Below are 115,343 nucleotides of genomic sequence, written 5' to 3' on the forward strand. Positions count from 1 at the left end.
CGGTCGTTGTCGGCGGTGCCGAGGACACCCTGGATGCGCTGTCCGCGGCCGAGAGCGGTCTGGAACATCCCATGGTCAGACGTGGCGAGGTAGCACGCGACCGAGATCGTTCGTTGTTGGAGGTTCAGTCGCGGGCGCTCCTGGACGAGCTTCGGGGCCCTGACGTCTCGGCGGAGCGGTACCGGGAGGTGTGCTGCAGCCTGGCCGATCTCTACTGCCAGGGTGCCGTGCCGGACTGGCCGGCACTGTTCGAAGGTGACCGGCCGCGGTTCGTCTCGTTGCCCGGCTACCCGTTCGCGCGCTCACAGCACTGGGCCACGGACGGGCGTCCTGCGCCTACCCGGACGAGCACGCAGGAGGTCCTACCGGGACCGAAAGCGACCACCCAGCAGGACGCGCTCCCGGTGTCCACCGAGCCGACCGCACCGTGTGACGTTCCCCCGAAAAAGCACCAGATCCTGCTCCAAGACCCGGACGCGGCGAGAATCGCGCCGACCGTTCCTGTCGGCAAGCCGCAGAATGTCGTACTGACAGACCTGCACGGTACTGCCGAGCGGGAGGTCGTCGCGGGGTCCGCTGCGTCGGCTCCTGTTGGGCGGGGGGTTGTGGGGTCGGGGTGGTCTTTGAGTGGGTTGCGTGAGGAGTTGCGGTCTGGTCTTGCGGCGGCGTTGTTTTTGTCGGAGAGCGAGGTCGATCCGTACCGGAATTTTGTGGAGTTGGGGTTGGATTCCATTGTGGGGGTCGAGTGGGTGAAGTCGATCAATAAGCAGTATGGGACGTCGTTGACGGCGACGCGGTTGTATGATTATCCGTCGGTTGCTGAGTTGGCTGCGTTTTTGGAGTCGTTGGTTTCGGGTGGGGAGGTTGGTTCGTCCGGGCGGGATGTGGGTGGTGTTGGGTCCGGTGTTGTTTCTGAGGGTGGTTCTTCCGGGGTGCGCGACGGTGTTGAGCGGGAGATCGTGGAGCCGGGGCGCTCCGGGGAGGTCGCTTCGCGGGAACCGGAACCGAGTGCGATTCGGCCCGATATTCCGTACGAAGCGATCGAAGGTCCGGCAACGGCCACGGTCAGGGCCAGCCTTCCACGCGAGGACGCTCCGCCTACCGCGCCTCCCGGTGAACGTGCTGCTGTCATCGGAATGTCCGGGCGCTATCCGGGCGCGGAGAACCTCCGCCAGTACTGGACCAACCTTCGTGACGGTCGTGACTGCGTGCGGGAGGTACCTGCCGACCGGTGGGATATCACGCGCTACTACGACGCCCGCCCCGGGCAGAAAGGCAAGACGTATTGCAGATCCATGGGCTACTTGGAGGACGCGGACTGCTTCGATCCCTTGTTCTTCAATATCTCGCCGGCCGAGGCGGAAGGTATGGATCCACAGCACCGCCTGTTCCTTCAGGAGGCGTATCGGGCCTTCGAGGACGCTGGTTACGATCCGCGGTCGCTGAGCCGGATGAAATGCGGTGTCTATCTGGGCGTCAGCGGTAATGAGTACAGCTTTCTGATATTCGAGTCCGGTGACGATGGGGACGTCGTCGGGACGAGCAACAGTAACGCCATCGCCGCCGCACGCATCGCCTATTTCCTCAACCTCAAAGGCCCGGCGATAGCCGTCGACACCGCCTGTTCGTCCTCCCTGGTCGCGCTGAACCTCGCTCAGCAAGCGCTGGCCAGTGGCGAGATCGATGTCGCCTTGGTCGGAGGTGTCTCGCTCTACCTGCTGGCGAGCTCCTACGTCAGGATGGCGGGAGCGAACATGCTTTCCGCGCAGGGACAGTGCCGATCATTCGACAAGGGAGCCGACGGTTTCGTACCCAGTGAAGGTGTCGGTGCCCTGGTGCTGAAACGACTGTCCGACGCCGAGGTCGATCACGATCACATCCACGGAGTGCTGCTGGCGTCGGGGACCAACCAAGACGGGAAGACCAACGGCATCACCGCTCCCAGCGCCAACAGTCAGATCGACCTGGTTCGCACGGTCTACGACCGGCACGACATCGACGCGGCGTCCATCGGCTATGTCGAGATGCACGGCACGGGAACGACACTGGGTGACGCGATCGAACTCGATGCGCTGGGCACCGTCTACCGTGAGCGCGGAGTCACCGCCGGGTCCTGCGCCATAGGCTCGGTGAAGAGCAACATCGGACACGCTTCCGCGGCTGCCGGCATCGCCGGGGTCCACAAGGCGCTTCTCGGCATGCGCCAAGGACTGCTCGTGCCGTCTCTGCACTACGAGACCCCCAATGAGCTGTTGGAAACCGATCATTGTCCGTTCTACGTCAACACGGACCTCGACTTCTGGAAGGCGAGGGGAGACCACGACCTCAGGCGGGCCGCAGTGAGTTCATTCGGCTTCAGCGGGACGAACGCCCACGTGGTTTTGGAGGAGTATCGCCATGCGTGACAATGCCTTCGCCGGTCCGCTGGCCGTAGTGATCACCCTGTCAGCAGCGACCCGAGCGCAGCTGGACGCCCGGGTACGGGATCTGCTCGCCTTCGTCGAGGAGCAATCGCGGCTCGACCTGATCGACCTGGCTTTTTCGCTGCAGGTGGGACGGGCTGAGCTTGAGTATCGTCTAGGGTTCGCCGCCGACTCCCTCGACGCGGTGGGTCGGGGACTCAGGACCCATCTGGAACAGGACGGTGCCGTCGAGCTCTTCCACGGCCAGGTACCGGAGCCGTTCGGCTGGGACGAGCAGGATGAGGACCACCGCGCCCTGGTCTCCGCGCTGATCGCCGCCCGCGACCACCGTCGTATCGCGGAGGTCTGGGCCAGCGGACATGCCGTCGACTGGCCTCAGTTGTACGCTCCGCACAAGCCCTTTCGCGTTCCGCTGCCCACGTACCCCTTCGCCAAGGAGCGGTATTGGACGGCGGCGAGCTCACAGACCTCCGCTGGTTCGGCAGCGCCTGCGACCGCCGTGCTCCATCCGCTGCTGCACCGCAATACCTCCGAGTTCGGACACCAGCGCTACAGTTCGACGTTCACCGGCGAAGAGTCGTTTCTGAACGATCACTTGGTGCACGGGGTGCGGACGCTGCCCGGCGTCGCGTGCCTGGAGATGGCACGTGCGGCAGCGGCCGACTCCGCGGGAAAGGCGGTGAACGGCAGTGCGGGCACCGCCATCAGGGATGTGGTCTGGTTCCGACCGCTGCGCATCGACGACCACCCGCGCGAGGTGCATGTGGTGCTGCAGCTCGACGCCGCGGGCGCGATCCACTTCGAGGTATCCGATGCCGGCGACGATGCCGGCGCGCTGTGCACGGGCACAGTGGTGGCGTGCGATGCGCAACCGGAGGCCGTGGACCTGGTACGGCTACAGGCCGAGTGTCGGGAACGGCGGGTGGATGCGGCGGAGATCTACCCCGCGTTGCGGTCCGCCGGGATCGAATACGGCGACGCGTTCCGCGGTATCGACCATTTGCTGCTCGGCGAGGACCAGGCGCTCGCGCGTCTGGTGCTGCCCGAGGCGGGGCGCATCGACGCGGACGACTGCGGTCTGCCCCCGAGCTTGATGGATGCGGCGTTGCAGGCATGCATGGGAATGCTCGCCGAGGACCCGGACCTGCGGGGGCAGGCATTGGTGCCGTTCGGACTGGAGCAGGTCGAGGTGATCGGTGCCCCGGCCGAAACCCGGTGGGTCTGGGGACGACGTGGTGCCCGGGACGCGGCCGGTGGCGCCACCCGTTGTTTCGATCTCGATCTCTGTGATGACGCCGGACGAGTTCAGGTCCGTATCCGGGGTTTCTCGGTGCGGGCTCCGCGTCCGGTGGCCGGTGGTACGGCTGCGACGGGTGCGGTGCTCGCCGTCCCGTGCTGGCGGCAGAGCGCATTGCCCGAAACGGCAGTCCCGGCTGCCAGCCGGCGGACCTTGGTGTTCGCCGAGGACGGCGCACTGTCGGACGGCGCACTGTCGGACGGCGCACTGTCGGACGGCGCACTCTCGGACGGCGCACTCTCGGACGGCGCCGCGGCGGATCCGGATTGCGAGGTGCTGCCGCTCTGTTCCCGGGAGACCGCCATAGACGCCCACTACGCCGATTACGCACTGCAGGTGTTCGAGAAGATACAGACGCTGTTGCGGGACGGGACGCAGACGAAGTACCTCCTGCAGATCCTGCTGATTGATCGGCCGGAGTCCTGGGTGCTGGCCGGTCTCGGTGCGATGCTGCGGACCGCGGGTCTGGAGAATCCTCGGATTACCGGACAGGTCGTTGTGGTACCCGCCAAGACCTCGGTCGCGGTTCAGCTCGATCTGCTCGCGAAGGAGCGGCGCAACCCAGTCGAGGCAACCGTCAGGTACCGCGGAAACCAGCGCGAGGTGCTCGCCTGGGCCGAGGAGCACCCGGTGGAATCCCTCGGCTCGCCGTGGCGAGCCGGTGGAGTTTATCTCATCACCGGTGGTCTGGGCGCTCTCGGGCGCATTTTCGCCGAAGAGATCATCGGTCAGGTAAAGGACGCCGAGCTCGTCCTCGTCGGTCGCTCCCCGGAAACCGAGCACTCCCGGGGGATCCTCGAGCAGCTCCGATTATCGGGCGCGACTGTTTCCTACGAAACACTCGACGTCGCCGACCCGGTAGCGGTAAAGGCTCTCATAGAACGGATCCGGCGTACCTCCGGGACGGTTCACGGTGTCATCCACAGCGCCGGCCTGGTCACCGACGACTTCATCCTGAGAAAGTCCGTACGCGCCTTCTACGAGGTATTGGCCCCCAAGGTCAGCGGTGTGGTGAACCTCGACGAGGCGACCAAGGACCTCGATCTGGATTTCTTCGTGACGTTCTCCTCCGGTGCCGCCGTCACCGGAAATGCCGGCCAGGCCGACTACGCGGCGGCGAACGCCTTCATGGACGCATTCGCGCGGTATCGCCAGGATCTCGCGGCCGCCGGACGCCGGAGCGGGCGCACCCTGTCGATCAATTGGCCGCTGTGGGCCGACGGCGGGATGGGCACCGATGCCGACACCAGGTCGCTGCTACGTGACCGTTACGGGATTTCCCCGCTGGAGCGTGGTACCGGGCTCGAAGCTTTCGCCCGGAGCCTGCACACACACCATCATCAGGTGCTTGTCGCTGCTGGGGACAGGGGCCGGATCAGGAAGGCGCTGACGATGCAGCCGGCCGATGAGCACGCAGAATCGGTAAGTATCAGCATTCCCAGCGGCCCGGCGCAGAATCCGGACGACGACTTGATGGAAAGAACCATCGCCTACATCGCCTCGCTGTTGTCGGGTGTGCTGAAGGTGCCCGCACATCGCATCGAGGCGGGCCGCCCGCTGGAGCGCTACGGAATCGACTCGATCCAGGCCGTCAACCTCACCGCCCGGCTCGAGGCCGTCTTCGGGAACCTGCCGAAGACGTTGTTCTTCGAGTACCGCGACGTCAAGGAGCTGAGCCGCTACTTCATCGACGTCCATGAGGACCGGCTGCGGGAGCTGCTCGGGACCGACTCGGCCGCGTCGTCCCTCCAGCCCCAGTCTGAGGCAGAACCGTCCCCGGTATCCGCTGCCGACGAACAGGCGCAGGCAGTGCGGACGGGCGCGGAACGACGGAGTGAAGCGGAGCCGTCCGGATCCCAGCGATCCACACCTCGCAGCGCGGACATCGCCGTCATCGGAATCGGCGGGCGCTACCCGCAGGCTCCTGACCTGAACACGTTCTGGCGCAACCTCACCGAGGGGCGGGACAGCGTCACGGAGATTCCGCAGGATCGCTGGGACTACCGGGCCTACGGTGACGCGGACCAGTCCGAGCCGGGCACGACGGTTCCCAGGCGGGGCGGCTTCCTGGACGACGTCGACCAGTTCGACCCGCTGTTCTTCAACATGTCGCCACGTGAGGCCGAGATCGCCGACCCGCAAGAGCGCCTGTTCCTGGAGTGCGTCTACGAAACACTTCAGGATGCCGGGTACACCCGTCAGGAACTGGCGGGCCACACCCCGAGCGGAGCCGGTGGTGACGTCGGTGTGTTCGTGGGCTCGATGTACGACGAGTACCAGCTCTACGGCGCGACCGAGCGAGCGATGGCCGAGGGCCGGGTGATCCCCGGAAACGCCGCCAACATCGCCAACCGCGTGTCCTATTTCTGCGACTGGCGGGGACCGAGCCTCACCGTCAAGACGATGTGCTCCTCGTCGTTGACCTCGGTTCACCTGGCTTGCCAGGGCCTGCAGCACGGCGACTGTGAGGTCGCCGTCGCCGGTGGTGTCAACCTGTCCCTGCACCCGGCCAAATACCTGCTGCTGGGCGGGGGAGGCTTCGCGTCGAGCAAGGGCCGCTGTGAGAGCTTCGGCGAGGGTGGTGACGGATATGTGCCCGCCGAAGGCGTGGGAGCGGTGCTGCTCAAACCGCTGGACAGGGCTGTCGCCGACAACGACCACATCTACGGGGTCATCAAGGCGACGGCCGTGAATCACGGTGGCCGGACCAACGGCTACACCGTCCCCAACCCGAATGCTCAGTCCGACGTGATCGCCCGTGCCCTGGACAGGGCAGGGGTCGATGCGCGCACCATCAGTTATGTCGAGGCGCACGGTACAGGAACCTCGCTCGGGGATCCGATCGAGATCGCCGGTCTGACCAAGGCATTCTCCCGGCACACGGGGGAACGGCAGTTCTGCGCGATCGGATCGGTCAAGAGCAACATCGGACACGCCGAGAGCGCCGCGGGCATCTCGGCCCTCACCAAGGTGTTGTTGCAGCTCAAGCACGGCCGACTCGTGCCATCGCTGCACGCGGAGACGCTGAACCCGCACATCGATTTCGGCGAGACCCCTTTCCGGGTGCAGCGAGAACCGGCGCAGTGGCAGCGGCCGGTGATCGACACCCCGGACGGGCCTCGGGAGTACCCGCGCATCGCGGGCCTTTCGTCCTTCGGTGCGGGGGGATCGAACGCTCACCTCATCGTCGAGGAGTACACACCTGCCGGCTCGGCGCAGGTCGGCGATCCGGACCCGTCGCCTCTGGGGTCGGTCATCGTGCTTTCGGCGAGAACCGAAGCACAGCTGCACGAGCAGGCCCGCCGTCTGCTGGACTGGGCAAGCGAGGAACAGATCGAGGACGCCGACGTGGCTGCCATAGCGGCCACGCTCCAGGTGGCCCGCGAACACATGGACGAACGGCTGGCGTTCCTGGCCGGCTCGGCGGCCGAGCTGATAGCCCGGCTGGACGACTACGTAGCGGGCAACGACGCCGCCGAGCTGTTCCGGGGACGGGGCAAGCGTTCCAAGGATGTCGTTTCCTCTCTCGTCGAGGACGCGGATATGGCCCGCACCATCGCAGCATGGGTGGAAAAGCGGAAATTCGCCAAGCTGCTCGAACTGTGGGTCAACGGAATGGATCTGCCGTGGCGTAGTTACCATCCGAACTCGTCGCCGCGCCGGATCTCGTTGCCGGGTTACCCATTCGCCCGCAAGCGATTCTGGGTGGACACCGGGGATCGATCCGGCACCGGGGCCGCCGGTCGCGGGGCGGTGCCGGTAACCGAGCCCGCGGAGGCGCCGCCTGCCGAGCCGGCCCACGCAGCCCCGGCCCCGACATTCAGCACGCGAAAGACCGCGAAGCCCCGTGATATCGGCCTCGCGCCCTTGAACAACGGGTCCGGCCCGAGCGCGGAACCGGCGAGCACACCGCACACTGCGCTGGTCGAGCCAGCAGCGCCCGAGAGCCCGGCCGAAGACGGCAGGGCCACGTGGAACGACGGGGAAACCATCGTTCGCCGAGATGTTCCACCCGCCCCGACGCCCGGCTCCGCCGCTGCTCCGGGGCCTGTTGCCACGGACCGGGAGACGGTCGTCCTCGAGCTGGCGGCGAGCCTGGCCGACGCCCTGTACATGTCCGGCGAAGAGATCGATCCGGACACGAAGTTCACCGATCTCGGCTTGGACTCCGTCGTCGGCGTCGAGTGGATAAAGGTGATCAACAAGAAATACGGATTACAGCTGACGGCGCCGCGGCTCTACGACCATCCCACCCTGCTGGAGCTGTCGGACTGCATCGTCCGGGAGCTGGAGAAAGGAGGCGCCCCGCAAGGGCGACCCTTTCGTGAGATGACGGCGCCCGCCACTGAGCCTGAGCTGATCGCGTCGAGCGAGCCGGTCGCTGCGAGCGAGCCGACTACGGCGGTGCGGTCGGTCGACGAGGGGGCCGGGACGAATACTGCTTCGGCTGGCGCGATCGCCATCGTGGGCATGTCCGGCAGGTACCCGGCGTCCGAAACTCTGGAAGAGTACTGGGATAACCTGGCGCAGGGCCGGGACTGCGTAGGCGAGGTTCCCGCTTCCCGGTGGCCCGTCGACGAATTCTACGATCCGCGCCCCGATCAGGCGGGCAAGGTCTACTGCAAGTGGATGGGACACCTCGACGACATCGACGTCTTTGACCCGTTGTTCTTCAACATCCCACCGGCGGAAGCCGAGTCGATGGATCCGCAGCAGAGACTCTTCCTGCAGGAGGCGTACCACGCCTTCGAGGACGCGGGCTACGATCCCAGCTCGCTGACCGGGCACAAGTGTGGCGTCTATCTGGGGATCATGAGCAATGAGTACAGCATGCTCATGCAACAGCACAGCGGTGAGTCGAGTACGGCGGCCACCAGCAACAGCAGTGCCATCACAGCCGCCCGCATCGCCTACTTCCTGAACCTCAAGGGCCCCGCGATTGCTCTGGACACGGCCTGTTCCTCCTCGCTGGTAGCCACGCACCTGGCAACGCAGGCGCTGCGCAGTGGCGAGATCGACATGGCCCTGGTGGGTGGCGTCACCCTCTACTTGAGTCTGGAGTCGTACATCGGCATGTGCAGCGCGCACATGTTGTCGCCGGAGGGGCGCTGCAAGGCGTTCGACAACGCTGCCGACGGGTTCGTGCCGGGCGAGGGAGTGGGGGCGCTCGTCCTCAAACGTCTCGACGACGCCGTTCGCGACGGCGACCACGTTCACGGCGTGATACCCGGCTCAAGCATCAACCAGGACGGCAGGACCAATGGCATCACCGCCCCGAGCGTCGGGAGCCAAACGGAGCTGGAACGCGATGTGTACCAGCGGTACGGCATCGACCCGGCCGGGATCGGCTACGTCGAGATGCACGGTACGGGCACCAAATTGGGTGATCCGATCGAATTGGAAGCCCTCTCGACGGTGTATCGCGAACGCACGGACAAGGTCGGGTACTGCGCCATCGGTTCGGTGAAGAGCAATCTCGGCCACACGTCCGCTGCGGCCGGTATCGCCTCGATACAGAAGGCATTGTTGTGTATACGCCATGCACAACTAGTGCCGACACTGCACTTCGAGCAGCCCAATGAGCACTTCGATTTCGAGAGTTCCCCGTTCTACGTCAATACCGAGCTGAAGTCGTGGTACACCGAGCCGGGAGTGCGGCGGCGGGCAGCCGTCAGTGGCTTCGGCTTCAGCGGCACCAACGCTCACCTCGTGGTCGAGGAATATGTTCCCGAGGACGAGGACGAAGGCGCGGCGTCGCACTCGGCCGAGAGCCCTCGGATCATCGTGCTCTCGGCCAGGAGTGAGGAGCAGTTGAGAACTTCGGCTGCCCAGCTCGGTACACACCTGCGCGCGCATCCGTCGCTCGCGTTGTCGGATGTGGCCTACACGCTGCAGCAGGGACGCGAGGCCATGTCGTATCGACTGGCCATCGTGGGCATCGCAACGGGAGAACTGGTCGAGAAGCTGACCACCTATGCCCGCGACGGTCGGGCGGAGGGTGTACTCACCGGACTGGTCGGCAAACCGCGGGTCGGTGACGTCGAGCAGGCTCGGCAGGTCACCGAGGGCGCTGCCTTGTCCGTCGCGGAGGCCGAACGTCTTGCCGCACTGTGGGTCGGGGGAGCACCTGTCGACTGGACGTCGCTGTACGCCGGCGTTCGGCCTCGGCGGCTTGCGCTGCCCACCTACTCCTTTGCCCGCGAGCGTTACTGGTTCGCGGCCCCGGACGCGCGACAGTCCGGAACTATCGAACCCGTCACCGCGCCGTCGAGTGCCGGTACTGCGAAGGATTCCGTTCAGGTAGCCCGTTCCGAGAGTGGTACGAAAGTTCTGCTGAAGCCCGTGTGGGACGCGATCCCGAATCCGGAACCAGAGGACGCCACCCCCCGAGCCGGCCGGGTCGTGGTGATCGGCGGCACGACGGACCACTGGGAGCGGATCCGTGCCATCTACCCGGACGCCGTGCGGTTGCTGCTGAGCGCCGCGGACACGGTCGAGACCATCGCCGCGCGCATCAATGCCGACGGCGACTTCGAGCATCTCATCTGGCTGGCCCCGTGGGAGCCGGTCGACATCGTCGACGAGGCGCTGGTCGCTGCGCAGGAGACCGGTCTGTATGCCGGTTTCCGTACGCTGAAGGCGTTGTTGAGAGCGGGGTACGACCGCCGCGAATTGAACATCACAGTCGTGACCGAACGGAGCCACCGGGTGCGCCGCACGGATGTGGTGGATCCGACCCATGCCGGACTGCACGGTTTGTTCGGTGCGGTGGCGAAGGAGTACCCGGGGTGGACAGTGCGCCTGGCCGACCTGGACCCGGATCACGACTGGCCGTTGTCCCAGTTGTTCGCCTCGTCCAGTGACGATGACGGCAACGTCCGTGCCTATCGCCGCGGCCGGTGGTACCGGCAGTCCCTGGTGCCGGTGCAGTCCCCCGCCCTCCCCGCCGAACGGTCGGCATATCGGCAGGGTGGCACCTATGTCGTCATCGGTGGTGCCGGTGGAATCGGCGAGGCCTGGACCGAGCACATGATCCGTACCTACGGGGCACGGGTCGTGTGGATCGGTCGGCGCGAGGAGGACGCGGAGATTCGGCGGAGCCTGCAGCGCCTGGGCGAACTCGGTCCCGAACCGAGCTATGTGCGGGCCGACGCCACCGACCGGGCCGAGTTGGAGCGGGCCTATGCGGACATCAAGCGGATCCATCCGGTCGTGCACGGTGTGATCCATTCGGCGATCGTGCTGCTCGATCGGAGTCTGGAAAGGATGACCGAGGAACGCTTCCGCGCCGCGGTCACCGCCAAGCTCGATGTGAGCGTGCGACTCGCCCAGGTCTTCGGGGCCGAGCCGCTTGATTTCATCGCTTTCTTCTCCTCGATGAACTCGTTCCTCAAGGCGGCAGGGCAGTGCAATTACGTGGCGGGATCGGTATTCGAGGATGCGTACGCCCAGCGGCTCGAACAGGAGCTGTCCACCACCGTCAAGGTCATGAACTGGGGCTACTGGGGCAGTGTGGGCATTGTTGCCTCCGCCGATTATCAGCAGCGCATGAGTGAGGCCGGTGCCGTCTCGATCGAGCCCGCCGACGGGATGGCGGCGCTCGACGTCCTTCTTTCCGGCGCGTTCGACCAACTCGGGTTGATCAAGGCCAACGGGGAGTAATTCGCAGATGCAGAGCATGATTCGGCATGAAGCCATCACGACCGCTACCAGGGGCACACGAGTCCCCCTGGAGAGCCTGTGCCGGGAAGCAGCCAGCCGTGCGAGCGCCCCGGTGCCGAGTTCGGAAGCCGCTGCCGAGACCGGTGTGGACGAGGACCTGCTGAGCCGCCTGCTTCTTGCCCAGCTCGAAAGCTGGGGAGGATTCTCCGACGCGGCGCCCGCACTGGGCTTGAGCGACGAACTGCGGCGCTGGTTCGGGGAATCCGTGCGTCGGTTGCGTCAGCGCGGGTTGTTGCACGGATCCGATTCGCGCCCCGTACCGGTCCGATCGGCAGACAGCCGCGACGTGTGGGCGGAATGGGAGGAGCGCAGCGCAGGCTGGAGTGGGGATCCCGGTCTGCGCGCGCAGGTTCTGCTTCTCGATGCCGCACTGCGTGCACTGCCGGACATCCTGCGCGGCGACGTGCGAGCGACCGACGTGTTGTTTCCCGACTCGTCCATGGAGCTCGTCGAAGGCATCTACCGGAACAATCCGGTGTCCGACTGCTTCAACGCGGTCCTGGCCGATGTCGCGGCAGCTGTGGTGGGGGAGATCGTGCGCGCCGACCCCGCCGCCCGAGTCCGAATCCTGGAGATCGGAGCAGGCACCGGAGGTGGAAGCGTCAAGGTTTTCGAGCGGCTCGAGCCTTTCAGCGCGCACATCGAGACATATCGCTACACGGATTTGTCGAAGTCGTTCCTGCTGCACGCGGAGCGGGAGTACGGGCCGCGCTATCCGTATCTCGAATACCGGATCTTCGACGTCGAACAGCCACTGGCGGCGCAGGGTGTGCAGCCCGGCTCCTACGATCTCGTCCTGGCTACCAACGTGCTGCATGCCACGAAGGACATCCGCACAACACTGCGCAATGCCAAGGGCGCGCTCAAACAGCACGGTGTGCTGCTCGCCGACGAGTTGTCCTCCCATTCGCTGTTCACTCATCTGACGTTCGGGTTGCTCGACGGCTGGTGGTTGTACGAGGATGATGAGCTGCGCATGCCCGGTGGTCCCGGACTCGCCCCGGAATCCTGGGAGGACGCCCTCGGCGACGAGGGGTTCGAATCGGTGTCGTTCCCAGCACGTCCGCTGCACGACCTGGGATATCAGGTCATTGTGGCGGAAAGCGACGGGCTCGTCAGGCAGGAAGTCGCGCCTTCACCGGCGGAGGCGGCTTCGGAGGCGGTTTCCGAAGAAGTCCTCGAACGCTACGCCGACGAGCCCCTGGAGCAGCGGGTCAAGAACACGATTTTCGAGCAGCTGAAACTGTCGCTGAAGCTCGATCAGACGCAGATCGGCGCTGATGACGCCTTCCGGGACTACGGCGTCGACTCGATCACCGGTGTGCGACTGGTGCAGGAGGTCAACCGCAAGCTCGGTATCGAGCTGGCTACCACCGACCTGTTCGACCACGGCTCGGTCACCCGGCTGACGGGGCACATCATGGACGTCCATCGATCCCGGCTCACGGCTTCGCCGCCAGGTGACGAGCAGTTGGCGAAAGGGGAAGCGGCGGAGTCTCCGGTGGTATCCGGTGCCACTTCCCCGCAGTCGTCCCCTGACCAACCGGGACGGGCCGTCGAGGACGGGTCGTCGAGGGAGCCCATCGCCATTGTCGGTATGAGCGGCAGGTTCGGTGGCTCGCCTGATGCCGAGCAGCTCTGGGAACACCTGAGCGAGGGCCACGACCTCATCGAAAGGGTCTCGCGCTGGGACCTTTCGCGCTTGTCCCCGGCAGGCGCGCAGCTGTGCGAGTACGGCAGCTTCATCGATGGCATCGATCGCTTCGACCCGGATTTCTTCAACATTTCCGGGTTGGAGGCCACTCATATGGACCCGCAGCAGCGACTGTTCCTGGAGGAGTCGTGGAAGGCCCTGGAAGACGCGGGCTACGCCGGTGCCGGAATCGCGGGCCGGCGTGTCGGCGTGTATGTCGGGTGCCAGCAGAGTGGATATGAGCAGCTGTTCGCCGGTGCGACACCCCCGCAGGCCATGTGGGGCAATGCGCTTTCGGCGATGCCGACCCGCATCTCCTATCACCTCGACCTGCAGGGTCCGGCGATCGCCGTGGACACCGCCTGCTCCAGTTCGCTGGTCGCTGTTCATCTCGCCTGTCAGGGCCTGTGGGGTGGTGAGACCGAGATGGCGCTGGCGGGCGGCGTCGCTGTGCAGTGCACTCCGCATTTCTACCTGCTGGCCGGTCGAGCCGGGATGCTGTCCGCGAGTGGCCGCTGCCGCACCTTCGACGATCGGGCCGACGGCTTCGTGCCCGGTGAGGGTGCCGGAGTCATCGCTATGAAGCGCCTCAGCGACGCCCTCGCCGACGGTGACCACATTCACGGCGTCATCAGTGGTTCCGGGATCAACCAGGACGGGGCGTCGAACGGCATTACCGCGCCCAGCGCAGCCTCCCAGGAGCGGCTCGAGACCTCCGTGTACGACACCTTCGGGATCAACCCCGAAAACATTCAGATGGTGGAGGCTCACGGTACGGGCACCAAGCTCGGTGACCCGATCGAGTTCCAGGCGCTGAAACGGGCCTTCCGCCGGTACACCGCCCAGCAGCGATACTGTGCACTCGGCTCGATCAAATCCAATCTGGGCCACACGATCACCGCGGCTGGCGTCGCCGGGGTCATGAAGGTCCTGCTCGCGCTCGGGCACCGCCGCATCCCGCCGTCGATCAACTTCGAGCAGGCGAACACCCATATCGAGCTGTCCGGCAGTCCCTTCTACGTGAACACCGCGGATCACCCTTGGGAACCCGGCGCCGACGGCGTACGACGCGCTGCCGTCAGCTCCTTCGGCGTCAGCGGGACCAATGCCCACGTCGTAATCGAGGAGGCTCCGCGGCCCACCAGCCGCGCTGCCGCACCCTCGGCGCATCTCGTCACGCTGTCCGCTGCCACTCCCGGACAACTTCGTGAGCAGGCCGAACGGCTTTCTGCGCATTGCGAGCAGCGCCCGGACCTGGCTCCGGGCGATATCGCCTTCACTCTGCTCCTGGGCCGCAAGCACCTCGCGCACCGGCTGGCTTGCGTTGCTGGCACGCGATCTGAGCTGGCCCAGAATCTGCGGACCTGGCTCGAACACGGCGAAAGCCCCCGCGTGCACACCGGCGAGGCCCCCGAGCAGCGGCTCGACGAGGGTGCCGCACTGCGAGCGGTCGGCAATGACTCCGTCCGGCGGGCGGCCGGGGTGAGCGATCCCGAGTCCCGAACCGAACTCTTGTCGACGGTCGCGAACCTCTACGTTCAGGGCCACACCCTGGACTACGCCGCGCTCTTCGCGGGCGGAACCTATCGTCGCGTCCCACTGCCCACCTACCCGTTCACCCGTGACCGCTACTGGGTGTCGGAATCGCGACCGTTTCCCCCGGACGAGCCGGACACCACAGAACCGCACCCACTGCTGCACACAGATGTCTCGGACTTCGGCGCCCGGCGCTACCGGACCCGGTTCACCGGTGAGGAGTTCTTCCTCACCGACCATGTGGTCAAGGGCAGGAAAGTGCTTCCGGGAGTGGCCTGCCTGGAGATGGCGCGAGCCGCGGCCACTTCGGCTCTGGGCGCGCAGCAACCCGGCGGACGCACCGTCGCGCTGCGAAACGTCGTGTGGGCGCGATCGGTAGTGGTGGGCACGGAACCGGTGATCCTCGAGACGTCTCTGATTCCCGAGGGGCATGAGGAGGCAGAATTCGAGATCGCCAGCACGACCGGCGTCGAACCCGATGCTGTTCGTGTCGTGCACAGTCAGGGGCGCGTCGTGCGGCAGACCGCAGCCCTGGGCCTGCTCGATCTGCCGGCCATCGTCGCCGCGTGCGACCGGGCCGAGCTGACCGCGGCGCAGCTGTATCCGGCCTACGAGGCCATCGGATTCAGCTACGGCCCCGCACACCACGGCCTGGAGAGCTTGCGCGTGGGCCACGGACAGGTCGTGGCACGGCTGACCCTCCCGCCCGCCGTGCGGTCCACCGGAAGGGCGTTCGTTTTGCACCCGAGTCTGCTCGACGCCACCCTCCAGGCAGCGCTCGGCATGGGGCTGGCGGGCAGTGACGCGGACACGCTCGACGTGACCGGAATGCAGCCCTCGTTACCGTTCGCCCTGGACTCACTCGATGTACTCGACTCCTGCACGGAGTCGATGTGGGCATGGATCCGTGACAGCGCGGAGTCCCGGTCGGACGATGCGGTCTTCAAACTCGATATCGACCTTTGCGACGATCAGGGGCGGGTGTGCATCCGGCTGCACGGGATGTCCTACCGCGTTCTCGACGACGCGACGAGCGGGAGTGCACCGGATGAGGTGCGCTGCCTCAGCTTCCTGCCCGCCTGGCGGGAAGCCGAGCCCGCCCGTTCGGAGCCCCCGCAGGAGCACATCGTGTTGCTGCCCGATCTGCCTGCCCTCGGCGAGGCGCTGGCCCACCGGCACCCGGAAGCGCGGCTCGTCCCTCTGACCACGGCGACCTCCGGGATCGCGGAACGTTTCATCGAGCACACCGTGCAGGCTCTCGACCAGGTCCGCCACCTGATGAACGACAAGGCGCGGCACCCAGTGTTGGTGCAGCTCATCGTTCCCGGCGATACCGGAATGGCCACGGTCGAAGGCATTCTCGGACTGCTCAAGTCAGCACGGGCGGAGGAGCCGGGGCTGCTTGTTCAGGCCTTACTCACCGGCCAGGACGAGACCGTCGAGCAGACGGTGTCCGGGGTCCTCATGGGGCGCGAGTACGCCACAGAACCCTGCCTGCGCGTCCGGGACGGTCACGTCGAAGCCCTGACTTGGCATGAGAGCGCGGCACTGCGTGAGGCCCCGGAGCCGTGGCGCACCGGCGGGGTCTATCTCGTCACCGGTGGGCTGGGTGGAGTCGGCACGCTGATAGCCCAGGACATGGCCACGGTGCGGGACATAACGCTGGTTGTGGTGGGGCGGTCGCCGCTCGAACCGGAACAGCAGTCCGTCCTGGACACCCTACGGGCCCGGGGGGCCGACGTCCGCCACGCACAGCTCGACGTCGCCGACGCGGCCGCGGTGCGATCCCTCATCGATAGCATCGTGCGTGAACACGGCGCCCTGCACGGCATCGTCCACGCGGCCGGCGTGTTGCGGGACGGTCTCGTCGGAAGCAAGACCGCCGAGGAGTGTCGAGCCGTTCTCGCGCCGAAGGTGTCGGGCCTGGTGAACTTGGACGAGGCCAGCAAGCACCTGCCGCTGGACTTCTTGGTGTCCTTCTCCGGCGCGGCCGGAGTTTTCGGAAACGCCGGGCAAGCCGACTACGCGGCGGCCAACGCATTCCTGGACGCCTACACCCACCACCGGCAACACCTGGCTGCTCGAGGTGAGTGCTCCGGTGCTTCGGTGTCGGTGGACTGGCCGCTGTGGGCCGAGGGCGGGATGCGAGTGGATCCCGGCACTGAGGCAATGATGCGCGAACGGCTGGGTATGGCACCGATGCCGGCCGAACTGGGCCTCGGCGCGCTGTACGCCGCGCTCGACACGCCGCACACCCAGGTCCTGGTTGTGGCCGGCGAAGCCGGGCGAATCCGGCGGGCCGTGCTGGGAGACCCGCCAGTGCCGCAGACGTCCGAACCCGCCGCACCGGCCATCGATTCGGGAGCAGTCCCGTCCGGTCACACGACCGACCCCGGAAACGAGGCAGTGCGTACCGCCGCAATCGCCTATCTTCGGAACACCTTGGCCGAGGTGATCCAGGTTGCCGAGCACCGGATCGACCCGGCGGCGCCCTTCGAGCGGTTCGGGATCGACTCGGTGCTGGCGCTCACCATCACCAACCGGCTCGAAGCCGACTTCGGTTCCCTCTCGAAGACACTGTTCTTCGAACATCGGAGCATCGACGAGCTGAGCGATTACTTCCTCCGCAGCCACACCGACACGCTGGAGACGGTTCTCGGCCTCCGCACCGACCCCGGCCCACCGGTCGCGTCCGGAGTCCGCGGTGCCGAACAGCCTCCGGCCGCGGCGCAGCCGCAGCGCTCGGAGCCGGTCGGCGTGCCGGAACCTGTCGACTCGGCGCGGTCGACGAGCAGTGACGAGGCGATCGCGGTGATCGGACTCGCCGGCCGTTATCCGGGCGTGCAGGACCTGGACGAGTTCTGGGAGAACCTGGTGTCCGGGCGTGATGGCGTGACGGAAGTGCCGCAGGACCGCTGGGAGCACAGCCACTACTACGACGCCGAGCCGAACCAGCCTGGGAAAACTCCTACCAAGTGGGGCGGATTCCTCGATGGTGTGGCGGATTTCGACGCACTGTTCTTCAACGTCTCGCCGCGCGAGGCCGAGATCATGGATCCGCAGACGCGCCTGTTCCTGGAGTGCGTGTGGGGGCTGCTGGAGAGCTCCGGCTACACCCGTGACCGGATTCGCGAGGTGCACGACAACCGGGTCGGCGTCTATGTCGGCGCTATGTACCAGCACTACCAGCTGCTGGCGTCAGACCTCGAGCACGAGGCCATCACCTCGGTGATGAGTTACAGCGCGATAGCTAACAGAACATCGCACTTCTTCGATTTGCAAGGACCCAGCCTCGCGGTCGACACGACCTGCTCTTCATCTCTGGTCGCCATCCACATGGCGTGTGAGGAGCTGCGCCGAGGCGCCTGCGACATGATGATCGCCGGTGGTGTCAATCTTTCCCTGCACCCCAAGAAATATTTGGGGCTGAGCCTGACCGGCTTGACGGGCAGTGATCCGGACAGTCGAGCCCTGCTGGACGGGGACGGCTTCATACCGGCGGAGGGCGTGGGAGCGGTCCTGCTGAAACCCTTGTCGCTGGCCGTCCGCGACGGGGACGACATCCGCGCCGTCATCCGGTCGAGTGCCGCCAACCACAAGGGCCGTACCAACGGCCCCATGGTGCCCAGCCCCGATCGGCAGGCACAGCTGATCGAGCGAAATCTGGAGTGGGCGGGCATCCACCCACGCACCGTCAGTTACGTCGAGGCGTCGGCGAACGGTTCCCAGATGGGCGACGCCATCGAGTTCGCGTCATTGCGGAAAGTGTTCGACAAACACACTCAGGACAAGCAGTTCTGTGCTCTCGGTGCCGTCAAGTCCACGCTGGGCAATCTCGAGGCGGCCTCGGGCATCGCCCAGCTGAGCAAGGTCGTGCTGCAGATCGGACACCGCCAGCTCGTCCCCTTCCTCGAACGTGGCTCGCTCAATCCGGGGGTGGAGGTCGAGGACACTGCGTTCTTTCTGCCGCAGCGGGCGCAGCAGTGGCAGCGGCCTGTGGCGAACCTCGACGGGCAGGAGAAGGAGTACCCGAGGCGGGCGACCATAAGCGCCTTCGGCGCCGGTGGCTCCAACGCCCATCTGGTCGTGGAGGAATACATCACCGCCGAGCCCGATCCGCCGGTTCCCCGGGACACCGGCCCGATACCGCCGCAGATCGTCGTTCTGTCCGCCCGGACCGAAGACCGGCTGAGAGCTGTCGCGAGCCAGCTGCTCGAGTTCACCCGTACCAGCGAAGAACTGTCCCTCGCAGATCTTGCTCATACTCTGCGGTGCGGCCGTGAAGCCATGGACTCGCGGCTGGCGCTGGTGGCCGGGAACATCGATGAACTCGTCGCGGGGCTTTCCCACTACCTCGAAGACTCGCGGGGAACCCCTCCGGTGCCGCTGTTCACTGGTCACGTCGGGCGCGACGATCCGGATCTGGACCTGTTGCTGAGCGGTTCGGCCGGGGACACGCTGGCCCGCGAGTTGCTAGCCGAGAACCGACCCGAGAAGCTGGCCCTGCTGTGGGTCCGGGGCGGACACGTGCACTGGGAATCGCTGCCGCGCAGCGGACCACCCCCGCGAATCCAGCGATCGCTACCGACCTATCCCTTCGAGCGGAAGCCATATTGGTTAACCCCGGCGCAGGGGGATCCGGCCGCGGTCGCCACTCGATCCGACGCTCCTGAGCCGGTCGCCGTTTCCGATGCGGGTGCTGCCGTCGCCGACCGGATCGCGGGGCTGGTCGCCGAGTTGCTGGGCATACCCGCGGATCAACTCGACCTCGAGATGCCCTTGGAAGACCTCGGCTTCAACTCGCTGCTCGCCACGCGATTGCTCCAAACGCTGCAGACCGAGGTGGACTCGGACGCAGACCTGAGCGCACTAGCCGAGTGCCGGTCGACCCGGGACCTGGTGCGCCGTTTCGGGACCGGGGCGGTCACGTCCTCCGAAGCTGATCAGGCCCTGGCGCGCATCCCGGAAGTTGTCCAACTCAACTCTGGTCGTGCCGGCAGGCCGGTCTTCTGGATCCACGGCGGGCTCGGCGGGGTGGAGGTCTATGCCTCGATCTCCGACAGCATCGCGCGGCCGTTCTACGGTATCCAGGCCCGTGGCTGGATGACGGACAGCGAGCCGCTGCACGGAGTTACGGCCATGGCGGCGCATTACGCGCGGATCATTCGCACGGTACAGCCCGAGGGGCCGTACGACCTCGGTGGCTATTCGTTCGGCGGCCTCGTCGCCTACGAGGTTACGCGGCAATTGCAGGAGCAGGGCGAGACGGTCGAGTCGATCGTCATGGTGGACGCGATGCACGGCGACAGTGTCAAGAAGGTGACGATGTCGCGTACGGACATGCTGTTACAACAGGTCAATGCCCTGTTGTTCGCCGCGTCGAAGCCGGCTCCGGAGGATTTCGCCGCCACACTGATACCTGCTCGTGAGGTCGACTGGGATCAGGACGAGGACAGCCTGCTCGATCAGATGCTCGCCCTCGCCAGGAAACGCGGTCTGAAGGGAGAGGAGGGCGCGCTGCGCACCCTTGTGCAGCGCAACCAGCGAGTCCAAGAGGCCTACGGGATGCTGGACTACGACATCGTTCCGCTTCCGCGGCCGGACTCGGTGACTTGCTTCTACTTCCGCAATCAGAGCGGCTTGTTCTACGGGGATCTCGAACCCCTGTTCTCGACTCAGGAGGACGGCACCGTCCTGGACGGCGCGGAGTACTGGGTGGAGTGGCAGCGGCAGCTGCCGAATTTCCACCAGGTAGACGTGGATTCGGCGAACCATTTCGTGATGCTCGGCGACCCGGTGTCGCTGACAGCGGTCCGGTCCTTCTGCGAGCTGTTCTATGCCGCTGGGCGGGGAAAGCGGCTTCCGGCGGCCAAGGCATGGGTCACTCGTCGAAGGAAGGCGAGGAGCCAGTGATCGAGTACGATACGGCAACGCGACTGGGATGCGCGTCCTTCCGCAGCGATTTCGGTGTCGACCACGCCTACCTGTCGGGGTCGATGTACCGGGGTATCTCCTCCAGGGAACTCGTGGTCGCGATGGGACGGGCCGGATTCATGGGGTTCCTGGGCGCCGCGGGGATGAGCCCGGAGCGGGTGCGGGCCGACATAGCCCACATCCGGCGGCAGCTGGCACCTCACCAGGCATTCGGGGTCAATCTGCTGTGCGATCTGCAAGATCCCGCGCGGGAGTTCGCCAACGCCGAGCTGTTGCTCGCCCAAGGTGTGCGGGTGATCGAGGCATCGGCCTACATCAAGATCACCCCTGCCTTGGTGCTGTTCCACTTGCGGGGATTACGGTCTCTGCCCGGCGGCGGGGTCGCCCGGGACACCCGCATTCTGGCTAAGATATCGCGGCCCGAGGTGGCTCGTGAGTTCATGCGGCCCGCACCCCCGGAGATCGTCGCGCAGCTGGTGGCAGACGGTCACGCCACCGTGGAGCAGGGCGAGCTGGCCCGGAAGGTTCCAGTGGCGCAGGACATCACCGTCGAGGCCGACTCCGGGGGGCACACTGACCGAGGCGTGTCTACCGTGCTGCTGCCGTCGATCCAGAGCCTCCGCCAACACGCCATGTTGGAGTTCGGTTACGACGAGAGGATTCGCTTAGGACTGTCCGGGGGGATCGGCACACCGCATGCGGTCGCTGCTGCCTTTGCCATGGAGGCCGACTATGTCATGACTGGCTCCATCAACCAATGCACTGTCGAGTCCGGCATTAGCGATGCGGTGAAGGACCGGTTGCAAACCATCGATGTCCAGGATACCGACTATTGCCCGGCCGGCGACATGTTCGAGATCGGCGCTCTCGTCCAGGTATTGAAGAAGGGGGTCTTGTTCCCCGCCCGAGCGAACCGGCTGGCCACGCTCTACAAGAGCTACGAGTCGTGGCACGAAATTCCGGAAGGCGTCCGTCGGCAAATTCAGGAAACCTTCTTCAAGAAAGACGTCGGCGAAGTGTGGCGAGAGACCAAGGAACATCTCCGAAACAGGAATAGAAGTGAAGAGATCGAGCGCGCCGAACGCGTTCCGAAGCGAAAGATGGCGCTCATTTTTCGCTGGTACTACGGCTACAGTAGCCGGCTCTCCTTTGCGGATACGGAATGTGACCCCGCCAATGTGCAGGTTCACACCGGGCCAGCGTTGGGGGCTTTCAATCAATGGGTGAAGGGGACGCACATGGAGAGTTGGAGGAATCGGCATCCGGAACGGATAGCCGTGGATCTGTTGCGGAATGCCCGTTCGATTCTATCGACGCGACGAGTGGCCGGTAGCGCTTGATCTCCAACTCTGATCGGAAATGAATAGAAAGGTTTCTCGCATGCGAGCTTACGTCTTCCCCGGCCAAGGGTCACAGCAAAAGGGCATGGGCGCGTCCCTATTCGACGAGTTCGAGGAGCTCACGCGAGTGGCGGATGCGGTCCTGGGGTACTCCGTCAAAACTCTCTGCCTGGAGGACCCCGACAACCTGCTCGACCAGACACAGTACACACAACCCGCGCTCTATGTCGTCAATGCTCTTTCCTACTATCACAAACTCCGTGAGACCGGTTCGGCGCCGGACTTCGTAGCCGGTCACAGCCTCGGCGAGTTCAATGCGTTGCTCGCGGCCGAGGCATTCGACTTCGAGACGGGACTGCGGCTGGTGCAGAAGCGCGGCCAGCTGATGGCCGAAGCTTCTGGCGGAGCCATGGCGGCTGTTTTGAACGCTTCGGAGAAGGAGATACGGGATATTCTCGAAGAAAACCATCTCCAATCCGTGGACTTGGCGAATTTCAACACGTCGTCAGAAATTGTGCTCTCGGGGCGTAGGGCTGATATAGAAGCCGCGGAGCCGCTTTTTCAGGCAGGAAACCATCTCTTCGTGCGGTTGAAGACCAGCGGTGCCTTTCATTCGCGGTACATGGAGCCGGCACGTGCGGAATTCGACGATTTTCTGTCTTCGGTTGGTTTCTCCGATTTACGTCTCCCCGTTGTTTCGAATGTGACCGCGAGGGATTATGAAGAAGGTGCGATTCGAGAGAATCTCGCGAATCAGATGGTCAGTATCGTGCGGTGGTCTGAATCCATGGAGTACCTCCTCGGGTACGAGGATATGGAGATCGAAGAGTTAGGCCACGGTAATGTTCTGACCAAATTGGTGAGGAAAATTCGTCGCGAGCTGGGCGATGCCGCCGATCGTCCGGTGCGCGTCGCGAAGCAGAGGGCCGCGAATGCGGAGGAAATGGTGCGGAGGTGGAACGAGGAACATCCGGTGGGAACCCCGGTCAGGTCCACTGTCGGCGACTATGGAAACCTTGAGACCTCCACGGAAGCGGTCCTGCTTTTCGGGCATCGCGCGGCGGTCTATATGCGCGGCTATCGGGGATACTTCGACCTCAACGAACTTGAGCCGGTCGCGTAGCGAAAAAGTGCCGGAGCCGAGATGATCGCAAGACAGAGGAGAAAATGTGACTACAACCGTCGGGATCGAATCACTTAATGTCTTCGCCGGTACCTGCCAACTCGATGTGGAAAAGCTCGCGGTGCATCGCGGGCTGGAAACCGCGAGGTTCGAAAACCTCCTCATGAAGGAGAAAACCGTCGCGCTTCCCTACGAGGACCCGGTGACATTTGGTGTCAATGCGGCCAAGCCCCTCATGGACGCCCTGTCGCCAGAGGAACGGGACCGCATCGAACTCGTCATCACGGCGACCGAATCGGCCTTCGATTTCGGCAAGTCCATGAGTACATATTTCCACGACCTGCTCGGCCTGAACCGAAACTGCCGCCTCTTCGAAGTGAAGAACGCCTGTTACTCGGGTGTCGCGGCGCTGCAGACGGCGGCGAACTTCATCCTCGCCGGGACCTCACCGGGTGCGAAGGCCCTGGTCATCGCCACCGACCTTACGCGCTTCATGGTGGCTGAAAGCGGTGATGCGCTCTCTGAGGACTGGTCCTTCGCCGAGCCGAGTAGCGGTGCGGGTGCGGTGGCGATGCTCGTCAGCGACACCCCGCACGTTTTCCGGATCGACATCGGTGCCAGTGGCTACTACGGCCACGAGGTGATGGACACCTGCCGCCCCCTTCCCGACAGCGAAGCGGGTGATGCGGACCTCTCGCTGCTGTCCTACCTCGACTGCTGCGAGAACGCCTTCCGCGAGTATGAGCGACGCGTCGGCGACGTGGACTTCGTCCGCACCTTCGGTTACCTCGCCTTCCACACACCTTTCGGCGGCATGGTCAAGGGTGCGCATCGCAATCTGATGCGCAAGGTAGTCAAGGCACGTCCCGCCGCGATCGAGGAGGACTTCCAGCGGCGGATGCAACCGGGCCTGAACTACTGTCAACGTGTCGGAAACATCATGGGGGCGACCACGATGCTCTCCCTCGCCAGCACCATCGACAACGCCGACCTCACCTCCCCGCAGCGCATCGGCGTCTTCTCCTACGGCTCGGGCTGTTGTTCGGAGTTCTTCAGCGGTGTGGTCCGGCAGGAGAGCCAAGACCGCCTGCGCGGTTTCGGGATCGACAAGCACCTCGACGCTCGGTACGAGCTGACCATGTCGGAGTACGACAGCCTGCTCGAAGCCAACCACACGGTGAAGTTCGGTACTCGCAACACCGTTCTCGATACCGGCATCGTTGCGTCGGCCCGTTCCGTGCTCGACCGTGAGCTGCTGTTTTTGAAGCAGATCAACGAGTTTCACCGGGAGTACGAGTGGGTGTCCTGAGCTCCGAGGGCTACGAGACCGTCCGGGTCCGCGTGGACAACGAGATATGTTTCCTGCAGTTGTATCGGCCGGATGCGGGCAACACGATCAACACCCGCCTGGTCGAGGAGTGCGCCGATGTTGTGCGCTTCTGCGAGGACCACGCGAAGGTCCTGGTGCTGGAGGGCCTCCCCGAGGTGTTCTGCTGGGGGGCGGATTTCGAGGAGATCGCCACCGGGGACAGCGGCGCACACGACCGGTCGCCCGCCGAGGCGCTGTACGACCTGTGGCTCTCGTTGGCTTTCGGGTCATTCGTCTCGGTGGCACACGTGCGGGGCAAGGTCAACGCCGGGGGAATGGGATTCGTGGCCGCATGCGACATCGTGGTGTGCGAGGACTCGGTGATGTTCAGCCTGTCCGAACTCCTCTTCGGACTGATGCCTGCTTGTGTCCTGCCCTTCCTCATCAGGAGGATCGGTCCGGCCAAGGCCAACTTCATCACCCTAACGACTCAACCGTTTACCGCCGAACAGGCAGTGAGCTGGCAACTCGTCGACTCCAGCGCGGAAAACAGCGAGAACCTGCTGCGCCGGCACCTGCTGCGGCTGCGTTACCTGCCCAAGAACGGGATCGTCCGGTACAAGAAGTACGTGCGGAACCTGGACGATATTCTTCTCCCGTCCAGAGTTGAAGCCTTTTCCGCCAATCGCGAGGTCTTCTCGGACGAGCGGAACCTTCAGAGAATCGCACGCTACGTGCGTACTGGCGAATTCCCCTGGGAAGGAGAGTAGGGATGCAGAACACCACCGTGGACTGTCGAGAGGTGGCGCCATCCGTCGTTCAGATCACCATGCAGGACGAGGCGCACAAGAACACCTTCTCCGATCAGCTCATCGGCGGCCTGACCGATGCCTTCGCCAAAGTGGCGGCGAACGAGCAGTGCAAGGCCGTCGTTCTTACCGGCTACGGAAACTACTTCGCCAGTGGCGGCACCAAGGAAAGTCTTCTGAAGATCCAGGAGAAGCGTATCAGCTTCACTGACGCCGATATCTATAGTTTGGCCTTGGAATGCCCGGTCCCCGTCGTCGCTGCGATGCAGGGACACGGTATCGGCGGCGGATTCGCGATGGGACTGTTCGCCGATTTCGTGATCCTCAGTCGGGAGAGCATCTATACCACAAACTTCATGAGGTACGGCTTCACCCCCGGCATGGGTGCGACGCTGGTCCTGCCCAAGAAACTCGGTTTCAGCCTGGGCGAAGAGATGCTGCTCACGGCGAAAACCTACTACGGCAGTGAACTGAAGGAACGAGGTGTGCCCTTCCCGGTGCTACCACGTGCCGAAGTGCTTCCCCAAGCCTTCGAACTGGCGTCGACGCTTGCCGAGAAACCCAGATTTTCCCTGATCACGTTGAAGGAGCACCTGGTAGCCGAACTTCGCGCCGAACTTCCACGATACATCGAGCGTGAGGTCGCCATGCACGAGAAGACATTCCATCAACCCGAGGTTCGAGATCTCATCAATTCCCACTACTCAGGAGGGTGACCGCATGTCGAAACAGCATGTCTTCGACCTGATCGTCGAGCACACTCGCGAGGTGCTCCCCGAACTCGACAACCACCATTTCGAGATCACCGATTCTTTGCGTGATCTGGGGGCGAATTCCATGGACCGGGCCGAGATTATCATGATGACCCTGGAGAAGATCTCGATCACTGTCCCGCTGGTCGAATTCGCTGATGCTAATAACATGGGAGAGCTGGCAGATCGTATACATGACAAATTCTGATCCGGAAACTCGTGATGTTGTCGTGACCGGTCTGGGTGTCACCAGTGCTGTGGGGCAGGGCAAGGACGATTTCACCGAAGCGCTTTTCGAGGGCCGCCACGCGTTCGGTGTCATGCAGCGCCCAGGACGACGGATGCCGTCCGGTTCCACCGGCACCGATAGCGTAACCGGCGACTTCCTGGGCGCCGAGATCGGTGACCTGGCCATGCCGAAAAACATCGCTGCCCGCAGCGTGCGGACGGCATCGCTGTCCTCCAAGGCAGCGCTGGCGACTCTCGACGAGGCATGGTGTGAGGCGGGCCTGAACGATGTCGATCCGGCCCGCATCGGCTTGGTGCTCGGCGGCTCCAATGTCCAGCAGCGGGAGCTGGCGCTGCTGTACGCCCGTCATGCGGATCGCCCCGAGTTCCTTCGCCCGTCCTACGCTCTGGGATTCATGGACTCGGATCTGTGCGGATTCTGCACCGAGCAGTTCTCGATCCGTGGATTCGCCCACACGCTGGGCGGGGCCTCGGCCAGCGGCCTGCTCGCGGTACTCCAGGGCGTCCGAGCAGTGCAGTCCGGGCAAGTCGATGTGTGCATCGCGTTGGGTGCGCTCATGGATCTCTCATACTGGGAGTGCCTGGCGTTCCAGGCGATGGGTGCCATGGGCTCCCACCGCTGGGCCGATGCCCCGGACTCGGCCTGCCGCCCCTTCGACCGCAGCCACGACGGTTTCATTTTCGGCGAGGCGTGCGCCGCGGTTGTGATCGAGCACGATGGTCGGTCTAGGCAGACGGAACCCTACGCGTATTTCCGCGGCGGCGGTACGGTGATGGACGGCACGCGTAATCCTCATCCATCGGTGGAGGGGGAGGTCGCCGTCGTCGAGGCAGCACTGCGGGAAGCCGGACTGACGGCCTCGGCTGTCGATTACGTCAATCCGCACGGCACTGGATCGCCCACCGGCGATGCGACCGAACTGCAGGCACTCCGGCGGTGCGGTCTGACCGGTGCGCGGATCAACGCGACCAAGTCGATCACCGGGCACGGCCTGACCGCTGCGGGCACGGTGGAGATAGTGACCACACTGCTACAGATGAAGGAGCAGAAACTGCATCCCACCCGGAACCTGGACGATCCGCTGGAAGATGCTTTCCCCTGGGTTCGCGAGAAGCCGGAAAGCCACTCGTTTCGGACGGCCGTGAGTCTCAACATGGGGTTCGGCGGGATGAACTCGGCGATCTGCTTCGAAAAGTATTGACAGCGAGGACACCACAGACCAATGACGGACATTTCTGGGAAGGTGTCGCCGGTGACGAAGCCTACCGTGTTCATGTATTCGGGGCAGGGTTCCCAATACTTTCACATGACCCGAGAATTGTACGAGCAGCACCCGCGATATCGGCTGTGGCTGGATTACTGCGATGACATCGCCGCGCCCATTCTCGGCGATACCGTGCTGGATACGATGTTCGACCCAGCTCGCACGAAGGGCGATCCGTTCGATTCGCTGGCCGAATCCAGCGCGGCCCTGCTGTGCGTGGAGTACAGCCTCACCCGGGTCGTCCAGGAAATGGGATACAGACCCGACATCCTGCTCGGTTACAGTCTGGGGGAGATCACCGCGGCCGTGGTCGCGGGCGTGTTCTCCTTGGAACGGGGGATCTCGTTCGCCGTGGAGTTCGCGCGGATACTGGCGGAGCGGACTCCGCTGTCCGGCATGCTGGCGATCGTCGCCTCTCCGGAAATCGTGCGCAGTCGTCCCGGACTGTTCGCCGACTGCAGGGTGACTGGCCGCAATTTCGACAACAATTTCGTGGTTAGCGGTCGGATCGAGGCGATACAGCGCCTCAGGGACACTCTGGACGTTGAGGGAATAACATGCCAGCGGTTACCGGTCAACTACGGAGTGCACACCGATCTCATCGATCCTGTCGAGCATCGAGTCCGTGACGTCCTCTCCGGCGTGAGCTTCGACCCGCCGCAGCTCCCGATCGTGTCATCCGCATCCGCCGAACGGGTCGCGGCCGTGACACCCGACAGCGTCTGGGCTGCCATGCGCAGTCCGGTGGAGTTCGCGCAGAGCATCACAAACATGACGGCCGCCGGTGACGCCACATTTATCGATCTGGGTCCCAGCGGCACACTGGCGACCTTCGTGAAGTACATCCTTCCTTCGGGCTGCGGTTCTGCACAAATAAGTACCATTAATCGTTTCGGGCAGGATCTAAAATCGTTGCGCGATTTTCAGGTACAGGCGGCCCCGCTGCTGGCCGACAACACTTCGGAACCTAGGGAGAACTCCCGGTTATGACGACACCGACCGCTATCAGAACGTACCGGGACGCCACCGCTATCGTCACGGGCGCCGCGTCGGGAATCGGCCGTGCGCTCGCCGAGAACCTCACGGCTCAAGGGTGCGAAGTCGTTCTGGCCGACCTGCAACTGGAGGAGGCCGAAACAACGGCAGCCGCCCTTCGGGCGGTTGGTGGGAAAGCGACCGCCGTTCGGCTGGACGTCACTGATCACACGGCGTTCGAGCAGCTCGTCAACGACACGGTCGCGCGGACCGGACGTCTGGACTATCTGTTCAACAACGCCGGAATCAGCCACGGCATGGGTGCGGGCGCCAGGCATTACCGCCTCGAGGACTGGCGGCGAATCATCGACGTCAACCTCGGTGGCGTCGTCAACGGCGTTCAGTCCACCTACAATCTGATGATCGATCAGGGCTTCGGCCATATAGTGAACACCGCCTCCATGGCGGGCCTCGTCCCGAGCGTGGGAACAACGTCGTATGTCACCACCAAACACGCCGTAGTCGGGCTCTCGCACAACCTCCGCGCTGAGGCGGCTCAACTCGGAGTGCGTGTGAGCGTGCTGTGCCCGGGGGTTGTCCGGACCCCGCTCATCGACGGCGGCAGATACGGTCGCCGTATCGAGGGGGTGACCAGCGAGATGACCCGGGAGATGTGGGAGAGACAGAAACCGATCTCGGCGGAGGAATTCGCAAAGAAAGCACTCGGGGCGGTCGCCAAGAACAAGGGGATCGTCGTGGTTCCCGCCTTCTGGAAATTGTTCTGGTGGCTCTTCAGGGTTTCGCCCTCTTTTTCGGTTTATCTCGCTACCAGAAGTTTCCGGGATCTCGGCCTGCGCGAAGCTTCCGGTGATCGGTCTCAAAAATAGAACGCAAGGTTTCGACGCGCTATGGGTGGCATTGGGCGAGTCGCGAAATCGATTCCAATACGGGAGTGCTGATATGATCGAGCAGGCACCTGATACTGACTGCTTCTATTCGACGGGGTGGGTTGAGGCCGAGGGGCCCTCGGGGGTTTCGCTGTCCGGTTCGCATCTGCTGCTGACCAGCTCGGACGTCGATGTCGATCCGGCGGAGGGGTGGGTCGCCCGCGAAGTCTCCGATGCGGAGTCACTGGGTGATGTGCTCACCGAACGGGCATGGGGTTGTGTTGCGGTGCGCGGCGACGGGGGAGAATCCGGTGTGTTGCTGGCGCTTCGTGTTCTGCAAGCCTGCTCGGAGGGCGTGATGCCGACTCCGAGCAGACTTGTCTTTCTGCCGGTGCCGGGGGCTGTCGACGAGGCGGGTGTGTGGGGGCTTGCGCGGACCGCCCGGTTGGAGCAGCCCGGTCTGGCGGTGCACTGCATCGAGGCATCGAGGGCGCAGCTCGCGCGAGCGTTGACCTTGAGTCGGACTGCGGGCGTGGAGGAGGAGTATCGGTTCACCGAAACCGGCGTACTCGAAGTGCCGAGGTTGCAACGGCACGTCCTCGGTAGCGAGGAGTTCGTCGCTCGCCAGGACATGACGTATGTAGTCAGCGCCGGTTCGGGTGAATCGGGTTCGGTCGCGGCAGAGTTCCTGGTGGATCGAGGGGCGCGGCATCTGGCGCTGTTTTTCCGGTCGCTTCGTGCGGAATCCGCCGTGCCGCCGAAAGTCGTGGAGCTGCGTCGATCCGCCCGAGTCGAGTTGTTCGCGTGTGATGTGAGCGATCCGTATAGTGTTCGCCGGGCTCAGGACGCGATGGTGCAGGCCAACATGCCTGCGGTGGCCGGTGTGATCCATACCGCGGGTGACCCGGCCGATGGTGCCCTGGTGAATCAGTCGGTATCGAAGTTGAAGCAGGCATATGAGGAGAAGGTCGGTGGCGCGAGGAATGTTCGGGACGTCTTTGCTCCACTGGACTTCCTGGTGTTGTTCTCCTCGGCCGCTGCGGCTTTTGGAGCCGTTGGCCGGGCAGGCGGTACCGCCGCGGATGTGACGTTGGATGCGCTGGCGACGTCGTGGTCGCGGCGGGGTGAACCGGTGCTCTCGATTCAGTGGGGCTCGTGGACCGGTGCTGTTCCGAGCTTCGGAGCGATCGACAACAAGCTCGGCATCATGGCGTTGAGCCGGCTGCTCGCCGGGCTCGAACGGGGAACAGTCTGTGTTTCCCGCATTGACTGGAACACGCTGCCGCTGCGGAATCCGTTCGTTTCACGCTTCACAACCCGACGACCAGTCGGGCCTCGGAGGGTGGAGCATGAAATGGGCGACGCCCGGTATTCCATTCGCCCGGATAATCGGGAAATCATTGGAAAACCGCACGTATCGGAGCCGGTGCAGGCTCGACCGGACGGGGAGAGGTCTGCTTCGCAAAATTCTGGTTGTCCGCATCTGCCGGTACTGGTTATCGGGGCGGGAGTCGGTGGGATCGGATTCGCTCGAAGACTGGAAAGTCTGGGCGCCGCGGCGATAATCCTGGAGCGAAGCGATCGTGTCGGCGGCGTGTGGAGCTCACTTGCCAACGCGCATTCCAAACTGCAAATCGAGTCTCCCCCGTACAGTTTCGACAGTGTGTTTCCCGCGACGCGGGGTGATCATCGGTGGTCGTCCGTATTTCCGGGGCGGGACGAGGTTCTGCAGCATACAGCCGCTGTGGCGACCGAACTGAAGGGGTCGATCCATTTCAATTGTGAAGTGGTTTCGGTGAGGAAAGTTCACGAGAATGAGTACGAGGCCGTGTATGTTCAGGAGGGCAAAACCAAGTCCATTCGGGTTTCGGGCGTAGCCGCTTTTACGGGAGGGCTCCACGAGCCGAGGGAGTATCGGTTTCGTGACGAGCACCTTTTTGCCGGCCATGTCGGCCTGGGGGTTGCCGATGATACGAACCCGGAGAAGTTCACCGAAGCATCGGTGGTGATCGCCGGACATGGTGCTTTCGCGCTGGAGAATATGCGGAAGGCCCTGGAGAAGGGTGCGCGGCACGTTACGATTATTTGCCGGCGACGAAATTTGGTCGTATCCAGTCTCTGTGGCTGGATGGCCAACTCGGGCCAGGGCGCTTTAATGATGAACGATGTCGTTGAGATTATGCGCCCCTTCTACTCGCTCTGCGGAATAGAAATAGAGTCGCTTCCCACGATCTCCCAGGAGGAGGACGGAAGCTATGTCCTGGACCAGTCGACGGTTCCGCCCGCCTCCGACATCTATTTCCTGGCGCAGGCGCTCGGGAAGCTGACCGTGCTGGAGGACGAGATCGCTTCTGTGTCGGCCCACTCGGTCGTCACCCAGGGCGGGCGGGAGGTGAAGGCCGATGTGCTGGTCAAGTGCCTGGGCTCGCACACCGATAGGTCAGGCCTGCTGAACATCTTCGGCGAAGGCACCAGGGTCGAGGGACTGTGGATCAACGGAGATCCCAATCTGCTCACCCATAATGATCGTGATCAAGTGCCTCGCCGGGCGGGGTCCATCCTTTGTTCGAGTTACACTTTCTTCGTGCAGGCCTTCGCTGAAGCCTACCTTCATTTTCGGGACAATCCTTCCGAATTGGCGGGATCGCTCGGCAAAATCGCTTCCGATGCCTCGGGGAGATCGCCCGCTGAACGGTTGCTCGTGGAGTTGTGGGAAATCGTTGATCGAGCGAAGGACAACGTCGCGTCGCGGACCCTTTCGTTGTGTCCCTTCGATCGCTTCCAGAAAGAGCGCGAAGCGGAGTGGCAGGCGTACGCCGAGATGATGGGATACTCGGTATCCGAAAAAATGGACCTCTGGAGCGTGATGGCTCCGACGATATCGCTGCTTCATCGAAGAGATCCTTCGCTTCCTGTGGAACGGCGCGTTCGGAACAAGCAGTTCGGCCCGATAAGCGTATTTGTGCCGCAACGGCACAGGGTGCTGTTTCTGCCGGGGCGAGGAACCAACGGGCACCTTTCTCGGTCTATGCTGAAAAGGGCTGGTTGGACCAGGCGTGATGATGTCGAGTTCGTCATCCCCGACGCGCCCTATGTGATTCCTGCGTTTTCCGACGCAGAACAACTCGAAATGTTGGGGTTGAACTCCCTGGTCGAGGAGGGTTTGTACGATTTCGCGGCGAGTTATCGAGAGTGGAAAGCCGGATTCCCCGAGCTGTGGAGTGACTACTATAGTATTCCGCTCGGTGTGGACGCTACTCCTGAGGCGTCCTTGAGTTCGGTCCTCTCGTACATCAAGTCGATCGCGGAAGAGTACGGGCCGTTTGCCGGTGTTGCCGGGTTCTGCGAAGGTGCTGCGGTCGTATCCGCTGCCCTTCACAGCCAAGCTCTGGGACATGATGTGGGGCTGGACGACGTAGGGTTCTTCATCGCGATGTCGGGGTGGCGTTCTCCTATCCATGAAAGCGCCGGAATATTCGAGAAGAGCCGGCCCATCGATATTCCCGTGCTGCAGACTCTGGGCGAGAAAGAAGCGGATGTGTTCCGGGCGGCTGCTCCGACCTTCGGGCAAGATTTTCGCCATGTGGTCGAACACAGACACCTCGGCAAGCACGTCTACTCTCCACTGACCCCCAGTCTCGATCAGAAACTCAACCGTCTGCTGCACACCACTTCTCGATGAGTCACAGGTGCGGCTTGGGGCTCTCCGCTGGCACGGCTGACCACAGCCGCGTTTGACCGTGCTACTGCGGCACAGTTGAGCTGTGCCGTCGCGTCGGCCACTCGGGGAGCGTCGCGGTTCTGCCTGGGGTAGGTCGCTCTAACGGTTCTGGCTCACTCTCGGTGGTGATGGTGGGGCGTGTTAGCCGAGCAGGACGCGGTGGCGGAGGAGGGTGGGGTGAAGCCTGCCGGTGTCGGTGATCCAGCGGCTCGGACGCGCGTCGGTGCCGCGGGGGCATGAGCAGGGCCGCGAAGTCACTGATGAGAGTGCTCAACGCGGCCGTCTCGGGGATTCGACCTGTTCCCGCGTGATGTGGCGACACAACAGGTTCCGGCTTCCGGCGCAGCCGAGCTCGGTGAGCTCCTCCAACGACTGCGGCACCGGCACGGCCGGATCTTCCTCACGGCACCGGAGCAGGAAATTCCGGAATGGATCGACCGACGTGGGCCGGTACTGCGAAGCTCGCACCCGGATCACGGCAGGATGCCCGTCGACTGGCACGCCGGTGATCCGCCGCCCACCGTAGCCATCACCCGCTCTGTCCCCACCACGCATTCAGGGCAGTAGCGCGATCGAGGTAGATGTGCGCAGTTCTCGCGGACGCGGGTATCAGCTCGTCGGTCACGGCGTTCGTGCGGACGTGGTGCTCAGACGTGCGTCGAGGGCCTCGATGTCGGGGAGGAACCAGACTTGGCTTCCCGCGTTGGACTCGTGTACCAGGGCGCGCAGTGCGGAACTGGCCTCCAAGTGGCGGGAGATGTCGCCGATGACGGCCAGACGAAGCCGATAGTTGGCGAACTTCTGCATGACCTCTCCCGCGAAGTTGGTGTTGAGCGTGAAGAACTGCTCGTCCAAGCGTTCCGCGGGCACGGCGACGAGCTCAGCGCCAAGGAACACCCAGCCGATGAGATCCAGCACATCCTCCGTGGTGACCACCTTCTGGCCGGCCGGATCGCACATGAGCACCTGTACTCCGTGCCGTTGCTGTAGTGAGTCCACCACTGTCAGCCTCCAAGTCGTGTCAGCGTGCTTGACGTTCTCATCCTAGCCTGGATTCGCCCCCGCCGGGTGGGTTGATCATTTTGGATTGATCGTGTTGTCCGGGATCGAGCGTGCTTGTTCTGCCGGCTCGGGTCCACCTTGGTCTGCTGTGGTGTTCGCGGTCAGGCCCTTCCGGTCCGGATAGGTGGTGGGCAGCGTGCTGGGGATGAGCCTCCGGTGGCGGTGAACAGGGCAGTGAACGCCGCTTTCCAGCGCCATCTGCCGGGGAGGCGCGCGGGTGTACGGCTCGTATCGGAAGCGGGTGCTGGAGTACCGGGGTGAGCGGTGGTTGGACGAGCCGTCGACCCCGGAGATCAAACAGCTGGCCGAGCGGGTGCCGGCGCGGCTGACTGACTGGAGTGCACCGAGCGAGCCCTGAGCGATCAGCTCGCGTCGGTGCCCCAGGCCGGTCGGTCGGTTGCCTTCGAACGGGGCTGAACAGCCGGTGACGGCCGGGAAGACGGCGGAGCTCGTCCGGAGCGGATTATCGTTCGCGGTCCGAACGGCCAGCACTGCTCGGGGCAGGGAACTCGGTTCCCGGCCCCGAGCACGATAACGCTGATCAGCCCTTGAGCTGGTTGATGATGTCCAGCGTGTTGTAGTGCGCGCGCTTTTCGATGGTCTTTCCCTCCCGGAACGTGAACAGGTTGAACATCGAGAACCGCGTGTGAGCACCTGACGGGGCGGTGCCGTTGAACTCGCCGATCTGGCCGCCCTCGACGATGACGTAGGCACCGACTTGGTCCTCGTCGGCCACCGTGCGCTCGACCTCCATGCTGATCCTGGCGAATGCCTCGACGTTCTTCCTCTCGGCGGCGAGGAAACCCTCGGCGCCCGGTCGAGACGTGTCGATCTGGCTGTAGAACACGAAGTCGTCGTGGATCATGGCGGTCACTGTCGCGTGGTCGCCGTTTTCCAGTGCCTCGTAGAAGCGGTGAACCAGCTCGGTGTTTCGCGCGGCTGTCATGTCGATCCCTCGTAGGTGGGACGGGTGGCCGAGCGGGTCAGTTGCTGCCCCAGTCGAGGCGGTCGGCCAGGCCTGCCGCGGTGAATGCCTTCCGCAGGTCCTCGCGGCCTTCGGTGAAGTGCGTCCAACCCTCGAAGTGAACCGGGACGACGCGACGGGGGTCGAGGATCCGGCTGGCCTCGGCGGCCCCGGCGCTGTCGAGGACCACCGGTTCGCCGTCGAAGAGCATGGCGAAGCGCGGTGCCCCGGCGAACAGGATGGCGGTGTCGATCGGGGCGCAGCGGCCGGCGATCTCGCGGACCAGGTCGAGCGAGGCGTTGTCGCCGCTGACGTACGTGGTCGGGAGCCCTTCGCCGGTGAGCACGAAGCCGACGACCTGGCCTGCGAACGGCTCGACCTCCTCGCGGGAAGCGGGCCCGTGGATGGCGGGAACGGCCGTGACGGTGACCTTGCCGCCGTCGGGCCGATCGAGCTCTACGGTCTCCCAATCGGCCATTCCCCTGGCCTTGTCGCCGAGGCGCTCGCCGCCGCCCGGTGTGGTGAGCGTCAGCGAGACGTCGGTGAGCAGGGCGCGGCCGGAGTTGTCGAGGTTGTCGGCGTGCTCGTCGTGGGAGAGCAGCACCACGTCGACGTGCCCCAGTTCGGCCGGGGAGCCCTGCGGGGAGCTCGTCTTGGTCAGGACCGGGCCCGCGGACTCGTATTCACCGGGACCGTCGAAGGTCGGGTCGGTCAGGAACCGCAGGCCGCCGTAATCGAACAGGGCAGTGGGACCGCCGAAGGTGCGGACGGGGAACCGCGCGGTCGTGGAAGTGGACATGCGACTACCTCTCACGGATATGTTCGTTGGAAACGTGAGAACCACGGTAGTCATGTGTCATGGATTAATGCAAGTTCAACCATGAGGCTCATGGATCGCTGGAGCGGTATCATGAGGTCATGGAGGAGTTCGCGATCGTTGAGCCGGACCTGCCGCACGCGCCGGGGGAGGACGAGTACCTCTCGCTCGCGCTGGCCAACAGCGTGATCGCACTTCCCGGCGGGCAGTTCGTCGATTTCCTGGGTACGCCGGACGCGACGAACCAATGGTTGACCGAACGGGATCTGGCCCCGATCGAAACGGGGATGCAGGAGATGTGCGCATCGCAGCTGCGTTCGCTCCGCGAGCAGGTCAGAGCGCTGTTCGCTTCACGCGTCTCGGCGCTGCCTGCCATTCCTGCCGCCCTGTCGGCGATCAACGACGCGCTGACGCGGGTTCCCACCGCGCCGCTGCTGCAGTGGGACGACAAGAACGGCCCCTATCGGGCCGCTCCGCACCCGACGACGCGGATCGTCGACCACGCACTGGCAAAGCTCGCCGCCGATGCCGCGGACCTGCTCACCTCGGAGGCCGCCGAGCGGCTGACGGCCTGCGGCTCGACGCCGTGCACCCGGTTCCTGCTGCGTCACGGTCGTCGCCAGTGGTGCTCGACGCGCTGCGGGGACCGCGCTCGTGCCGCGCGGGCCTACGCCCGGCGCACCGGGGAAGATGCTGAGTGATCCGACCGCGCCGCTGGGGGGTGCGGTCGGGTGCCCTGCCGGTCGGGAGATCGCCGATGCGCGGCAGCTCGTGTGTGCTCCTGGACACGTGCTCGCGGTGACGCGATACTCCAGGCTCTCCGCTGCCGTCGATCCTGGCTGATATGTCCAGCTCAGCACGGCTGAGGTGGGGGAGCGGGCCGCGTTCGCGTAGTGGCGGGAGATGATCTGCGCGATCTTCGTGCGGTTGGCCGCCGAGCCTGTCGAGCATTAGCGGTTCGACCGAGCATGTGCCGGTCGGTTCCGTTGAGCTGTCGACCGTGGTCGCGGGGGTTGTAGCAACAGTTTCCGCAGGCCACGTCGCTTCCCTGCGGACGAGACCCTCGTCGCGGGCTATGGCGCAGCACTGCTGGTCGTCGCCGGCCTGCTCGCGCTGACAACGCTCAGCTCGTGACCGCAGGCCGAGCAGGAAACGAACGATGAGCTCGTCGAGTCCGCTGTTGCTGGCCAGCCCCCATTACCTTTTGGGTGGTCCCGCAAGGGGTGGTTAGCTGTTCGCTCCTCTGGTGAAATACGCGTTGTTCTGTGTTAAACTGTATGCATGAAGCTGAAGGAGTGGGCGCGGGAGCAGGGTGTTTCCTATCGCACCGCGCTGAACTGGTTTCACGCGGGCACGCTGCCCGCGCCCGCCCGTCAGCTCGATACCGGCACGATCCTCGTTGAACCACCCGCAGTGGAATCCGGGCGGACGGTGGCGTACTGCCGGGTGTCCAGCGCGGACCAACGCGACGACCTGGACCGGCAAGCTGGCCGTGTTGCCCAGGAATGCGCCCGACGCGGCATCATCCTCGATTCCACCGTCACCGAGATCGGCTCCGGGCTGAATGGCAACCGCCCGAAACTACGGAAACTGCTGTCCGACAGCTCTGCGTCCTGCATCGCGGTCGAGCACCGTGACCGTCTTGCCCGGTTCGGCGTCGAACACCTCGAAGCCGCATTGGCTGCCCAATCCCGCCGGGTTATCGTGCTCGACACTTCTGAAGTGGAAGACGACCTGGTGCGCGACGTGACCGAGGTGCTCACCTCGATGTGCGCCCGGCTGTACGGTCGCCGGTCGGCGGCCAAGCGCGCGAAAGCCGCCATGCGAGCGGCGGAGGTGCCGCCGCGATGAGCACCACCGTGTTGCAGGCGTACCAGTTCGCGCTCGACCCCACTCCCGCTCAGGACGACAACCTGCGATCGCACTGCGGTGCCCAGCGATTCGCCTACAACTGGGGCCTGGCCCGAGTGAAAGCCGTGCTGGAGCAGCGCAGCGCCGAACGCAGCTACGGCATCGCCGAAGCAGACCTCACCCCGGCGGTGAACTGGTCGGCCTACAGCCTGCGCAAAGCCTGGAACACGGCCAAACGCGAGGTAGCTCCGTGGTGGAGCGAGAACTCGAAAGAGGCGTACGCCTCCGGGCTGGCGAACCTCGCGACCGCGCTGGACAACTGGCACAAGTCCCGCACCGGAAAACGCGCCGGTCGCAGGGTCGGGTTCCCCCGGTTCAAATCGAAACGAGCCCGCTGGTCCTACCGCATCTCCACCGGCCGGTTCGGCCTGTCCGGTTCCGACCGGCGGCATGTGCAATTGCCCCGCATCGGCACGGTGCGTACCCACGAGTCCACCCGCAAACTCGCCCGCCACGTCGAACGCGGCACCGCCCGTATCCGGTCGGCCACCGTGTCGTTTCAGCGCGGCCGGTGGCACGTGTCGTTCTCGGTGGAGATCACCAAGACCGAGCCCGCACCCGCCACACGCGGCGGAACCGTGGGTGTCGACCTCGGAGTGAAAGAACTCGCGGTGCTGTCCACCGGGGAAACCATCGCCAACCCCAAGCACCTCGACGTAGCGCAGCGCGCACTACGCCGGTTGCAGCGCCGCGCCTCCCGTCGCACCGGCCCGGACAAGCGCACCAAGCGGAAACCGTCGAACCGGTGGCGCACAACCCAGGCCCGCATCGCGCGGCTGCACACGCAGATCACCAACGCGCGCCGCGACGGGCTGCACAAGCTCTCCACCCGGCTGGTGCGTGAGTTCGACACCATCGTGGTCGAAGACCTCAACGTGTCCGGGATGGTGCGTAACAGGAAGCTCGCCCGCGCGGTCTCCGATGTCGGCATGGCTGAGCTGCGTCGCCAGCTCGACTACAAAACCACGTGGAACGGTCGCGACCTGGTGGTGGCCGACCGGTGGTATCCCAGCTCGAAGACCTGCCACGACTGTGGCGCGGTGAAAGCCAAACTGCGCCTGTCCGAGCGGACATTCACCTGCGATCACTGCGGGCACACCGCTGATCGTGACCTCAATGCGGCCCGCAACCTCGCAGGCCTGGCGTCCACGGCGAGTTGCGTCGGGACGGAAAACACGCCCGCTGGAAACCCACGTAAGACCACCTCTGGTGGCGGCGGGTATCGCCACGGGAAGACCCCGGTCGGAACCGGGGTCAACGCTGCGCCGCAAGGCGACAGCTCAGAAACGTTTTTACACGTTTCCTGAACGGGCTCCCGGCCTTTGGGCCCGGCAGGACTGTTCCCCCCTGTTGTTCATGATCCGGGGGGGTGGTGTCACCGGGCTCGAAGGCACCGCATGACCGCTGATAGAGGCACGAACACCGCTCTGATCAGGACGGATAGGTTCTGCGTAATGTGGATGCTGGCTTGGACGGTGCCGTCGGCAAGGCCGGGACCTTTCGCATGGCACAGGAGTATCCGTGGCCGAACCAGACGAGATCGGCGCCTTCCTGGGGCTGGATGTCGGTAAGGGCGAGCATCACGCCCGCGCGCTGACACCGTCCGGCAAGACCGTTCTGAACAAAACCCTGCCGAACAGCGAGCCGAAGCTGCGGGCGATCGTCGACAAGCTGCAGGCCAAGCACGGCACCGTGCTGGTGGTGGTCGACCAGCCCGCCTCGATCGGGGCGCTGCCGTTGGCGGTCGCCCGCGATGCTGGCTGCCGCGTGGCCTACCTGCCCGGGCTGACCATGCGGCGTATCGCCGACCTGTATCCCGGGGAAGCCAAAACTCCACGCCCGCGATGCCGCCGTGATCGCCGACGCGGCCCGCACCATGCCCCATACGCTGCGGGACCTGGCCCCCGATGACGAGACCGTGGCCGCCCTGTCCATGCTGTGTGGCCACGACGATGACCTCGCCGCCGAGGCCACCCGCGTACGCAACCGGCTACGCGGACTGCTCACCCAGATCCATCCCCACCTGGAACGTGTCCTGGGGCCGCGCCTGGACCACCCGGCGGTGGTAAATCTGCTGGCCCAGCACAGTACTCCCGCAGCACTGCTTCACCTCGGCCGTGACGGCCTGATCGAATTCCTCCGTCCACACGCCCCACGCATGGCCGACCGACTCACCGACGACATCCTCACCGCTCTAAGCGAGCAGACCGTCGTCGTAACCGGCACCGACGCCGCCGGGCTAATCATTCCCAACCTCGCAGCCAGCCTGCGCACGACGCTGGACCAGCGATACACCCTGGAAACTGAGATCGAGGCCCTGCTGGAGGCCCACCCTCTTTCCACGGTCCTGACGTCGATGCCCGGCATTGGTGACGCCGACCGCCTCCCGCATCCTCATCGACGTCGGCGACGCCAGCCAGTTCCCCAGTGCCGCCCACTTGGCCGCCTACGCCGGACTCGCCCCGGCCACCCGCAGTTCAGGCTCCTCCATCCGCGGTGAGCACCCCGCCCGACGCGGAAACAAGCAGCTCAAACGGGCCTTCTTCCTGGCCGCGTTCGCCTCGCTGCACCACCCACCCTCACGGGCCTACTACGCCAAAAAGACCGCCCAAGGCAAACGCCACAACCAAGCCCTGCTCTGCCTAGCACGGCGCCGCTGCGACGTCCTCTACGCCATGCTCAAAAACGGCACCCTCTACCAACACCCACCACCCGCCACCCCTTGACCCAACCCATAGAGGCACCCCCCTTTTCGCGCGAAGGTGGGAAGCATCCACACACGCCCGGGACCAGTCGATCTGTCCAGCGGCGTTGAGCTCGGCCAGCAACACCTCATGGAGCCGCTCGACACCCCCTGCCGCCTGCCAGTCCCGCAGGCGCCGCCAGCACGTCATCCCCGATCCGAACCCCAGCTCCTGCGGCAGGTCTTCCCACCTGATGCCGGTGATCAGCACGAACAGGATGGGCTGCACCACCTGCCGATCCGGCAACGGCTTCGGACCCGTCCGACTCGCCGGACGCACCGGCAACAACGGCTCGACCCGCTCCCACACCTCATCCGAGACCACCCACGGTGCAGCCATCACCCAAGATCATCCCAGCCCGGCATCACCAACGTGTTAGGAGCTCTAAACGGCGCAACTTCCCCACGCGACCGGTTTCCCAGGACTCGGAGCACTATGGTGGCTCCGTCGCACCCGACCCGTTCAACGGTCGATGCATCTGTCCCCGAAGTCGAGAAATACGACCGGACGGTTCCCGTGTTCACTATGATTCGCTCGGCTGATGAGGAGCCCGACTGTGTCCCAGCGATCTCGTTCCCGGGTACGTTGTAGGCACTCCCCGACAACCTCACGGACCAGGCCGCTCTCAGCTACACCACCCTGATACGACAAGGACAAGGCAGCGGCGAAGCTTCTTTACCTTGACTCGACATCACAGCGCAAACCGTTCCCGAAACCCAGAAACGCGATTCCACGGGCCCTGGGGAGCAGAGCAGTGGGTGCATAAAACATGGGATGCTTCACTCGATCGGAAAATCCGAGACCACGGCTGGGGTGCTCCTGCTCGTCGACTCAATGGTCGGATCGAACACGTACACCTGTGTCCCCGGAACCGCGAGTTCGACTGGCAGGCGAGCCAGGGCAACGTTTGTTTGAAGTTTCGGGGCATATGAAGCGGAAGTCACAAAGCCCACCGGCTCCGAGTCCGGGGAAGGAGCCACCAACCAGAAGTCAGATAGGTAGTCCTCCGCGATCGGGTCCCCATCCATCCTTAACCCAACCATCGTGAGCTTGTATGGATGGTTTCCGGAAGCAATTTCGGTCCGCATCCGTTCGAGGGCGTCCCGCCCGATGTAGTCTGACGCCTTGTCACGGGGAACGTGGCCACCCAACCCAACTTGAAAAGGGACCATCTCGTTGTCAACGTCTTGACCCCACGCGAGTATCCCCGACGAGATCCGGTGGGGCTGGATAGGACCGGTTACCGCTAGTCCGTACTTCTCTCCTGCTCGAAGAATCGTATCCCACATTTGCTCTGCGTGAGTGCTCGAATTCTTTAGGTAGACTTCATAACCGGCTTCACCGGAGAATCCAGTTCGCGAAACGAGTACCGGAAGTCCGGCGATCTCGGCCTCTGACAGCCCGAACGCGGGCATCTCAGAGGCTATGTCACCGATGAGGTCGGCCATCAACCTGTTCGCCTCCGCTCCCTGGATCTGGACAGGCGACACGTCGATCTCCTGGATCTGGACATCGAACTCTTTGCCGACATTCACCCCCTTCAACCACAGTGCCAGGTCCGAGTCGGAAATGCTGAACCAGTACTCATCGGGGGAGATCTTCAACAACAGCGGATCGTTGATCATCCGACCACTGGAATCGCAAAGTAATACGTACGCCGCCCGCATGGGCGCTAGTCGCGTGACGTCCCTTGTCACGACGTAATCGACAAACTCGGTCGCCTCGCGTCCTTGCACCCGAATCTGCCGCGCGGCCGCGATGTCCCACAGTGTCACTCGGTGGGTCAATGCCTCGTACTCGGCTGCGGAGCCGCCGTCCCCCTCAGGGGTGTACCCCCTGGGCAGGTACGTACGGTTGTACAACTCTGCGCGCCAGCATCCTGCCTCAACCGCCAGGTGCCAATACGGCGACTTTCGAGCGCGAGTCGATATCAGGAGCTTGATGTCCGCTCGACCAGTTTGACGCAGGTTGACGGGGACCGTTCGGTCCGACTGATCGACCGATGAGAAGTTTGGATCCGTCCCTTTGTCGGACTCGTTCGTCACGCTGTCTTCTCCCGTGGTTACCTGACTCGGTGCCGGTTCATCGACGTACGTGGCGGTGGCAGCGATGCTCGCTGCGAGCAAGCGAATCGGAGGTGGCGCATTCCTGGATGTAACACGGCATGATTCAGAAAGCCCGTGCGCACGTCCCCGACACCGAGAAGTACCTTTTATGATTGCCTTGACGGACTCTTTCTCAGGGATCGACTGATTGTGTCACTCCCTCGACTCCGACCAAGCGTCCAGTGCTGGCCTCATGGCGAATTGTCTTGACAGCCTCGTAGGCTTCACTGAAGTAGAAAGAATCCCAGGCTTGCTTCGAGGGGAACTCCAGCACAGCGATCCGCGGCGGGTCCCAGTCGCCCTCGTAGACATGGGAAGCGCCACCCTGAACGAGAAAGCGGCCACCCGCGCTCTCGATCAAAGGTTGCACTTGTTGCGCATAGGTCTCGTAGCGGGCACTGTCGTGGATATCAGCGTCAAAGATCAGGTAGTAGGGGCGGGCGGATTCGGAGGAGGATGCTGTGGTCATGTCATCCATGATCCTCTAAACTTTCCAACTTCGATTCGGCCGTTTGGATGTCAGTGAGCAGTCGCGAAGGTGACCTTCGTCTCTGCTTGACGGTGAGGTTGCGGATGAGTCGGACGCCCGCCTGTGCGGACTGGCTGTAGGTGGGGTCTGGAGAAGAATGGAAAAGAATCGAGAAGACTCGAAAGTTGCCGTTGGGTAAGCGGGTTGGAATGCTCAGTTTTGAGCGCCGATCAAGTGCTCACCTCCGACGCTGTGAACAGCAGCGATGAATGCTACCGCTTAATTCCGCCCGGTTCTTCTCCAGCCCCTTGAACGGGACACCAGCCGTTGTGGGTTGTGCTGCGGTAGCGTCCCCTCTTCGGTGGGACGAGGTGACCGTGGAGGTGCCAGGTTCTCCCGTCGTGGCTCCAGTGCAGGAAGTCTTCTTCCCAAGGGCAGTTGAGTAGGAGGCGGCGTTCTTCGAGCTCGTGCATCTGCTTGTAGAGGTGTTGCAACCATCGGAGCGCGGTGCGTATCCGGGCGGTGCTGTTTCGTCCGAGCATGATCTTTCCCCGTGTGGTGGACGGAGAGGGCCTGTCCTGGCTGAATGAGTAGGTAGGCTGATGCCCGCTCAGCAGGATGCTGGCTCGATGACGGCGTCCTGCTCCTCGAGGACGAGCCAACTCGTGTTCATGCTGACCACGGGCACCAGCAGTGAGAACAGTGCGCCGACACCGGCCGGGTGGGTGAGGGGACCGCGCCGCACACACCCCGTAATCCCGGTTTCAGCCGTATTCCGGCAGCTTCCGTCCACGGTCGCGCAGCCGGATCGGCGGTCGTGCGCTCAGTGCTCCATGCCCTTTGTCATCGGAGCAGAGGTAGGGAGCCGACGAGCTTGTTGACCTTCCTCTTGGGGCCGAACAGGGCGATGCCAACGACCTCGACATCGGAGGTGGGAACCGCACTCATCCGCTCGATGTACTCGTCGTAGGTCTTGCAGCTTTGAGCCAGGGCGCTGAAGGTCGCGAAGAACAGCTCCTCGTCATCGGAGGCGGTGGTGAGTATCTGCGAGACTCCGTCTGCTGAATGAGTCAGTACCGGCAGTGGGGTGTAGATGACCCCGGGATGGGTGACGCCGTCGGCATCCTTGACGTCATTTCCGACCAGATCGTCCACTTTGGCGCCGAGTGTCACGGACAGGACACTCGCGGCGTTTACCGCGAGGCCGTTCGGTAGATGCTCGGCGACCACGATGGCGCACTTCTTCGGCGTGTCCGACATCAGCGTTGTCCTTCGATCGCGGTGTGTTCTGTGTCTTCGGCTTCGGCCCGTTCGCTACGTTTTCGCGCCAGTCCGAGGGTGACGCCCAGGATCACCACGGCGCCGCCGACGACCTGCATTAGGGTCAGCGTTTCCCCGGCCAGGACGACTGCCCACACCAGTCCTGCCACGGGGACGATATTGAGCAGGTTGACCGCCATGCTGGGGCTGAGTGTCTTGAGGCCGAAGTTGTAGGCGAGGAAGGCCGCGACAGAGCAGAATACCGCCAGGAAGGTGATTCGCAGGATCGAGCCTCCGGAGGGCATCGACCACTGTCCGGCCTCGAAGAGCGAGAGCAGGATGAAGCCCGCCGCACCCGCCAGGGTCTGGTAGTAGGTGATGACGATCGGAGAAGAACCGGACTTGTCACGCTGGGCGACGATGTTGTACGCGGCCCAGGCGATGCCGCCGGCGAGCAGGAACAGATCGCCGATCAAATGATGCTCGTTGTTCGACGAAGTGCCCGGTCCGTTGGTCACCACCATCCATACACCGACGATCGCGAGCACCATCCCGGACATACGTACGAGGGAGAAGCTCGCTTTCCTTCCCAGCAGTTCCAGGGCCAAGGTGATCACGGGGTATGAGGCGACGATGAGCGCCGCGTCGGACGCCGAGGCGAGATCGACTCCGATGTTTTCGAGTGCGAAGTACGCGGTGATCCCGAGCAGACCTGCCCCTGCGATCCCGAGCTTCTGGCGCCGTGTTGGGAGCGATCGGTCCCGACGCAGGTGCACGATGATCCCGAGAATCACGGCAGCTCCCACGAACCGCAGGGCGCCGATCGTCAGGGGCGGCACCTCAGCCAGTGCCACCTTCGTGACCGCGAAAGAGCTGCTCCAGGTCAGGGCGGCCGCGAGGACGGCGGAGATCGCGAGCCAGCGCGGCGGCGCCGCGGACGGCATCCCGCCTCCACTTCGATCAGGTTGAGTGTCCGCAGTAATTGTGCTCACGAGGCAAACATTACGATCTTCTTAGTGATAAAATCGACCTGTGTGGAGATTCCTTCGGCGTTGTGTCGAAAAATCCACAGGAACTGCGATGCCGCCGATGAGGGGGAGTCTTGGACGAAATTGATTCGGCCCTGCTGCGGCTGTTGCAACAGGACGCTCATCGCTCGAACCGGGAGCTGGCGAGCATGTTGCACGTAGCGGAGTCGACCTGTTTGGAGCGCACCCGCGGGCTGATCCGGCGCGGTGTGGTCGCGGGAGTGCACGCCCAGGTGGACCTCAAAAAGCTCAATCGGTCGGTCCAGGCCATGGTCGCGGTGCGGCTACATCCGCCGGACAGGGCCGTTATCGAGTCGTTCCACTCGTTCGTCCTCGAGCTCGAGGAGACCATCGAGGTCTACGTGACCTCGGGAACCGACGACTTCCTCATCCACATCGGGGTCCGGGACAACGACCATCTCAGTGACTTCATCCTCGACCGACTCACACAGCGCCGGGAGATCGTTGACGTCCGGACCTCGGTGATCTTCAGGCACGATCGCACTCGCGTCGTGGACGCACTGGAGTAGTCACTGGTGGGGGGACGGGTCCATCGCGACCTGAACCCCTGCGCCGTCTTGCTCGGCTCGCATGCCGATCCAGTGGGCCACGGCGACGTCGAGTGCGGCGAATCCGAGTGACTCGAACACGGTAATTTCCTGTTCCGATGTCCGGACTCCGGCTTCGCCGCGCAGTACCTCACCCAGTTCGACGGGATCATCGATGGGAGTACCGAGTTCGCTGGCGGCAAGCAGGAGATCGCCGGCCTCGACCCATGCGGCATCCCGTTGGTCCACGATGATGCGCGCCGCGCCCACGAGGTCGGCGGCAAGCTCACGAGCGTCGGAGAGGCACGCTCCGACGGCATTGACGTGTGCTCCCGGCGCGAGGTCCGTCCTGGACAGCAGCGGAGTGCGCGAGCTGGTGACCGTGCAGACGATGTCGGCGTCGCGTGTCGCGTCCGCGAGGGTCTGGCACGCGTGCGCCGGGAACTCAAAGCGCTCGGCAGCCCAAGCGGCGAGGGCATGGGCCTTCTCCGGGGCACGTCCCCAGATCTTCGCCGTATGGATCTCACGGGTCGCAGCGAGAGCCTCGAGATGAAGCCGTGCCTGGGCTCCCGTCCCCACGATGGCGACGGTTCCGGACCGGCTCGGAGCCAGGGCTTGCGTGGCGACGGCGGAGGCGGCCGCTGTGCGGATCGCGGTGAGTGAGCCGGCCTCGATCACCGCGGAGGGAGCACCCGTGGCCGGGTCGAAGGCGACGACGACACCGAGGTGCGTATCCAGGCCGTGTCGGGCGTTGTCCGGGTTGACGACTATCGTCTTCAGTCCGAAATGTCCGGTGGTGCCGTCGCTGACGCGCGCCGGCATGCTTCCCAGCAGTGCTGGTGCGTCCGGGGCCCGGACGATCGTCCGGACCGGCTGCACGATTTCGGTTGTGCCGGTGCGTCCGAAGGTGTCCCGTACGAGATCGATGGCCTTTGACATCGGAAGAAGTCGCTCGACCTCGGGGCGAGAGATCACCTGCATCACGAAAGTTCCTTTCCCGAGAAGTCGGATGCGGCGGTGAAGACCGACCACAGCATCCGGATGGTGCGGGTACGTGTCACGAAAGTCAGTCCGTGTAGCTCCGCGGCCGGCGCCGTCGTGAGGGCCACGTCGATCTCGCCCGCGGCCACGGCCTGAGCGGCGGCACTCGTCGAATCGACACGCACGACCTGGCCGGCGGACGACTCGGTACCGTCGAGGAGCTGGTCGATGAGTGGGGTCGGCGCGGGATGGCTCGCGACGGATATCTCGCCCTGCGGAAGAGTTCCGGACCGCGATGCGATGCCGTAGTGCGGCGTGTCAAAGCAGTAGGCACCAGCAAAGGCCAGTTCCGGAGCCATGTAGAAGGTCGACGCCGCGTGATAGGCGTTCGCCACCAGAAGCAGCGCGCTGCGACCGCCCAGAACAGCCTCGGCCGCGTCCTCATACTTGGGGTAGAGATCGATGGGTAGGGGAGCACGAGCACGGCGGTCCTGCCAGCTGAAGCTGAGATACTGTCTCAAATAACGCGCAGCCTGTTCGCTGCTCGTACCCGTGGGCCCGAGCGTCGCGATCCCCCGCGACGAGTCACGGCGTGGATGGGGCAGTGCGATATCGAGCACCGGTGCGGGGAGAGTAGGCATCATGCGACTCCTTCGGACGGCGCGACGGACGGCTGGGGCGACTCAGGCAACAGGACTTTCGTCGTCCAGTCGTGGTGGTGTCCGGCGACCTCTCGGAGGACGGCGGAGCGATACGTGTCGAAGATTTCTGCGGTCGTGGGCCCCGGACTTCCGTCACCGATCGGTCGACCGTTGATCTCCCCGACAGCCACGACTTCGTGGCCCGTACCGGTGAGGAAGACCTCGTCTGCGGTGTAGAGCTCGGAGACGGTCAGGGGGCGCTCGGTCGTCGTCATGCCCAGATCGCCGGCGATCTCGAGGACACAGGCCCGTGTTTGTCCCGCCAGGATGTCGCTGTCCAGGGAGGGCGTCACCAGGACACCCCGCGATACCGCAAAGACGTTGGTTGTGCTGGCCTCGGATACCGTCCCGCCCGTGTTGAGCAGGATCGCGTCGTCGAGGCCTGCCGCACGGGCCTCGTCCACGGCAAGGGCGACGTTGACGTAGGAGCCTGTGATCTTCGCGCGGGCGGGGACGCAGTCGCTCGGTGTTCGACGCCAGGAGGAGACGCCGCATCGGAGGGTGGCGAGCCGCTCCCGCCTTGGCATCGGGGTCGCGTATACCGCGAAGAGGTCCTCGACTCCGTTCAGCCCGACTCCGAACGGTGTGCCGGGGCCAAGCCTGGACTTGAAGGCCACCGGGCGAATGTAGAGATCGCCCGAAAAGGCATTGCGCTCGACGAGTTCCATGATGACGTCCTGGATCTCCGAAGCGGTAAGCCCCAGATCGATGCGCACGAGGCGGCAGCTCTCGAGGAGTCTGGCGACGTGTTCCGGGAGCCGAGCGATATAGGCGCACGTGTCCTGCTCGCTCCAGTAGGCGCGAATACCCTCGAACACTCCGGTGCCGTAATGGAGTCCCTGGGTTGCGACCGTCAGTCCGTACTCGGACATCGAGGTCCACGAACCGTTGACCCAGCAGACCGGGGTGGGCGACGCGGGGCCTGTGATCATTGTGGGGGCGCTAGCCTGCTCGGACGTCGTCATGACCGGGCACCGTCCCGCTGCGCGGCGATGGCGAGGGCTGCACGTCGCTCGAGGTCGTCAGCGACGCGCTTGTCGTGCACACGGGAAGCCTTCCAACTCACCATGGCTCCCGCCGTGGCGATCGTTCCGATCGTGCCGACCTCGACCGACGGCGTGGTGCCGAGGGCTTTCCCGATACGGGTCACGCAGGCCGCGACGTCGAAGGCATCGGCGGCGCGCTCGTCGAAGAATTCGAAGACGACACGGACGCGGTCCTGCCCGCTTTCCCCGTCGCGGTCGATGACGATCTGATAGCCGTAGCACCCGGCGACGCCCTCGAGTACCGCTTGCTCCAGCTCGTAGGCGGAAAACGCCGTGCTCCCGATCGTCGTAACATCCCGCACCCGCCCGAGGGGCGTCATAATCTCCGAGGGATAAGGAGCGTCTTTATTCGGAGGGCGCAGACGCACCATGTCACCGGTGCGATAACGCACGAGCGGTTTGCAGCCCTGGAAAAGATGGGTAACGACGAGTTCACCGACGCGCTCACCAGTTTCGTCGGCCGTAACCCGGCTTCCGGAGTCGGGGTCGATGATCTCGTAGTAGTTGTTCAGCGGGACCGTCCGGAGCTGACCGTCACCCCGCACGGCTGCCATGATGCTTGCCTCCTGGGAGGCGTACATGCAGTTATAGACCGTGGCCGACCAGATCGATCCGATGTTTGAAAGCAGTGCCGGCGTCACGAGCTCACCTACAACCATGATGAAGTCCACGTCGAAGTCAGAGCTCGGCGAGAAGCCACTCCTGGTTGCCTCCCTGGCGAGTGCCATCGCCACCCCCGGCGTGCAGACGAGCGCCGTCACTCCGATCTCCCTCATCACCTCGAGGGCGCGCTGATAACCGACCACTGGAGAGTGCGGCCACATCTTGACGACGCTGTGTCCCAGGTTGCGGAAGACTTCCCCGAACGCGTCCCCCGTCGAATGAAGCTCGGTTGGCCCCATGACCGCGATGACGTGCTTGCGCGGATGGCTACTCAGGACACTGGCGTAGTTCACGGTAAGCGCGGTGTTGCTAACCGTGCTGTCGATGTTGTCCCGCGGACAGGGGGTCGACTTCCCAGTCGTGCCGGTCGTCTCGTAGAAAATCCAGGCTGAGCTAACTGGCTTCGACAGCACGTCCATCCCGTGCTCGCGAAGGTCGTCCTTCGTAGTGAAGGGCAAGATCTCGAGCGAATCGAGATCTACCTCGTCCATCGGCAGTTCTTTCAGTGCTGCTGAAAGATGCTGTTGGTAGAACGGTGAGCCCGCCATGACGTGGGAAAGCGTCTCACGTACCTGAGTGGTTTGGTGCAGCGCGAGATTCGCCGCGCTCCACTCCGCACGTTCGAAAGCCAGATGCCGGGATATGGTTTCACGGGAAAAACGCTCAATTTCGGGGTCAAGGAGTTCGTACATCATCAAACCTCTCGACTATTATCGTCATCCAGGTCGATCACGGTCCAGGAAGCGAGGGCGCTCCAAGTGGCGACACCTTCGCGATGGTGGGGGTGATCTAAGTATCGGTCGACGGCGCTCATGTCCCTGAAGGTGCCGATGACAGCAAAATCGGCTGAAATTTGACGGCAACTAGTATCGAATCCCGTCCACCACGTAAGGATCTCGGGGATGTGCTCACGGTGTGATTCAGAGAACTCGGCGGCAGCCAGGACTCGGGGATCTTCCCGAGTGAGGTTGGCGTTGAGCGTAAACAGCACTATGTGATGGATTGTCATGTCACCAGCACCTCCCGCGAGGGCGTTCGTTCAGATGCCTATGACGCGCGCTGCGGCCCCGGAGCATCTCCGCGGCGAGAAAAGCAAGCTCCAGAGACTGCTGCGTATTCAACCGAGGATCACAGGCGGTCTCGTAACGCCCGGAGAGGTCGGTGTCGGAGATGTCCTGGGCACCGCCCAGGCACTCGGTGACGTCCTCGCCGGTGAGCTCGATGTGAATGCCTCCGGGGTGCGTACCGAGCCGGTGGTGCACCTCGAAAAAGCCCTGCACCTCGTCGACGACCCGGTCGAAGTGCCGCGTCTTGTACCCGGTACTGGACTCGTGCGTGTTGCCGTGCATCGGATCGCACTGCCAGACCACCTGGTGGCCGGAGGCGGTCACCTTCTCCACGATCGAGGGCAGCAGGTCCCGTACCTTGTCGTTACCCATCCGGCTGATCAGCGTCAAACGGCCGGGTTCGTTGTGCGGGTCGAGTTTCTCGACGTACTCCGCCGCCTGCTCCGGAGTCGTACCAGGTCCGATCTTCACTCCGATCGGGTTCGAGAGCATCTCGGCGAAGGCGATGTGCGCGCCGTCGAGCGCTCGGGTCCGCTCCCCGATCCAAAGGAAGTGCCCTCCGAGCGAGAACAGCCGCGGGTCCTCTCGGCCGGCTGGGTCCAGCCGCAGCATCGCTCGCTCGTAGTCCAGCACCAACGCTTCATGTGATGCGAAGATCTCCGTCGAGTGCAGGCTGTGGTCACTGACCCCGCAGGCCGACATGAACCGCAGTGCCCGCTCGATCTCCGCTGCGACCGACTCGTAGCGTTCCCCTGCCGGGGAGTGCAGCACGAAGTCCTTGTTCCAGTCGTGTACCTGGGTCAACGCGGCCATTCCTCCGCTGGTCAGAGCCCGCGAAAGGTTCATCGTCGCGCTCGCGTTGGCGTAGGCACGGATCAACCGGGACGGATCGTGAACCCGCGCCTCCTCCGTGTCGGTCAGCGAGTTCACCATGTCGCCGCGGTAACTGGGTAGCCCGAGCGCGTCGATAGGTTTCGAACGCGGCTTGGAGTACTGACCGGCCATGCGCCCGACCTTGACCACCGGCATGCTCGCGCCGTAGGTGAGTACCACGGCCATCTGCAGCAACGTGCGGATGTTGGCGCGCAGGTGCGGTTCAGTGTTGTCAGCGAAGGTCTCCGCACAATCCCCGCCCTGGAGCAGAAACGCCTCCCCGCGGGCGACCGCAGCGAGCTGAGAGCGCAGTCGGTCGATCTCGGCGGGAACGGTGATCGGCGGAACGTGCTCGAGGACGGTACGCACCTCGGCGGCTGTGCCCGCGTCCGGCCACGTCGGCTGCTGGGCCGCGGGTATGGACAGCGCGGAATCCAACCGCTCCCGCATTTCTGTGGGCAACGGAGGCAGACCGGGCAGGGAATCCACGGGAACATCAACGGAAAAGCGCACTGAACGAGTAGTACCAATGCCCCTCAGGACGGGCAATGTTTGAGAGCATTTTTCTCGATCACTGAGAAAGCAACCCCTTCGGTCGGTCCGGGTTTCAAGTGTTGCTTCTCTCTGCGGCACCGATGGTCAATGTGGTGTTCATCTCACATCTGCTTTCGATGAATCTGTTGTCGAGCGAGTTTTCGTGCTTACCACAGATCACGTGATGTTTTTCGGTTCGGCCGATTGCGACAGAATATTCCTCCGTTTCGAGCAGTTGATGCTCTTTTCGGGTGTGAGCGGAGACACGAACCAAAATTTTTTCCAGAGGATTTTTGTTCCAATTGATGTAGGGAGTTGGTGCGTTTGCGCCTCGGGAAACGAGGAACTTCAGAACGACTGGAGACACCGGCAGACTCCGTGGTCTGTCCTCGCCATCGGCCGTTCTGCACGACTGTCCGGACCCGACGCGCAGCGCTGAGGTTTCCAGTGGTAAGGCAGCGTCGAAGTCACGGACTGCGACGGCTCAGCGGAGACGTCCTCGACCGTCGGGCGCTTGCCCGCAGGCTGAACGGAGGAGTACACGATCGAAGAGCGCGGCGAGCTGGTTCGACTCCCGTAGAATCGGCAGTCGGTGTTGGTCTGAGGGGGGCGACTTTCGGGTTGCCACCCCTTTCTCGTATCTCGCCCACGGCCTGACCGAGACCAGTCGGGCTCAGCCCGGCTTCGATCAGCCCCTGGCCGCGGTCCGGGCCGGCGAAATCCTCGTCACTCGGAGTCAGTCTCGGCGAGGACGGCGTCGAGAGCCTGTTTCGCTCCGGATCACGTCGGCACGGACGTCAGGGAGCTCCATGCGGCGGTCATCCGGTGCCGTCGAGGGTCCAGACCCTCGGCAGGACGTCGGTCATCCTGCCGGTGGGCCTCGGTGGGGTGCCAGCACGTGCTGGAAGGTCTCATCCGCCTCGGAGAGCACCGCCGGTGTGAACAGGCCGGTCGTTCTCAGCGTGACCGTGGGGGTGTGGGTGGTGCTGATCGCGTCGGCCATTCGTTCGGCGGGAAACCGGATGTGTCTCGGCTGCGGTACGGAGCCGGTGTGGTGGTCAGAGTGGTCACCTCGCGGTGGTCGAGCACCGCCCGACCGGGGACACGCACCTGGGCTGCTCCTCGTTCTGACGGATGCCGCAGTCCCGGCCGACCGTGCTCAGGTACTGGGGACGGCCCGTGTGCGGTTGATCGCGCCGGCCGGGGCGATCTTTCCTGCGGTGATGTGGGGTCGGTGGGCGTGCGGCTGCCGGGCAAAACATGGGGGATCCCGCAGTTGTCGACGGGGTCGGTGAGGTAGAAAGCGTACTTGATCCCGAGGGGGTGGAGTGCTAACCGAGGTCGGTGGTCACGTCGTACATGTCCGGTGCCGGCCGGGCCGGCCGGCGGTGTGAATCGAGCGGGGCGCACCCATCGGGATCGAGGGCGGCGGGATCAGGTGCGTCGACAGCACGTGAACGGTTCGGACCGAGCACGTCGATGACTGTGCGCAGCACCGGTGGTTTGCTGATCAACCTCAGGAACGTGGTGGGGTCGAGTCCCACGCAGCCGCGGAAGCCGTCTTTGCCGTCGGTTCCCCCGGATCGCGGGATGCTCGAACTGGGCCTGCTGAAGTCCGACGGTGGATTCACCGGGGCCGAGTTCCTACTCACTGCTGGTGACCTCGACGAGCTCGGCGGCCTCGGCCTGCTCGGCAAGAGCGTGCTCGTCGAGCGCGCCGTAGTAGCGGGCGCCCCAGTGCGGGGTTGGCGGGAGCCCGGGCCGGTGGGTGCACGTGCTCAACGACGCCGATCGCGGCGCTGGGACCGGCAACGACGTCGCGCTTCGTCCGTCGAACGACGTTGTCGTCCGGGATGCTCGGCGTCAAGGGCGAATTCGGCACGTGGTGAACACCGGAGAGTCGGCGCGCCACGTGCTGACGCAGTCAATGTCGGCGAGGAGTTCCGTATCGGTGTGCTGGCAGGGGCCCGTGGCACAGCCAGCGGCAGCGGCTTCGCGCTGCGCCTCCTTTCCGTCTCGGTGCTCGATCGTGGCGACGAGGACCAAGCGATGCCGCCGGGTGGAGTACGAACGCAACTCCGTAGGCGCCAATCTGCGAGCCAATGGATCGATACAGAAAAGATCAGCTCTTTACCGGCCGGTGGTCTAGACGTTTCCCTCTTTATGCATTGAGAGCGCTCTCCTTCGGGTGCCCGGTGGGCCGGAGCGGTCCGCCCCTCCAGGAATGAGGAGTTCCATGTCCGCGCGAAACCGTGTGGCGATCGTGGTGGCGACAGCCCTGCCGCCGTCGTCGGCAGCTCCGGTAGCCGTGGCCGAGCAGCAGGGTTCCTTCGACGAGTTCTCCGGTTCGACGCCCTATAGACCGAAATGGACGGTCGAGGCCACCGGGGAGAACTTCGGGACGGTCAACTCCGAGCAGCAGGATTGGGTGGATTCTCAGGAGACGCGCTACATCGACCAGGACGCCGCTGGTTCCCGGAACGGAGTCCTGGCCATTCATCCGCGATACAGACCTGACTATCAGGCCCCGGACGGCGACACCTGCGGTTTCGTCTCCGGGCGGTCGCAGCGTCAGGGCAGGGCGGAGCTCACCCACGGCACCCACTCGGTTCGGCTCGAATTCCCCGAAGGCGCGAGCGCGCGAGGGAAGTCGGGCGATGCCGGCTACCTGGTCGACCGGGGTCGCGTCGACCCCTGAGGAACGTCGAACCCTGCTAAACCCCGCTTCCTCGAGGATCGTCTCATCCCGCTCGAACCCCGAGAGCGGCGAGATAAATCGTGTTTTCGCGGTTGTTCCGTTTTTCGCGAATGGGAACTCCCGAACACTGTGACCGATCACCTTCCTGTTTGGAGGAATTTTCGTGTCCACCTCTTCATCCGAGAATCAGGAATCCGGCGGAACCGCGTTCTCCCGCCGAAGCGCCCTCGGAGCGATGGCCGCCGCCGTGGCGACTCCGGCCGTGCTGGCCGGTTCGTCGCAGCGCTCCGCGCAGGCCGCCACGACGACGGCATCATCGGGGGCCGACGTCGACCTTGGGCCGAACGTGCTGGTTTTTGACCCCAGCACCCCCGACATCCAGGCGCGACTGGACCAGATCTTCGCCGAGCAGGAGTCGTCCCAGTTCGGCACGGGCCGCTACCAGCTGTTCTTCAAACCGGGCACGTACAACGGGCTCAACGCCCAGTTGGGCTTCTACACCACGATCGCGGGCCTGGGGCTGTCGCCCGATGACACGACGATCAACGGCGATGTCACCGTCGACGCCGGCTGGTTCAACGGCAACGCGACGCAGAACTTCTGGCGTTCCGCGGAGAATCTCGCGCTGCGGCCGGTGAGCGGAACGGATCGTTGGGCGGTCGCCCAGGCCGCACCGTTCCGGCGGATGCACGTCAAGGGCGGGCTCAATCTGGCACCGAGCGGGTACGGCTGGGCCAGCGGTGGCTACATCGCCGACAGCCGTATCGACGGCACGGTTTCTCCGTATTCGCAGCAGCAGTGGTACACCCGCGACAGTGCTGTGGGTGGTTGGAGCAACGGCGTGTGGAACATGGTCTTCTCCGGTGTCGCGGGCGCTCCGGCGCAGAGCTTCCCCGAACCGCCGTACACGACGCTGGCGACCACCCCGATCTCGCGGGAGAAGCCGTTCATGTACCTCGACGGCAGCGAGTTCCGGGTCTTCCTGCCCGCCCTGCGCACTGGTGCCAGCGGCACCACGTGGGAGGGCGGTGCGCCCGCGGGCGAGTCGCTGTCGCTGTCGCGGTTCCACATCGCCCGGCCCGGCGATACCGCGGCCACGATCAACGCCGCGCTCGATCAGGGCAAGCACCTGCTGGTCACGCCCGGCATCTACCACCTCGACCAGCCGATCCGGGTCAACCGGGCCAACACCGTGGTTCTCGGGCTCGGCTATGCCACCCTCATCCCGGACAACGGGGTCACGGCCCTGCGGGTCGCCGACGTGGACGGGGTGCGCATCGCCGGGCTCCTCGTCGACGCCGGAACCGTCAACTCGGAGACCCTGGTGGAGGTCGGTCCCGAAGGCTCCTCCGCCGACCACGCGGCCAACCCGATCTCGCTGCAGGACCTGTTCGTCCGCATCGGCGGGGCAGGGGCCGGTAAGGCCACCACCAGCGTGGTCGTCAACGCCCACGACACGCTCATCGACCACACCTGGCTCTGGCGCGCCGACCACGGCAGCGGCGTCGGCTGGGAAACCAACCGCGCCGACTACGGCCTGGTCGTCAACGGTGACAACGTGCTGGCCACCGGCCTGTTCGCCGAGCACTTCAACAAGTACGACGTGCAGTGGTACGGAGAGCGCGGCCGGACCGTGTTCTTCCAGAACGAGAAGGCCTACGACGCGCCCGACCAGGCAGCGATCAACCACGACGGGATCCGCGGCTACGCCGCCTACAAGGTCGGCGACTCCGTGACGACCCACGAGGGTTGGGGCATGGGCAGCTACTGCAACTACACTTCGGACCCGACCATCCGCCAGGGACGCGGCTTCACCGCACCGAACACCCCGGGCGTGGTCTTCCACGACCTGCTCGTCGTCTCACTCGGCGGCAAGGGGCAATACGACCACGTTATCAACGACACCGGAGCCGCCACCTCCGGATCGGACACCATACCCTCCACCGTCATCTCCTACCCCTGACGGGATAAGACCCCGCACGACACGGGCACCACGCCGAAACAATGTGCGAGCGTGCCGCGAGTCATCACCTCGCGGCACGCTCGCACGTTCGGAAGACCCCGCCCCAGCCGGACCCCGATGCCACCAGCCGCGCGTCGAAGTGTCCGAAGGGCATACCGACTGGACGGTATGCATCTCGGTGTTCGGCGTCTAAACTCGGGCGAGCTTCGTGCTGCAGCGAGTGCTGTCGCTACGAGAATCCGACTACGACAGGGAGTTGTCGATGGCAGTCGATCCCGCGGGGGACGATCTCGCACGCGTGCTGGCGGAAGTCCCGGACGGCCCCTTCGTGATGCTGAACCTGCTGCGGTTCGCCCCAAACGGCCGCTCCTCGTACGAGGAGTACTCGCGGCGGGCGGCCCCCCTGCTGCGACGTTACGGAGGTGAGGTCCTCTATACCGGCGATGGCACGACCCCCTTGGTTGCCGAGGAAGGGCAGGAGTGGGACGCGGTGCTGCTCGTCCGATATCCCAACCCGGAGGCGTTCAGCCGTATGGTCGCCGATCCCGAGTACCAGGAGATCACCGGTTTGCGTAGCCGCGGGCTCGCCGAGGCCGTGCTCCAGCCGACTCTCCCATGGGGAGCGCGTCGCGAATCCTGACGAGCCAGGCCGGAGAGTGAACGTTGGACCGACCGCCAGTGGACTCGTTAGTTCTCGGGCACCTCCTCGGCCAATTGCCGCAGCCAGGTGATCGTCGCGTCGCATACCCCGGGGTAGGCACACTCCGTTCCCACGCCTTCCGCAACACCCACCCTGTGCTCGCAGCTCCCTCGGGAACACCGGCCCGCCGCGAATCGTTGACATGACGAGACGTAATCGAGGCTGCTCATGAGCGAGGAACGGGCGGCGGGTTTGACCGCCTCGTGATCAGGGTAGAGCCAGGGCAACGTCCGAGGACCTTGAGTGGTCCGTGTACCGATTCGGCGAAGGAGAGGCCGACATGAGCATGATGGACAAGCTGAAGGGACTCGCGGGCAAGAGCCCGGACAAGGTCAAACAGGGGATCGACAAGGCGTCAACCTTCGCCGATCAGAAGACCGGCGGCAAGTACCACGACAAGATCAGCAAGGGGACCGAGCAGGTCCGGAACTTCGTCGACAAGCAGGGGGCGCAGTCCCAGGGCGGCCAAGAGGGTCGGCAAAACCCCGGGCAGCAGGGACCCGATCAGCGTGATGACCAGTCCCGAGGCGGCCAATCCGAAGGCGGCCAATCCCGGCAGTAACGGTTTTCGCGGAAGAGCCGGGGAGGATTGAACACCCCCTCTGCTCGGGCGGCAGGCTCAACCGGCTTCACGCCGGTCACACGCTCGTTTCCAACGCCGCGACCAGCGGCGGCACTCACAAGCGTTCGATTCCTTCCCGCGTTCTTCCTGCTGAGCCCGACTCGCCGGGTCGAGCCGCTGCGGCGGTATGCGCCGCAAGCTCGACCCGGCGACGATGCTGATGGACGGGCCGCTGGTGGTTTTTGCAAGAGCCGACGAGCGGTCTCGACCCGCGCAGCGGGCGCGCGATGCGGGAGAGCGTTCGCGAGCTCGTCGTCGACGGCATCGCCATTCTCCGCATCACGCGGCAGTTGGAGGAGGCCCGATCGGCTCGCCGACCGGATCGCGGTGCTTGACCGTAGGCGGATCGTCGTCCGGGGCACGCCCGCCGCAGCAGGCACGGACGTCGCGGGGTGCTTGTCCGCCGTCCAACTGCTGCTCGACCGGGCTGGCGCAGTGCGCCGCGACGTCACACTCGACGACCACTCGGTGTCGGAGCTTCGTCCGTGTCCGCCGCGCGATGGACCGCCTCGAGCGGGCGGCGGTACTCGACCCGCTCGGGGCCCTGACCGAGAAGTCGCTACGCTCTCCGACGGCGGGGACCGGTGCCGGACGATCGACACGATCCGCGCGAACGCCCACGGATCGTCGTGCTGTTTCTGACCTCCGACCACGGTGACCGGTACCGGTCCGTGGAGTGAAGCCACGCTGCGGTCGGCCCGCACTGCGTCCGGAAACAGCGTGTCGAGCACCTCCGGAGGCTCCGATGAGAGCGCCCCGGGGAAGTACATGACCTCGCCGTGATCGAGTACGGCCAGCCCTGTTCCCGGGCGGAAAAGCGCGGATCGACGCGTCCCAGGCTGGTTACCGCTCTCCCGAGGACCTGCCGCGGCTCCTCGTGCGCTTCGGGGCTGGAGCGGGCCCCGGAGCAGGCGAGGACGGTTTTCGCCGGTGAAGAGGGAATCACCCTCGTTGATGCTCCGGGCCCGGCGCCCGGCCACCCACCCGTGCTCGGGGAACCAGTCGCGTATATCACACCTCTCGTGGTGCGCGTTCTCGGGTCAATCCCCATGAAGGTGGTACTTCATCTGGAGCACCCGTGCGAGCCTGTTGATCATCCGTGCACCCCGGATGGCGGGCAGCGACGGAGACCGGATCGGGTATTGGAGAAGTATGAGCGTTGCAGTCTCGATGGACGGCCTGTTCACCACTGCGAGCCACGATCGCCTTCGTGACGAGGTGCGTCACTTCGCCGAGACCGAAGTGCGTCCGCAGATTCCTGACATGGAGCAGTCGCGGGCGGTCCAGTACAAGCTCTCCCGTCTGATCGCCGAACAGGGCTGGATCGGAGTGACGATCGGGCCCGAGCACGGTGGCATGGGTCTGGGGCACCTGGCGAAGTCCATCATCATCGAAGAGCTCTCGCGGGTCAGCGGAGCGATGGGCGCCATGGTGCAGGCTTCCCAGCTCGGGGTGGCGAAAATCCTGCATTTCGGGAACACGGACCAACAGCACCAGTGGCTTCCGGAGATCAGTGCGGGACGCTGCTTACCGACCATCGCCGTAACCGAGCCCGACTCCGGCGGCCACGTACTCGGCATGACGGCGACCGCACGCCGCGAGGGTGATGACTACGTGCTCAACGGGCACAAGGTCTTCGTGGGCAACAGCCACGTGGGCGACCTGCACGGTGTGGTGGCTCGCACCGGGGAGGGCTCCCGGGGATTGTCGGCGTTTCTGGTGGAACCGGACCGGCCCGGATTCTCCCTCGGGGAGCATCAGGCATCGATGGGGCTGCACGGGTTCAGCTACGGCGAACTCGTCTTCGACGAGTGTCGCATCCCGGCCGAGAACCGACTCGGCGAGGAAGGACAGGGCCTGGCGGTGGCCTACAGCTCCAGCGTCCTCTATGGGCGGCCCAACCTGACCGCTGTCGCGCTGGGAATCCACCGTGCCTTGGTGGAGGAGACCGTCGACTTCGCGGCGCGGCACTACCGCTACGGACAACCGTTGTCCCAGCTGCCGACGGTGCAGCAGAAACTGGGACAGATGCAGTCCCAACTGATGACGGCCCGGCTGGTTGCTTATCACGCCGCGCACTCGCTGGACAACGCCATGCCGTGTGACGCGGAATTGATCAACGCCAAACTCGTCAACGTGGAATACGCGCTCGACTCGGCACGGACCGCGATGGAGGTGCACGCCGCGTACGGGCTCGGCACCGACAGCCCGGTGGAACGTTACCTCCGCGACGCGCACCACATCTTCGCTCCCGCAGGCACCTCCGACATCCAACGGGTGCGGCTGGCCGAAACGGCCCTGGGGAACTCCCGCACCCCGTGGTCGGAGCGACTGGCCTCCCAGCTCGGTGTCTTTCCACGTTCGAGCTGACCTAGGCCGCGGTCAGGGTCCGTGTCCGCCGGTATGTACCTACCGCCGCGGACACGGACCCGCCACAAGGCGACGTGTCGACCGGCGCGTCCGGGAGCGGGACCCGCCACGCCCGCATGAGCGCTACGTGGTGTGCTCCTCGGTTGTCACCGGCGCTCGCGGCCGTGGATCAGCTCCATCACCTCGGTCGCGAAGCTTTTGATCGTGTCCAGTTCGCGGCGGCCCCATGACTGGGTCTCCGGTGCGACGGTGCAGACCGTGCCCAGTGTGAGGCCGGTGTGATCGATGAGCGGGGCTCCCATGTAGGACCGAATCCCGATCTGATCCACCACGGGATTGCTGGTGAACCGTGGGTAAGAGCAGACATCGCCGAGGACGAGTGGCAGTCCGCGGGCCACCACGTGCGGGCAGAACCCGTGGTCTTTCGGCATCACTCGTCCCGGCGACACAGCCGTTTGCGCCGCTTCCATCGCGGCGTCGGTTTGGGACTCGGCCCGGGTATACAGTCCGGTGAAGTACTGCCGTTGACCGCTGATGATGTTCACCATCGCGTAGGGGGCGCTGGCGGCGTCGGCGAGCCGGCGCGCGAGGGCATCGAACTGTGGGTCCGGTTCTTCCCGGATGCCGAGTTCTCGCAACCGTTCCATTCGGTGCTGAACGTGCGGATCCGGTGGGGTGCCTACGAGGCGCATATTGGTGTCGGACATCATGTTCTCCCTGGGGTTAACCGATGGGGTGCGGTGCTGACGTGGTCGATACGTGTTCGAGCAGCGTGATGAGTGTTCGTGTCGCGGCGTGGGAGTCGCGGGCGTCGCACATCACCAGCGGAACGCTCAGCGGCAGCGCGAGAGCGTTCCGCACTTCCTCGGAGGTGTAGTACATCGCGTTGTCGAATTCGTTGACGGCGACCAGGAAGTAGATCCCTCGTTGCTCGAAGAATTCGATCGCTCCGAAACAGTCCTGAAGTCGACGCGTGTCGGCGAGCACTATCGCACCGACGGTGCCGCGGGACAACTCGTCCCACATGAACCAGAAACGCTCCTGGCCCGGTGTGCCGAACAGATACAACGCGATGTTGTCGTCGGGGAAGGTGATGCGGCCGAAATCCAGGGCCACCGTGGTGGTGGACTTGCGTTCCACACCGACCAGACTGTCCGTGTCGACACTGGCCGTGGTGAGGTGTTCCTCGGTGTTCAACGGCTCGATCTCACTGGACGCGCCGACGAAGGTGGTCTTCCCAGCGCCGAATCCGCCCGCGACGAGAATTTTGAGCTGCCAGGGGAATACGTCAGAGTCGGCTTCTAAGCCCATGGAGTACCTTCTCGATCAAGTCCGGGGTGACTTCAGCGGTCGAGGTGGGGGTGTGAGTGGTTACCGCTCCGGTGCCGATGAGATCGGAAAGCAGAATTTTGACGACCACCGCGGGTTGCCGCAAGTTTCCTGCCACCTCGGCGACTGTGGTCGGGGAGCGGCACAGCCGCAACGTCTGGGAATGCTCGGGCCCCAGCATGTCGTGGGACACCTGCCCCGTACTGCACACCATGGACAGCAGGTCCAGTGGCGCACTCGGATGGGTGCGCCCGTTGGTGATCAGGTAGGGCCGTACTCCCTGCTCTCGTGCCGGGTGACCGTCGAATGCGTTCATACCGGCCGACTTTCTTCCGCCGAGGAGCCTCGTGACGGGGTGGCCAGACTGCTGGGCACTTTCTTGCCGAGCTGCTGCATCTCGTAGCTGAGAACTCCGGCGTTGACCGTGCTGTCGGCCAGGACGGCGAGGATGCTGCCTGCGCTGGCGGCCGTGATCGCCAGGATACTGCCGTCGCCGAGTTCGGCATTGGCTTGGCGCATCCCGTTTCCGCCCCCGAAGTATTTGCCCACTTCCTGGACCAGTGAGCACAGGGGACTGGCCAGGGAGGCCAGCCGGTCCGCGTCATTACGGTCCAGACCGTGGTAGAACCGCGGGATCGCATCGGTGGACAGTAAGAGGGCGCTTCGGGTGTGGGGAACCTGGTTGACCAGGTTCGCGAGTAGCCAGGTCAGATCCTGTGGCTGGGTCACGGTCGACTCCTTGAAAGCGTTTCAGGTGGATGTCGAGGGGTCTTGCCGATCTTCCGACGAAGTTGACTGATCGGTCTCGGACTGGCTGAAGGCACTCAACAACCCCGTGTTGTGGCCGGGGATCGGGGTGACTTCCTCCCGCCGTGTCCGCAACTCTTCCGGGAGGTTGTTCGTGCCGGGCCTGCGTTGCGGAAGCTGTGACGCGTCACCTCGACGACGATGAGTGTCCGCGGGTGAGCTAGTGGTCTCTGTCGATGGGGGAGCGGTCTGCGCCGGCTGCGAAGTCGGTGCCAGCTGTGATGTCGGTGCCGGTTCAGCAGTGAGCGGCGCCGATACGTGCCTTTCGGGCGAAGGTCCGGCAACCGGCTCTGCTACCTCGCCGCTCCATTGCATCCGGCTGGGAGAGTAAGCACGGGAAATCGGCGGTGGTGGCCCGCTGGCAGGCTGCGGCGTGGGCGTGGGGTCCTGGGCGACGTGCCCGGGCTGCGCGGGCTCCGGTGGCGAGATTGTGAGCAAGCTGTCCGGCAGCAGGACGACCGCCTCCATGCCTCCATAGATGCTGGTCTGCAGTCGGACCCTGATGTTGTAGCGCTGCGCGAGGACTCGAACCACCGACAGCCCGATCCGTCCGTCCGCGAGAAGCTCGTCGAGGGCGACTCGATCGGCGTTCTCGAGCAGGTGGTTGTATCGGTGGATCTCCTCGTTCGTCATACCGAGACCACGGTCTTGGATTTCAATGGCCACACCGGCCGTGACGGTTTCGGTCCGTACCACCACAGGAGTTTTGTCACTGGAGAATTGGGTGGCGTTTTCCAGTAGTTCGGCCAACAGGTGAATCACCTCAGCGGTGGCAGGACCTTTCAGCATTCCCTCCACCGCGGTCATCTTCACTCGGGAGTAGTGCTCGATCTCGGCCACAGCGGAGCGCAGCACTGTCTGGAGGCTCACATCTTCCTGTGTTTGCCGCTGCGGTGCTTTACCGCCGAGTATGGCCAGACTTTCCGCCTGTCGGCGAGACAGGTTGACGAGGTGGTCCACACGGAACAGACGCGCGAGAAGATCGGGGTCTTCCACCTGGTGTTCGGCTTCGTCGATTTCGGTGATCGCTCGGTCCGCCATGGCTTCCAGGCCCCGCGCCAACTTGGCGAACGCGGCTTGGAGCGCGTCGTTGCCGTACGACCGGGAGGAAAACCCATCGGCAGCGGGAGCCGTCTCAGCAGCGGCGGCAGTGTCAGTTCTGACCGCGTCGTGCTTTCGCCGTAGTTGTTCGAGACCGTTCCTGGTCCGTTTGACGGCGAACAAACCGATCAGCAGTGCCGACGCGATCGCCAAAGCACAAAGGGCGAGTGCCGTTCCCAACAACGAACGATCGATGGTCACGAGCACAGCCGTGACAACACCCAGCACGACGAGTAAAGGCACTACCGGCAACAGAGCGAGCCACAGGATGCGGTCCCGTGGATCCGTGGCAGCTTGATCCGACCAGCCCTCGGAACCATCGTTCTCGGGACGGTCAGTAGTAGGTAACAGTGCAGACATCAAGGTCCTCAACGCGGCGATGTACAACGGACGGGTGGCATGGCGTCAGACTTGAATCGACGAACGGGGCATCTCCAGCTCAGCCTGTTCCGCGTATCCACACACGGTGCCACCGGTCATGTCCGCCATTCCTCGCAGCTCCATTGGATGGATTACCCTGTGCGTGATCTTGCGAAAGCAGATCGTACCTCAGCCGGGTGGACGTACTCGGATCCTCCGCGAGGAGTAACCACGAACCCGTGACCAAACAGGACAGAGTGCACATCCCGGTTGAGGAGATCCCCCGATGTGGTGGCCTGAGAGCCCCCAACGCCTTCGGTGCGGGAGGTCGGCGTCGACCGATGAACGGCTGGATGCGCTGTTGGCGTAGGTAGGCACGGTACTCGTGCTCGTAGTTGCCCTCGCCTACGGAAGTTTCGGGTTCGAATCGGAGGGACCGCGTCGCCCGCGTCCTGGCGAGGCCGCCTCGATCAGCGGCAGAAGTCGGGCGATGTCGTCGCGGTTGCCCCTGGTGAGGATCGTCGCCAAGGGAACGTCCGCGCCATCGGTGATCAGGTGGTGTTTCGAGCCCGTTCTTCCTCGATCCCTCGGGATTTGCCCTGTCCGGATCCCCACTTTTTGGTGCGGACGTGGCGAGAATCCACAACCGCCCGCGACCAGTCGATGGGCCCGGCCGCTGTTGGTTCGGTGAGTTTGGCACGGAGGCTCGGATGCACCAACCCCACCCCAGGGGCGCCGAATTTTGCATACAGCGTGCATCCTCTTCGAGCCCCTGCCGCTTCGGGATACGTTGAGTGCGAGACGCATCGCCGACCGCGCCCATCCACCGGTTGCGGCATGCCCGCTCCGCGAGCATGCTGAGTTGGCCGCCGAGACAAGACTGGGGGTCTCCGGGACCGTGGCGGTACGGGGGTGGCTCGGCGACGACTTCCGGCCGCACCCGCCCGCGCGTCGGCAGACTCCGTGTTCGGTGGTTCCTCGTGAGACTCGAGACCGCCCCACCTTCCCGGACCCGCGTGCGAGACCGCCGCTCGTGGAGCCAGAAGTGGGTGTTCTCGAGTGGACCTCGGGTTGGGCAAGGCCATCGCCACGGCCGGTGGCGGACCGCGGAAGGAGGAGGCTATGCCGTACGCGAAACAGCTGCTGGAGACTCACCCCTGGGCGGGGCATGTGGATCGTGAGATCCTCAGTGCCTGTATCGAGGCATGCGTGGAGTGCGCCCAGGCCTGCACCACATGTGCCGACGCGTGCCTGTCCGAAGAGGGTCTACAGAATCTGCGCCGGTGCGTGCGCCTCGACCTCGACTGCGCGGATATCTGCGAGGTGACCGGCCGCGTCCTGTCCCGCCAGACCGCCTACGACGCGCCGACGTCGAAAGGCCAGCTGGAGGCGTGCCGCGAGTCCTGCGCCACCTGTGCCAAAGAATGCGAAAGCCATGCCGAGACGCACGAACACTGCCGACTGTGTGCCGAGGCCTGCCGCCGTTGCGAGCGGGCCTGCGAACAACTGCTGCAGGCGATGAAGTAAGCCGTCCCGGTGGCGGACCGGGGCCGAATCCCGGTCCGCCGCTACCGATCCACCGCCTGACAGGAGCTCGTCCATCCCGACGAACATCCGTCTGCCCTTGGCAACGGATTCGGTGCGACCAGTTATCACCGGGACAGACGTTTCGGACGTAAGCCGAGTCGCGCGAGGCCCTTCGAACTGAGGAACCCTGCGAGCTGGCGAACCCTGTGACCTGACGAACTCGCCGCGCGGTCATCGTCGGACTCCGGTATCAACCGCCTGCCGGGACGCCGGGGATTCGGCGGACGAGCGCCTGCAGACGACCGTCCACGACGCGAGTGTGGAAGGTGGGTTGCGGTGCCGTGGCCGGGCCGTGCACGACCTCACCGCTGGCCACCCGGAACACGCTGCCGTGCCACGGGCACTCCACGCACGGAGACCCGTCGGGCCACGACAGCGAACCCTGGTTGAGGGGGCCGGAGGCATGGGAGCAGCGGTCGGCGAGTACATACAGTTCACCGCGGTCGCGCAGCACGAACACCGGAACCTCGCCGGCCATACGCCGGGTCGGCGAGCCTTCGGGCAGGTCGGCGACCTCGCCGAGGTCTGTCCACTCGTCCGGGGCGATGTGCGGGACCGCATCGGCGTGATTGACACTGGTGGCCTGGTGGAACGACAGGTGCCCGCCGAGCATGCCGCTGGCCACGGTGAAGCCCAGTCCGCTCCAACCTGCCGCGATACCCGCGACTTCGCGTCCGCTCGCCCGCCAGCGCAGCGACAGCAGGTAGCTGGTCAGGGCGGCGGTGCTGGTGAGCGCGTGCACCAAACCGGTGCGTTGTTGTTCCTCGTGGCCCTGGGCGAAATCCGCTGCCCCGGCCACGGCCGCGGGCACACTGGCCAGCAGACCGAGCTTGATCAAAAGCCGGGTTACGCGCCGCTCGCCGACGCCTCGCCCGGGCAGCGCGTCGACGACACCGGCACACGCGAAAGCTCCCATCGGGGCTTGCACCACGGCCGGGTGCAACGGGTGACCGAGCCACACGCCGTGCAACGCGTCCTTCAGCCGCCGTCCCCGGAGGGTCCGCGAGACAGCGTCACGCAGCATTCCGGCCGGTTTGTCCAGCCACGTCCATTCGGCGATCCGGTCTTTGGCTGAGAGCGAGCGCATGCCCGCGGGATTACCCGTCCCAAGAGCGACCAAACTCGACGGTCGCTCCGGAGCGCAACGAGAGCTCATGCAGCAGTGTCGCCAGGCCACCGGGTGCGCGTCCCCGCGTGCGACCGCTGGTCAGCACCGGACACTCGTTGGGTTGCCGCGTGAGCCGGCCTGCCCGCAACAACCGCGCCCACAATCCGTGGTCCTCGCCGGTGTGCAGGGGCGGGAACCCCTCGGCCTCGACGAACGCGTCGGCGCGTACCCCGAGGTTGGCGCCGTAGACGTGGCGGTGGTGATCGGCCGTGATCTTTTCCGCGACCAGCGCCTCGTAGGTCGGCCGTGCTCGCACGACCGGGCCGCTCCACCAGCGGACGACCGCCCGGCCTGCCACCGCGTGCACCCCACGCCGGGCGTAGTGGAGGTGCTGGACCGCCCATCGAGTTGGGACGACGGTGTCGGCGTCGGTGTGCAGGATCCAGGTGCGCTCCGGCACCGGTGGTCGCAGGCACTGCAGGGCGTGCGCGGTACCTCGGTTGCGCAGCTCGCCGAGCCCGCAGGGCACCGAGTTGGTCAGTACCTCGAAGCGGTCGAAACGGTCCGCGAAGGACAGCGCCAGCCGTGCGGTGGCGTCGCCGCATCGGTCAGCCACCACACACACGCAGGTGCGCACGAGACCGACCTCCGTCCTGAGACGCCGCAGTGCCGCCGCGAGGCTGTGCAGGCATTCTGGTAGCAGCGCCTGCTCGTTGTGGGCGGGAACCACGATGGTGACCGCGTCGATGCGCCCGCTCACGCTCGCCTCAGCACGTCGACGAGGAAGTCCGATTCGATGTGACTAACGAGCACGTCGAGGTCGGGGTGTTCCCGCAGCCGCCGATGAGCGCTGTCGCCGTCGGACGGCGCGTCGGGAGCCTGGGGCCGCCAGTGCACCGCCAGGAGCTCTCCGGCGGGGCGCAGTGCTCGCACCGAGGCAGCGAGCACGGAGGCGGCGTCGTCCTCGGCGAGGTAGTAGAGGATCTCACTGAGCACGACGAGTTCCGCCGAGTTGGATTCGGACGGGAACTGTTGGGGCAGCCGGCTGCGGCGTACCTCGACGTGTTCCTGGTCCGCGACCCGACGGCGGGCGCGTGCGGTCGCGGTTTTCGACGCGTCGGAGGCGGCGAGACGACCGCAGCGCCGGGCGAGCGCGGCGGTGAGTTCGCCCGTCCCGCAGGCCGGTTCGATCGCCGAGGCGTAGTGCGGTCTGGGTAAGCACGACAGCGCCACGGCGCGTTTGCGCCGCTCGTACCAGGAGGTCGCCGTGCGCCACGGGTCCGGGTCGTTCTGGTAGAGCTGTTCGAAGCGAGTGGGCGGCGTGCTCACGGATGCTCCCGGAACAGCACCTCGACGCCGCGTCCGAAGTGGGCCAGCACCTCCGGCGGAAGCACGGCGCCGCCGATGCCGGGAGGGGGGACGAGCTGGGAGACGAACTCCGCCAGCGCGGCGTTCTTGCGGTCCTGCCGTGCCGGTGAGAGCCGGTGCAGCACGGCACGTCGCCACGGGATCACCTCCTCGTCCGGGTGCATCCAGTGCCACATCCAGATCGGGTACGACCACATTCGGCTCCGCGGTGGGCGCGTCCTCGCCGTGGCACGTCCCACCGCCTGGTGGTCCGGATGCGGGTCCCGCGGCCACGGCGCGACGGTCGCCGTGGCGCCGGTGAGCAACGCTCGGAGCCGGTCACTCAGCGCTTCTTCGTGCGAGATCAGTGCGGAATCCGGCAGGCCGAGCCAGGTCACCGGCACGGTGGCCAGCCCGTGCACGCGCAGCGCCGCGTGCAGTTCGCGTCGCCGGGTGCGTGCCAGCTCAGCGCGGTCGGCCCCGTGCAGCTCCGGGTAAGCGGCCTCGCCGTCGGTGGCCACGACGATCCGGAGCTCGCCGGGCAGCCTCCGCAGTTCCTGGAGCACTCCGCCCAGAGCGAGGCACTCGTCGTCGGGGTGCGCGGCCACCACGACAATCCGGCCGCCCAGTTCCGGTATTCCGGGCGGCAGGCCGGCTACGGTGCGCATCCACTCGGATTCCGAAGTCCTCGGGTGCGGTTCGTAGGTACTCACCTCGCACGCTCACCCGCCAGCAGGATGCTTCTACCGAGATCGGCCAGTTCGCGCTCGGCGTGGTGCTGTCGCACGTAGACCTCCAGATCGGCCAACCCGCGGGTGAACGCGGCATCGCGGCTCAACGGTCCGGGCCCGGTCACTCGGGGCGCCCGCGCCAGCACCTCGCACGCGGCGCGTTCCGCCGCCGAGCGGCATGTTCCGGCGGTGACCGCCCGGTCCGCCCCGGTTCCGGAAGTGTCCACGGCCTCGGCCGCTGTCGCCAGCGTGCTGTCCGCCGCCTCCACCGCCACGTGCATCGCCGCCAGATGTGCGAGCTGGTGCTCGTCGGGAGCGCGTGCGGCGAGGTGCTCCGCGACCCGGTCCACGACACCCGCCGTGCCACCGAGCCACACCGCCGCCACCCCCATCGCACCGAGCCGGAACCCCGGCCGCCCGGTGTAGAAGCCGGGCGGGCCGACGCGGTCCTCCTCCCGCACGGGAACTTCGTGCAGCTCCACGTCCCAAGAGCGTGAGGCGGCCATCCCGGCCGCGTGCCAGGTGTCCGGCAGCGGCCGAATCCGCGCATCCGGCAGTGCGATCTTGATGATGACGTCGTCCGCCGCCCCGGCGGAGCCGTCCGGCCGAGCCACGACCAGCGCCTTGTCCAGCTGCCCCGCTCCGGAGCAGAACGGGATCGTGCCGGTGAGCACCGGACCACCATCCGCCCTGTGGGTCAGAACGGCGCCCTTGCCGGAGGCGCGAGACGCCCACACCCCGTACAAGGCTCCCGGCTCCGGCTTGCCACCGGACTCGTGCAGGATCGCCACGGCGTCGGTGTGGCCCTCCACCAGACGCCCCAGCGCCAGGTCGGCCCGCCCGTAGCGGCACAACGCGGACCAGCGGCGAGCCGTGTCGCCGCCGCCGGGCAGCGGAACCTCCAGTTCTCCGGCGTCCAGCGCCCCACGCAGCACCGCGAAGACGTCGCCAAACCCGCTCGAGGTTCCCCCGGACGTGGTCGGTCGCGCGATCCGCAACACTGAGCACCCCCCCGCGTGGGTCGATGTCGTTGCCGCTTTACATCCCCCGTGCGGCGAAAACGTAAACGCCCGTCTGCTGTGCTGAGCGGCCGCCGCGAAAGAGAACCGCTCGCACAGCCGGGCCGTTCCGGCGGTGTTGTGGGGGAGGGGGCAGTGACGGTGCCACGCAGCATCCGTCCGTAGTGCTCGTCGAATCTCACGGGGAACGACGGCTCGCGGAGACCACCGACTCTCGGAGCCGGAAACGAGGATTGTTCCGAACGGTTTCGTTCCTCCGGATGAGTGGGGATGGCCGGATGAGTGGGGACGGGGAGTGTGCTGGTGTGTCGTTTCTCCGGTTTCCGGGTACCGCACCGAACAGGAAGTGCTTTTCCGGGCGGGAACGGCTCGGTGTTTCGTACGGAGGGTCGATTCGGGACACGGAGGATGCGATGAGCGGGGATGCCGAGGTTATGTCGCGGCGAGAGCGTCGTTACGCAGCGGAGGTGCCCGATGCGGGGCGGGCCGTGGAACACCGCGTGACGTTCGGCGGGGAGACGTCGGACGAGCTGACTCCTCCGGTTCCCGAAGCGCGCGACACGGTTACCGAAAACCGTGCTGGGAAAGCAGCCCTGCGGTGGGCTGCCGCACGATACCGATCTCGGGGAGCTCCGGAGCCGGGCCGCGGGCTCCGTCCCGGAATCGCGCGTCCGGCTCGGGGGGTGACGGCATGACGAATATCGGGTACACCCTGCTGACCGAGCAGTCCGGACCGCGTTCGCTCGTCGAGCACGCGGCCTCCGCCGAACGTACCGGCTTCGACTTCGCGGTGATGAGCGACCACTACTTTCCCTGGTTGCACCCGCAGGGTCACGCACCGTACGCGTGGAGCGTGCTGGGCGCGGTGGCCCAAGTGACCAGTGACATCGAGTTGATGACCTATGTGACGGCTCCGATCATGCGTTATCACCCGGCGGTGGTGGCGCAGAAGGCGGCGACGCTCGGTCTGCTTTCCCGGGACCGTTTTCTGCTGGGGCTCGGGGCGGGCGAGAATCTCAACGAGCACGTCATCGGCCGCGGCTGGCCACCGGTGAACGTGCGGCACGAGATGCTCTCCGAGGCCGTCGAGATCATTTCCGCGCTGTTCGAGGGCGGCCACGTCGACTATGTCGGAAGCCACTACCGGGTGGATTCGGCGAAGCTCTGGGACCTGCCCGACCGGAGAGTGCCCATCGGGACGGCCGTTTCGGGGCCGCAATCGATCCGACAGTTCGCCGCCACCTCCGATGCCATGATCGCCGTCACGCCTGAGTCGAGGCTGTGCCAGGACTGGGACCGTGCCTCGAACACCACCGGCGACCGCAAGATCGGGCAGTTGCCGATCTGCTGGGACCCGGACCGAGATGCGGCGGTGAAACGCGCGCACGAGCAGTTCAGCTGGTTCGCAGGCGGTTGGAAGGTCAACTCCGAGCTGCCCGTGCCGGACTCTTTCGCCGCGGCGACCAGCTACGTCCGTCCCGAGGACGTGGCCTCGGCGATCCCGTGCGGCCCGGAGTCCGGTCCGATCGTGGATGCGGTCTCGTCCTTTCAGCAGGCGGGCTTCACCGATGTGGCGCTGGTGCAGATCGGGGTGGACAGCGATCCGGCGGGTTTTTTCGCCTTCGTGAGGGAAGAGCTGCTCCCGGCACTGCGACCCGCGGAGCGTTGATGGCCTCCCGGAGCGAAACAGCGGATTCAGCCGAAAGACAGCCGGAGCAGCGAGCGGAGTCGTTTACCCGTCCGTGGCACTCCCGAGGTGGCTTCAACCTCTTGCCGCCGTGGTTTCGCGGTTCCGACAGCGGGAAATGCCTGTTCGCGACACGGTCCAACAGTGCCGGGAGGTAGCGGTGGAGCAGTCGGAGAGTGTTCCCGCACAAGAGCAGCAACCACCGGGCCGCACGGATGCGATGGGTCCGCCACCTCGAGACGAGATGCGACATTACCGGGGTAATGGGCTGCTCGAAGGTAAGCGCACCCTGATCGTGGGCGGTGATTCGGGGATCGGCCGTGCGGTGTCGGTGGCATTCGCCAAGGAAGGCGCCGATGTCGCGATCGCTTACCTGGCCGATCTCGAGGACGACGACGCCGAGCACACGGCGGGTCTGGTGCGTGAGCAACAGCGCAGGTGTGTTCTGTACAAGGGCGATATCGCCGAGGAAGCTTACTGCGCGGGGTTGCCGGGGCGAACCGTGGATGATCTCGGTGGGTTGGACGTGCTGGTCAACCATGCCGGTGTCCAGTCGTATCGGGAGGACTTCACCACCATCGACACCGCACAGTTCGACCGCACTTTCAAGGTCAACGTCTACGCTCCTTTCTGGCTGATCCGTGCGGCGCTCGCCCACCTCCCGAATGGTGGGGCCGTGATCAACACGGGCTCGGTCAACGGACTGCGCGGCAACAAGGCTCTTATGGACTATTCGGCGAGCAAGGCTGCCGTGCACATTCTGACCAAATCGTTGGCCCAGTCGTTGACCAGCAGCGGAATCCGAGTGAACTGTGTGGCGCCGGGGCCGGTGTGGACGCCTTTGATCCCCGCGACGATCCCCGCCGAGAAGGTCGAGGGATTCGGTGAACAGACACCGATGGGGCGAAAAGCCGACCCCGACGAGATCGCGCCGTCCTACGTGTTCTTCGCCTCCGACCGGCTCTCCAGCTATTACACGGGTGAAGTGCTCGCGCCTGTCGGCGGGGAGACCCATCCCGGATGAGCCGCACCGCCATCGCCTCGGGTGCCGATCGCAGTCGGTTCCAGCGTGAGCGGGACGGGAAGTGTTCGGCGGGTGTGGTGCGCGGGTGACAAAGGGGATCGGACATCGGACCGAGTCCTGTCAACTGGTGGCACAACAGGGGGCAGTGTCGCGCTGCCCACCGCCCTTATCGGCGGAAACCGTGACACCAACCCGTGCGCTTCTTGCTCGTCGAACGAACCCGTTCAGCAGGTGCACCGCTGCCGCCGGTGGCCATACACATGCCGACCCTGCCGGAGAACTTCGCGTAACCCACCGCCTCGAAGGCTGCCAACTCCTCGTGCCGAGACTGAAGAAACCGGGGATCATTCGGGCGGCTGTGCGAATCGAGCCGCCGCCCGTGTCGGACGAAAAAACACGAGCCGTTTCCGAAAATGCGTACCCCCGGAAGCCGGGAGACACTGAATGGAACTGGGGGCCAAGGGAAATGGGGGCCAAGGGCCGGTAGACCGAGAAGACTACGGCGAAACAGCCACCGACGAACGAGAGTCCCGCCTCGCGTCGCTCTGATCGGCTGCGGAGCCCCTCACCGGACGTCCTCGGTCACTCCTGCGCGACGTCCCCTCTGGGGCTGTTCCACGGAAGAGAGGTTCGATGTTTCGCCATACCCAGCGGATGCAGTTCGAGGCCAAACCCGAACAACCCGACGCGCTGTACGCCAAGAAGCTCCAGGAACTCATCGGTGGAGCCTGGGGCGAGATGACGGTGACCATGCAGTATCTGTTTCAGGGCTGGAACTGCCGAGCACCGGGCAAGTACAAGGACATGATCCTCGACATCGGCACCGAGGAGATGGGCCATGTCGAGATGCTGGCCACGATGGTCGCACGGCTGTTGGAAGGCGCCCCGGCCGAGACTACCGCCGGCATGGTCGACCAGGATCCGGTGCTGGCCGCGGTCGTGGGCGGCATGGACCCCGAACACGCCATCGTCGGCGGCGGGGGGCCGCTGCCTGCCGACAGCGCAGGCACACCGTGGAACGGCAAGTACATCGTCTCCAGCGGCAATTTGCTGGCCGATTTCCGGGTCAACGTGGCCGCCGAGTCCCAGGGCAGGCTACAGACCGCGCGGCTGTACAACATGACCGATGATCCCGGCGTCAAAGAGATGCTGAAGTTCAACCTGGCCCGCGACACCATGCACCAGCTGCAGTGGCTGGCCGCCATCGAACAGCTCCAGGAAGACGGGCTGGCAGGCACCATCGCCCCCGGCGCTCTGCTGGACGAGGAAAATCAACAGCACAGCCAGACCCTGTGGGGCCTCTCGGACGGCACCACTGCCGACCAGGGCAAGTGGGCCTCCGGCACGGCCCCCGACAACCAGCACCAGTTCCAGTATCTCGATCAGCCCGAACCCCTCGGTGACGTGAGCTCAGCACCACCCCCGGACCCCCAGCTGTACGCCACCAACACCGAAGACCGGGGCATCGCGGGCAAAGCCAAGGACAAGATCAAAGACACCTTCCAGCAGTAGTGCCCCACGCCCTACCCGGAGTTACTTCACTTCGGGCGGGTTCCCCGTGCTACGTCGCGGCGAGGAAGGCCGGTGCGGCCACCGTGGGGCCCTCGTCGCTGCTCCACTGCTTCTGCCGCGGCAGCGTACGGATGTGGTGGCCCGCTCCGGTACCCGAACGCTGTTCGTCCCGCGCCACTGCAGACACCTCGTCGGCGCGCGGCTTGCGTACGTGCCTCGGCCCACGTTCGGAGAGGACCGGCTGCTCGGCGAGCCCCGTTCACGAGGTTCGCCGCCGAGCGTCGGAAAGGCGTTCCCACCGTCGAGGTGGGATGGAATGGTGGTTCCGTGCTGACTGCCGTGCCATTTCCGGACGGCTCCCAGGAGCGACGAATCCGTCAGGTGCCGGGGCGGAAGTGGTAGGTCTCGCCGTGGTGGAGATAGTGGAACTTCGCTGAGGTGGCGGAGCGGGCCGCGGCCCGCTTGATGTCGTCCAAGCCGGACTGGAATACCGAGTAGTCGTTGTAGTGGATGGGCACGGCGGTGCGCGGCTCGACGATCTCCACGGCTCGCACGGCTTGGCTTCCGGTCATGGTGACTACGGTGCCCAGCAGGGTGGTCCCGCCGGCGTGCACCAGCGCCAGATCGATACCCGGGTAGCGCTGGGGGATGTCGTGCAGCCGATCGTGCAGGAGGGTGTCGCCGCTGATGTAGAGACGAAAGGCCCGGTGCGAGCCCCTACTGAAGTCCATCATGCTTCCCATGGTCGGCGGCAGCATCCCCGCCACCGGGTCAGGGGCATGTTTGGCGGGCATCGAGGTAACGCGGACCTCGTTGTCGCCTTTGGTCACGGTTCGGCTCTGCCAAGTATCCAACGCGTGCCCTTGGGTGAAGCCCTGTTCGGAGAGGAGCCCTACAGCGTGTTCGGTGGTGATGATGGGAACGGTCTTGTCCAACTGTTCGGCGGCGACCTCGTCGAAGTGGTCCCCGTGGTGGTGTGAGAGCACCACGAAGTCCAGCGGCGGCAGATCGGCGACCTGACAGGCGGGTTCGATTTCGCGGCGAGCGTACATGCCGTGGCCAAGGTGCACGTGATCACCGGAGTGCAGAAACGTGGGGTCGGTCAGAATCGTGAATCCGCCGTACCGGATCAACGTGGTCGCGTTCCCGATGAAATACACGCTGCCCTCAGCTAAATCTCCCGGGGCGGCTGTGGAAGGCCTCGACGATGCGTGCATCACCCAGCCCCCTGACTTACGGTTTCACGGTCCGTGCCCGCAGAGCTACCCGTGCTGTACTGCCCGTCAAACGCTACGGGCCGCAGCGACCGGATCGCCTCCACGCGAGACAGCGGAGCAAATGGACCCTTCCGGTTCGACATCCGAAATCCTGGGTATTCGTGCAGCTATGACACCACACCACACGTCGCGCTCATCGCGCTCTCGCCGGGGCTGGCCCGGCGTCCTCGGTCTCGGTGTTGCCAGCGGAGTGGCGGCTGCGCTCAGCGTGCTGGCGGGGCGCAAAGCGGTGGCGACCCTCAAGGTTGGGCAGGGCCATCCTCCCCTGCATCGAGCACTCGACCTGGGAGCCGGCCTCATGCAGCCGAAATACCCGTTGGAAGCCATGAGCACTTACCTCAATGGTTTCCACATGTACGCCGACGAGATGGGTCGGCAGGTCGAGGCCACGCATTTCTGCATCCACCTGCGTCATGACCTGCATCAATGCGTGATTTTCGACCGCAACGCGCCGGATGCCCGTTTGATCGGGATCGAATACATCATCAGTGAGGAGCGTTTCCGCGACCTTCCGGACGAGGAGAAACGGTTGTGGCACAGCCACCACTACGAGGTCAAGTCGGGCCTCCTGACCGCCCCGGGTATACCCGAGATCGCCGAACACGCCTACTTCAACGACCTCGTGAGTACCTATGGCAAGACCTTCCACACGTGGCAGTACGACCGCGACGACTTCCCGTACGGCCTCCCGCAACTGATGATGGGCTTCACCGACGATGGGCAGGCCCACGAGGTACTGATCCACGGCCGAGACCGCGCGCTCGGCCTCTCGACCCCGCACATGCGACAGAATCGGGCTGACATTCCGACACCGACGATCGTGCCGGGGGCCAACCCCTGGGAAAGTGGTCGGACCGTGCAGACAAGCCTGGAGGAGAAAGACTTCAAGCGATAGTCCCCGACCTCATCGAGCTGCTCGCCCCCGGCCGTCTACCGCATATTCAGCCGTCTACCGCACACTCAGCCGCGCTCCGGATGAGCAGTCACGCTGACCAGCGAGTATCTCCCGAGCGTTCTTACCGTTCCGCACTCGTTCCGAGTGCCGTGCCGCCCGAGTGAGTTATCGCCACTGGCTACGGCGGTGTGGGTGAAAGATCGTCCTCGTTGCCTCCCGTGGCTTCCGCGACGTTTAATCGTCCGCAGGCGGGGTATCGCTGTGGTCAGATCGACTGTGGAGGGCGGTCACCGCACTCGCCGAGATTTCATCGGCGTGATCCGGACCCCCGGCGGAACCGTTCCATCGTTTCAGGGAGCCGACCGGAGGGTCACGCGGTGTGCGATCGGATCCTGTGCTGTCCGCCGAAGTGGAGGGTCGATGACGGTTTCGGCGCGAGCAGGTCCGTGCGGCACGCTCTCCCCGGTGCAGCGGTCCGCGTGGCCGGGGTGGCGAGTGAGGCCGCTGTGAGCGGCTCGCACCCCGCTCGTTACCTCCCTGCTGGAGCTGTTGTGAAACCTGGCCCGAACTCCGCTGTTCTCCGCTTCGAGCCACCGGGGGACGGCACTGTTTCTCGTGCCCTATCCCGTGGACGGCCCTCGCAACCGCACTCAACGGAACCATCCGGGTGCCCAACGCGCCAGCGGCCCGGGACTCAACTCCACAGTAACGAGCGGATGGCGTTGGACACGGATGTGGCGGAGGGAGCGGTGGAGGGACGCTCCGGAGGTACTGAGCGCTCCTGGTCCCGGACTCTCCCCGAAGCAGGAAACAGCAGAGGAGCGAAACATGAGCACACAGTCGTGGCGCGAAACGGCGGACTCGCTGGCGTACATGTCGCGGGATCTGCTGGCTCAGCAGAGTGTCGAGCACACCCTGGAACGCCTCGTCCAGCATGCCCGGGACCTGGTGGACGGTTGTGAGCACGCCGGCATCCTGCTGGTGCACCGCCACCAACGGGTGGAAACCCCGGCCGCGACCAGTGACCTGGTCGTGGAGTCGGACCGGTTGCAGGGAGAGCTCGGCGAAGGCCCGTGTTTCGACGCCGTCTTCCACAACCAGTCGGTATATCGTCTGGTTGACCTGAACCAACGGGTGACGAGCTGGCCGCGTTATGCGCCCGAAGCTCGAAAACTGGGTATCGCCAGCATGATGGGACTTCAGCTCTACACCGCTGCGGAGACCTATGCCGCGCTGGATCTCTACTCCTCGCAGCCGCAGGCGTTCACCGAGCACGCCGAGCACGTGGGGTGGTTGCTGAGCTCGCACGCCGCAGTCGCGGTCGCCGCGACCCGCCCACATGGTCAGCGACACCCGGCGTTGCAGGAACAACCGGACACCGCGGAGTCGTAGTCCCTCTCTGGCGTCGGGATCGCCGACAGGAACATGCGGTGCTCGGCGGATTCTGGGCCTGTGCTCAGTACGCCCTCATCCCGGGCGTTGAATCCGGAGTCCACGAATCCTCCTCGGCTGAGGAAGTAACGGGATACCTGCCACCAATGTAGTGGCGGAAGCCGGGAATATGGAAAAATCCGGTGAACGTGTTCGAGCGACGCGCGAGAGTGCGGTAATGCCGGAAGCGTACGAAGATTTCGGCGAGTACGCCACGAGTGACTGCCGAATTCGTGATTCCGAATTAGCGGTGGTCGAACGTGCGATGCGACCGGGAGGGCACCAGTGGCCAGATGGCGTGGCTACCCGGCGAGGTCGGCGGTAGTTCCTACCCGGACGCCTCGACCACGTGCGAACTATCGCGGTCCCCGTCGAAGGGATGACGGCCTTGCCGGAGGCGGGAACAGGCTTGGAGGTTCGCGACGATCTTCTACCGCTGCGCCGAGTGGGGCCCGCTACCGGAACGCCCTCCTGGCCGAAGCACGACGCCGAGTTCGCAACGCGGTCGTGCTCATCCAAGTCGCGTTCTCCTGTGCCCTCATGGGCGAGCACCTGCTCAGCCCGTCGACTCCTGATGTTTCCGGCGCTCCGAAGCTCGCCCGGCGCGTGGTTCGGAACAGCCTCGCGGAGTCGTAATACACCGAGGAGTGGCGATGGGGCGGACTGGTGGTTTCGGAGCTGTCCGAGGTCGTTCACGTGGTCGGTGCTTCTCTTTGCTCACCCTGTCCAACACCAGGGATGCACGCTGCTCGGTGAGCCCTCACCCTGGAACTCGAGGAGCACGAGCATCACGTCCGGCGGAACCGCCTGTGGCGTGGTGGTGCATTCTTGGGAAGAAGGAACCGATGACCTCGTCCACGCCTGACGAGCCGAACCGCGGTCGTGAGCCGGATTCGACTCCCGGTCCCGATCCGGACTCCACACCCGCCCTCGACTCCGGTGGTGGGGTGCCTCCGGGTGACACACCTCCGGCGGAGGGAGGGCTTTCGGGTTTGTCGCACCAGGAAAAGGGCCCGACCCGTTGGACGCCTGTGGTGACTCTCGTCGCCGTCGCCCTCGTGGTGTTGGCGGTCGCGGGTTTCGTGGCCGGGCATCTGCTGGGGCTGTTCTGAGCACGTCCGGCCGATTCCGCGGCCCGACCGGCGACCACACCGACGAGGACCGTGGTCACTCACTGTGGCCAGATGCCTGGCCGACGACTTGGTGGGATAGATCGAACCGCGCACGTGAGCGGGCGCGGCACTTACCGTGGCGAGCACTCGAAGGATTGCCTGCTCCACCGGACAGGGGAGCAGTAGGACTGTGTGGCCTGGGTGGCGGCACGGGCTGCGAGCTCGGGAGAAGGATGTCTTGCACGCTGCTCGAACGGCCGTTGCCGCTGTCGCTGCGCGTTGTTGGCAGGACACTCGGTAATGAAACGTCACAATAGTCGGATCGTGCTCGTTCGAGACCGAAAGCATTGAGGAAACTTCCTCTGCCAGGTGTTTCGATACTTTGTCGAACTGAGGTCTTGCTTCGAGGGGTGATCGCTGTCATAGTCCGTGAAACGTTTCATATAGGGAGGGTCCGATGTCGGTACCGGTGGCAGCCGGAGTGGCTCTCGCGCTGCATGGCGTCTCCGAGCAGTTCGGGAAGGAGGTGTCGCTCTGTTCGGGCTCGCCGCGCGTCGAGGCCGGCTCGTTGCGGGACGGTCTTCGACTCCACCGTGGAATCGAATGCCCACGGAGTCTCGGTGACCCGCCGGGAATCCGTCCTGTTTCCCGGGCTGTCGGTCACCGAGAGCACCTTCACGGGCCGTCGACAGTGGTGCGAAGCGGCTCGACGCTTGTTCGGCGATGCGCCGCTGGTCGCACGGATGCGGAAAAAGGATGGGGGCAGTTCTTTCCGATTATCCGATGAGTTGATGGACGGGAAGATGTGCGGTCCCGTTTCCGCGTGTGTTCACGCGTCGTTAGAACGCTGAGTTCTTTATTTCCGTATGGTGTGGAAGTCTGTGCGGTTGTGCGCGTCCGAGCAGGGTGTGACTTTCCGGTGAAATCGACTTTGGTGGCCGGCGGCAACTCACCGCTCGGCTGATTCCGCTGGTTTCTGTTTTTCCGCGGAACCCCTGTTCAGCTGTGTTGCGTGCGATCTTCGTGATGTCCGCGATGATCCGGATCATTCGAGGTGGTGGCGATGTGGGTTGTATTTGAACGTTTCAGTTCGATTGCTCGGGCCGGGATTCGCGACGGCGGGCTCCAGGTCCTATTGGTAAGACGCGACCAGCGAGAAGGAAGACGTGCTCATGGCTGAGATGTCATCGGAGTCGGACGGTGTGTCCCGCAGGAAATTTCTCCGGGTAACGGCCTTCGGGGCCGCGGGACTGGCCGTCGGCGGCACCACGGTTGGTGTCGGGAGTGAAGCAGCGACAGCCGCCGCTGGCCGGGACTCGGTCGGCGGTTTGTCGGTCGCGGGACGGTTCGACCAGCCGCTGGGTGTGGACAACCGCACGCCGCTGCTCGCCTGGCGTCCGGAGTGGGGAACCCAGCACGCTTACCGGATTCGCGCCGCGAGCAGCCGAGCCAAACTGTCCACACCGGATCTGTGGGACACCGGCTGGGTGCGATCCGGCACTTCGACCGGGGTCGCCTATGCCGGTAAGCCCCTCGGCGCGCGGCAGCGGGTCTACTGGCAGGTGCGGATCACCGACGCCCACGGCACGGTTTCGGAGTGGAGCGCTCCGTCGACGTGGGAGCTCGGACTGCTGGACCGGTCCGACTGGTCGCCCGCTGTTTGGATCGAGCATCCCGACCGCGACAACGCCGCTCCACTACCGGTCTTCGCTCGTGAGTTCACCGTCGACGACGGCAGAACCGTAAATCGGGCACGGCTCTATTTGGCGGGCCTCGGCGCCTACGAGGCCACGTTGAACGGCAGGCGAGTCACCGACGCCGTGCACCTGCCCGGCGACTCCAACCCGCAGCGGTCGGTCGAGGCGGGGACCTACGACGTCACCGAACTGCTGGAAAGCGGCCCGAACGTTCTCGGGGTCCAACTCGGCAACGGCATCTTCAACGCCGTCGAGGTCACCAATCCGGCCGTGGGGCGAACCGAGGTCTACACCAAATTCTCCAGTGAGATCGTGCGGCCGACGACGCTGGCCGCGGCGAGCGAGGCCGGTGACACGAGCATCAGGGTGGCCGATGTCGACGGTTTCGACGTCGGGGCCACGGTGAACATCGATACCGGAGGCGGCGGCACCCGGCTGGAAAGCCGTGTCATCACGAAGGTGGGCACCGCCGGTGCGGACGGCAGCGGCATCGGCTTCACCGAGCCCCTCGTCCACGGGCACGACACGGGTGGCACCGTCACCCACTCCGGCACCGCCAACGAGACCCGTACCGCGATCAGCCCGCGCCTGCTGGCGCGCCTGGAAGTCAGCTACGCGGACGGATCCACCGACACGCTCGTCACCGACCGGCAGTGGCGCACCGCGCTCGGCCCGTCGGTCACCGACAACTGGTACGCGGGCACCGACTACGACGCGCGCCGCGAACAGCCCGGCTGGGACCAGCCGGGTGCCGACCTGTCGAAGACGGCCACGCGCAGGAACGGTGAACCGACCGGCTGGATCGCCGCGGGCATCGCCCCGCCGCCCAATCTGGCGACCGATCTCGCCTGGCGGCAGGGAAATCCGGTCAAGGTCGTCGACACCGTCGCTCCGGTGGCCGTCACCGAACCGAACCCGGGAACCTGGGTGTTCGACTTCGGACAGAACTTCTCCGCGCTGTTCGACCTCAGTGTCGACGGCTCGGTGCCCGCCGGAACCGTGCTCAAGATGCAGCCCGCCGAGTCGCTGCACGGCGACGGCACCGTCGACGCGTCCAGCATGGGCAGCGACGAGCACATCTACGACACCTACACCACCGCGGGAGCACAGCGGGGAGAGAAGTGGCGGCCGCGGTTCGTGTACCACGGCTTCCAGTACGTCCAGGTCACCGGACTTCCCTCCGGCCACCGGGTGACGAGCGGGATGTTGACCGCGCTGCCGATCCGCGCGTCGATGGACGTCTCCGGCGACGTGTCCACCTCCAGTGACATGGTCAACCGGATCCATCGGATGAGCACCCACTCGATCGCCAGCAACACGCAGTCGATCTTCACCGACTGTCCCAACCGGGAGAAACTGGGCTGGCTGGCCGACGTGCTGCATTCGCTCCAGGCCATCGATCGCAACTTCGAGATGTCGGCCTATCTGCCGCACATGCAGCGGGTGATGCGCGAAGCCCAGCTCGTCTCGGGCCCCAGCGCGGGGATGGTTCCCGCCCACGCCCCGGAGTTCCCGGTGTTCGGCGGTGGCTACCGCGACGACATCAACTGGGGAAGTTCGGTGATCGTCGTGCCGTGGTGGCTGTGGCAGCACCACGGTGACACCGCCACAATGGCCGAGTACTACCCGGACATGGTCGGCTACCACGATTTCGTCCGCACGGTGCAGGCCGGTGCGGACGGCGGTACGAACCTGGTCCGTGGCGGACTCGGCGACTGGGTGGCCGCGGACGACCGCACCCCGAAGTTGCTGACGGGCACCTACGCCTACTACCGGATGACCGACAACTTGGCGCGGATGGCCGCCGCACTCGGCAAGAGCGCCGACGCGCGGCGCTACAGCAACCTCGCAGCGGATATCAAGACCGAGTTCAACGCCCGTTTCTTCAACGACGAGCTCCGCGCTTACACCAACGAGGGCAACGGTGGCACGGTCGGCACCCAGGCCGACGACGCGCTGGCGCTGGACGCGGGGCTGGTCCCGGACGGGCAGGAGAAACACGTCCTCGACGACCTGGTCCGGCGGATCCACGCCTACCATCCCTCGGGTGGGAGGCCGCACCTCAGTGGCGGAACGATCTCGCTCGGCCCCATCTTCCGCGCACTGACCGATGGCGGGCGCGCCGACCTCGTCTGGGACGTGCTGCACGAGACCACCAGGCCGAGCTACGGGGCTTTCCTCCAGCCCAGTGAGATGAACCCCCACGGCATGACCACCGTTCCGGAGCACTGGCACGCCCCGGAGAACAGTTCGTCGCTGAACCACATGATCCTGCTGCAGATCGACGAGTGGTTCAGCACGGCCTTGGCCGGGATCCGGCGCGCACCCGGTTCCGTCGCCTACGAGAAGGTCGTCGTCAAACCTCGACTCGTCGGCACCGACGAGCATCCGCTCACTCACGTCGAGGGGTACTACGACGGTCCACGCGGCCGGATCAGCAGCTCCTGGCGGCTGGAAGGACGCGGCAGTCGGGATTTCGAGCTCGACGTCGTCATCCCGGCCAACTCGGTCGGCGAGATCCACGTTCCCACGATCCGTCCGCAGGCGGTGTGGCTCAACGGTCGTCATGTCCGCGCTTCGAAGGAAGTGAAGTTCGAGTCCTATACGGACGGCTGTGCCGTCTACTCGGTCGGGCCGGGCAACTACAACTTCAGCTCACAACTGCACCAGGGTGGAGGTCACCGATGAACGAGGTATCCAGACGAACCATTCTCGCGGCGACGGCCGGGGCGGGCGTCGCGGCCGCCCTGCCGTGGAGCCTTCCGGGGGGCGGCAAGGCGGCCGCGGCGCAGGGGGGCCACGCGGGTGCCTTCGCCGAGGCGTTCGCCGGCCCGCCCCGTACGGTGCAGGGCAGGTTCCGCTGGTGGTGGCCACACGGCCTGGTCGACCCGACGGAGATCGCGCGGGAGATCGACCAGATCGCCGACGCCGGATTCGGCGGTGTCGAGATCGCGGATGTGCACCACAGCGTCGAGGAGCCGTTGGACCCGGCCGAGCACGGTTGGGGAACTCGACCGTGGGTCGCGGCGGTGGAAGCCGCGCTGGGCAGGGCGGCCGAGCGCGACGTGACCGTCGACATCACGATCGGACCGTCGTGGCCCGCCGCATTGCCCACCGTGACTCCGCAGAGCACGGCAGCCGTGAGCGAGTTGGCGCACGGGCTCGTGAAGATCGACGGCGGCAGCTATGACGGCGAGGTGCCCGGCCCGGCGGTCGAACCCGCCTCCGGTGTCACCGAGCGCCGGTTGTACACGGTGCAGGCCGCCCGGCTCGCCGACGGCGCGGCCATGGAGAAGCCGTACCGGCTGGACCGGGCGAGCGTCACCGACCTCACCGCCTCCGTGCGCGACGGACACGTCGGGTTCACCGCCCCTGACGACGGTACCTGGCTGATCATCGCCACCTGGCTGCGCGGCTCGGGCCAGCGCCCGGAAGCAGGCCCGCACACCGAACCGGCGTCCTACGTCGTCGACCACTTCAGCGCGGCGGGTACCCAGGCCGTGATCGATTTCTGGGAAGGGGAGATCCTCACTCCGCGACTCCGGGAACTGATCCGGCGCACCGGCGGATCCATGTTCGAGGACTCCATCGAGCTGGAAACCGAAGCGACGCTGTGGACACCGGCGATGTTCGACGAGTTCCGGCGGCGCAAGGGATACGACCTGTTGCCGTACCTGCCGGTCGTGCTGCGGATGCACGAGGACGGCGTGTTCTCCTACGACGGCGTGACCGACCGTCGGGTGTCCGACGATCTCAACGACGTCCGCTCCGAGCTCTACATCGAGCACCACCTGCGCCCGCTGCGGGAATGGTTGCACGGCCTCGGGCTCGGATTGCGCATCCAGCCGTACGGTCTGGAGACCGACGCGTTGGCGAGCTCCGCGGTCGTGGACACGCCCGAAGGCGAGTCGCTGGGTTTCAACAACCTCGACGACTTCCGCTCGCTGGCGGGTGGCCGCGACATGGGCGGCAACAAGCGGCTCTCCAGCGAGTCCGCCGCCGTCTACGGCGGCTCTTACAGCACCACGTGGGACCACGTCGTGCGCACGGTTTCCCGTGAATACGCCGCGGGCGTCAACCAGGCGGTGCTGCACGGGTTCTCCTACGCCAACGCACCGGGAGCCCAGTGGCCCGGATTCGCCGCGTTCACCCCTTACGACGGCGGTGTCGGCTACAGCGAGTCGTGGGGACCACGGCACCCGATCTGGCGACACGCTCCCGATATCGCGGGGTTCATGGCACGTTCGCAGTTCGTGCTGCAGAGCGGGACGTCGCGGGTCGACGTGGCCTTCCTCCGCCAGAAGGGCTACGCGGGCACCGGTTTCGGTGCGGCCTGGTTCACCCCCGAGGGCATTCCCCGTGGTTGGACGCACCAGTTCCTCAGCCCGCGGCTGCTCGAACTTCCCTCTGCGCGAGTGGCGGACGGCAGGCTGGCACCGGACGGCCCCGGGTACAAGATGCTCGTGTTCGAGGGCGACGCCTTCAACGGGAAGGTGGAGACGATGCCGTTGGCTGCGGCGCGGCGGTTGCTCGAGTTCGCCCGCGACGGCCTGCCTATCCTCGCGGTCGGTAGCTGGGACTCGCCCACGGTTCCGGGCGTTCCCGAACCCGGCGAGAACGAAAAGCTCACCGAGGTCATGGCGCGGTTGCTCGCGCAGCCCTCGGTGTACCGCGTCGACAGCCGTGCGGGGATCGCGGACGGGGTGGCTGCGCTGGGGTTGCGGCCGGACGTGCGCTACGCCGAATCCTCACCGCTGCTGCACGCACGTCGCCATGACGAGGACGCCGAGTACTACTACTTCGTCAACGGTTCCGAGGACGAGGTGGTCGATCACGACGTCACCTTCGCCACCACCGTACGGCCGGTGATCCCGTACCGTCTCGATCTGTGGACCGGCGGAGTCGAGCGGGCTTGGGTCCACGAGGCCGGACGGGGCAACGTCCGGTTGCGGGTCCGTCTGGACCCCGGAGCGGCTACCGTGATCGTGCTGGCCCGGCCGAACTGGCTCGGTGACGGCGTCCGCAGGGGGAGCAACGTGCGGTCCACCGATGCGGACACGGTCACCGAGATCGACGGCCGAGTGGTGCTGCGCGCCGCTTCGAGCGGGACGTACCGCTCGACGTTGGCGAACGGACGGAGCGTTTCGACGCGGATCGACTCGGTGCCGGACGAGATCCCACTCACGGACTGGAAGTTGACAGTCGAGGACTGGCGTCCCGGTGACTCGCCCACCGAGACGGACGTCCGTAGCCACGAGAGGGAACTCGATTCCCCGGTGCCGTGGACGGAACTGCCCGGTCTGGCGGATGTTTCCGGGGTGGGTCGGTATTCGGCCACGGTCCACCTCGGACCCGCCTGGACGGGTGGGCACGGCGCGTACCTGCATCTCGGGGAGGTCTCCGACACGTTCCGCGTCTCGGTGAACGGCAAGGCGCTGCCGCCTGCCGATCAGCAGACCGGGGTCGTCGATCTGGGCGGTTTCCTCCGCAGGGGACGCAACACGATCGAGATCGAAACGGCATCGACGCTGCTCAATCGGATGCGCGTCTTTCGTCCGGACGTGTACGGGGCGGTCGACCGTTCGCGTTACGGCCTCGCCGGTCCCGTTCGCCTCGTCCCGTACGGCCAGGCCCGCCTGAAGTAGCCGGGGTGGCCGCGGGCGCGCGACGCGTCGCGCGCCCGCGGATCTTCGGAGCTCGGTGGGGAGGTGAAGCTGGTTGTCGTGCGCTCCTCGGGAAAGACGTACGGAGCGTGCGCAGCCACGGAGTATGAATTCCCCAGGGGGCGCGTGCGCCACCTGCCGCCGGTACCGCCACCCTCGTGAGTCCCCACGGAACACGAGAATTTTTCACGTGGCTTGCCGCATGACGTCGGCGATCGCGGCAGCGATCGGCTCGGGGTGGTCCTCGGGGGTGAAGTGGCGCCCACGGTCGATGCGCCGCAGTTCGGTGCCCAGGTCGTGGGCCAGGCGCCGACCGTAGTGCAGCTTCTGGAACCGGTCGGCGGCTCCCCATACCACCCGTGCCGGTACGTCCAGTTGGGGCAATCGGTCGGACACGGCCCTGGTGTCCGCCACGTCGAGGGCGCTGGTCTGCTGGACGAGGGCGCTTGCCGCGCCGTGCGTGACGTAGTGCCGCCAGTGCTGCCCGATCGACTCACCGGCGCGCACGGCATTGTCGTGGCCGCGTCGCAGTAGGGACACGAACATCGGGTAGACGGCGGTGTCGGGCATCCGACGCAGGAACGTTTTCCCCCGCTGCATCGCTTCCACACTCGGGATCGGCCAGGAGTCGTAGCAGATCGAGTTGGTGAACACGACTCCGGCCACCCGCGAGCGGTGCTGCGTGGCGAGATTCTGCACCACGCCACCGCCGAGGTCGTGCCCCACCAGTACCGCTTGCTCGATACCGAGGTGATCCAGCCACTTGGCGAGATAGTCGGCCTGCTGGGCTACGGAGATGTCCCGACCGCGCCCGACCGGGATGCTCGTACCGTAGCCGAGCATCTCCCACGCCAGGCACCGTCCTCCGTCGACCAGCGGCACGACGTGTCGCCACAGCTCCGGTGAGGTGGGGATGCCGTGCACGAGTACCACGGGAGCTCCCTCCCCGTGCTCGAGCCAGCGCATCGGGATGCCCTCGACCACGGCCGTGTTTTCGTGCATCGCATCCTCCTCGAATCGTCGCCGTGTGTTCCCCAGCTCGTGCCGACCCTCCCGGAACGAACGCGGTGCGGCAACGTGAAGTCCCTCCTCTCGGGCGTTGTGCCGGAGACTTCCCCCGCTCTCCGCGGTGCTGAGCAGCCGCTGGTCGTTCGGCACGACACCCATGCATTCGGGGGGTGAGTGGTACAGTTGCCGCCGGCCGAGAAGCGGGCTGTTCGATGCCGAGCGGAAGAGCCTCCCATGGCCGGAGCCCGCTTCGGGCTCACCCGGTGAGTCTGTCCGAAAGCTCGTTCAGCGTCGGCGCGGTGTGCTCGGGGCGGGTGAAGTGCGCGGGGTACGGGGCCCCACTGCGGTTGAGCCACGCCGTGCTCATCCCCGCACGGGCCGCGCCGTCGATGTCCCATGGGTGCACGGCCACGAGCAGCATCTCGGCCGGATCGGTACCGCACGTCCGGGCGGCGTACTCGTACGCGCCTCGGGCGGGTTTCCAGATTCCGGCGTCCTCGACGGACAGCAACACCTCGAACGCCTGGCGGATGCCCGCGCGGGTGAGCAACCGCTCGGCGACCCGCGTCGACCCGTTGCTCAACGTCACCAGGCGGAACCCGGCCGCGCGCAGTGCTCGCGCTCCGTCCGGCACGTCGGGGTGGACCGGTAGGTCCATGAAGCCGGACAGGACGTGCTCCACAGCCTCGTCGACGTCGCGGTCGAGCCGGAGGTCGTTCAGCAGCGTGCGCAGTGCACTGTCCGCGAGCACGGCGAACCGCTCCGGGCTGCCTGCGGCGGTCAGCGCGAAGCCGTCCCGCAGTACCGCGGCGAACCACGTTTTGGCCAGGTTTTGGGGGGCGCCGATTTCGGTGAACCGATCGGCTATCGGAGACATGTCGGACAGGGTCTCGTTGACGTCGAAAACCACTACGGAAGGCGTTCGCGCCATGCTTGTCTCCAGGTATTCGGACGAAGCCGCACCGGTCACGTCCACGATGGCACTCCGGTGCCTGCCGCGCGACCAAGGGCGTGCGCTCTTGTCCTTTCGGCTCCGCCCGGCTGCACAGGTGCTCGACCGATGTGCTGGTGCTCGTTCGGCGTGCTCGCGGGGGTCAGAGGGGCGGTGGCATGTGCGTCTCGCCACCCTTGTTCGCGCCGAGCCGGGTGGAAATCTCGGCGGCCGTCTCGCGCACGGTTTCGGCCAAGTGGGCGCGTAGTTCGGGGGAGACGCGGAAGCTGGGAGCCGACAGCAGCAGGGCGGCGGCGAGATGCCCGCGGTGATCGCGCACGGGTGCGCTGATACCGACTTCCTCCACGTGGGTCTCTCCCGCGTTGACGGCCACGCCGGACTCGCGAACGGTCGCGAGTCGTTCGAGGTAGGCACTCACATCGGACTCGTCGTGGGGGGTGGGACCCAACAGCCCCCGTTCCAGCAGTTCTCGGACTCGCCCCTCGGGGAGTTCGGCGAGGAACACCTGCACCGACGCACTGGCCGAGGTGGTGTAGCGGGTTCCGATGGGGCTGGTGTGCTTGACTTGTTTCGGGCTGGCGACCTGTTCGACCGAGACGGACTCGTGACCGCTCCACACGAGCAGGGCGCTGGTCTCGCCGGTGCGTTCGGAGAGGCGCTCCAGCGAAGGGTAGGCCAGGCGACGCACGTCGAGATTGGCGAGCAGGGGACCGGCTATGCCGATCAGACCCAGACCGAGCCGAAAGCGACCGCTTTCCTGATCCCGCAGGACAAGGTCCATCTGTTCGAGCTGATGCAGTAGTCGGGAGACCGTGCTCTTGTGCAGGTCCACCCTGCGCGAGATCTCGGTGACCCCGAGGGCGGGCTCGTCCACGGAGAAGGCGTGCAGAATGCGGATGCCGTTGCGCAGCATCGAGGACGCGTTCCTCGGTTCCTGCTGATCGAGCCCGTCGTTGTCGGTCATGATCGTGCTGTGCTCCTGTGCCACCGCACATCGCGTCGGCCGCGACGCCGCCGGTCTCCGCCCCTCGGGTGAGGGCGGAGACCGGAACAGCCTGCGGGCCGCCGTCAGGCGGGGAGGATGTTGTGGTCGGGTCCGTAGGGGAAGCCAGTGATGTTCTCGGCACCGTTCTCGGTGACCACGAGGATGTCATGCTCGCGGTACCCGCCCGCGCCTGGCTGTCCCTCCGGAATGGTGATCATCGGTTCCATCGACACCACCATGCCCGGTTCGAGAACGGTGGTGATGTCCTCGCGCAGCTCCAAGCCCGCTTCCCGGCCGTAGTAGTGCGACAGCACCCCGAAGGAGTGGCCGTACCCGAAGGTCCGGTGCTCGAGTAGTCCCTCGTTCTCGTAGACCTTGTTCAGCTCCGCGGCGATGTCGGCACAGACCGCGCCCGGTCGGATGAGTTCCAGGCCGCGCTCGTGCACGGTGGTGTTGACCCTCCAGTGCCGCAGCTGCGCTTCCGTGGGCTCGCCGTACACGAGGGTGCGTTCCAGCGCCGTGTAGTACCCGGCGATCATGGGGAAGCAGTTCAGGCTGAGAATGTCACCGCGCCGGACCTGCCGAGAGGTGGGCCAGTTGTGGGCTCCGTCGGTGTTGACCCCGGACTGGAACCAAACCCAGGTGTCGCGCAGCTCGGTCTCGGGAAAGGTGCGCGCGATTTCCCGGACCATCGCCTGGGTTCCCGCGAGAGCGACCTCGTACTCGGGGACGCCTTCGGTGATGGCATCGACCACGGCGGCTCCGCCGAGGTCGGCGATGCGCGCGCCCTGCTTGATCAGAGCGATCTCCTCGGCCGACTTGACCATCCGTTGCGCCATGGCCGCCGCGGAGACGTCGACGAGCTCGAATCCGGGCAGGGTCGCGGCGAGTTGGGCGCGCAGCATCGGCGGGATGTCGTCGTCCTCGACACCGAGGCGGCCGCGGGTGACTCCGGCGTCGGAGAGCACCGTGGCGATGGCGTGCTGGTAGTTGTCGCGTTGCCAGTCGGTGTAGACGATGTTGTCACCGAAACTGCGCCGCCACGGTTGGCCCGCGTCGATGTTGGCCGAGACCGTCACATGGCTGTCGTGGGTGACCACCAACGCGTAGTTACGCCCGAACGCGGTGTAGAGGAAGTCGCTGTAGTAGTTGACGTTGTGGTAACTGGTGAACACCACCGCGTCCACACCGGATGCGGTCATGTGCTCGCGTAGCGCGGCCACGCGGCGCCGCATCTCGGTCTCGGAGAACGTCGGGACGACGCGTTCTCCGTTGTGGATGGTTTTGAGTCGTTCCGTGTTCATCGGGCGAATCCGTTCTGCTGCTCTGCGGTGTGCTGGGGTTCCTGGATCGACTCCGGAGGGTCGTCTCCGGGGGAACTGTGACGTGCGGCGAGCATGACCAGCGCCGCGGCGAGCCCGGCGGCCGCGAGGTACCACGCGGGGGCGATCGGGCTTCCGCTCGCGTGGATCAGGGAGGTGGCCACGAAGGGGGCCGTCCCTCCGAAGAGCGCGTTGGCCGTGTTGAAACTGAACGCGAAACCGCTGTAGCGGACCCGGGTCGGGAACAGCTCGGCCAGGAAAGCGGGAAGGGTGCCGTCGTTCGTGCTGAGCACGAGCCCCAGTGCCGTGTGAATCAGTACTACACCGACCAGACCACTGACTCCGATCAGGAGGAACACCGGGACCGTCAGCACGGCGAAGAGCACTCCGGCGGTGGTGAGCATCTTGACTCGACCGACCCGGTCCGACAGCCGACCCATCGTGAGCACCGCGGCGATGTAGACGACGAGCGTGACACTGGTGGACACGAACGAGCTCGTCTCACCCATGCCGAGCTCGTTGGACAGGTAGGTCGGCATGTAGCTGAGAAGCATGTAGAACCCGACAGCGTTGAGGCTGGCCGCGCCGAAAGCGATCAAAAGCCTGCTCTTGTTGTGGGTGAAGGTCTCCTTCAGCGGGGCTTGCGTGGCCGACTGCTGGTGCTCCAGTTCCCGGTACTCGGGGGTGTCCTCGAGTTTCAGCCGGATGTAGCGGCCGATGAGCCCCAGCGGCGCCGCGAGCAGGAACGGAACGCGCCATCCCCAGGAGGACATCGCCTCGTCCGAGAGGGTCGTGGTCAGCGACGTGACCACGAGCGAGCCGAGCAGGAGTCCGGCGGCGGTGCTCGCGGGCACCACACCGGTGTAGAAGCCCCTGCGGTTCCGCGGGGCGTATTCGTAGAGGAACGCCGAAGCGCCCGCGTACTCGCCCGCCGCGGAGAAACCCTGCACGAGCCTGGTGACCAGCAGCAACAGGGGTGCTGCGATGCCGAGGTAGGCGTATCCCGGCAGCAGGGCGATCACGAAGGTCGCCGCGGACATGATCAGGATTGACAGTGACAGAGCGGTGCGCCTGCCGACCCGGTCGCCGAAGTGGCCCCAGAAGAGCCCACCCACGGGACGGATGACGAACGACAGTGCGAAAACGCTGAACGTGGCCAGCAGACCGGCAGTGGGGGAACTCGTGGGGAAGAAGACACCGGCGATCGTGGTGGCGAGGTAGCCGTAGACGGCGTAGTCGAACCACTCGACCAGGTTGCCGATGAAGCTCGCGCTCACGACCCTGCGCATCGTCGATGCCGCGGGCTGTCGGGGCGAGTGGGTGGGATCAACAGGTACGGAAGGCATGTAACCCACCCCCGTGCGGGTCGAGCCGACGGCGCAGCAGCGCCTCGGCAGGGCCGTTTCCCGTTGAATCCGTGCTGGATTTTGTACAACAACGTTGCATTGGACGAAACGTAAGTAGCGACTCGGGGAGTGTCAACATCCCTGGGGTTCGGGGCCCGGTGTTGCTTTCCGCTGCGTAACAGTGTGGTCGGTTTGTTCATCTTGGTTTTTCCTGGTGTGGGTATGAGTGAGTAACGAATGGATATCGTTGCAACGGCGTTGTTTTTCAAGCAACATTGGTGCGAGATCTGTGTCACGCCCCGCTGCTTTCTCGCGGTCGGGGCGCCGTAACGGCGGTGGGAAGAAATCCTCGTGGGGGTGCTCGTGACACGTGCGGTGATGGAATCGCGACTCATCGAGATTCGTGCGGACCGATGAGTGGGATGGTGGCGCTCACAGCTGGTTATCGCCCAGTGCCTGGCGGTCGACCGCGCCACCCCGACATCACAATGCCGGGAGGTGGTTGCGTCGTCTCCGACGGCTCCATCGGCAACACGATGATCATCCGTTCGGCTCCTTCCGGAGCGGGAACGCGAGCCGCGTCGATGCCGAATTCGCGTGTCCGTTCGGCCCGTACGGCCGGGGTGGGATGGGACACGGTCCGAGTGCGGCAGGCATTGTCCAGTTGTCTTCCGGCTGTGCTGCAGCAGCCGGTCGCCGGCTCGGCTCGTTACCGGAGGCCGGTTCCGGGGGATTCCGGCGGGTGCCGGACAGGGTCGACGCTGTCGCGCCCCTCGACGCACACCTGTGCCGATCGCTCGGGGTGCGTGGCGTTTTGCCGACCGAGTGAGCCCGTTGACGTGTTCGTTTCCGCTGTCCCGTCACTGGAACCGCCTGGCAGTGGCGCCGCGCGTGGATGATCCGTCGGGACCTGCCTCCGTCGCCCTCACGAGTGTTGTCGAGACAGTACCGGCCCACCACGGATCAGCAATCACCCGCACTGCGGCTACACGGTTTTTGTGTCAGTTCCCTCCCGGGGGGATGTTCCGAGCTCCGGGCCGTACGGCTCGGCTCGGAGGAGAGTCACGTGAACCGTCGTGCCCGCGGGGGTGGTGTAGCTGTGACGTTCGCCTTCCCGCGCGCCGAGCAGCGCTGCCCCGAGGGGCGCTTCGGGTGAGTACACCTCGAGGTCATCTGTGGTCTCACCGGTACGTGTCCCGAGGAGGAAGGTTTCGGTATCGTCCTCGTCGTCGAAGCGGACGGTGAGGATCATGCCGGGCTCGGCGATGCCGTCGTCGGGTGGGATCTCGCCGACTACCGCTCGGTTCAGGAGATCTTGGATCTGTCGGATGCGGGCATGACGGCGGTTCGCGTCTGTGATGTGGTCCGCATCGATCTCGTTTTTCCCTTCGGTATCCGGTTCCGAGAAAGAGACGCGTTCATCGCGCAATGCTGCCAGCTCGGCGCGGAGATTCTCGTAGGATGATTTTGTGAGCCAGACCGGGTGGTCCTGTGCGGTGTTCATGGTTTCGTCCTCGTGCTGCTCGCCGATATGCGCTGTGGTTTCGACTGTTGAGGTGGGAATCAGACCGGCATCGTGGGCGAATTCGGTGGCCAGGCGCAGCAGCATGTTGCGTTCGGTACGCAGCAGATTGTTCTCGCTGCGCAGCCGGTCCAATTCTTCCTGCCCGTCAGTGACGAGTGGAGGGTGCTGGTGACAACCTTCCGCTGTGCACATCGGAATTCCTCGAGAGGTGGTCGGATTCAGGCGGGGTCGAATGCGCGGAGTTCCTCGCTGCGCTTGCCCGTGGTTATGGTCTCGGCGAGCAGGCGCCCCGTGAGGGGGCCATGGGTGAGCCCCCACATGCCGTGCCCGCCGGCCACGTAGATGTTCGTTCCGGGGGTTACTGAACCGATCAGCGGATAACCGTCCGAGGTCACCGGTCGAGGACCCACCCACTCGTCGGTGCGTTCTTCCCAACTCACACCAGTGAGGTACGGACGTGCGGAGGCAATGATCGCCTCGATACGAGTGGGGTCGAGTGCGTCGTCCGGTTCGCGGAACTCCATCGTGCCCGCGACGCGCAACCCGTCCGCGTACGGAGTGCAGGCCACACGGACCTCGGGCAGATACATGGGGCCGGGGACGGGCTCCGTGGTGGGAACCGTGAACGAGTAACCGCGTCCGGCATGCACCGATGCCCGCAACCGCCGGGGGCGCACGAGTTGGTCCAGCCAGGAACCGGTGGCGAGTACGGCCGCCTCCGCGGAGAGGCTTTCCCCTGTCTGTGACGTGAGGCTCGCGGTACGGCCTCGCGAGTGCACGTCGGCCACCTCGAAGTCCGTCCGGATCGTGCCGCCCCGCGCGCGCACCGACTCCGCCAATGCTGTGACGAACGCGCCGGGGTCGACGAAGCGCTGCCCCTCCAGCCGGATGCCGACGCCGATGCGTTCTGAGGCCTGCGGCAGCTGAGCGCGTACCTCCTCGGCGGTCAACATTTCGTACGCAACGTTCTGGCCGGCACGGCTCAAGAGCCGGAACTCGCGTAGCAGACCGGTTGCCTGTCGAGGTGTTTCGAACACGGCGGTGATCGGTGCCTCGACTGTTTCGGAGCGCACTCCGTTAGCCGTGAGCACGTCGAATGCTTCCAGACACTCAGAGTTCAACGGCAGGTTGGCTCGTATCGCTCGCCCCCAGCTTTTCCAGGTGCAGTGGGCGGCGAACCGCAGGAGGAACCGCCACAACCCCGGCTTCCAAGAGAAGGGGATGTGCAGCGGGGCGCCGGGATCCAGCAGTGAGCGCATACCGTACCGGAGTACGGCCGGTTCGTTGAGCGGTACCGCCAGCCCGGGCGAAAGGAGACCCGCATTGCCCCACGAAGCCCCGGTGGCCACACCACGACGGTCGAGCACGGTCACGTTGATCCCACGCTCCTGCAGGAACCACGCCGTGGACAGCCCGACAATCCCGGCGCCGACCACCACGGTGGTACTCGGGGCCGTACTCGCGCCTTCGCCCACTCGAGACATGCTCGTCCTCCCCATCTCGCCCAGACGCTCTCGTTTTCAGTATGTCGTCACAGCTGACAGGGCGGCTTGTGCAGAATGAACAATCATCGCGGGTCCTGTTGTTCGTTCCTGTCAAACAGGAGCGGGCGACGCGGATCGTCCGACGCGCTCCCGGTCTTCGACAGCACACTGGTGGTTGGCAGGACCGCCGTGTCACCGCCGCACGATGTCGGCGGTTCGATGTGCGTAAAGTCCGGGAACGCCAGTTGCCCACATCGCCGTGAAGTGCACAGGAGGGCTGTTTCACGTGGTCAAATTGGATCGGTTGATCACTGTCCTCGGCGGTTACGGAGTTCGACTGGTCGGCCCGCGCGCGGCACGCGAAGTCGAGCTGCGCAGCATCGTCATGCACGATCCGACCGAGACCTCGCCCGCTTTCGGGGACGTGTTCCTGGCGGTGGGAGTGGAGTCTTCCCGGCGTGCCGTCGAGCTCGCCGCGGCTGCGCACGCTGTGGTGCTGCTGCTGCGCAGTGACCTCGACACGGACGAGGAACTCCATCGGCTTGGGCAACAGCACGAGGTCACCATTCTTCTCATTGACCCGGCGGTGTCGTGGAACCAGTTCGTCGAGGCCGTCTACGGCTTGGTGTTCGAGGGCAGGGAAACGGAAGCCGGTCGAGGTCCTAGCGACCTGTTCGCTCTTTCGGACACGGTCGCCGCCGCTGTTGAAGGACCGGTCACGATCGAGGACCGTCTTTCGCGGGTGATGGCCTATTCGAGCCTGCAGCAGCAAGGTGACACCGCGCGGCACGAAACGATTCTCGGCAGGCGAGTTCCGGAGGAGATCCGCGGACTGTTTTTCGAACGGGGAGTCTTCGCCCATCTCGCGGAGTCGGACGAACCGTTGTTCGTCGCCCCCTCGACCCACCACGGGCTGGGTGCTCGTACTGTCACCGCCGTGCGAGCCGGGCGGGAACTGCTGGGCTCGCTCTGGGTCACCTGTCAAGGTCCGCTTCCCGAACAACGCCGCAGGATCCTGCGCGAGAGCGCCCGCACTGTCGCCCTTCATCTGCTGCGATCACGCGTCAGCGCCGACCTGGAACGACAGGTCGAATCAGAGCTCGTCATCGCGCTGCTCGAGGCGGCCCCGGACACAACCACCACACTCGGCAAACTCGGTCTCGGCCCTGGTCCGTTCCGCGTCGTAGCCCTGCAGGCTCATGCCCACGGGGAGCGACACTCCGCTGTTCTGCTCGCCTTCGAACGCGCCACCACCGGATTCGGTTGGTCACGTCCAGGTCGCAGTGCACTGTTCGGTAACACCGTGTACACCCTGCTTCCCTGTGGTGATGACCCCGCCTTGGCACGTGAATGGGTACGAACCGTAGTCGCGAATCTGCCCGAACACGTCACCATCGCTGCGGGCATCGGTGCTCCTGCCACACCTGGACAGCTTCCGACCAGCAGAAACGAAGCCGACGAGAGTTTGGCGCTGCACACCACCCGAAAGGGAGCCATTACGGCGGTCAGCTACGACGAATCCTGGGATCAGATCCTGCTACAGCGGATGCGTACCGCCGCAGCCTCCGGGCGTATCCCCGCCCGCGGGCCGCTCGCCGACCTCGCCCGTCACGACGCGACCCACAGCACGAACTACCGAACCACCTTGCGCACATGGCTGGAGGCCCAAGCCGACCTCCCTGCAGCCGCCAAACGGCTCGACGTGCACCCCAACACCGTGCGTTACCGTCTCCGCAAGATGCACGAAATCACTACTCTGCACCTCGAGGATCCGGACGAGCGGCTAGCCATGCTGATCGCCTTGGCAGTCGAAGCCGATCACATCTGAACCGCTCGACCGAGCGTGGTGGAATCAGCCCCCTCGAAACCGCCTGCCGTGCGACACGTGTGCTCACGGCCCGTCACCGTCGAGCAGTCGGTCAAAGTGGCCCTCGGGGTGGGCTCGGGTCGGCAGCCTCTCGGAAAACGGCAGAAGCTCTTGCTGGGCGACTTCGTATATTCGGCGCAGCTCGACGACCGGCTCCACGTGTTCGTCCACCCGCAGATCCAGGTACGGGTACGGATTTCCGCTGTGAACATACAGCGCAGCGCTCTGCTTGCCTCTCCTGTCTCCGCCCGCTTTCTGACCCGCCTCCAGAGAGGTCAGCAATCGTTCCGGCAACGAGGTCGACCACGAACGCTCGTACCGTTCGGCCATGTCATTCACGGTGGCCTCACCGACGAGCATGTTTCCCGCCGCCACGTAGCCGTTACCGATGCGGTGTCCGCTCCACGGATGGGTCTCCGTTCCGGTGTGCACGGCACAACGACCCGCGCTGTCCACCACCGCGATTTGCCGCGATTCAGCGGCAGGATCCGCATCACGAACATGGCTCAGGGTGTCCTCAGCCGGAAGACGCCGCAGCAGGTCCAGTCCATCGGCACCGGCCAGTGGATTGATCAGCGCCTGCGTCGCGATCGCCCCCGCCCCGGAGCGGGCGAACACAGCCAAACCACCGATGGCCGGCATCCGTGTACTCACCGCGACACCGCACATTTCGGTCTCGGTGTCGTAGGCGACGATCGAGAATGTCATCCGTCGATCCTATGCGAAAGAGCGCGACGAAGGTTGTGCGCTCCAGCGATGGTCGGAGGGCACGATCTTCATCACTCGTTTCTCGATCATGATTTTTCCGCGATGTCGCCGTGGGGGGTTTGATCGAGGTCTCTGCCGAGGTTTCGCCTGGCACTCTCGAGGTCCGGCCGCGATCACTGGGCCGAGGATGAAACGGAGCATCGCCGATGACTCCGGTGTCAAGCCGTGATCACACATGGCAAAGTCTCCGATTTCGGGTAGGCCGAGAGCCACGGTTGGCTCGAGGCGACGGCTACACCCCGTCCCCGGGGGCTGGTCCGGTTCGGCGTCTCAATTCGGGACACCGAACGGAGCAGTCGGACAGTAAGCTGTGTCACAGTCATTGCCGACACGGCGGAGCGTACGAGGAGGTGCGTGGTGAACGAGCTCGCCGAACGGGTTCACACGGACGACGCATCGGTGGTCCCCACCCGGCGATTGTCCGCGTCCTGGCAGCGCAGCCAGGAGTACGGCGCACCGGCGGAACGGGTCGCACCGGTCTACACCGGGGAGGTCGACGACGAGTCGCTGTTCTTCCGGTGCGGCCAGGAAGTCCTGCACGGCCTGCACGAGACGCTGGCCAACGAACCGGTCAGCATGATGTTGACCGACCACGAGGGCCATGTGCTCACTCGGAGCTGCCAGGATCGTGCCCTGGTCAAAGCCCTGGACAACACCTACCTCGCCCCGGGATTCGCCTTCTCCGAACGTGAGGCGGGCACCAACGGGCTCGGGCTCGCCCTGGCAGACAGGATGCCGTCGCTGGTCCGCGGCGACGAGCACTACTGCACCGGACTGTGGGACTACACCTGCGCGGCCGTTCCGATCCTGGACCCCGTGCAGGGCTACCTGCTCGGCAGCGTCAACCTGACCACCTGGTCCCGCAAGTCGGCCGACCTGCTGTTCGCCCTGGCTCAGACGGCCGCCGGACACACCTCGGCGCTGATGCTGGCCCGCGGTCGCGGTATGCGGCCTCGGCCGACGCCGCGCGGCGAGGTCTTCCGGGTGAGCACCACGGTCCGCGCCGAACCGACCTCCGAGCTGTCGGAGGCGTGGCAAACCGCGCTGCGTGAGGTCCGAGAAGCGTTGGCCGAGGGGCTCTCGGTCGGCGTTGTCGGCGAAGCGGGGGTCGGCAGAACCACCCTGCTGACCACGGCGCTGCGCCGCACGCAGCCGCACGACCGGATCCTGCACGCCAGCCCACCGGACCCCGGGGACACCGCGTCCTGGCTCGCGCTGTGGACCCCCGAGCTGGGCAAGCACAACACCAGCATCGTCGCCGCCGAAGTGGATACCCTCCCGTCGTGGGCGGCCACCGAACTCGCCGGAATCATCGCCGCGCGCTCCCGGCGACCACTGGCCGTCACCGCGCGCGAGGCGACGACGATCCCGGAAGCACTCGCCCGACACGTCGACACGGTGGTCGAACTCCCACCGTTGCGTCGGCGTCCCGACGACGTCCTGCCGCTGGCCGAAAACCTGGGCAAACTCGCCCGTGGTCGGGAGGTCCGGTTCACCCCGGCGGCGGCCCGCGCGCTGCGGAACTATCACTGGCCGGACAACGCGGAGCAACTTCGGCGAGTGGTGCGCGAGGCAGCGGCCAGAAGCGATGTGGTCGATATCCGACACCTGCCTCCTGAAGTGCTGTGCGGACCGACCCGCGCGTTGACCCGGATCGAAACGCTCGAGCGCGACGAGATCGTCCGCTGCCTCGCCGAACCGAGCACCACCGTCACCCGCGCCGCCGAGATTCTCGGCATGGGGCGGGCGACGATCTACCGCAAGATCACGCAGTACGGCATCCACATCCCCGAATGAACGAGTCGTGGCCCGGTGCCACTCCGCGAGCGGCCGCATGTGAACCCGTCGCGGTAAACACCCGGAATCCCGAATGCCGGAGAATCGTCCCGGAAAGCGATTCCGAAAAGGAATGATTACCCCCTGTAGGGGCTCGGCAGGAGCTGTTGATTTCCGGCCGACAGTACTGCCACACAGTGTTCGGGAATTCAACACGCCGTTTTCCGGTCCGCTGCCGTCCGCCACGGCGATCCTCGATCGGATCGTCTCAAACTGAGACATTCGCTCGCCCCGCCTTCCCGGAATTTCCGCCTATCGTTCCCCCCAATACACCGAAGCTCTCGGAAAGCGCGGAGGACACCCCATGTACAGCAAGGACGGCGAAACCTACTTCATCGTCGACGCGCACGTCGTACTGTGGGACGCGCGCCCCGAGAACCAAAGCAACGTCCACGGTAAACAGTTCATCGACTGTTTCTACGACTACCACCGAAATTTGAGTCCCGAATCCGAGAAGTGGAGCTACGAGGAGTTCCTGCACCAGGGCGGCGAACGACTCATGCGTGACCTGTTCGACGACGGGCACGTGGACCACGCGATTTTTCAGCCCGCACTGCTCGGCGAGTTCTACGAGAACGGTTTCGGCCAGACCGAGGAGGCCTTCGCGCTGGCCGAGAAACACCCGGACAAACTCACCTACAACCACTGCTGGGACCCGCGCTTCGGCGAGGCCGGTCTCAAGCAGCTGCGCGAGGACGCGAAGCGCTTCGGACTCAAGGGGTGCAAGCTCTACACCGCCGAGTGGCGCGGGGAATCACGCGGTTGGAAGCTCGACGACCCGTGGTCGTACCGCTACCTGGAAACGGCGCGGGAACTCGGCATCCGCAACATCCACATCCACAAGGGTCCGACCGTTCGGCCGCTGGACCGGGACGCCTTCGACGTCGCCGACGTCGACAAGGCCGCCACGGACTTCCCGGAACTGAACTTCGTGATCGAGCACGTCGGGCTGCCGAGGCTGGAGGACTTCTGCTGGATCGCCACCCAGGAGCCGAACGTGCACGCGGGGCTGGCGGTGGCGATCCCGTTCATGCACACGCGGCCACGGTACTTCGCCGAGATCATCGGCGAGCTGCTGTACTGGCTCGACGAGGACCGCATCCAGTTCTCCAGCGACTACGCGATCTGGACACCGCGCTGGTTGGTCGAGCGGTTCGTGGACTTCCAGATCCCGGCGGACATGACCGAGTACCCGCCGCTGACCACGGCGCAGAAGAAGAAGATCCTCGGAATCAACGCGGCCGAGATGTACGACATCCCCGTGCCCGCCGAACTCCGGCTGGAACAGCCGCGGCCCGTGGGGGTGGTGTGAATGCGAACCCCCGAGCAGGAGGCCCGCGCCGCACTCGACGCGGTCGTCGACCCCGAACTGGACGAGCCGATCACCGACCTGGGCTTCGTCCGATCGCTGGAGGTCGACGGCGTGCGGATCACCGTGCACCTGCGGCTGCCGACTCCGTTCTGCGCACCGAACTTCGCATACCTTATGGCCTCGGACGCCAAGGACGTGCTCACCGAGCTGCCGTGGAGCGGCGCGGTCACTGTCGAACTCGACGACCACCACGACTCGGAGGTGATCAACCGAGGCCTCGCCGCCGAGGCGGGCTACCGCGGCACGTTCGGCACCGAAGCCGGGACCGACCTCGACGAGCTGCGACTCACGTTCCGCCGCAAGGCCCACACCGCCGCGATGGAACGGGCGCTGACCGGGATGCTGCGCGCCGACCCGAACCTCGCCGAAACCGACCTGCACCGTGTCACCATCGCCGACCTGCCCGACGACGGAGCCACTCGCGCCCTGTTGCGCCGCCGTGCCGCCCTGGAGCTGGGAACCGGTGACACGCAGCCGGTGCTCGTCGACGAGCACGGCACTCCCTACCCACGTGCGGAAATCCCGCTGCGGCTGCGACGGGCGCGTTCCACCCGCATCTCGATCGATGGAAACGCCCACTTCTGCCGCGGATTGCTGCGCACCCGCTATCCCGACGAAGCCCCGGAGAACAAGGAGACCACAGCATGAGGGCCGTACAGGTAGTCGACTACCACCGCGAACCGGAGATGACCGAAGTCGCCGCACCGACCGTCGTCGATCCGCACGACGTGATCGTGCGGATCGGCGGGGCCGGGGTGTGCAGGACCGACATCCACGTCCTCGAAGGACAGTGGGCGGACAAGTCCGGGGTGAAACTGCCCTACACGATCGGGCACGAGAACGCGGGCTGGGTCGAGGCCGTCGGCAGCGCGGTGACGAACGTGCGCGAGGGCGACAAGGTTATCGTCCATCCGATCGTCACCTGCGGGCTGTGCCGGGCGTGCCGATCCGGGGACGACGTGCACTGCACGCGTTCGCTGTTCCCCGGCATCGACACCGCTGGAGGTTACGCCGAGTACCTGCGTACCTCGGCGCGCAGCGTCGTCAGGCTCGACGACGTCCTGGAACCGGCCGAGGTGGCCGCGCTCGCCGACGCGGGGCTGACTGCCTATCACGCGGTCGCCAAGGCGGTGCCGCGGCTGCGTCCGGGAGACAAGTGCGTGATGATCGGCGCGGGCGGGCTCGGCCACATCGGGATCCAGGTGTTCAAGGCCCTCACCGCGGCCGAGCTCGTGGTGCTGGACACCAACCCCGCCGCCGTCGAGCTCGCCCGGACGCTCGGCGCGGACCGGGGCATCGTGGCCGACGGCACACACCTCGAGCAGGTCCTGGAACTGACCGGGGGACACGGGGCCGAGGCAGTGCTCGACTTCGTCGGCGAGGGCGGCAGCACCCGTGAGGGCCTGCGCATGCTGCGCCGGGCGGGTGACTACCACGTCATCGGCTACGGGGAGAACCTAGACGTCGCCACCATCGACGTGATCTCGAGCGAGATCAACATCGTCGGTAACCTCATCGGCAGCTACAACGACCTGTGCGAGCTGATGAACCTCACCGCACGAGGCCTGGTCGGTCTGCGGACCGAACGCTACCGCCTCGACGACTTCCAGACCGCGCTCGACGACCTCGACGCCGGTCGTGTCCGCGGCCGAGCCATTCTCGTGCCCTGACCGGTCGGAATCATCCGTTCGGCCGGAACGACCGAATTTCCGCGGAACCGGTATACCGCGCTCATCGGGCCGAGAAATTTCCAGCTCGCAGAACAGGAACGTATCTGGAGAACTTATGATCCTCATTACCGCGAAGTTCCGCGTCAAACCCGCCTATGCCGACCAGTGGCCCGAGATAGCCGGTGAATTCACCCGAGCGACCCGCGCCGAACCGGGCTGCCTCTGGTACGAGTGGTCCCGCAACGTCGACGACCTCAACGAATACGTTCTGATCGAGGCCTTCCGGGACAGCGAGGCGGGGGAAGCCCACGTCACCTCCGAGCACTTCCGGACCGCACAACGAACGCTGCCGCCCTACCTCTCGGAAACCCCGCTGATCATCAACACGACGGTTCAGCAGAACGACTGGTCCCGACTCGGCGAAATGGCCGTACCGCACCAGGAATAACGCCGTTCGGCACCGAGAACCACCAGGAAATCTTCCGAAACGGAATCAGGAGAAATCATGACCGGACAGGAGAAGTCGTCGAGGACCGCGCTCGTCACCGGCGCGGCCAGAGGAATCGGCAGGGGCATCGCACTGCGGCTCGCCGCTGATGGCCTCGACGTCGCGGTCAACGACATCGATGCCAACAGCGAGCAGCTCGGAGCGGTCGCCGACGAGATCTCGGCGATGGGCGTGAAATCGGCGAGCGTTCCGGCCGACGTGTCCGACCAGGAAGCCGTGCGGACCATGGTCGAGCGCGTGGCCACCGAATTCGGGCAGCTCGACGTCATGGTGGCCAACGCTGGTATCGCCGACGTGAAACCACTGCTGGAGACCACGCCCGAGGACTTCGACCACCTGATGTCGATCAACCTCCGCGGGGTGTATCTCTGCTACACGGCCGCTGCCCGACAAATGATCGCGCAGGGGAGCGGTGGCAAGATCATCGGAGCGGCCTCCATCGTGGCCCACCGGCCGTTCCCCTTGCTCGGTACCTACTCGGCCTCGAAGTGGGGCGTGCGGGGACTTACCCAGTCGGCCGCGATGGAGTGGGCGCAGCACGGCATCACGGTCAACGCCTACTGCCCGGGCATCGTCGGCACCGCGATGTGGGATCACATCGACGAGAAACTGGCCGAGAACGAGGGGCTGCGCAAAGGCGCGGCGATCGAGAAGTACTCGGAACTGATCCACCTCGGCAGGGTCTCGGTTCCCGAGGACGTGGCCGGTTTCGTGTCCTACCTGGCCTCGCCCGACTCCGACTACATGACCGGGCAGTCCGTGATGATCGACGGCGGGGTCCAGTTCGCCTGAACTGACACGGTTCGAAGGAGCTACGAAGCCGATCGCGGGGTTGGTCGGGAGGTGTCCCGCCGACCCCGCGCCCGCACGTTCCGCACCGAGTCCCACCGCAGCCGCGTGCTGAGGCCCTGGCTCGGAGACTCCTGCCGAGCTCACCTCACCGGCCGACTGGTCCGAGAGCAGGGCATTCACCGTGACCCGGTGCGTGGCGCACCTTTCTCGTGGTGCTCACTGGAAGCCCCATCCCGAATTACTGCATATGATGTTCTCGTTCGAACTGCGGTCCCAGGTGCACGGGAACCCGTTCAGCGTGCTGTTCTCGTAGTAGTTCTTGTTGCACTGGCCCCACTGGCCGCTGCTGAGGCTGTTGACGCAGAATCCGGACCTGTAAAGGCTCCCGCTGCGGAGGTTTTCCCAGTACACGACCGCCGAAGCTCCGTCGGAAGCCTGGTCCTGAACCCACCAGTGATCGCCCGCTGCTTCGTAACAGATCTCCACCGCCGGCACTGAGTGACAGACCAGCTCCGAACGGGGTGGGAGATTTCCCGCCACCGCATAGTTCAGCTCCGCATCGGCAGCGGCTTCGACACCGGTTGCTCCACTCGAAACCGGTGCAACACGCTCAACGTCGGCAGTGGCGACCCCTGGAATAGCGGCACCGAACACCGCGGCGAGCGTCATCGACAGTGTCAGCAATATCGCTCTGGTTCTACTCATCTGAACGTACCTCACTCCTCGAGAAGTGATTTCACGCGGACCTTCGTCGAGGATGGTTTCAGTAGAACGCCGCTTATAGAATCCGCTGAAAGGGTAGTTGATTCCGCCGAAAAGGTTCGTTTTGTCGGGTTGATCGGTTTGTTCGAGGCGAGTGATCCCGGCGCGTGGGGTGAATACATCCTTCACCGGAGGCTCCATCACGACCTGTGTCCGCAGGACGCGACCGAATCCCACGCCCCCACTCGGCAGGCCGCCGCATCAGGAGAAACTCACGTGTGGTGGTGCTTTCGAAGCATCGTGGCTTCCTTACAGCTCAGGCCCGATGGGTTCTTGCCGATTCGTTAACTCCGCATCCCGAGGGACTCGTAGCGTGTTGTCGAACGTGGCGTAAACCGCCACACGAGACGTCTGTCGACGGCTCGGCTCCGTCAGTGCGGGGTGTTCTCGCGGAGCAGGGCGTGTCGTTGCTCGGGAGGGCGGCCGGGGCAGGAGGTGCACTTGTCCTCGCCGGGTGCCCGGTAGAGCAGGCAGCACGAGGTTCGTTTGGTGAACAGCCGGGTGGTCCTCGCCGGTGATTCGATCCCGGTGTAGCGCGGTGCGGGCATCGGAGCGTTCATGGCCGCGACCAGCGGTTCGGCCAGTGCGGTGGCGCGGTCAGCAGCACCATGTGCACGGCCTGCCCAGAGCAGGCACCCGGCGAGGGCGTCGGTCGCGATCGCCCAGAGAGGACGTTGCCGTATCCCGGCGGTGGCGGCCACCGAGGCGATGTTCCGGTCGAAGGTCCGCCGCAGCGCTTGGGCCAGTGATTCCAGCGGGTCGCTGCCGGGAAGCACGTTCACCGAGGTGACCCCGGACAGCCTGCTGTCCGGCTGCCAGTGCAGCCGCAGGTCCTCCAGCCGGGGCGACAGCGCCTCACCGGTGACGACGTACGAGGCGACCGACGGCGCGATCAGTTTGCTCGACGTCGAGAACCACCACAGGGTGGCCAGCACGCGTGCGTCGTCGGTGTGCCAGATCCGGCCGCGCAACCGCAGCTGCTCGCTCATCCAGTCGGGGTCCTCGACGAGAGAGGCGGGTACCTGCTCGCAGTGCTCGTCGGTGAGCAGCCGAGCGTGCTCGGTGGGGTTCATCCCGTTCAGCGTGCGGGTGAGTAGTTGGTCTGCGCGCGTGCTCATGATTCTCCTGGAGGCCGAAGGCAGTACGCGATCTGCGCGGCAACGGGTCAGTTTCCGAAGAGCACGGTCGGAGCTCCCGTGCGGGGGTGGGTGCCGATCTCGGCGGGTACGCCGTACACCTCGGACAGCAGCGATTCGGTGAACACCTCCCCGGGAGTTCCGAGGGCCATTACTTCCCCCGCCGCCAGCAGGCAAATCCGGTCGCAGAATCGAGCGGCCAGGTTCAGGTCGTGCAGCGCCGCCAGGGTCGTCACGTTCAGCCGGCGCACGAGTGCCAGCACATCGAACTGGTGCCGCATGTCCAAGTGGTTGGTGGGCTCGTCGAGTACCAGCATCCCCGGTTCCTGCACCAGGGCCCGGGCGATGAGCACCCGCTGCTTCTCCCCGCCGGAGAGCTGGGCGAACGGACGGTGGGCCATCTCGGCCATCTCGACCATTTCCAGCGACACGGTCACGATCCGCTCGTCGCCGAGGCGATCCCCGCCGATCCTCCGCCGGTGCGGCGCGCGGCCCATCGCGGCCACATCGTGGGCGGTCAGCTCGAACTCGGCCGGAGCCTCCTGCGGCAGGGCGGCCAGCCGACGTGCCAACATTCGGCGTGGTATCCGGAACACGTCCGCTCCGTCGAGCAGCACCTGCCCCTCGGTGGGCCGCAGTTGCCGGTAGGCCGCGCGCAGCAGCGTCGACTTTCCGGCCCCGTTGGGGCCGACCACACCGACCACTTCCCCTGGCGCCGCGCTCAGCGAGACCCCCGACACGACTCGCCGCCCTCCGGCGTCGCAGGAGATGTCCCGGATGTCCAGCTCGGCCGGTCGCACTTCGTGGTGACTCATCGGTCCGCCTTTTCCCGGCGCGCCTGGCGACGCAGCAGCCACACGAAGAACGGACCGCCGCACAGCGCCGTGAGCACCCCGAGCTGGATCTCCTGCGGCGTTGCCACGGTTCGGGCGGCGAGATCGGCGAGGATCAGGAACGTGGCCCCCAGCAGTGCCGCGGTCGGCAGTACGCGCCGGTGGTCCGCCCCGACCAGCATGCGCACCGCGTGCGGCACCATCAGGCCGACGAACCCGATGGCACCGCTGACCGCCACCATCGCGCCGGTCATCAGCGAGACCAGCACGAACATTCCGGCGCGGAAGCGATGCACGTCCAACCCCAGGATTCCTGCGGACTCCTCGCCCGCGAGCAGCAGGTTCAGCGAACCGGACTGCCACAGCAGCACTGCCAGACCGACCAGCACCACGATCGCCGGTATCGGCAGCGTCCGCCACTCCGCCCCGGCGACGCTGCCCAACCGCCAGAACCGGATCGAGGCCAACAGGTGCGGATCGGAGGCGGTGCTCAGCAACAGATCGGTCAGCGCGGACAGCACGTAGGACAACGCCACACCGGCGAGGACGAGGCGGGTGGTGGTCATTCGCCCGCCCGAGTTCGCGAGGGCGTAGACCGCCGCCAGGGTGACCATCGAACCGGCGAACGCGGCCACCATCGGGGTGGCGAGCGTCCCGAGAACCGTGGCGCCGGTAACCAGTAACGTCACGGCGCCCAAGGAGGCTCCAGATGAGATCCCGAGCAGGAAGGGATCTGCGAGCGGGTTGCGAACCAGTGCCTGCAGTGCGGTCCCCACGGCCGAGAGTCCGGCACCGACGATCCCGGCGAGCAACACTCTGGGAAGCCGCACGTCCAGCAGGATCGTGTCGTAGGTGGCCGGCCAATCGGGATCGATCCCTCCCGGAGAAACCCGGTGCACGAGGATGGCGGTCACGTCACTCGGAGGTAGCGAGACCGACCCGACGGCGAGACCGACGACGACGGCGACCACCAGAGCGGCGCCGAGCAGGACCAGTACCAATGGGTAGGAGATCCGGCGCTCACGAGGCGAAACGTGCTCCGGAGCGGGGCGCGTCGATTTCGCTGCCGGGTTCGATTCGACTGCCGGGTTCGTGTCCTCCGACACGGCGTCGGCGGAGCTCCGCACGTTGCCTCCGCTCACCGGAACCGTCCCGGATGCAGTTGCTCGCTCAGCTCGGCCACGGCGCGGGGTACGCGTACTCCCGCCACGGCGGTGGAAAGCGGAAGCACCGCGAACCTCCGGTGCTCGATGGCCGGAACGTTCGCCAGCGCCGGCTTTTTCAGCAGCAGGCGTTTCTTCTGCTCGACCGTGGTCGATCCGTAGTCCAGGATCAGGATTCGTTCGGGACGCCGCTTGATCACCTGTTCCCATGAGACGTCGACGAAGCCGTCTCGCTGGTCGGCGAAGACGTTGCGGCCGCCGGACATCCGGACGATCGCGTCGGCGATCCCGTCACCGCCCGCGGTCAGGGCCGACTTCGTGCCGCTGTCGTAGACGAATACGCTCACCGGTTCCACCTCGCCCAGCTGGTGCTGAGCTTCCGACAGCGTCGCGTTCATACGGTCGATGAGCTCTCGGGCCCGTTCCGGTACGTCGAAGATCTTCGCGATCGTGCGGATCTCCTCGTGTACCTCGGAGATGCCCACCCCTCCATCGGTGCAATTGGCGATGTTCAGGTGAGTCCTGATGCCCGCCTCGCGCAGTCGCTCACGCGAGCGCCCGTCCTGCTGGCCGAAGGCGGAGGTGTAGCCGCCGTAGACGAAGTCGGGTGCCTGTTGCAACAGCGCTTCGTAGGAGGGGTATCGCTCTGCCAGCACCGGAATCCGCCGGTACTCCTCGCGATACTCCGCGAGGATGCGATCGTCCAGGTAGGCGGTACCGACCATGCGATCGGCCAGACCGAGCGCGAGCATGATCTCGGTGGTGTGCTGGTTCATCGTCACCGCGCGTCGCGGAGGGCGCTGGTAGGTCGTGGTCTCTCCGCAGTTGGTGACCGTGACGGGGAACCCGGCCGGGGACTCTTCCCGGGCACCGGCGTTCGTTCGCGCGCCGGTGGTGCCACATCCGGCGATCAGCGCGGTCAGCGTCAGCGCGGCCAACAGCGTGGCGGCGCGGCGTGGTCGGTCGCCTCCGGCGCGGGGCCGGGCGACGATACGTGTCGCCGGGTGGCGCATCGGTCCTCAATCCATCGTCGAGCGATACCTGCGCCGCAGCCGGTCTCCTGGCTTCCGGATCGTCGCGTCCACGTTGCCTTCCCGGCGCTTGGGCCAGTGGCGTAGCTGGTGCGGGGACGCTTCCCGGTCACAGTGGCGAGGACCACGCCGGACTCTCACCGGCTTCCCGTGCACTGCGGCGAAAGCCGAAGTTACACGCTCGATGCGCGATGTTGGACCTTCGCATGACATTACCCACTCAGTCACCCCTGGCGGGACTGCCGGATGTGCGAGCCGAGGTTGGGCTTGTGCTGCGTGGCGGCGCGCGGGACAGCGCATGCACCGGCGAATTGACGTCCTCGGCGGAGAACTCCCCCTATCGGGCAGCGGGATCGACGACCCCCCGGCGGCGCTACCGGGCTCGGTTTGGGTGCGAGCTGGTGCTCGGCTGGCCGGGCGGCCGTGGGTGGACGTGACAGCGCGGAGAGCGCAGGATCCCGGTGGTGGAGCAGCCGAGCCCCGCAGACTTTCGATTGGACAGGAGGAGCATGTCTCTGAGCGACTTCCCACGTCATCCCCTGCTGTTCGGGCCCAGCCCGATCCATCCTCTGGAACGTTTGACCAGCCATCTCGGTGGGGCGCGGGTGTGGGCCAAGCGGGAGGACTGCAACTCCGGCCTCGCCTTCGGCGGCAACAAGACCCGCAAGCTGGAGTACCTGGTTCCGGACGTCCTGGCCAACGAGTCCACCCACCTGGTCTCGATCGGTGGGGTGCAGTCCAATCACACCCGGCAGGTCGCGGCCGTCGCCGCGAAGCTCGGGTTGCGGGCCCGTCTGGTCCAGGAGAGCTGGGTCGACTGGCCCGACGCGGTCAACGACCGGGTCGGAAACATCCAGCTCTCACGCATCATGGGCGCGCAGGTCCAGCTCACCGATGCCGACTTCGACATCGGCTTCAAGCAGAGCTGGCAGAACGCGTTGGAGGAGATCCGCGCGGAAGGAGGCACGCCGTACGCGATCCCGGCCGGTGCCTCCGACCACCCGCTCGGCGGGCTCGGGTTCGCCAACTGGGCCCACGAGGTCGCCGAGCAGGAACGGGAGCTCGGCGTCTTCTTCGACACCATCGTGGTCTGCAGCGTCACCGGTTCCACGCACGCCGGCATGATCGCCGGTTTCGCCGAGCAGGAACGGCCCCGCCGGGTCCTCGGGATCGACGCCTCCGCGAAGATCGACAGCACCCGCACTCAGGTCGACCGGATCGCGCGAGACACGGCGGAGAAGATCGGGCTGGGCCGGGAGCTGTGGGACGAGGAGATCACCGTGCTCGAGGGGTGGGCGGGTGAGCACTACGGGATCCCCGTGGAGTCGACGCTGGAAGCGATCCGGCTGACCGGCAGGCTCGAGGGCGTCATCCTCGACCCGGTTTACGAGGGCAAATCGATGGCGGGGCTCATCGATCTCGTCACCTCCGGCGAGATCGGACCGGACAGCAACGTGCTCTACGCACACCTCGGTGGCCAACCCGCCCTGAACGCCTACAGCGCCCTGTTCCGGAACTGACCCACGACGTCGGCCGCGGCAGTGACGCACCGGTGCCAGCGGCGCCACGGATACCTGGAGCCAATGCGACTCCACGGTAAGCCGAGAACACGGAGTCGCCGGACCCGATGTGGTCCGTTCCGAACGCACGCCGTGCCTGTTCGGGTTTTGGCGCCGTGGTCGAGCCGTCGGGGCGGCCCGAGGTGTGCCGAGGGCTTCGCGGGACCGCGCTCGCAGGGTAGCGATGCGTCTCCGTCTCCCCACCACAGCCGGAGAGGAGATGTCCACCCGTCGCGTTCACGAGGTTTCGAGGGGCGAACGACGGTTCGCGCTCATCCGCCGGTGGCGCGGCGTTCGGCCGTGCGTCACCGCCACGCCAACCGTGGTGACCAGGCTGGCAGCGAACACAACCAGCCAGGATAGCCCCGTTGGGAGAGCACTGTGGACACCGATTCCGAACACCGCGACGTCACCCGTCGCGGCCTGTTCCGCGCCGTCGCGGGCACCTCCGTCGCGATCGCCACCTCGTCGGTCACCGCCACCTCGTCGGTCACCGCCACCGGTGCCGCGGCCGACGCGCGAAGCGGGTGGCACGGCCACTCCGACACCGGCACCCGCTTCACCCTTGCCGTCATGCCCGACACGCAGTACCTGATCGACGAGGGAGGTTCCGACCCCGAACCGGTGCGCGCGGGACTGCTGTGGGTGGCGGAACATGCTCGGAAGCAGGACATCGCCTTTCTCGCCCATCTCGGTGATGTCAGCGAACACGGCACCGAGCGAGAAATGCGGATCGCCGATCAGGCATTCCGCGGCATTGGCCACCGGATGCCCTACAGCGTGCTGGGCGGCAACCACGACGTGTCGGGCGACGATCAGCGCGGCGACACGCCCTATCTGCGCACGTTCGGACCGGACCGGTTCGCCCGGATGGACACGTACGGCGGCTCCTCGCCGGACGGCTACAACAGCTATCACGTCTTCGAGGGTGGTGGTCGGAGCTGGCTACTGCTCGCGCTGGACTGGCGGGTCTCCGATCACGGAGTGCGGTGGGCGCGGGGCGTGCTGGACAAGCACCCCGAACTGCCGACGATCCTGACCACCCACGACCTGGTGTGGGCCGAGGAGGACGGGACGGCCCACCTTTCCGAGCACGGGCAACGGTTGTGGGAGGGGCTCATCCGCGGCAACGACCAGATCTTCCTGGCGCTCGGCGGCCACTACTGGCCCTGCGGGCGCACCACGCTGACCAACGACGCGGGCAACGCCGTGCACCTGCACCTTGTCAACTATCAGGACTACTACTACGGCGGCGCCGGGATGATCCGGCTGTACTCGTTCGATCCGGTGCGCGGCATGATCGACGTGGCGACGTTCTCGCCGTGGTTGCGCGAACAGCACGCCGCACGGCGCTCGCCGCTGGAGGCCGCGAACGTTGAACTCACCACGAACTCGGACCGATTCGGCGTCGAGCTCGACTTCGCGGAGCGGTTCGCGGGATTCGCACCACCGACCTCGTCGCCGCAGCGACCGGCAGCGGAGGTGGTGCACCGCGACACCGTGGCCTACTGGCGGTTCGACCGCTCGGGGTTCGACGTCGGGAACGACGGTGCCCCGGTGGCGGTGGGAGCGGTCGCCCGGGATCTCAGCGGCAACGGCAACGACCTGACCGTGCAGCGCCTGCACGGCGGGCCGCCGGAGGTGCTGACCTTCTCCGGCGAGCACCACGACGCCGCGCCCGCGCACGCGAGTCTGTGGTTCGACGGCGGCCAGAGCCCCAACAGGGGAGGGGTGCTGCGGGCGAAGCGGGGCGCGCCGATCAACAGCGCGGGGTTCACCCAGGGGTACACCATCGAGACGTTCCTCAAGTTGCCCGAGCCGTTCCGGGGTTCGCACGCCTGGATGGGCATCTTCGGCTGGGAGGGCCGCGCGGGGGACGCGGGCAAGGACGGGGGCTACTCGACCGACGACGCGCCGTGCGGCCTGGCCCTGTCCGGCGAGCGGTTCCTGCAGTACGTGGTGTACCCGCACAACCGCGATGACGACCCCACGTGCTGGAGCCACACGCTGCCCCTCGGGCAGTGGGTGCACGTGGCCGTGGTCAACGACGCTCGGCACACCACCGTGTACGTGGACCGGTCGAAGGTCGCGCGCAACGCCGCCGCTCGGTCGAAGGGAATCACCACGCTCGGCGAGCCGTTCGCGCTCGGGGCCAAGCAGAGCGCGGGGCGCTACGGCCAGGGTTTCCACGGCTCGCTGGGTGACACCCGGATCACCGCTCGCGCGCTGCGGCCCGAGGAGTTCCTCAGCGCGGTGAGCTCGGACAGCGGGCGGGGGCGTTGAGCGAGAGGAGGACCTGAAGCACGGGCGGGCCACGAGCGAGGCTGAACCGCAGGCTGCGGCGGTCGCGTCACCAGGGGCGCACGCCGCCGTAGAAGGTGTTCTCGCCGAGCTCGTGCGTCTTGCGCATGACCCTGTCGGGGTTGTCTCCCGTGTTGCCCTCGATCAGGGTAACCCTTTCGCCCTGGATCTTCTCGACCACACCGATGTGGTGGCTGGAGTCGGGGGTCGTCGGGCCGGTGCCGAACAGCAGCACGTCGCCCGGCCTGGCGCTGTCCAGCTGGGCACTGCCGTAGGCCGTGCCCTCGGTCTGTCCGGTGGTGTAGACGTCGCCGGTGAAGGAGAACTCCTCGGGGTCGACCTCCACGCCCGCCTTTTCCCAGCTCGACATGGCGAACAGGGCGCACCAGGGCACGCACTGCTCGGAGTACTTGTGGCAGTTCTTGCCGGTTTCTTCGGTGCCGAGCTCGGCCCGTGCCGCCGTGACGATCTCTTCTCGCTCGGTGCCTGGGTCGGCCGTGAGCACCGGTGCTGCCGTGTCTCCGGTGGGGGCTTCGGGCGGTCCTTCGGATGTGGAAGGCACGAGTACGGCAGCCGTGATCGCGGCCGCCGCCGACAGGCTCGTCGCGAGCCCCAGCACGGCTCCACGCCTGCGAGGCCGGCATGCGGCCGGTTCGCCGCTCCGGTCATCTCGGTGAGTCACGCCCAGCACCTCCCGCTCGACGTTGACGCGTTCACCACCCGATATACCGTTCAGAGAGCGTGCATAAACGTTCCTGCCCGGTGCGCGCCCGTGAAACCGCTGGTCAGGGGCTAGGCCCCTCGACGTGCCGCTGCCCGGTGGGCGGCTGTCGACGGATTCAGCTCCCCGTTTCGATGCCGCGCCAGAATGCGTCGACGCGGGAGTTCCATTCCTCCGGTATCTCCTGGAAGGGTTGGTGGGCCTCCTCTTCCAGCACTTCGACCCTCGCGTGGGGGATTTTCTCGGCCACGGCCTGGCACAGCCGCGGACGCGCGGTCGGGTCGAGACCACCGGCGAGGACGAGCGTCGGCACGGAGATCCGGGGAAGACGCTCGGTCGTGTCGTGTTCGATGAAGCAGTCGAGGAACCGCTGCACGTCCTCGGTCGCTTGTTTGTGGGGGAAGGCGAGCACTTCCTCGATGAACCGGTCGACGGTTCCGTCGTTGTGTGCTCGGGCTGTGTAGATGTCGAGGAAGAATCCCTCGAGGAACGCCCGTTCGCTCGGAGCGACTTCCACCAGCCAGCGGACGAACCTGGCCCACGAGCGGAGATAGGGGTCCATCGCCGGCCACGTGCTCTGCAGGACCAGGCTGCGCACGAGATCGGGGTGCCGCAGCGCCAGTTCCTGGGCGATGATGCTTCCGCCCGAGAAGCCCGCGACATGGGGGGAAGGGATCTCTATCGCACGGAGGAGGTGTGCAGCGTCGTCGGCCATCGTCTCCACTGAGACAGGAGCGGCGGGCATCGCTGTCCGCCCCGCTCCCCGGTTGTCGAAGGCGGTCAGCCGATAGCGGTCCGAGAGCCCGTCGAGCTGGAACCGCCAGGATTCGACGGTATCGCCCAGTCCACCGATGAGCAGGACATCCGGTCCTTGTCCGGTCTGTTCGGCCCAGATGTCGAGCTCCCCGGCGCGGAGATGCGTGCCCATGTCTAACCCTCCTGTTCACTGTCGTGCCACTTCCGCGAGTGAGTGCCGTGTGTGCAGGTAAGCACCGGGTTCAGCGGAGTGCTCGTAGAATTCCGGGAAGAGATGGTGCGCCCGGACGTAGTCGAGGACGAACCCCGTCGGCACCGTTTCGGTGAAGCGCTCGAAAGAGCCGGGGACGGACTTGGCACGAAGCCTCAGCACTCTTCTACGGCAGGTGGTTTCCAGCTCTGCTGACCTCCCGGTGAGCGCGTATCCTTCCGTGAAGGTCAGCGGGGATCCCGGGGGGTCCGCAGGCGCCTCGTTCGTTGGGTTCGTCGACTTCGTCTCTCGCACCGCCCCTCCCAGTCCGGGAGCTCACGCGGACGGGTACACCGTCCTTTACCGGCCGAGGTTCGTACCCCCAGCGTGATCGACGGCCGTGTGCTCTATTGCCTCGCAATACCGTGAGTTACCGGTCCGGTGGAAACCTCAATTCCGAAGACCTCTCAGGAAAGGACTGCCGTGCAGACGTTCCTTCCCTGGTCGGAGTTCGCGTCGGTCGCGCGAGTCCTCGATGCCCGACGGCTGGGCAAACAGCGAGTGGAAGCGTTGCAGGTGCTGCGTGCTCTGACCGTCGCCGACTACGGTTGGCGGCATCACCCCGCCGCGAGCATGTGGGCCGGGTACGAGGAAGCGCTGACCCGCTATGGTCTCGAGATCTGCCGGGTCTGGTGCGCTACCGGACGAGCCGACACCTGCGCCTCGTCGCTGCGAGCGGACCTCTCCAGCAGTCTCGGGCTGGAGGTCGTGCGCACGCAGCTCTCACTGGCCGAGGCGGGAGAACTGCCGCCGTGGCTCGGCGATCCGGTGTTTCACCGCGCCCACCAATCGGCGCTGGTGCGCAAGGATCCCGAGTACTACGGGGAGTGGTTTCCCGACGTGCCGCCCGATCTTCCCGCCGTGTGGCCGGTCTCCGACAGGCCGCGCCGCACGCTGTGAGACCGTTTTCCGGCCGGGCGGCGGGCCCTCCTGCACGGGGAAGTGACGAAACGGTCCGGACAGCCGGAATGTCCTCGCGCCGGTCCTGGTGTCCGGCAACATGTCGCGGGATGAGGCCGGACGAGGACCTTTCGGGGAGCTTCGCCGGAGTCGTACGGTGGGTTTTCCCGGCGGACTCACGCGGGGTTGGTGCTTCTTCCCTCGATCTGGCGTTTGATGTTGGCCAGTGTCTGTTCCAAGCCCGCGCGGACGCCCGGACCGTCGGCTCGTTCGGTGTGCAACGACACCGTCACGGTGGATTGTCCGTCTCCGGCATCGGCGACCTCGAGTTCGCCGTGGTACTGATTCTCACTCTCGGTTCCCCACCGCATCGAGCGAGTCTGGGGGTCGATTTCGAGCCAGGCCTCGCCCTCGCGGCGTTTCCCCTCTACCTGAGCCACCGTGTGCACGGTGTGTTGCCCGGTGGACTCGACGGAGACCATTCCCTCGAAATAGTCGGGCAACCGGTTCACGTCGGCGAGGTATTCGAACAGAGACGCGGCGTCGGTGCGCACGGTGGCGCTGTGTTGGTAGTCACCCATGTTTGGTCGTTATACCGGACCGAGGGCTTCGCTGCCCGGTGCGTAGCCGAACAACCACGGAAAGTGA

At 65.6% G+C, this 115,343-nt stretch carries 86 protein-coding genes, 4 pseudogenes and 1 riboswitch (1 of these 91 only partly in view); of the genes and pseudogenes, 43 read left to right on the top strand and 47 right to left on the bottom strand.

Going from position 1 to position 115,343, the window contains the following annotated elements; translation table 11 throughout:
• The 13 genes and pseudogenes from ACOQFL_RS16075 to ACOQFL_RS16135 all read left to right on the top strand — a co-directional run.
• On the top strand, positions 1–2,405 hold the final stretch of the coding sequence (locus tag ACOQFL_RS16075) for an SDR family NAD(P)-dependent oxidoreductase (protein ID WP_435544991.1). 5,695 nt of this gene lie to the left of the window's left edge; the window shows 2,405 of its 8,100 coding nt (coding positions 5,696–8,100); its start codon lies beyond the left edge, outside the window; the stop codon is at positions 2,403–2,405.
• A 40-nt stretch (positions 2,406–2,445) separates the two neighbouring features.
• Positions 2,446–11,217: pseudogene (locus ACOQFL_RS16080) on the top strand (SDR family NAD(P)-dependent oxidoreductase); the annotation flags it as partial.
• Between the two features lie 181 nt (positions 11,218–11,398).
• Entirely contained in the window at positions 11,399–20,584 is a 9,186-nt protein-coding gene (locus ACOQFL_RS16085) for an SDR family NAD(P)-dependent oxidoreductase (RefSeq protein WP_435544992.1), read from the top strand.
• A complete protein-coding gene (locus ACOQFL_RS16090) occupies positions 20,581–21,945 on the top strand; it encodes a PfaD family polyunsaturated fatty acid/polyketide biosynthesis protein (RefSeq protein ID WP_435544993.1) in 1,365 nt (454 codons plus the stop codon). The genes ACOQFL_RS16085 and ACOQFL_RS16090 overlap by 4 nt, the downstream gene beginning before the upstream one ends.
• 40 nt (positions 21,946–21,985) lie before the next feature.
• Entirely contained in the window at positions 21,986–23,068 is a 1,083-nt protein-coding gene (gene fabD, locus ACOQFL_RS16095) for an ACP S-malonyltransferase (protein WP_435544994.1), read from the top strand.
• Positions 23,069–23,114: 46 nt separating this feature from the next.
• Positions 23,115–24,377: a hydroxymethylglutaryl-CoA synthase family protein gene (locus ACOQFL_RS16100; protein WP_435544995.1), complete on the top strand. Its 1,263-nt coding sequence runs from the start codon at positions 23,115–23,117 to the stop codon at positions 24,375–24,377.
• Positions 24,365–25,147, top strand: a complete 783-nt coding sequence (locus ACOQFL_RS16105) for an enoyl-CoA hydratase/isomerase (RefSeq protein WP_435544996.1) — start codon at positions 24,365–24,367, stop codon at positions 25,145–25,147. The genes ACOQFL_RS16100 and ACOQFL_RS16105 overlap by 13 nt, the downstream gene beginning before the upstream one ends.
• A gap of 2 nt (positions 25,148–25,149) precedes the next feature.
• Positions 25,150–25,902: a polyketide synthase gene (locus ACOQFL_RS16110; RefSeq protein ID WP_435544997.1), complete on the top strand. Its 753-nt coding sequence runs from the start codon at positions 25,150–25,152 to the stop codon at positions 25,900–25,902.
• A gap of 4 nt (positions 25,903–25,906) precedes the next feature.
• Entirely contained in the window at positions 25,907–26,146 is a 240-nt protein-coding gene (locus tag ACOQFL_RS16115; protein WP_435544998.1) for an acyl carrier protein, read from the top strand.
• Positions 26,133–27,389: a beta-ketoacyl synthase N-terminal-like domain-containing protein gene (locus ACOQFL_RS16120; protein WP_435544999.1), complete on the top strand. Its 1,257-nt coding sequence runs from the start codon at positions 26,133–26,135 to the stop codon at positions 27,387–27,389. Before ACOQFL_RS16115 ends, ACOQFL_RS16120 begins: the two co-directional genes overlap by 14 nt.
• Before the next feature lie 51 nt (positions 27,390–27,440).
• Positions 27,441–28,442: an acyltransferase domain-containing protein gene (locus ACOQFL_RS16125; RefSeq protein ID WP_435545000.1), complete on the top strand. Its 1,002-nt coding sequence runs from the start codon at positions 27,441–27,443 to the stop codon at positions 28,440–28,442.
• Positions 28,439–29,314: an SDR family NAD(P)-dependent oxidoreductase gene (locus ACOQFL_RS16130; RefSeq protein ID WP_435545001.1), complete on the top strand. Its 876-nt coding sequence runs from the start codon at positions 28,439–28,441 to the stop codon at positions 29,312–29,314. Before ACOQFL_RS16125 ends, ACOQFL_RS16130 begins: the two co-directional genes overlap by 4 nt.
• A gap of 73 nt (positions 29,315–29,387) precedes the next feature.
• Complete coding sequence (locus ACOQFL_RS16135) at positions 29,388–32,996, top strand: KR domain-containing protein (protein WP_435545002.1); 3,609 nt, start codon at positions 29,388–29,390, stop codon at positions 32,994–32,996.
• 660 nt (positions 32,997–33,656) lie between these two features.
• Here ACOQFL_RS16135 and ACOQFL_RS16140 read toward each other — a convergent pair.
• The gene (locus ACOQFL_RS16140) at positions 33,657–34,037 is read right to left on the bottom strand and encodes a DUF4180 domain-containing protein (protein ID WP_435545003.1); all 381 of its coding nucleotides are present in this window, start codon (positions 34,035–34,037) and stop codon (positions 33,657–33,659) included.
• A gap of 277 nt (positions 34,038–34,314) precedes the next feature.
• Here ACOQFL_RS16140 and ACOQFL_RS16145 point away from each other — a divergent pair, with 277 nt between their 5' ends.
• The gene (locus ACOQFL_RS16145) at positions 34,315–34,455 is read left to right on the top strand and encodes a hypothetical protein (protein WP_435545004.1); all 141 of its coding nucleotides are present in this window, start codon (positions 34,315–34,317) and stop codon (positions 34,453–34,455) included.
• A 183-nt stretch (positions 34,456–34,638) separates the two neighbouring features.
• On the opposite strand, the gene ACOQFL_RS16150 is transcribed toward ACOQFL_RS16145, so the two are convergent.
• Both ACOQFL_RS16150 and ACOQFL_RS16155 read right to left on the bottom strand, forming a co-directional pair.
• Positions 34,639–35,043: an ester cyclase gene (locus ACOQFL_RS16150; protein ID WP_435545005.1), complete on the bottom strand. Its 405-nt coding sequence runs from the start codon at positions 35,041–35,043 to the stop codon at positions 34,639–34,641.
• Positions 35,044–35,080: 37 nt separating this feature from the next.
• Positions 35,081–35,860 carry an MBL fold metallo-hydrolase gene (locus ACOQFL_RS16155; RefSeq protein WP_435545006.1) on the bottom strand — a complete coding sequence of 260 codons (780 nt, stop codon included), beginning with the start codon at positions 35,858–35,860 and terminating at the stop codon, positions 35,081–35,083.
• A gap of 119 nt (positions 35,861–35,979) precedes the next feature.
• Between ACOQFL_RS16155 and ACOQFL_RS16160 the strand changes: the two genes are divergently transcribed.
• The 4 genes and pseudogenes from ACOQFL_RS16160 (at position 35,980) to ACOQFL_RS16175 (ending at position 40,515) form a co-directional block, all read left to right on the top strand.
• On the top strand, positions 35,980–36,579 hold the full coding sequence (locus ACOQFL_RS16160; protein ID WP_435545007.1) for a CGNR zinc finger domain-containing protein: 600 nt from the start codon (positions 35,980–35,982) through the stop codon (positions 36,577–36,579).
• Between the two features lie 580 nt (positions 36,580–37,159).
• Positions 37,160–37,729 carry an IS607 family transposase gene (locus tag ACOQFL_RS16165; protein WP_435545008.1) on the top strand — a complete coding sequence of 190 codons (570 nt, stop codon included), beginning with the start codon at positions 37,160–37,162 and terminating at the stop codon, positions 37,727–37,729.
• Complete coding sequence (tnpB, locus tag ACOQFL_RS16170) at positions 37,726–39,096, top strand: IS607 family element RNA-guided endonuclease TnpB (RefSeq protein ID WP_435545009.1); 1,371 nt, start codon at positions 37,726–37,728, stop codon at positions 39,094–39,096. Before ACOQFL_RS16165 ends, tnpB begins: the two co-directional genes overlap by 4 nt.
• 214 nt (positions 39,097–39,310) lie before the next feature.
• Positions 39,311–40,515, top strand: a pseudogene (locus ACOQFL_RS16175) (IS110 family RNA-guided transposase).
• A 27-nt stretch (positions 40,516–40,542) separates the two neighbouring features.
• Here the strand turns inward: ACOQFL_RS16175 and ACOQFL_RS16180 are convergent.
• The 6 genes and pseudogenes from ACOQFL_RS16180 to ACOQFL_RS16205 all read right to left on the bottom strand — a co-directional run.
• Positions 40,543–40,872: pseudogene (locus ACOQFL_RS16180) on the bottom strand (transposase); the annotation flags it as partial.
• A 440-nt stretch (positions 40,873–41,312) separates the two neighbouring features.
• Positions 41,313–42,578 carry a glycine cleavage T C-terminal barrel domain-containing protein gene (locus tag ACOQFL_RS16185; RefSeq protein WP_435545010.1) on the bottom strand — a complete coding sequence of 422 codons (1,266 nt, stop codon included), beginning with the start codon at positions 42,576–42,578 and terminating at the stop codon, positions 41,313–41,315.
• Between the two features lie 193 nt (positions 42,579–42,771).
• Positions 42,772–43,107 carry a DUF1330 domain-containing protein gene (locus ACOQFL_RS16190; RefSeq protein ID WP_435545011.1) on the bottom strand — a complete coding sequence of 112 codons (336 nt, stop codon included), beginning with the start codon at positions 43,105–43,107 and terminating at the stop codon, positions 42,772–42,774.
• A gap of 610 nt (positions 43,108–43,717) precedes the next feature.
• On the bottom strand, positions 43,718–43,852 hold the full coding sequence (locus tag ACOQFL_RS16195) for a hypothetical protein (protein WP_435545012.1): 135 nt from the start codon (positions 43,850–43,852) through the stop codon (positions 43,718–43,720).
• A 98-nt stretch (positions 43,853–43,950) separates the two neighbouring features.
• Positions 43,951–44,367: a DUF2000 domain-containing protein gene (locus tag ACOQFL_RS16200; protein WP_435545013.1), complete on the bottom strand. Its 417-nt coding sequence runs from the start codon at positions 44,365–44,367 to the stop codon at positions 43,951–43,953.
• Positions 44,367–45,311 (bottom strand): DMT family transporter, encoded by a 945-nt coding sequence (locus ACOQFL_RS16205; protein WP_435545014.1) that lies wholly within the window; start codon positions 45,309–45,311, stop codon positions 44,367–44,369. The genes ACOQFL_RS16200 and ACOQFL_RS16205 overlap by 1 nt, the downstream gene beginning before the upstream one ends.
• Positions 45,312–45,469: 158 nt before the next feature.
• Between ACOQFL_RS16205 and ACOQFL_RS16210 the strand changes: the two genes are divergently transcribed.
• Entirely contained in the window at positions 45,470–45,925 is a 456-nt protein-coding gene (locus ACOQFL_RS16210; RefSeq protein WP_435545015.1) for an Lrp/AsnC family transcriptional regulator, read from the top strand.
• Here ACOQFL_RS16210 and ACOQFL_RS16215 read toward each other — a convergent pair whose 3' ends face one another.
• From ACOQFL_RS16215 to ACOQFL_RS16255, 9 genes are all read right to left on the bottom strand, one after another.
• Positions 45,926–46,924 (bottom strand): ornithine cyclodeaminase family protein, encoded by a 999-nt coding sequence (locus ACOQFL_RS16215; protein ID WP_435545016.1) that lies wholly within the window; start codon positions 46,922–46,924, stop codon positions 45,926–45,928. It lies immediately after the preceding gene.
• Positions 46,924–47,568: a hypothetical protein gene (locus ACOQFL_RS16220; protein ID WP_435545017.1), complete on the bottom strand. Its 645-nt coding sequence runs from the start codon at positions 47,566–47,568 to the stop codon at positions 46,924–46,926. The genes ACOQFL_RS16215 and ACOQFL_RS16220 overlap by 1 nt, the downstream gene beginning before the upstream one ends.
• Positions 47,565–48,590, bottom strand: coding sequence for an aminotransferase class IV (locus tag ACOQFL_RS16225; protein WP_435545018.1), 1,026 nt, complete (start codon positions 48,588–48,590; stop codon positions 47,565–47,567). Before ACOQFL_RS16225 ends, ACOQFL_RS16220 begins: the two co-directional genes overlap by 4 nt.
• On the bottom strand, positions 48,587–50,029 hold the full coding sequence (locus ACOQFL_RS16230) for a phenylacetate--CoA ligase family protein (protein WP_435545019.1): 1,443 nt from the start codon (positions 50,027–50,029) through the stop codon (positions 48,587–48,589). The genes ACOQFL_RS16225 and ACOQFL_RS16230 overlap by 4 nt, the downstream gene beginning before the upstream one ends.
• On the bottom strand, positions 50,029–50,343 hold the full coding sequence (locus tag ACOQFL_RS16235) for a Dabb family protein (RefSeq protein WP_435545020.1): 315 nt from the start codon (positions 50,341–50,343) through the stop codon (positions 50,029–50,031). Before ACOQFL_RS16235 ends, ACOQFL_RS16230 begins: the two co-directional genes overlap by 1 nt.
• A gap of 1 nt (position 50,344) precedes the next feature.
• Positions 50,345–51,787: a class II 3-deoxy-7-phosphoheptulonate synthase gene (locus ACOQFL_RS16240; protein WP_435545021.1), complete on the bottom strand. Its 1,443-nt coding sequence runs from the start codon at positions 51,785–51,787 to the stop codon at positions 50,345–50,347.
• 94 nt (positions 51,788–51,881) lie between these two features.
• Positions 51,882–52,175 carry a hypothetical protein gene (locus ACOQFL_RS16245; protein WP_435545022.1) on the bottom strand — a complete coding sequence of 98 codons (294 nt, stop codon included), beginning with the start codon at positions 52,173–52,175 and terminating at the stop codon, positions 51,882–51,884.
• Between the two features lie 495 nt (positions 52,176–52,670).
• Positions 52,671–52,811: a hypothetical protein gene (locus ACOQFL_RS16250; protein ID WP_435545023.1), complete on the bottom strand. Its 141-nt coding sequence runs from the start codon at positions 52,809–52,811 to the stop codon at positions 52,671–52,673.
• Between the two features lie 641 nt (positions 52,812–53,452).
• A complete protein-coding gene (locus ACOQFL_RS16255) occupies positions 53,453–53,590 on the bottom strand; it encodes a hypothetical protein (RefSeq protein ID WP_435545024.1) in 138 nt (45 codons plus the stop codon).
• Between the two features lie 454 nt (positions 53,591–54,044).
• Between ACOQFL_RS16255 and ACOQFL_RS16260 the strand changes: the two genes are divergently transcribed.
• The 5 genes from ACOQFL_RS16260 to ACOQFL_RS16280 all read left to right on the top strand — a co-directional run bounded on the left by ACOQFL_RS16260 (position 54,045) and on the right by ACOQFL_RS16280 (position 60,161).
• Positions 54,045–54,506, top strand: coding sequence for a hypothetical protein (locus tag ACOQFL_RS16260; protein WP_435545025.1), 462 nt, complete (start codon positions 54,045–54,047; stop codon positions 54,504–54,506).
• Between the two features lie 163 nt (positions 54,507–54,669).
• Positions 54,670–56,469 carry a pectate lyase-like domain-containing protein gene (locus ACOQFL_RS16265; protein WP_435545026.1) on the top strand — a complete coding sequence of 600 codons (1,800 nt, stop codon included), beginning with the start codon at positions 54,670–54,672 and terminating at the stop codon, positions 56,467–56,469.
• A gap of 262 nt (positions 56,470–56,731) precedes the next feature.
• Positions 56,732–57,109: a DUF1330 domain-containing protein gene (locus ACOQFL_RS16270; RefSeq protein WP_435545027.1), complete on the top strand. Its 378-nt coding sequence runs from the start codon at positions 56,732–56,734 to the stop codon at positions 57,107–57,109.
• Between the two features lie 346 nt (positions 57,110–57,455).
• A complete protein-coding gene (locus ACOQFL_RS16275) occupies positions 57,456–57,731 on the top strand; it encodes an antitoxin (RefSeq protein ID WP_435545028.1) in 276 nt (91 codons plus the stop codon).
• Between the two features lie 1,230 nt (positions 57,732–58,961).
• Entirely contained in the window at positions 58,962–60,161 is a 1,200-nt protein-coding gene (locus ACOQFL_RS16280) for an acyl-CoA dehydrogenase family protein (protein WP_435545145.1), read from the top strand.
• 146 nt (positions 60,162–60,307) lie between these two features.
• Here ACOQFL_RS16280 and ACOQFL_RS16285 read toward each other — a convergent pair whose 3' ends face one another.
• Genes ACOQFL_RS16285 through ACOQFL_RS16305 form a run of 5 tightly spaced genes read right to left on the bottom strand, consistent with a single transcriptional unit; the run spans position 60,308 to position 63,758 of the window.
• The gene (locus ACOQFL_RS16285) at positions 60,308–60,868 is read right to left on the bottom strand and encodes a GAF domain-containing protein (RefSeq protein ID WP_435545029.1); all 561 of its coding nucleotides are present in this window, start codon (positions 60,866–60,868) and stop codon (positions 60,308–60,310) included.
• Between the two features lie 16 nt (positions 60,869–60,884).
• Positions 60,885–61,472: a GTP-binding protein gene (locus tag ACOQFL_RS16290; RefSeq protein ID WP_435545030.1), complete on the bottom strand. Its 588-nt coding sequence runs from the start codon at positions 61,470–61,472 to the stop codon at positions 60,885–60,887.
• Positions 61,450–61,806 carry a DUF742 domain-containing protein gene (locus ACOQFL_RS16295; protein ID WP_435545031.1) on the bottom strand — a complete coding sequence of 119 codons (357 nt, stop codon included), beginning with the start codon at positions 61,804–61,806 and terminating at the stop codon, positions 61,450–61,452. Before ACOQFL_RS16295 ends, ACOQFL_RS16290 begins: the two co-directional genes overlap by 23 nt.
• Complete coding sequence (locus ACOQFL_RS16300; protein ID WP_435545032.1) at positions 61,803–62,219, bottom strand: roadblock/LC7 domain-containing protein; 417 nt, start codon at positions 62,217–62,219, stop codon at positions 61,803–61,805. Before ACOQFL_RS16300 ends, ACOQFL_RS16295 begins: the two co-directional genes overlap by 4 nt.
• A gap of 21 nt (positions 62,220–62,240) precedes the next feature.
• Positions 62,241–63,758 carry a sensor histidine kinase gene (locus tag ACOQFL_RS16305; RefSeq protein WP_435545146.1) on the bottom strand — a complete coding sequence of 506 codons (1,518 nt, stop codon included), beginning with the start codon at positions 63,756–63,758 and terminating at the stop codon, positions 62,241–62,243.
• Positions 63,759–64,880: 1,122 nt separating this feature from the next.
• Between ACOQFL_RS16305 and ACOQFL_RS16310 the strand changes: the two genes are divergently transcribed.
• Positions 64,881–65,285 carry a four-helix bundle copper-binding protein gene (locus ACOQFL_RS16310; RefSeq protein WP_435545147.1) on the top strand — a complete coding sequence of 135 codons (405 nt, stop codon included), beginning with the start codon at positions 64,881–64,883 and terminating at the stop codon, positions 65,283–65,285.
• Positions 65,286–65,535: 250 nt separating this feature from the next.
• Here the strand turns inward: ACOQFL_RS16310 and ACOQFL_RS16315 are convergent, their stop codons facing one another.
• From ACOQFL_RS16315 to ACOQFL_RS16335, 5 genes are read right to left on the bottom strand one after another with little or no spacing between them, the layout of a single operon-like run.
• Positions 65,536–66,432, bottom strand: a complete 897-nt coding sequence (locus tag ACOQFL_RS16315; protein ID WP_435545033.1) for a Rieske (2Fe-2S) protein — start codon at positions 66,430–66,432, stop codon at positions 65,536–65,538.
• A gap of 10 nt (positions 66,433–66,442) precedes the next feature.
• Entirely contained in the window at positions 66,443–67,213 is a 771-nt protein-coding gene (locus tag ACOQFL_RS16320; RefSeq protein ID WP_435545034.1) for a glycosyltransferase family 2 protein, read from the bottom strand.
• Complete coding sequence (locus tag ACOQFL_RS16325; RefSeq protein WP_435545035.1) at positions 67,210–67,782, bottom strand: class I SAM-dependent methyltransferase; 573 nt, start codon at positions 67,780–67,782, stop codon at positions 67,210–67,212. Before ACOQFL_RS16325 ends, ACOQFL_RS16320 begins: the two co-directional genes overlap by 4 nt.
• Complete coding sequence (locus ACOQFL_RS16330; RefSeq protein ID WP_435545036.1) at positions 67,779–68,468, bottom strand: PIG-L deacetylase family protein; 690 nt, start codon at positions 68,466–68,468, stop codon at positions 67,779–67,781. Before ACOQFL_RS16330 ends, ACOQFL_RS16325 begins: the two co-directional genes overlap by 4 nt.
• Positions 68,469–68,509: 41 nt before the next feature.
• A complete protein-coding gene (locus tag ACOQFL_RS16335; RefSeq protein WP_435545037.1) occupies positions 68,510–69,529 on the bottom strand; it encodes an acyl-CoA dehydrogenase family protein in 1,020 nt (339 codons plus the stop codon).
• 712 nt (positions 69,530–70,241) lie between these two features.
• Between ACOQFL_RS16335 and ACOQFL_RS16340 the strand changes: the two genes are divergently transcribed.
• Together ACOQFL_RS16340 and ACOQFL_RS16345 are read left to right on the top strand one after the other, a co-directional pair.
• On the top strand, positions 70,242–71,219 hold the full coding sequence (locus ACOQFL_RS16340) for a TIGR03557 family F420-dependent LLM class oxidoreductase (RefSeq protein WP_435545038.1): 978 nt from the start codon (positions 70,242–70,244) through the stop codon (positions 71,217–71,219).
• Positions 71,220–71,457: 238 nt separating this feature from the next.
• A complete protein-coding gene (locus tag ACOQFL_RS16345) occupies positions 71,458–72,261 on the top strand; it encodes an SDR family oxidoreductase (protein WP_435545039.1) in 804 nt (267 codons plus the stop codon).
• Positions 72,262–72,493: 232 nt separating this feature from the next.
• Here the strand turns inward: ACOQFL_RS16345 and ACOQFL_RS16350 are convergent.
• A pseudogene (locus ACOQFL_RS16350) lies at positions 72,494–72,619 on the bottom strand (thiamine pyrophosphate-binding protein); the annotation flags it as partial.
• Positions 72,620–72,894: 275 nt separating this feature from the next.
• Between ACOQFL_RS16350 and ACOQFL_RS16355 the strand changes: the two are divergent.
• Complete coding sequence (locus ACOQFL_RS16355; protein ID WP_435545040.1) at positions 72,895–73,773, top strand: manganese catalase; 879 nt, start codon at positions 72,895–72,897, stop codon at positions 73,771–73,773.
• 49 nt (positions 73,774–73,822) lie between these two features.
• On the opposite strand, the gene ACOQFL_RS16360 is transcribed toward ACOQFL_RS16355, so the two are convergent.
• Together ACOQFL_RS16360 and ACOQFL_RS16365 are read right to left on the bottom strand one after the other, a co-directional pair.
• Positions 73,823–73,951, bottom strand: coding sequence for a hypothetical protein (locus tag ACOQFL_RS16360; protein ID WP_435545041.1), 129 nt, complete (start codon positions 73,949–73,951; stop codon positions 73,823–73,825).
• 199 nt (positions 73,952–74,150) lie between these two features.
• A complete protein-coding gene (locus ACOQFL_RS16365) occupies positions 74,151–74,990 on the bottom strand; it encodes an MBL fold metallo-hydrolase (protein WP_435545042.1) in 840 nt (279 codons plus the stop codon).
• Positions 74,991–75,159: 169 nt separating this feature from the next.
• Here ACOQFL_RS16365 and ACOQFL_RS16370 point away from each other — a divergent pair, with 169 nt between their 5' ends.
• From ACOQFL_RS16370 to ACOQFL_RS16390, 5 genes are all read left to right on the top strand, one after another.
• On the top strand, positions 75,160–75,945 hold the full coding sequence (locus ACOQFL_RS16370) for an OBAP family protein (RefSeq protein WP_435545148.1): 786 nt from the start codon (positions 75,160–75,162) through the stop codon (positions 75,943–75,945).
• An 828-nt stretch (positions 75,946–76,773) separates the two neighbouring features.
• A complete protein-coding gene (locus ACOQFL_RS16375; RefSeq protein ID WP_435545043.1) occupies positions 76,774–77,337 on the top strand; it encodes a GAF domain-containing protein in 564 nt (187 codons plus the stop codon).
• Positions 77,338–78,221: 884 nt separating this feature from the next.
• A complete protein-coding gene (locus ACOQFL_RS16380; protein ID WP_435545044.1) occupies positions 78,222–78,488 on the top strand; it encodes a DUF6480 family protein in 267 nt (88 codons plus the stop codon).
• Between the two features lie 1,172 nt (positions 78,489–79,660).
• Positions 79,661–82,873, top strand: a complete 3,213-nt coding sequence (locus ACOQFL_RS16385; protein WP_435545045.1) for a family 78 glycoside hydrolase catalytic domain — start codon at positions 79,661–79,663, stop codon at positions 82,871–82,873.
• Positions 82,870–85,830 (top strand): glycosyl hydrolase, encoded by a 2,961-nt coding sequence (locus tag ACOQFL_RS16390; RefSeq protein WP_435545046.1) that lies wholly within the window; start codon positions 82,870–82,872, stop codon positions 85,828–85,830. Before ACOQFL_RS16385 ends, ACOQFL_RS16390 begins: the two co-directional genes overlap by 4 nt.
• Positions 85,831–86,034: 204 nt before the next feature.
• On the opposite strand, the gene ACOQFL_RS16395 is transcribed toward ACOQFL_RS16390, so the two are convergent.
• From ACOQFL_RS16395 to ACOQFL_RS16425, 7 genes are all read right to left on the bottom strand, one after another.
• Positions 86,035–86,850, bottom strand: coding sequence for an alpha/beta fold hydrolase (locus ACOQFL_RS16395; RefSeq protein ID WP_435545047.1), 816 nt, complete (start codon positions 86,848–86,850; stop codon positions 86,035–86,037).
• 262 nt (positions 86,851–87,112) lie between these two features.
• On the bottom strand, positions 87,113–87,787 hold the full coding sequence (locus ACOQFL_RS16400; protein ID WP_435545048.1) for a haloacid dehalogenase type II: 675 nt from the start codon (positions 87,785–87,787) through the stop codon (positions 87,113–87,115).
• A 163-nt stretch (positions 87,788–87,950) separates the two neighbouring features.
• Positions 87,951–88,772 (bottom strand): IclR family transcriptional regulator, encoded by an 822-nt coding sequence (locus tag ACOQFL_RS16405; protein ID WP_435545049.1) that lies wholly within the window; start codon positions 88,770–88,772, stop codon positions 87,951–87,953.
• 104 nt (positions 88,773–88,876) lie between these two features.
• Complete coding sequence (locus tag ACOQFL_RS16410) at positions 88,877–90,097, bottom strand: M24 family metallopeptidase (protein ID WP_435545050.1); 1,221 nt, start codon at positions 90,095–90,097, stop codon at positions 88,877–88,879.
• On the bottom strand, positions 90,094–91,461 hold the full coding sequence (locus tag ACOQFL_RS16415) for an MFS transporter (protein WP_435545051.1): 1,368 nt from the start codon (positions 91,459–91,461) through the stop codon (positions 90,094–90,096). Before ACOQFL_RS16415 ends, ACOQFL_RS16410 begins: the two co-directional genes overlap by 4 nt.
• Positions 91,462–92,446: 985 nt before the next feature.
• A complete protein-coding gene (locus ACOQFL_RS16420) occupies positions 92,447–93,178 on the bottom strand; it encodes a GreA/GreB family elongation factor (protein WP_435545052.1) in 732 nt (243 codons plus the stop codon).
• Between the two features lie 26 nt (positions 93,179–93,204).
• Positions 93,205–94,470, bottom strand: a complete 1,266-nt coding sequence (locus tag ACOQFL_RS16425) for an NAD(P)/FAD-dependent oxidoreductase (protein WP_435545053.1) — start codon at positions 94,468–94,470, stop codon at positions 93,205–93,207.
• Between the two features lie 286 nt (positions 94,471–94,756).
• On the opposite strand from ACOQFL_RS16425, the gene ACOQFL_RS16430 reads away from it, so the two are divergent.
• Positions 94,757–96,298 (top strand): PucR family transcriptional regulator, encoded by a 1,542-nt coding sequence (locus ACOQFL_RS16430; protein WP_435545054.1) that lies wholly within the window; start codon positions 94,757–94,759, stop codon positions 96,296–96,298.
• Positions 96,299–96,361: 63 nt separating this feature from the next.
• Here the strand turns inward: ACOQFL_RS16430 and ACOQFL_RS16435 are convergent, their stop codons facing one another.
• Entirely contained in the window at positions 96,362–97,045 is a 684-nt protein-coding gene (locus ACOQFL_RS16435; RefSeq protein WP_435545055.1) for a DUF1028 domain-containing protein, read from the bottom strand.
• 417 nt (positions 97,046–97,462) lie between these two features.
• Here ACOQFL_RS16435 and ACOQFL_RS16440 point away from each other — a divergent pair, with 417 nt between their 5' ends.
• From ACOQFL_RS16440 to ACOQFL_RS16465, 6 genes are all read left to right on the top strand, one after another.
• Positions 97,463–98,902, top strand: a complete 1,440-nt coding sequence (locus tag ACOQFL_RS16440) for a GAF domain-containing protein (RefSeq protein WP_435545056.1) — start codon at positions 97,463–97,465, stop codon at positions 98,900–98,902.
• A gap of 343 nt (positions 98,903–99,245) precedes the next feature.
• Entirely contained in the window at positions 99,246–100,253 is a 1,008-nt protein-coding gene (locus tag ACOQFL_RS16445) for an amidohydrolase family protein (protein ID WP_435545057.1), read from the top strand.
• Positions 100,254–100,961 (top strand): iron-sulfur cluster assembly protein, encoded by a 708-nt coding sequence (locus tag ACOQFL_RS16450; protein ID WP_435545058.1) that lies wholly within the window; start codon positions 100,254–100,256, stop codon positions 100,959–100,961.
• Positions 100,958–101,983, top strand: coding sequence for an NAD(P)-dependent alcohol dehydrogenase (locus tag ACOQFL_RS16455; protein WP_435545059.1), 1,026 nt, complete (start codon positions 100,958–100,960; stop codon positions 101,981–101,983). The genes ACOQFL_RS16450 and ACOQFL_RS16455 overlap by 4 nt, the downstream gene beginning before the upstream one ends.
• A 115-nt stretch (positions 101,984–102,098) precedes the next feature.
• Positions 102,099–102,431, top strand: coding sequence for a putative quinol monooxygenase (locus ACOQFL_RS16460; protein ID WP_435545060.1), 333 nt, complete (start codon positions 102,099–102,101; stop codon positions 102,429–102,431).
• A 57-nt stretch (positions 102,432–102,488) separates the two neighbouring features.
• The gene (locus ACOQFL_RS16465) at positions 102,489–103,283 is read left to right on the top strand and encodes an acetoin reductase (protein WP_435545061.1); all 795 of its coding nucleotides are present in this window, start codon (positions 102,489–102,491) and stop codon (positions 103,281–103,283) included.
• Positions 103,284–103,499: 216 nt separating this feature from the next.
• On the opposite strand, the gene ACOQFL_RS16470 is transcribed toward ACOQFL_RS16465, so the two are convergent.
• The 5 genes from ACOQFL_RS16470 to ACOQFL_RS16490 all read right to left on the bottom strand — a co-directional run bounded on the left by ACOQFL_RS16470 (position 103,500) and on the right by ACOQFL_RS16490 (position 108,190).
• Positions 103,500–104,174, bottom strand: a complete 675-nt coding sequence (locus ACOQFL_RS16470; protein WP_435545062.1) for a hypothetical protein — start codon at positions 104,172–104,174, stop codon at positions 103,500–103,502.
• 242 nt (positions 104,175–104,416) lie between these two features.
• Positions 104,417–105,163, bottom strand: coding sequence for a (2Fe-2S)-binding protein (locus tag ACOQFL_RS16475; RefSeq protein ID WP_435545063.1), 747 nt, complete (start codon positions 105,161–105,163; stop codon positions 104,417–104,419).
• Positions 105,164–105,210: 47 nt separating this feature from the next.
• Entirely contained in the window at positions 105,211–105,996 is a 786-nt protein-coding gene (locus ACOQFL_RS16480; RefSeq protein WP_435545064.1) for an ABC transporter ATP-binding protein, read from the bottom strand.
• On the bottom strand, positions 105,993–107,141 hold the full coding sequence (locus ACOQFL_RS16485) for a FecCD family ABC transporter permease (protein ID WP_503169961.1): 1,149 nt from the start codon (positions 107,139–107,141) through the stop codon (positions 105,993–105,995). The genes ACOQFL_RS16480 and ACOQFL_RS16485 overlap by 4 nt, the downstream gene beginning before the upstream one ends.
• A gap of 11 nt (positions 107,142–107,152) precedes the next feature.
• Positions 107,153–108,190, bottom strand: a complete 1,038-nt coding sequence (locus tag ACOQFL_RS16490) for an ABC transporter substrate-binding protein (protein ID WP_435545065.1) — start codon at positions 108,188–108,190, stop codon at positions 107,153–107,155.
• A gap of 20 nt (positions 108,191–108,210) precedes the next feature.
• A riboswitch (cobalamin riboswitch) is annotated at positions 108,211–108,383 on the bottom strand.
• 334 nt (positions 108,384–108,717) lie between these two features.
• On the opposite strand from ACOQFL_RS16490, the gene ACOQFL_RS16495 reads away from it, so the two are divergent.
• Both ACOQFL_RS16495 and ACOQFL_RS16500 read left to right on the top strand, forming a co-directional pair.
• Positions 108,718–109,728: a 1-aminocyclopropane-1-carboxylate deaminase gene (locus ACOQFL_RS16495; protein WP_435545066.1), complete on the top strand. Its 1,011-nt coding sequence runs from the start codon at positions 108,718–108,720 to the stop codon at positions 109,726–109,728.
• Between the two features lie 420 nt (positions 109,729–110,148).
• Complete coding sequence (locus tag ACOQFL_RS16500) at positions 110,149–112,050, top strand: LamG-like jellyroll fold domain-containing protein (RefSeq protein WP_435545067.1); 1,902 nt, start codon at positions 110,149–110,151, stop codon at positions 112,048–112,050.
• Between the two features lie 67 nt (positions 112,051–112,117).
• On the opposite strand, the gene ACOQFL_RS16505 is transcribed toward ACOQFL_RS16500, so the two are convergent.
• Together ACOQFL_RS16505 and ACOQFL_RS16510 are read right to left on the bottom strand one after the other, a co-directional pair.
• On the bottom strand, positions 112,118–112,750 hold the full coding sequence (locus ACOQFL_RS16505) for a CHAP domain-containing protein (protein WP_435545068.1): 633 nt from the start codon (positions 112,748–112,750) through the stop codon (positions 112,118–112,120).
• 157 nt (positions 112,751–112,907) lie between these two features.
• Complete coding sequence (locus tag ACOQFL_RS16510) at positions 112,908–113,717, bottom strand: alpha/beta fold hydrolase (RefSeq protein WP_435545069.1); 810 nt, start codon at positions 113,715–113,717, stop codon at positions 112,908–112,910.
• 501 nt (positions 113,718–114,218) lie between these two features.
• Here ACOQFL_RS16510 and ACOQFL_RS16515 point away from each other — a divergent pair.
• Positions 114,219–114,695 carry an MSMEG_6728 family protein gene (locus ACOQFL_RS16515; RefSeq protein ID WP_435545070.1) on the top strand — a complete coding sequence of 159 codons (477 nt, stop codon included), beginning with the start codon at positions 114,219–114,221 and terminating at the stop codon, positions 114,693–114,695.
• Positions 114,696–114,871: 176 nt separating this feature from the next.
• Here the strand turns inward: ACOQFL_RS16515 and ACOQFL_RS16520 are convergent, their stop codons facing one another.
• Positions 114,872–115,276 carry an SRPBCC family protein gene (locus ACOQFL_RS16520; protein ID WP_435545071.1) on the bottom strand — a complete coding sequence of 135 codons (405 nt, stop codon included), beginning with the start codon at positions 115,274–115,276 and terminating at the stop codon, positions 114,872–114,874.
• Positions 115,277–115,343: the final 67 nt, after the last annotated feature.

The sequence above is a fragment of the Actinopolyspora sabaoui genome (assembly GCF_051225635.1).
Classification (GTDB): Bacteria; Actinomycetota; Actinomycetes; order Mycobacteriales; family Pseudonocardiaceae; genus Actinopolyspora.

Excerpts from the sequence above, each read along its gene's own strand:
- ACOQFL_RS16410 (WP_435545050.1), bottom strand. The coding sequence starts at position 90,097 with ATGAACACGGAACGACTCAAAACCATCCACAACGGAGAACGCGTCGTC.
- ACOQFL_RS16225 (WP_435545018.1), bottom strand. The coding sequence starts at position 48,590 with ATGACGACGTCCGAGCAGGCTAGCGCCCCCACAATGATCACAGGCCCC.
- ACOQFL_RS16250 (WP_435545023.1), bottom strand. The coding sequence starts at position 52,811 with ATGGCCGACGCGATCAGCACCACCCACACCCCCACGGTCACGCTGAGA.
- ACOQFL_RS16155 (WP_435545006.1), bottom strand. The coding sequence starts at position 35,860 with ATGTCCACTTCCACGACCGCGCGGTTCCCCGTCCGCACCTTCGGCGGT.
- ACOQFL_RS16450 (WP_435545058.1), top strand. The coding sequence starts at position 100,254 with ATGCGAACCCCCGAGCAGGAGGCCCGCGCCGCACTCGACGCGGTCGTC.
- ACOQFL_RS16270 (WP_435545027.1), top strand. The coding sequence starts at position 56,732 with ATGGCAGTCGATCCCGCGGGGGACGATCTCGCACGCGTGCTGGCGGAA.
- ACOQFL_RS16390 (WP_435545046.1), top strand. The coding sequence starts at position 82,870 with ATGAACGAGGTATCCAGACGAACCATTCTCGCGGCGACGGCCGGGGCG.
- ACOQFL_RS16295 (WP_435545031.1), bottom strand. The coding sequence starts at position 61,806 with ATGAACGCATTCGACGGTCACCCGGCACGAGAGCAGGGAGTACGGCCC.
- ACOQFL_RS16160 (WP_435545007.1), top strand. The coding sequence starts at position 35,980 with ATGGAGGAGTTCGCGATCGTTGAGCCGGACCTGCCGCACGCGCCGGGG.
- ACOQFL_RS16455 (WP_435545059.1), top strand. The coding sequence starts at position 100,958 with ATGAGGGCCGTACAGGTAGTCGACTACCACCGCGAACCGGAGATGACC.
- ACOQFL_RS16465 (WP_435545061.1), top strand. The coding sequence starts at position 102,489 with ATGACCGGACAGGAGAAGTCGTCGAGGACCGCGCTCGTCACCGGCGCG.
- ACOQFL_RS16115 (WP_435544998.1), top strand. The coding sequence starts at position 25,907 with ATGTCGAAACAGCATGTCTTCGACCTGATCGTCGAGCACACTCGCGAG.
- ACOQFL_RS16405 (WP_435545049.1), bottom strand. The coding sequence starts at position 88,772 with ATGACCGACAACGACGGGCTCGATCAGCAGGAACCGAGGAACGCGTCC.
- ACOQFL_RS16420 (WP_435545052.1), bottom strand. The coding sequence starts at position 93,178 with ATGTGCACAGCGGAAGGTTGTCACCAGCACCCTCCACTCGTCACTGAC.
- ACOQFL_RS16365 (WP_435545042.1), bottom strand. The coding sequence starts at position 74,990 with ATGCACGCATCGTCGAGGCCTTCCACAGCCGCCCCGGGAGATTTAGCT.
- ACOQFL_RS16445 (WP_435545057.1), top strand. The coding sequence starts at position 99,246 with ATGTACAGCAAGGACGGCGAAACCTACTTCATCGTCGACGCGCACGTC.
- ACOQFL_RS16490 (WP_435545065.1), bottom strand. The coding sequence starts at position 108,190 with ATGCGCCACCCGGCGACACGTATCGTCGCCCGGCCCCGCGCCGGAGGC.
- ACOQFL_RS16385 (WP_435545045.1), top strand. The coding sequence starts at position 79,661 with ATGGCTGAGATGTCATCGGAGTCGGACGGTGTGTCCCGCAGGAAATTT.
- ACOQFL_RS16435 (WP_435545055.1), bottom strand. The coding sequence starts at position 97,045 with ATGACATTCTCGATCGTCGCCTACGACACCGAGACCGAAATGTGCGGT.
- ACOQFL_RS16520 (WP_435545071.1), bottom strand. The coding sequence starts at position 115,276 with ATGGGTGACTACCAACACAGCGCCACCGTGCGCACCGACGCCGCGTCT.
- ACOQFL_RS16315 (WP_435545033.1), bottom strand. The coding sequence starts at position 66,432 with ATGCGCTCGCTCTCAGCCAAAGACCGGATCGCCGAATGGACGTGGCTG.
- ACOQFL_RS16205 (WP_435545014.1), bottom strand. The coding sequence starts at position 45,311 with ATGCCGTCCGCGGCGCCGCCGCGCTGGCTCGCGATCTCCGCCGTCCTC.
- ACOQFL_RS16120 (WP_435544999.1), top strand. The coding sequence starts at position 26,133 with ATGACAAATTCTGATCCGGAAACTCGTGATGTTGTCGTGACCGGTCTG.
- ACOQFL_RS16165 (WP_435545008.1), top strand. The coding sequence starts at position 37,160 with ATGAAGCTGAAGGAGTGGGCGCGGGAGCAGGGTGTTTCCTATCGCACC.
- ACOQFL_RS16235 (WP_435545020.1), bottom strand. The coding sequence starts at position 50,343 with ATGACAATCCATCACATAGTGCTGTTTACGCTCAACGCCAACCTCACT.
- ACOQFL_RS16290 (WP_435545030.1), bottom strand. The coding sequence starts at position 61,472 with ATGGGCTTAGAAGCCGACTCTGACGTATTCCCCTGGCAGCTCAAAATT.
- ACOQFL_RS16495 (WP_435545066.1), top strand. The coding sequence starts at position 108,718 with ATGTCTCTGAGCGACTTCCCACGTCATCCCCTGCTGTTCGGGCCCAGC.
- ACOQFL_RS16260 (WP_435545025.1), top strand. The coding sequence starts at position 54,045 with ATGTCCGCGCGAAACCGTGTGGCGATCGTGGTGGCGACAGCCCTGCCG.
- ACOQFL_RS16375 (WP_435545043.1), top strand. The coding sequence starts at position 76,774 with ATGAGCACACAGTCGTGGCGCGAAACGGCGGACTCGCTGGCGTACATG.
- ACOQFL_RS16425 (WP_435545053.1), bottom strand. The coding sequence starts at position 94,470 with ATGTCTCGAGTGGGCGAAGGCGCGAGTACGGCCCCGAGTACCACCGTG.
- ACOQFL_RS16150 (WP_435545005.1), bottom strand. The coding sequence starts at position 35,043 with ATGACAGCCGCGCGAAACACCGAGCTGGTTCACCGCTTCTACGAGGCA.
- ACOQFL_RS16310 (WP_435545147.1), top strand. The coding sequence starts at position 64,881 with ATGCCGTACGCGAAACAGCTGCTGGAGACTCACCCCTGGGCGGGGCAT.
- ACOQFL_RS16330 (WP_435545036.1), bottom strand. The coding sequence starts at position 68,468 with ATGCGCACCGTAGCCGGCCTGCCGCCCGGAATACCGGAACTGGGCGGC.
- ACOQFL_RS16285 (WP_435545029.1), bottom strand. The coding sequence starts at position 60,868 with ATGTCCGACACCAATATGCGCCTCGTAGGCACCCCACCGGATCCGCAC.
- ACOQFL_RS16230 (WP_435545019.1), bottom strand. The coding sequence starts at position 50,029 with ATGATGTACGAACTCCTTGACCCCGAAATTGAGCGTTTTTCCCGTGAA.
- ACOQFL_RS16395 (WP_435545047.1), bottom strand. The coding sequence starts at position 86,850 with ATGCACGAAAACACGGCCGTGGTCGAGGGCATCCCGATGCGCTGGCTC.
- tnpB (WP_435545009.1), top strand. The coding sequence starts at position 37,726 with ATGAGCACCACCGTGTTGCAGGCGTACCAGTTCGCGCTCGACCCCACT.
- ACOQFL_RS16475 (WP_435545063.1), bottom strand. The coding sequence starts at position 105,163 with ATGAGCACGCGCGCAGACCAACTACTCACCCGCACGCTGAACGGGATG.
- ACOQFL_RS16220 (WP_435545017.1), bottom strand. The coding sequence starts at position 47,568 with ATGATGCCTACTCTCCCCGCACCGGTGCTCGATATCGCACTGCCCCAT.
- ACOQFL_RS16110 (WP_435544997.1), top strand. The coding sequence starts at position 25,150 with ATGCAGAACACCACCGTGGACTGTCGAGAGGTGGCGCCATCCGTCGTT.
- ACOQFL_RS16355 (WP_435545040.1), top strand. The coding sequence starts at position 72,895 with ATGTTTCGCCATACCCAGCGGATGCAGTTCGAGGCCAAACCCGAACAA.
- ACOQFL_RS16415 (WP_435545051.1), bottom strand. The coding sequence starts at position 91,461 with ATGCCTTCCGTACCTGTTGATCCCACCCACTCGCCCCGACAGCCCGCG.
- ACOQFL_RS16480 (WP_435545064.1), bottom strand. The coding sequence starts at position 105,996 with ATGAGTCACCACGAAGTGCGACCGGCCGAGCTGGACATCCGGGACATC.
- ACOQFL_RS16340 (WP_435545038.1), top strand. The coding sequence starts at position 70,242 with ATGACGAATATCGGGTACACCCTGCTGACCGAGCAGTCCGGACCGCGT.
- ACOQFL_RS16460 (WP_435545060.1), top strand. The coding sequence starts at position 102,099 with ATGATCCTCATTACCGCGAAGTTCCGCGTCAAACCCGCCTATGCCGAC.
- ACOQFL_RS16215 (WP_435545016.1), bottom strand. The coding sequence starts at position 46,924 with ATGCAGGTGATCTCTCGCCCCGAGGTCGAGCGACTTCTTCCGATGTCA.
- ACOQFL_RS16510 (WP_435545069.1), bottom strand. The coding sequence starts at position 113,717 with ATGGGCACGCATCTCCGCGCCGGGGAGCTCGACATCTGGGCCGAACAG.
- ACOQFL_RS16200 (WP_435545013.1), bottom strand. The coding sequence starts at position 44,367 with ATGTCGGACACGCCGAAGAAGTGCGCCATCGTGGTCGCCGAGCATCTA.
- ACOQFL_RS16135 (WP_435545002.1), top strand. The coding sequence starts at position 29,388 with ATGATCGAGCAGGCACCTGATACTGACTGCTTCTATTCGACGGGGTGG.
- ACOQFL_RS16130 (WP_435545001.1), top strand. The coding sequence starts at position 28,439 with ATGACGACACCGACCGCTATCAGAACGTACCGGGACGCCACCGCTATC.
- ACOQFL_RS16345 (WP_435545039.1), top strand. The coding sequence starts at position 71,458 with ATGGGTCCGCCACCTCGAGACGAGATGCGACATTACCGGGGTAATGGG.
- ACOQFL_RS16280 (WP_435545145.1), top strand. The coding sequence starts at position 58,962 with ATGGACGGCCTGTTCACCACTGCGAGCCACGATCGCCTTCGTGACGAG.
- ACOQFL_RS16275 (WP_435545028.1), top strand. The coding sequence starts at position 57,456 with ATGATGGACAAGCTGAAGGGACTCGCGGGCAAGAGCCCGGACAAGGTC.
- ACOQFL_RS16370 (WP_435545148.1), top strand. The coding sequence starts at position 75,160 with ATGACACCACACCACACGTCGCGCTCATCGCGCTCTCGCCGGGGCTGG.
- ACOQFL_RS16305 (WP_435545146.1), bottom strand. The coding sequence starts at position 63,758 with ATGTCTGCACTGTTACCTACTACTGACCGTCCCGAGAACGATGGTTCC.
- fabD (WP_435544994.1), top strand. The coding sequence starts at position 21,986 with ATGCGAGCTTACGTCTTCCCCGGCCAAGGGTCACAGCAAAAGGGCATG.
- ACOQFL_RS16380 (WP_435545044.1), top strand. The coding sequence starts at position 78,222 with ATGACCTCGTCCACGCCTGACGAGCCGAACCGCGGTCGTGAGCCGGAT.
- ACOQFL_RS16190 (WP_435545011.1), bottom strand. The coding sequence starts at position 43,107 with ATGACCACAGCATCCTCCTCCGAATCCGCCCGCCCCTACTACCTGATC.
- ACOQFL_RS16400 (WP_435545048.1), bottom strand. The coding sequence starts at position 87,787 with ATGGCGCGAACGCCTTCCGTAGTGGTTTTCGACGTCAACGAGACCCTG.
- ACOQFL_RS16085 (WP_435544992.1), top strand. The coding sequence starts at position 11,399 with ATGATTCGGCATGAAGCCATCACGACCGCTACCAGGGGCACACGAGTC.